At 59.3% G+C, this 115,343-nt stretch carries 91 protein-coding genes, 1 tRNA gene, 2 pseudogenes and 1 riboswitch (2 of these 95 cut by a window edge); of the genes and pseudogenes, 41 read left to right on the top strand and 53 right to left on the bottom strand.

Annotation, left to right across the window (positions count from 1 at the left end; all coding sequences use genetic code 11):
- From arnC to KHQ23_RS06640, 3 genes are all read right to left on the bottom strand, one after another.
- Positions 1 to 49, bottom strand: the 5' end (the start) of a protein-coding gene (gene arnC / locus KHQ23_RS06650; RefSeq protein WP_002921035.1) for an undecaprenyl-phosphate 4-deoxy-4-formamido-L-arabinose transferase. 935 nt of this gene lie to the left of the window's left edge; only the first 49 of its 984 coding nucleotides appear in the window; its start codon is at positions 47 to 49; the stop codon falls past the left edge of the window.
- 1 nt (position 50) lies between these two features.
- On the bottom strand, positions 51 to 1,190 hold the full coding sequence (arnB, locus tag KHQ23_RS06645; RefSeq protein WP_004173962.1) for a UDP-4-amino-4-deoxy-L-arabinose aminotransferase: 1,140 nt from the start codon (positions 1,188 to 1,190) through the stop codon (positions 51 to 53).
- A 396-nt stretch (positions 1,191 to 1,586) separates the two neighbouring features.
- A complete protein-coding gene (locus KHQ23_RS06640) occupies positions 1,587 to 2,093 on the bottom strand; it encodes a phenolic acid decarboxylase (RefSeq protein ID WP_004173961.1) in 507 nt (168 codons plus the stop codon).
- Positions 2,094 to 2,190: 97 nt separating this feature from the next.
- Between KHQ23_RS06640 and KHQ23_RS06635 the strand changes: the two genes are divergently transcribed.
- The 8 genes from KHQ23_RS06635 to KHQ23_RS06600 all read left to right on the top strand — a co-directional run bounded on the left by KHQ23_RS06635 (position 2,191) and on the right by KHQ23_RS06600 (position 9,821).
- Positions 2,191 to 3,051 carry a LysR family transcriptional regulator gene (locus KHQ23_RS06635; protein ID WP_004151421.1) on the top strand — a complete coding sequence of 287 codons (861 nt, stop codon included), beginning with the start codon at positions 2,191 to 2,193 and terminating at the stop codon, positions 3,049 to 3,051.
- 138 nt (positions 3,052 to 3,189) lie between these two features.
- On the top strand, positions 3,190 to 4,758 hold the full coding sequence (gene nikA / locus KHQ23_RS06630) for a nickel ABC transporter substrate-binding protein (RefSeq protein WP_004173960.1): 1,569 nt from the start codon (positions 3,190 to 3,192) through the stop codon (positions 4,756 to 4,758).
- Positions 4,758 to 5,702, top strand: a complete 945-nt coding sequence (nikB, locus tag KHQ23_RS06625; RefSeq protein ID WP_002921105.1) for a nickel ABC transporter permease subunit NikB — start codon at positions 4,758 to 4,760, stop codon at positions 5,700 to 5,702. Before nikA ends, nikB begins: the two co-directional genes overlap by 1 nt.
- Positions 5,699 to 6,532 carry a nickel ABC transporter permease subunit NikC gene (gene nikC, locus KHQ23_RS06620; RefSeq protein WP_004151422.1) on the top strand — a complete coding sequence of 278 codons (834 nt, stop codon included), beginning with the start codon at positions 5,699 to 5,701 and terminating at the stop codon, positions 6,530 to 6,532. Before nikB ends, nikC begins: the two co-directional genes overlap by 4 nt.
- Positions 6,532 to 7,296 carry a nickel import ATP-binding protein NikD gene (locus tag KHQ23_RS06615; RefSeq protein WP_004173959.1) on the top strand — a complete coding sequence of 255 codons (765 nt, stop codon included), beginning with the start codon at positions 6,532 to 6,534 and terminating at the stop codon, positions 7,294 to 7,296. Before nikC ends, KHQ23_RS06615 begins: the two co-directional genes overlap by 1 nt.
- Positions 7,293 to 8,084, top strand: coding sequence for a nickel import ATP-binding protein NikE (nikE, locus tag KHQ23_RS06610; protein ID WP_004173958.1), 792 nt, complete (start codon positions 7,293 to 7,295; stop codon positions 8,082 to 8,084). Before KHQ23_RS06615 ends, nikE begins: the two co-directional genes overlap by 4 nt.
- Positions 8,072 to 8,470: a nickel-responsive transcriptional regulator NikR gene (gene nikR, locus KHQ23_RS06605; RefSeq protein WP_002921188.1), complete on the top strand. Its 399-nt coding sequence runs from the start codon at positions 8,072 to 8,074 to the stop codon at positions 8,468 to 8,470. Before nikE ends, nikR begins: the two co-directional genes overlap by 13 nt.
- Positions 8,471 to 8,568: 98 nt before the next feature.
- A riboswitch (M-box (ykoK) riboswitch) is annotated at positions 8,569 to 8,750 on the top strand.
- A gap of 57 nt (positions 8,751 to 8,807) precedes the next feature.
- Entirely contained in the window at positions 8,808 to 9,821 is a 1,014-nt protein-coding gene (locus KHQ23_RS06600) for a magnesium transporter (protein WP_002921192.1), read from the top strand.
- A gap of 39 nt (positions 9,822 to 9,860) precedes the next feature.
- On the opposite strand, the gene KHQ23_RS06595 is transcribed toward KHQ23_RS06600, so the two are convergent.
- Positions 9,861 to 11,054 carry an NAD(P)/FAD-dependent oxidoreductase gene (locus KHQ23_RS06595; RefSeq protein WP_004150109.1) on the bottom strand — a complete coding sequence of 398 codons (1,194 nt, stop codon included), beginning with the start codon at positions 11,052 to 11,054 and terminating at the stop codon, positions 9,861 to 9,863.
- Positions 11,055 to 11,283: 229 nt separating this feature from the next.
- On the opposite strand from KHQ23_RS06595, the gene pitA reads away from it, so the two are divergent.
- Complete coding sequence (gene pitA / locus KHQ23_RS06590; RefSeq protein WP_002921200.1) at positions 11,284 to 12,780, top strand: inorganic phosphate transporter PitA; 1,497 nt, start codon at positions 11,284 to 11,286, stop codon at positions 12,778 to 12,780.
- Positions 12,781 to 12,835: 55 nt separating this feature from the next.
- Here the strand turns inward: pitA and uspB are convergent, their stop codons facing one another.
- Positions 12,836 to 13,171 carry a universal stress protein UspB gene (uspB, locus tag KHQ23_RS06585; protein WP_002921203.1) on the bottom strand — a complete coding sequence of 112 codons (336 nt, stop codon included), beginning with the start codon at positions 13,169 to 13,171 and terminating at the stop codon, positions 12,836 to 12,838.
- Positions 13,172 to 13,553: 382 nt separating this feature from the next.
- Here uspB and uspA point away from each other — a divergent pair, with 382 nt between their 5' ends.
- Together uspA and dtpB are read left to right on the top strand one after the other, a co-directional pair.
- Complete coding sequence (uspA, locus tag KHQ23_RS06580; RefSeq protein ID WP_004145166.1) at positions 13,554 to 13,991, top strand: universal stress protein UspA; 438 nt, start codon at positions 13,554 to 13,556, stop codon at positions 13,989 to 13,991.
- A gap of 256 nt (positions 13,992 to 14,247) precedes the next feature.
- Positions 14,248 to 15,720: a dipeptide/tripeptide permease DtpB gene (gene dtpB / locus KHQ23_RS06575; protein ID WP_002921264.1), complete on the top strand. Its 1,473-nt coding sequence runs from the start codon at positions 14,248 to 14,250 to the stop codon at positions 15,718 to 15,720.
- Positions 15,721 to 15,847: 127 nt separating this feature from the next.
- Here the strand turns inward: dtpB and rsmJ are convergent, their stop codons facing one another.
- The 3 genes from rsmJ to KHQ23_RS06560 form a co-directional block, all read right to left on the bottom strand.
- Entirely contained in the window at positions 15,848 to 16,600 is a 753-nt protein-coding gene (gene rsmJ, locus KHQ23_RS06570; RefSeq protein WP_004173956.1) for a 16S rRNA (guanine(1516)-N(2))-methyltransferase RsmJ, read from the bottom strand.
- A gap of 7 nt (positions 16,601 to 16,607) precedes the next feature.
- Positions 16,608 to 18,650: an oligopeptidase A gene (prlC, locus tag KHQ23_RS06565; protein WP_073553664.1), complete on the bottom strand. Its 2,043-nt coding sequence runs from the start codon at positions 18,648 to 18,650 to the stop codon at positions 16,608 to 16,610.
- A 182-nt stretch (positions 18,651 to 18,832) separates the two neighbouring features.
- A complete protein-coding gene (locus KHQ23_RS06560; RefSeq protein WP_004173954.1) occupies positions 18,833 to 20,104 on the bottom strand; it encodes a phosphatase PAP2 family protein in 1,272 nt (423 codons plus the stop codon).
- 193 nt (positions 20,105 to 20,297) lie between these two features.
- Between KHQ23_RS06560 and KHQ23_RS06555 the strand changes: the two genes are divergently transcribed.
- Together KHQ23_RS06555 and gorA are read left to right on the top strand one after the other, a co-directional pair.
- A complete protein-coding gene (locus tag KHQ23_RS06555) occupies positions 20,298 to 21,140 on the top strand; it encodes a 23S rRNA (adenine(2030)-N(6))-methyltransferase RlmJ (protein ID WP_002921269.1) in 843 nt (280 codons plus the stop codon).
- Between the two features lie 72 nt (positions 21,141 to 21,212).
- A complete protein-coding gene (gorA, locus tag KHQ23_RS06550) occupies positions 21,213 to 22,565 on the top strand; it encodes a glutathione-disulfide reductase (protein WP_002921271.1) in 1,353 nt (450 codons plus the stop codon).
- A 53-nt stretch (positions 22,566 to 22,618) separates the two neighbouring features.
- Here gorA and KHQ23_RS06545 read toward each other — a convergent pair whose 3' ends face one another.
- Positions 22,619 to 23,242, bottom strand: a complete 624-nt coding sequence (locus tag KHQ23_RS06545; RefSeq protein ID WP_032425726.1) for a glutathione S-transferase family protein — start codon at positions 23,240 to 23,242, stop codon at positions 22,619 to 22,621.
- A gap of 126 nt (positions 23,243 to 23,368) precedes the next feature.
- Here KHQ23_RS06545 and KHQ23_RS06540 point away from each other — a divergent pair, with 126 nt between their 5' ends.
- From KHQ23_RS06540 to KHQ23_RS06530, 3 genes are all read left to right on the top strand, one after another.
- The gene (locus KHQ23_RS06540; protein ID WP_020804114.1) at positions 23,369 to 24,517 is read left to right on the top strand and encodes an iron-containing alcohol dehydrogenase; all 1,149 of its coding nucleotides are present in this window, start codon (positions 23,369 to 23,371) and stop codon (positions 24,515 to 24,517) included.
- A 239-nt stretch (positions 24,518 to 24,756) separates the two neighbouring features.
- The gene (locus KHQ23_RS06535) at positions 24,757 to 26,409 is read left to right on the top strand and encodes an alpha,alpha-trehalase (RefSeq protein ID WP_004173951.1); all 1,653 of its coding nucleotides are present in this window, start codon (positions 24,757 to 24,759) and stop codon (positions 26,407 to 26,409) included.
- Between the two features lie 66 nt (positions 26,410 to 26,475).
- Positions 26,476 to 27,009, top strand: a complete 534-nt coding sequence (locus KHQ23_RS06530) for a GNAT family N-acetyltransferase (RefSeq protein ID WP_002921333.1) — start codon at positions 26,476 to 26,478, stop codon at positions 27,007 to 27,009.
- A gap of 34 nt (positions 27,010 to 27,043) precedes the next feature.
- On the opposite strand, the gene KHQ23_RS06525 is transcribed toward KHQ23_RS06530, so the two are convergent.
- Positions 27,044 to 27,802: an SDR family NAD(P)-dependent oxidoreductase gene (locus KHQ23_RS06525; RefSeq protein WP_002921336.1), complete on the bottom strand. Its 759-nt coding sequence runs from the start codon at positions 27,800 to 27,802 to the stop codon at positions 27,044 to 27,046.
- A 119-nt stretch (positions 27,803 to 27,921) separates the two neighbouring features.
- Between KHQ23_RS06525 and KHQ23_RS06520 the strand changes: the two genes are divergently transcribed.
- The 3 genes from KHQ23_RS06520 (at position 27,922) to KHQ23_RS06510 (ending at position 31,553) form a co-directional block, all read left to right on the top strand.
- Entirely contained in the window at positions 27,922 to 28,821 is a 900-nt protein-coding gene (locus KHQ23_RS06520) for a LysR family transcriptional regulator (RefSeq protein WP_004145179.1), read from the top strand.
- A gap of 106 nt (positions 28,822 to 28,927) precedes the next feature.
- Positions 28,928 to 29,959: an inner membrane protein YhjD gene (yhjD, locus tag KHQ23_RS06515; RefSeq protein WP_004173950.1), complete on the top strand. Its 1,032-nt coding sequence runs from the start codon at positions 28,928 to 28,930 to the stop codon at positions 29,957 to 29,959.
- A gap of 271 nt (positions 29,960 to 30,230) precedes the next feature.
- On the top strand, positions 30,231 to 31,553 hold the full coding sequence (locus tag KHQ23_RS06510; protein WP_004150118.1) for an MFS transporter: 1,323 nt from the start codon (positions 30,231 to 30,233) through the stop codon (positions 31,551 to 31,553).
- Between the two features lie 37 nt (positions 31,554 to 31,590).
- Here the strand turns inward: KHQ23_RS06510 and KHQ23_RS06505 are convergent, their stop codons facing one another.
- On the bottom strand, positions 31,591 to 33,642 hold the full coding sequence (locus tag KHQ23_RS06505; protein WP_004173949.1) for an AsmA family protein: 2,052 nt from the start codon (positions 33,640 to 33,642) through the stop codon (positions 31,591 to 31,593).
- Positions 33,643 to 33,836: 194 nt separating this feature from the next.
- Here KHQ23_RS06505 and KHQ23_RS06500 point away from each other — a divergent pair, with 194 nt between their 5' ends.
- On the top strand, positions 33,837 to 34,766 hold the full coding sequence (locus tag KHQ23_RS06500; RefSeq protein ID WP_002921434.1) for a sugar kinase: 930 nt from the start codon (positions 33,837 to 33,839) through the stop codon (positions 34,764 to 34,766).
- A gap of 54 nt (positions 34,767 to 34,820) precedes the next feature.
- Here KHQ23_RS06500 and KHQ23_RS06495 read toward each other — a convergent pair whose 3' ends face one another.
- The 9 genes from KHQ23_RS06495 to bcsR all read right to left on the bottom strand — a co-directional run bounded on the left by KHQ23_RS06495 (position 34,821) and on the right by bcsR (position 50,712).
- Positions 34,821 to 36,323, bottom strand: a complete 1,503-nt coding sequence (locus tag KHQ23_RS06495; RefSeq protein ID WP_002921436.1) for a pitrilysin family protein — start codon at positions 36,321 to 36,323, stop codon at positions 34,821 to 34,823.
- A 219-nt stretch (positions 36,324 to 36,542) separates the two neighbouring features.
- Positions 36,543 to 37,829 (bottom strand): dicarboxylate/amino acid:cation symporter, encoded by a 1,287-nt coding sequence (locus KHQ23_RS06490; RefSeq protein ID WP_002921438.1) that lies wholly within the window; start codon positions 37,827 to 37,829, stop codon positions 36,543 to 36,545.
- Positions 37,830 to 37,985: 156 nt separating this feature from the next.
- Positions 37,986 to 39,992: a biofilm formation regulator HmsP gene (hmsP, locus tag KHQ23_RS06485; RefSeq protein ID WP_004173948.1), complete on the bottom strand. Its 2,007-nt coding sequence runs from the start codon at positions 39,990 to 39,992 to the stop codon at positions 37,986 to 37,988.
- 243 nt (positions 39,993 to 40,235) lie between these two features.
- Complete coding sequence (gene bcsC / locus KHQ23_RS06480) at positions 40,236 to 43,715, bottom strand: cellulose synthase complex outer membrane protein BcsC (RefSeq protein WP_004173947.1); 3,480 nt, start codon at positions 43,713 to 43,715, stop codon at positions 40,236 to 40,238.
- Entirely contained in the window at positions 43,697 to 44,806 is a 1,110-nt protein-coding gene (gene bcsZ, locus KHQ23_RS06475; RefSeq protein ID WP_004173946.1) for a cellulose synthase complex periplasmic endoglucanase BcsZ, read from the bottom strand. Before bcsZ ends, bcsC begins: the two co-directional genes overlap by 19 nt.
- A gap of 3 nt (positions 44,807 to 44,809) precedes the next feature.
- Positions 44,810 to 47,155: a cellulose biosynthesis cyclic di-GMP-binding regulatory protein BcsB gene (bcsB, locus tag KHQ23_RS06470; protein ID WP_009484214.1), complete on the bottom strand. Its 2,346-nt coding sequence runs from the start codon at positions 47,153 to 47,155 to the stop codon at positions 44,810 to 44,812.
- A gap of 10 nt (positions 47,156 to 47,165) precedes the next feature.
- Positions 47,166 to 49,784 (bottom strand): UDP-forming cellulose synthase catalytic subunit, encoded by a 2,619-nt coding sequence (gene bcsA / locus KHQ23_RS06465; protein WP_002921508.1) that lies wholly within the window; start codon positions 49,782 to 49,784, stop codon positions 47,166 to 47,168.
- On the bottom strand, positions 49,781 to 50,512 hold the full coding sequence (gene bcsQ, locus KHQ23_RS06460; protein WP_002921510.1) for a cellulose biosynthesis protein BcsQ: 732 nt from the start codon (positions 50,510 to 50,512) through the stop codon (positions 49,781 to 49,783). Before bcsQ ends, bcsA (KHQ23_RS06465) begins: the two co-directional genes overlap by 4 nt.
- A gap of 11 nt (positions 50,513 to 50,523) precedes the next feature.
- Positions 50,524 to 50,712, bottom strand: a complete 189-nt coding sequence (gene bcsR, locus KHQ23_RS06455; protein ID WP_002921513.1) for a cellulose biosynthesis protein BcsR — start codon at positions 50,710 to 50,712, stop codon at positions 50,524 to 50,526.
- A 168-nt stretch (positions 50,713 to 50,880) separates the two neighbouring features.
- Between bcsR and bcsE the strand changes: the two genes are divergently transcribed.
- Genes bcsE through bcsG form a run of 3 tightly spaced genes read left to right on the top strand, consistent with a single transcriptional unit; the run spans position 50,881 to position 54,307 of the window.
- Positions 50,881 to 52,434: a cellulose biosynthesis protein BcsE gene (gene bcsE, locus KHQ23_RS06450; RefSeq protein ID WP_004173945.1), complete on the top strand. Its 1,554-nt coding sequence runs from the start codon at positions 50,881 to 50,883 to the stop codon at positions 52,432 to 52,434.
- A complete protein-coding gene (gene bcsF / locus KHQ23_RS06445; RefSeq protein WP_002921518.1) occupies positions 52,434 to 52,631 on the top strand; it encodes a cellulose biosynthesis protein BcsF in 198 nt (65 codons plus the stop codon). The genes bcsE and bcsF overlap by 1 nt, the downstream gene beginning before the upstream one ends.
- The gene (gene bcsG / locus KHQ23_RS06440) at positions 52,628 to 54,307 is read left to right on the top strand and encodes a cellulose biosynthesis protein BcsG (protein WP_073553659.1); all 1,680 of its coding nucleotides are present in this window, start codon (positions 52,628 to 52,630) and stop codon (positions 54,305 to 54,307) included. The genes bcsF and bcsG overlap by 4 nt, the downstream gene beginning before the upstream one ends.
- A gap of 107 nt (positions 54,308 to 54,414) precedes the next feature.
- Here bcsG and KHQ23_RS06435 read toward each other — a convergent pair whose 3' ends face one another.
- The 18 genes and pseudogenes from KHQ23_RS06435 to KHQ23_RS06350 all read right to left on the bottom strand — a co-directional run bounded on the left by KHQ23_RS06435 (position 54,415) and on the right by KHQ23_RS06350 (position 78,485).
- Positions 54,415 to 55,416, bottom strand: a complete 1,002-nt coding sequence (locus KHQ23_RS06435) for a glycosyl hydrolase family 8 (protein WP_002921526.1) — start codon at positions 55,414 to 55,416, stop codon at positions 54,415 to 54,417.
- A gap of 11 nt (positions 55,417 to 55,427) precedes the next feature.
- Complete coding sequence (gene bcsD, locus KHQ23_RS06430; RefSeq protein WP_002921529.1) at positions 55,428 to 55,904, bottom strand: cellulose biosynthesis protein BcsD; 477 nt, start codon at positions 55,902 to 55,904, stop codon at positions 55,428 to 55,430.
- Positions 55,904 to 59,956 carry a cellulose biosynthesis protein BcsC gene (locus KHQ23_RS06425; RefSeq protein WP_020803958.1) on the bottom strand — a complete coding sequence of 1,351 codons (4,053 nt, stop codon included), beginning with the start codon at positions 59,954 to 59,956 and terminating at the stop codon, positions 55,904 to 55,906. Before KHQ23_RS06425 ends, bcsD begins: the two co-directional genes overlap by 1 nt.
- Complete coding sequence (bcsB, locus tag KHQ23_RS06420) at positions 59,953 to 62,388, bottom strand: cellulose biosynthesis cyclic di-GMP-binding regulatory protein BcsB (RefSeq protein ID WP_211776806.1); 2,436 nt, start codon at positions 62,386 to 62,388, stop codon at positions 59,953 to 59,955. Before bcsB (KHQ23_RS06420) ends, KHQ23_RS06425 begins: the two co-directional genes overlap by 4 nt.
- Positions 62,385 to 64,496 carry a UDP-forming cellulose synthase catalytic subunit gene (gene bcsA / locus KHQ23_RS06415; RefSeq protein WP_050484911.1) on the bottom strand — a complete coding sequence of 704 codons (2,112 nt, stop codon included), beginning with the start codon at positions 64,494 to 64,496 and terminating at the stop codon, positions 62,385 to 62,387. Before bcsA (KHQ23_RS06415) ends, bcsB (KHQ23_RS06420) begins: the two co-directional genes overlap by 4 nt.
- A gap of 19 nt (positions 64,497 to 64,515) precedes the next feature.
- Positions 64,516 to 65,308, bottom strand: a pseudogene (locus tag KHQ23_RS06410) (cellulose synthase operon protein YhjQ/BcsQ).
- A 1-nt stretch (position 65,309) separates the two neighbouring features.
- Positions 65,310 to 65,849, bottom strand: a complete 540-nt coding sequence (locus KHQ23_RS06405) for a cellulose biosynthesis protein BcsO (protein ID WP_004173939.1) — start codon at positions 65,847 to 65,849, stop codon at positions 65,310 to 65,312.
- A gap of 317 nt (positions 65,850 to 66,166) precedes the next feature.
- Positions 66,167 to 66,346, bottom strand: coding sequence for a hypothetical protein (locus tag KHQ23_RS06400; RefSeq protein WP_004145206.1), 180 nt, complete (start codon positions 66,344 to 66,346; stop codon positions 66,167 to 66,169).
- A gap of 18 nt (positions 66,347 to 66,364) precedes the next feature.
- Positions 66,365 to 67,378: a dipeptide ABC transporter ATP-binding subunit DppF gene (dppF, locus tag KHQ23_RS06395; protein ID WP_002921784.1), complete on the bottom strand. Its 1,014-nt coding sequence runs from the start codon at positions 67,376 to 67,378 to the stop codon at positions 66,365 to 66,367.
- Positions 67,375 to 68,358: a dipeptide ABC transporter ATP-binding protein gene (gene dppD, locus KHQ23_RS06390; RefSeq protein ID WP_002921785.1), complete on the bottom strand. Its 984-nt coding sequence runs from the start codon at positions 68,356 to 68,358 to the stop codon at positions 67,375 to 67,377. The genes dppF and dppD overlap by 4 nt, the downstream gene beginning before the upstream one ends.
- 10 nt (positions 68,359 to 68,368) lie before the next feature.
- Positions 68,369 to 69,271 (bottom strand): dipeptide ABC transporter permease DppC, encoded by a 903-nt coding sequence (gene dppC, locus KHQ23_RS06385; protein ID WP_004145207.1) that lies wholly within the window; start codon positions 69,269 to 69,271, stop codon positions 68,369 to 68,371.
- A 9-nt stretch (positions 69,272 to 69,280) separates the two neighbouring features.
- Positions 69,281 to 70,300, bottom strand: a complete 1,020-nt coding sequence (gene dppB / locus KHQ23_RS06380) for a dipeptide ABC transporter permease DppB (RefSeq protein ID WP_002921786.1) — start codon at positions 70,298 to 70,300, stop codon at positions 69,281 to 69,283.
- Between the two features lie 134 nt (positions 70,301 to 70,434).
- On the bottom strand, positions 70,435 to 72,042 hold the full coding sequence (gene dppA / locus KHQ23_RS06375) for a dipeptide ABC transporter periplasmic-binding protein DppA (protein ID WP_002921789.1): 1,608 nt from the start codon (positions 72,040 to 72,042) through the stop codon (positions 70,435 to 70,437).
- 716 nt (positions 72,043 to 72,758) lie between these two features.
- Positions 72,759 to 72,835, bottom strand: a tRNA-Pro gene (locus KHQ23_RS06370).
- A gap of 119 nt (positions 72,836 to 72,954) precedes the next feature.
- Positions 72,955 to 74,349 (bottom strand): ankyrin repeat domain-containing protein, encoded by a 1,395-nt coding sequence (locus KHQ23_RS06365; RefSeq protein ID WP_016946687.1) that lies wholly within the window; start codon positions 74,347 to 74,349, stop codon positions 72,955 to 72,957.
- A 191-nt stretch (positions 74,350 to 74,540) separates the two neighbouring features.
- Positions 74,541 to 76,214 (bottom strand): kdo(2)-lipid A phosphoethanolamine 7''-transferase, encoded by a 1,674-nt coding sequence (gene eptB / locus KHQ23_RS06360; RefSeq protein ID WP_004152427.1) that lies wholly within the window; start codon positions 76,212 to 76,214, stop codon positions 74,541 to 74,543.
- Between the two features lie 242 nt (positions 76,215 to 76,456).
- Positions 76,457 to 77,662, bottom strand: coding sequence for an MFS transporter (locus KHQ23_RS06355; RefSeq protein WP_002921907.1), 1,206 nt, complete (start codon positions 77,660 to 77,662; stop codon positions 76,457 to 76,459).
- 241 nt (positions 77,663 to 77,903) lie between these two features.
- Positions 77,904 to 78,485, bottom strand: coding sequence for a hypothetical protein (locus KHQ23_RS06350; protein WP_020803959.1), 582 nt, complete (start codon positions 78,483 to 78,485; stop codon positions 77,904 to 77,906).
- 205 nt (positions 78,486 to 78,690) lie between these two features.
- Between KHQ23_RS06350 and tag the strand changes: the two genes are divergently transcribed.
- Entirely contained in the window at positions 78,691 to 79,272 is a 582-nt protein-coding gene (gene tag, locus KHQ23_RS06345; protein ID WP_020803961.1) for a DNA-3-methyladenine glycosylase I, read from the top strand.
- Positions 79,250 to 79,690 (top strand): N-acetyltransferase, encoded by a 441-nt coding sequence (locus KHQ23_RS06340; protein ID WP_004173935.1) that lies wholly within the window; start codon positions 79,250 to 79,252, stop codon positions 79,688 to 79,690. Before tag ends, KHQ23_RS06340 begins: the two co-directional genes overlap by 23 nt.
- Here KHQ23_RS06340 and KHQ23_RS06335 read toward each other — a convergent pair.
- Positions 79,659 to 81,989 (bottom strand): molybdopterin guanine dinucleotide-containing S/N-oxide reductase, encoded by a 2,331-nt coding sequence (locus KHQ23_RS06335; RefSeq protein WP_020803955.1) that lies wholly within the window; start codon positions 81,987 to 81,989, stop codon positions 79,659 to 79,661. The genes KHQ23_RS06340 and KHQ23_RS06335 overlap by 32 nt on opposite strands.
- A 167-nt stretch (positions 81,990 to 82,156) precedes the next feature.
- On the opposite strand from KHQ23_RS06335, the gene KHQ23_RS06330 reads away from it, so the two are divergent.
- From KHQ23_RS06330 to ghrB, 6 genes are all read left to right on the top strand, one after another.
- Positions 82,157 to 82,819 carry an OmpA family lipoprotein gene (locus tag KHQ23_RS06330; protein ID WP_002921917.1) on the top strand — a complete coding sequence of 221 codons (663 nt, stop codon included), beginning with the start codon at positions 82,157 to 82,159 and terminating at the stop codon, positions 82,817 to 82,819.
- A 103-nt stretch (positions 82,820 to 82,922) separates the two neighbouring features.
- Positions 82,923 to 83,939 (top strand): LacI family DNA-binding transcriptional regulator, encoded by a 1,017-nt coding sequence (locus KHQ23_RS06325; protein ID WP_002921918.1) that lies wholly within the window; start codon positions 82,923 to 82,925, stop codon positions 83,937 to 83,939.
- A gap of 111 nt (positions 83,940 to 84,050) precedes the next feature.
- Entirely contained in the window at positions 84,051 to 84,800 is a 750-nt protein-coding gene (locus KHQ23_RS06320) for a sugar phosphate isomerase/epimerase (protein ID WP_002921919.1), read from the top strand.
- Between the two features lie 3 nt (positions 84,801 to 84,803).
- Positions 84,804 to 85,739 carry a sugar kinase gene (locus tag KHQ23_RS06315; RefSeq protein ID WP_002921921.1) on the top strand — a complete coding sequence of 312 codons (936 nt, stop codon included), beginning with the start codon at positions 84,804 to 84,806 and terminating at the stop codon, positions 85,737 to 85,739.
- Between the two features lie 104 nt (positions 85,740 to 85,843).
- Positions 85,844 to 87,124, top strand: a complete 1,281-nt coding sequence (locus tag KHQ23_RS06310) for an MFS transporter (protein WP_002921927.1) — start codon at positions 85,844 to 85,846, stop codon at positions 87,122 to 87,124.
- Positions 87,125 to 87,148: 24 nt separating this feature from the next.
- Complete coding sequence (gene ghrB, locus KHQ23_RS06305) at positions 87,149 to 88,120, top strand: glyoxylate/hydroxypyruvate reductase GhrB (RefSeq protein WP_004145219.1); 972 nt, start codon at positions 87,149 to 87,151, stop codon at positions 88,118 to 88,120.
- Positions 88,121 to 88,228: 108 nt separating this feature from the next.
- Here the strand turns inward: ghrB and KHQ23_RS06300 are convergent, their stop codons facing one another.
- Positions 88,229 to 88,939 carry a DUF3053 domain-containing protein gene (locus KHQ23_RS06300; RefSeq protein WP_002921929.1) on the bottom strand — a complete coding sequence of 237 codons (711 nt, stop codon included), beginning with the start codon at positions 88,937 to 88,939 and terminating at the stop codon, positions 88,229 to 88,231.
- 440 nt (positions 88,940 to 89,379) lie between these two features.
- Between KHQ23_RS06300 and KHQ23_RS06295 the strand changes: the two genes are divergently transcribed.
- From KHQ23_RS06295 to cspA, 3 genes are all read left to right on the top strand, one after another.
- Positions 89,380 to 90,735 (top strand): aromatic acid/H+ symport family MFS transporter, encoded by a 1,356-nt coding sequence (locus KHQ23_RS06295; RefSeq protein ID WP_020802000.1) that lies wholly within the window; start codon positions 89,380 to 89,382, stop codon positions 90,733 to 90,735.
- Between the two features lie 245 nt (positions 90,736 to 90,980).
- The gene (locus KHQ23_RS06290; RefSeq protein ID WP_002921931.1) at positions 90,981 to 91,271 is read left to right on the top strand and encodes an HTH-type transcriptional regulator; all 291 of its coding nucleotides are present in this window, start codon (positions 90,981 to 90,983) and stop codon (positions 91,269 to 91,271) included.
- 251 nt (positions 91,272 to 91,522) lie between these two features.
- Entirely contained in the window at positions 91,523 to 91,735 is a 213-nt protein-coding gene (gene cspA / locus KHQ23_RS06285) for an RNA chaperone/antiterminator CspA (protein ID WP_000014594.1), read from the top strand.
- 98 nt (positions 91,736 to 91,833) lie between these two features.
- On the opposite strand, the gene KHQ23_RS06280 is transcribed toward cspA, so the two are convergent.
- The 5 genes from KHQ23_RS06280 to KHQ23_RS06260 form a co-directional block, all read right to left on the bottom strand.
- Positions 91,834 to 93,453 carry an ATP-binding cassette domain-containing protein gene (locus KHQ23_RS06280; protein ID WP_020805571.1) on the bottom strand — a complete coding sequence of 540 codons (1,620 nt, stop codon included), beginning with the start codon at positions 93,451 to 93,453 and terminating at the stop codon, positions 91,834 to 91,836.
- Positions 93,454 to 93,754: 301 nt separating this feature from the next.
- Positions 93,755 to 93,907: a type I toxin-antitoxin system toxin HokA gene (gene hokA, locus KHQ23_RS06275; RefSeq protein ID WP_002922102.1), complete on the bottom strand. Its 153-nt coding sequence runs from the start codon at positions 93,905 to 93,907 to the stop codon at positions 93,755 to 93,757.
- Positions 93,908 to 94,233: 326 nt separating this feature from the next.
- Positions 94,234 to 96,303, bottom strand: a complete 2,070-nt coding sequence (gene glyS, locus KHQ23_RS06270) for a glycine--tRNA ligase subunit beta (RefSeq protein WP_002922127.1) — start codon at positions 96,301 to 96,303, stop codon at positions 94,234 to 94,236.
- Between the two features lie 9 nt (positions 96,304 to 96,312).
- Positions 96,313 to 97,224 carry a glycine--tRNA ligase subunit alpha gene (glyQ, locus tag KHQ23_RS06265; protein ID WP_002922128.1) on the bottom strand — a complete coding sequence of 304 codons (912 nt, stop codon included), beginning with the start codon at positions 97,222 to 97,224 and terminating at the stop codon, positions 96,313 to 96,315.
- Positions 97,225 to 97,351: 127 nt separating this feature from the next.
- The gene (locus tag KHQ23_RS06260) at positions 97,352 to 97,651 is read right to left on the bottom strand and encodes a YsaB family lipoprotein (protein WP_211776807.1); all 300 of its coding nucleotides are present in this window, start codon (positions 97,649 to 97,651) and stop codon (positions 97,352 to 97,354) included.
- A gap of 179 nt (positions 97,652 to 97,830) precedes the next feature.
- On the opposite strand from KHQ23_RS06260, the gene KHQ23_RS06255 reads away from it, so the two are divergent.
- The gene (locus KHQ23_RS06255; RefSeq protein ID WP_016946692.1) at positions 97,831 to 98,826 is read left to right on the top strand and encodes an acyltransferase; all 996 of its coding nucleotides are present in this window, start codon (positions 97,831 to 97,833) and stop codon (positions 98,824 to 98,826) included.
- 26 nt (positions 98,827 to 98,852) lie between these two features.
- On the opposite strand, the gene yiaA is transcribed toward KHQ23_RS06255, so the two are convergent.
- The 4 genes from yiaA to xylA form a co-directional block, all read right to left on the bottom strand.
- Positions 98,853 to 99,299, bottom strand: coding sequence for an inner membrane protein YiaA (gene yiaA / locus KHQ23_RS06250; protein ID WP_004188180.1), 447 nt, complete (start codon positions 99,297 to 99,299; stop codon positions 98,853 to 98,855).
- 31 nt (positions 99,300 to 99,330) lie between these two features.
- Entirely contained in the window at positions 99,331 to 99,702 is a 372-nt protein-coding gene (gene yiaB / locus KHQ23_RS06245) for an inner membrane protein YiaB (RefSeq protein WP_032435194.1), read from the bottom strand.
- A 168-nt stretch (positions 99,703 to 99,870) separates the two neighbouring features.
- Positions 99,871 to 101,325 carry a xylulokinase gene (gene xylB / locus KHQ23_RS06240; RefSeq protein ID WP_004150156.1) on the bottom strand — a complete coding sequence of 485 codons (1,455 nt, stop codon included), beginning with the start codon at positions 101,323 to 101,325 and terminating at the stop codon, positions 99,871 to 99,873.
- A 92-nt stretch (positions 101,326 to 101,417) separates the two neighbouring features.
- The gene (gene xylA / locus KHQ23_RS06235; RefSeq protein ID WP_002922139.1) at positions 101,418 to 102,740 is read right to left on the bottom strand and encodes a xylose isomerase; all 1,323 of its coding nucleotides are present in this window, start codon (positions 102,738 to 102,740) and stop codon (positions 101,418 to 101,420) included.
- Between the two features lie 494 nt (positions 102,741 to 103,234).
- Here xylA and xylF point away from each other — a divergent pair, with 494 nt between their 5' ends.
- The 4 genes from xylF to xylR all read left to right on the top strand — a co-directional run bounded on the left by xylF (position 103,235) and on the right by xylR (position 108,406).
- On the top strand, positions 103,235 to 104,230 hold the full coding sequence (gene xylF, locus KHQ23_RS06230) for a D-xylose ABC transporter substrate-binding protein (protein ID WP_004152040.1): 996 nt from the start codon (positions 103,235 to 103,237) through the stop codon (positions 104,228 to 104,230).
- Between the two features lie 64 nt (positions 104,231 to 104,294).
- Positions 104,295 to 105,836, top strand: coding sequence for a xylose ABC transporter ATP-binding protein (locus tag KHQ23_RS06225; RefSeq protein ID WP_002922346.1), 1,542 nt, complete (start codon positions 104,295 to 104,297; stop codon positions 105,834 to 105,836).
- Positions 105,814 to 106,995 carry a xylose ABC transporter permease XylH gene (gene xylH, locus KHQ23_RS06220; protein WP_002922349.1) on the top strand — a complete coding sequence of 394 codons (1,182 nt, stop codon included), beginning with the start codon at positions 105,814 to 105,816 and terminating at the stop codon, positions 106,993 to 106,995. The genes KHQ23_RS06225 and xylH overlap by 23 nt, the downstream gene beginning before the upstream one ends.
- Before the next feature lie 232 nt (positions 106,996 to 107,227).
- Positions 107,228 to 108,406, top strand: a complete 1,179-nt coding sequence (gene xylR / locus KHQ23_RS06215; RefSeq protein ID WP_004145231.1) for a D-xylose utilization transcriptional activator XylR — start codon at positions 107,228 to 107,230, stop codon at positions 108,404 to 108,406.
- 38 nt (positions 108,407 to 108,444) lie between these two features.
- On the opposite strand, the gene KHQ23_RS06210 is transcribed toward xylR, so the two are convergent.
- Positions 108,445 to 109,263: a protein bax gene (locus KHQ23_RS06210; protein WP_004188166.1), complete on the bottom strand. Its 819-nt coding sequence runs from the start codon at positions 109,261 to 109,263 to the stop codon at positions 108,445 to 108,447.
- A 314-nt stretch (positions 109,264 to 109,577) separates the two neighbouring features.
- On the opposite strand from KHQ23_RS06210, the gene KHQ23_RS06205 reads away from it, so the two are divergent.
- Both KHQ23_RS06205 and avtA read left to right on the top strand, forming a co-directional pair.
- Positions 109,578 to 111,611 carry an alpha-amylase gene (locus tag KHQ23_RS06205; protein WP_004173926.1) on the top strand — a complete coding sequence of 678 codons (2,034 nt, stop codon included), beginning with the start codon at positions 109,578 to 109,580 and terminating at the stop codon, positions 111,609 to 111,611.
- Between the two features lie 170 nt (positions 111,612 to 111,781).
- On the top strand, positions 111,782 to 113,038 hold the full coding sequence (gene avtA / locus KHQ23_RS06200; RefSeq protein WP_002922359.1) for a valine--pyruvate transaminase: 1,257 nt from the start codon (positions 111,782 to 111,784) through the stop codon (positions 113,036 to 113,038).
- Between the two features lie 42 nt (positions 113,039 to 113,080).
- On the opposite strand, the gene KHQ23_RS06195 is transcribed toward avtA, so the two are convergent.
- From KHQ23_RS06195 to selB, 3 genes and pseudogenes are all read right to left on the bottom strand, one after another.
- On the bottom strand, positions 113,081 to 113,566 hold the full coding sequence (locus tag KHQ23_RS06195) for a 4Fe-4S dicluster domain-containing protein (RefSeq protein WP_002922360.1): 486 nt from the start codon (positions 113,564 to 113,566) through the stop codon (positions 113,081 to 113,083).
- Between the two features lie 109 nt (positions 113,567 to 113,675).
- Positions 113,676 to 113,768, bottom strand: a pseudogene (locus tag KHQ23_RS06190) (IclR family transcriptional regulator); the annotation flags it as partial.
- 42 nt (positions 113,769 to 113,810) lie between these two features.
- On the bottom strand, positions 113,811 to 115,343 hold the 3' portion of the coding sequence (selB, locus tag KHQ23_RS06185) for a selenocysteine-specific translation elongation factor (RefSeq protein ID WP_004173923.1). Its footprint extends 309 nt past the window's final position; the window shows 1,533 of its 1,842 coding nt (coding positions 310-1,842); its start codon lies beyond the right edge, outside the window; its stop codon occupies positions 113,811 to 113,813.

Raw genomic sequence — 115,343 nt, 5'->3', positions numbered from 1 at the left:
AAACCGGGATAACCACCGAGACCTTCTTCACGGGAGGGTAAGTAAGCATATCAACGTCCTGACAACTGGCGCAGTGCGGAGATAACGCGAGTGACATCGTCATCGGTCATATCCGGGAACAACGGGAGAGAGCAGATGCGGGCGCTGTTCCATTCGGTATTCGGCAGGGAAACCTCAGGGAAGCGCTCGCGGTAATATTTTTGCGTATGGGCCGCACGGAAGTGCAGGCCGGTGCCGATGCCCATCGCCTTCAGCTTTTCCATCAGCGCGTCGCGGCTGATGCCGCACGCGGCCTCATCGACGCGGATGATAAACAGATGCCAGGCGTGCTGGTGCTCCCATGCCGGGACGCTCAGCGGTTTAAACGACGTGTCCGCCAGCTCGCGCAGGTAGCGCTGGGCAATCTCGGTCCGGCGCTGATTGGCGTGGCTCAGTTTTTCCAGCTGGACCAGCGCCAGAGCGGCGTTGATATCGGCAAGGTTGTACTTGAAGCCCGGGGTGATCACCTCCGCCTGCGGCGCGCGGCCGTGGGTCTGGCGATCATAAGCGTCCACGCCCAGACCATGGAATTTCAGGCTACGGATGCGGGAGGCCAGCTCGTCGTCGTCGGTGACAATCAGCCCGCCTTCGGCGCAGGTCATGTTTTTGATCGCGTGGAACGAGAAAATGGCGGTCCCCTGCCAGCCCACGTGGCGGCCTTTATAATGGGTACCGGCCGCATGGGCGGCGTCTTCGATCACCGAAATGCCATGGCGCTCGCCCACCGCGCGAATGGCGTCGATATCGGCTGGCGCGCCCGCGTAGTGCACGGGAATTATCGCTTTGGTACGCGAGGTGATCGCCGCTTCCACCGCTGCAGGGGTAATCATCAGATTGTCGTTATCGACATCGATCATCACCGGCGTGGCGCCCAGCAGGCAGATCATATTGAGAGTGGAGACCCAGGTCTGGGACGGCGTAATGACTTCATCGCCGGGGCCAATACCCAGCGCCATCAGGGTCACATGCATCCCGCCGGTCGCTGAACTGACGGCAATCGCATGACGGTTGCCGGTCAGCTGGCAGAATGCCGCTTCAAGTGCCTGATTCTTCGGCCCGGTGGTGATCCAGCCCGACGCTAAAACTTCACGCAGCGCAGCCAGCTCTGCGTCGCCCATCGACGGGCGTGAAAAAGGCAAAAAATCGCTCATCATCATCCTGTTCTGTAGATGACCCACGCACGAATCTGGGTCGTTAGAATAAAATATCCTGCGCCTGCGGACTTAAACGAAATTAAAATGAAGTGAGTTCAGCACGGCATTCCATTTCAGGGTATCTCGACCACTATTAATGTAGTCGACCTTGCTTAGGATAATATTAAGAAATTAATATTTCTTCGGAATAAGAAATAAATTATTAATAAACAGTATGATAGGAGTTTTTTATGGCAGAAATTTGACGGAGATGCGTTCCTGTCACGAAAAAGAGAACAGGAACGCAATAGTTGAAATTAAACGAGAACTAAACCAGTTCACAATTTATTATTCTGTCATTGTCACGCTTAATGACAAAAAGTTAGCGCAGATCACAAAGTTATTTCTGCTGAATTACAAATTTGCAGGAAAATCCGCAGGCAATTCGCTCGCCGGGCAATTAATGACCTCGTCATTATCCGCGCCACAGTCGCGAATGAAGGTGATAGTGGCGAACTCGTCAATCACTTCCGTCGGGTAGGCCGGGCCGGCATCGCGATACGAATTCATCAGCGGAATATGGTCGTTCTGGAAGCAGATAGTTTTTTCCGGGTTATTCATGATCCAGCGCGGGAAGAAAATAGTGCCGTGGAACAGTTTGTCGCCCAGGTTGACGATCAGGCTGACGTCGGTGCCGGTCGGTTCGGTCCAGGAGATTTTGTAGATACTTTCCCCCACCCGCACAATGTACGCTTCCTGATCTTTCACCCAGCGATTGCCGACGATGCCGCTGTGAATACGGTAGTCGAGGGTGTGGCCATTTTTGACGTAAATCTCGTAGTTCCAGCCGTTGTCGTAGGTATAGACCAGATGTTTACCGATAAAGCCGCCGAGGTCATGTTTGTCGAAAGTGCTCATCATTTATTCTCCTCTGTTTTGTTGAGGACAGCATACGTCTTTAAAAAATGAATGAATAACGCTATGTTTGGATTAAATACATTAAAATTTTAGATTGATTATGCACAAGACAACCCTGGAGCAGTGGGCGTTACTCGAAAAGGTAGTGGAATTGGGGAGCTTTGCCAGAGCGGCGGAGGAGACCAATCGCAGTCAGTCATCGGTAAGCTATAACCTCGCGCTGCTGCAGGAGCGCTTAGGCGTGGCGCTGCTGGCGCCGTCCGGCCGGCGGGCGGTGCTGACGCCGGCTGGCGAACTACTGCTGAATCAGGTCAAGCCGCTGCTGCAGGCCTTCGCCTACGTCGAGACGCACGCCGCCACTCTGCGCAACGGGGCGCGGACCCGCCTGGATCTGGTGGTCGACAGTATTTTCCCGCGCCAGCGGCTGTTCGCGATTTTACGCCAGTTTCAGCAGCGCTATCCGCAGACCCAGGTCAGGCTCACCGAAGTGCTGGAAAACCTGGATGACGAGAGCGCGGCGCGGACGGAAGCCGATGTGATGGTGTTGACCCGCCGCCAGGATATTACCGGCCGCGGGGAGTGGCTGATGAATATTGATTTCATCGCCGTCGCCCACCGCGACCACCCTCTCGCCGCGCTGGACGGACCGCTGGAGGATAGCGCGCTGGCGCCGTGGCCGCTGGTGCGCATTGCCGATCAGGGCGGCGATAGCCAGGCGCCGCGAGACGCCTGGACCTTCTCCACCATTGATGCCGCCATTGATGCGGTGATGTATCAGGTCGGCTTCGGCTGGCTGCCGGAGGAGCGCATTCGCCCCCATCTCGACCAGGGCGTGCTGAAGCGGCTGCCCCTCAGCCATGGCGCGCGCCGCGCGACGCCGCTGCATCTGATCGTCAAGCGGGACCTGGCGCCGATCGACGAACAGGTGGCCACGCTGCTGGCGTTGTTCCGGACGCCCTGAGGGGTAAGGCGGCGCTGGTCGCCTGGGCGTAATGATACGATTTTCTTATACTTTCCGGCGCAATATTGATCCAGGTTACTCCCAAAGTATGATGAATCACTAAAATCGTCATACTTTCCTGTCGTTGAGATTGCCGTCTTGTCTATTATCCGCCTCACCCTGCTGGCGCTGCTCGCCTGCGTCCCTCTGCTGGCTCAGGCCGCGCCGTACCAGCTCACCACCGCCTGGCCGGTTAACGTCGGCCCGCTGAATCCCCATCTCTATACGCCCAACCAGATGTTTGCCCAAAGCATGGTCTATGAACCGCTGGTGAAGTATCAGGCTGACGGCAGCGTACAGCCCTGGCTGGCAACCCGCTGGCGTCACTCCGCCGACGGCAAAACCTGGTGGTTCACCCTGCGCGACGATGTGGCCTTCTCCAACGGCGAACCGTTTAATGCCCAGGCCGCGGCGGCCAATTTTCAGGCGGTGCTGGCCAACCGCCAACGCCACGCCTGGCTTGAGCTCGCCAACCAAATAACCGACGTGCGGGCCCTCAGCGCCACCGAGCTGCAGATCACCCTGAAAAGCGCCTACGCCCCCTTACTGCAAGAGCTGGCCCTGCCCCGCCCGTTCCGCTTCATCGCCCCCTCGCAGTTTATCGATGGCGGCACCGCCAGGGGCATTAAAGCCCCGATCGGCACCGGCCCGTGGCGGCTGGCAAGCTCGCAGCTCAATCAGCGCGATGTGCTGGTGCGCAATGAGCGCTACTGGGGTCGCAAACCCGCGCTACAGCAAATCACCATCAAGGTGATCCCTGACGCCACCAGCCGGGCGGTGGCGTTCGAAACCGGGGAAATCGATATGCTCTACGGCGATGAAGGGTTGCTGCCGCTGGACACCTTCGAACGCTTTCGCCATCACCCCGGCTACGTGGCGCGCCTGTCCGCCCCGGCGGAGACGGTAATGCTGGCGCTAAACGCCAGCCAGGGCCCGACCCGCGAGCAGGCGGTTCGTGAGGCGCTCAACTACGCCGTCGATAAACAGACCCTTGTCGATAGCGTGTTGTATGGCACCCAGCAGGTTGCCGACACCCTGTTTGCCCCCTCCGTCCCTTACGCCCCGCAGAATCTGACGCCGCGCCGTTACGACCCGACAAAAGCCCGCGCCCTGCTGGAACAGGCCGGCTGGCAGCAGCTGGAGGGCCAGCCCTGGCGACAAAAAGCCGGGCAACCGTTGGCGATTGAGCTGGCGTTTATTGGCACCGACGCGCTGGCTAAATCGATGGCCGAAATTATTCAGGCCAATCTGCGGCAGGTCGGCGTGCAGGTCACCCTGGTGGGCGAGGAGGAAAGCAGCATTTACGCGCGCCAGCGCGAAGGCCGCTTCGGCATGATCTTCAATCGCACCTGGGGCGCGCCCTACGATCCGCATGCCTTTTTAAGCTCGATGCGCGTCCCTTCGCATGCGGATTACCAGGCCCAGCGCGGCCTGCCAGACAAGGCACTGATTGATAAAGAGATTAGTGAAGTGCTGACCACCGGGGACGAGGCGCAGCGGAGAAAACTGTACCATGATGTGCTGACCCGTCTGCATCAGGACGCGGTGTATCTGCCCATCAGCTATGTCTCGCTGATGTCGGTCGCGCGCCAGGAAGTCGGGGAGATCCCGTTCGCCCCGGTGACCAGCGAGATCCCTTTCGACCAGATTACCCCGGTAACGCCATAATGCTACGCTATATTTTACGCCGCCTGCTGCTGCTGATCCCGCTGCTGCTCGCCGCCTCAGCCATCATCTTTCTGCTGCTGCGGCTCGGCGCCGGCGACCCGGCGCTGGATTATTTACGCCTGTCGAACCTGCCGCCCACTGAAGAGATGGTTGCCTCGACCCGCGAGCTGCTGGGGCTCAACCAGCCGCTGGCAATGCAGTATCTGCACTGGCTATGGCGGGCGCTGCACCTGGATTTCGGTCTCTCCTATGCCACCCAGCGCCCGGTGCTGGACGACCTGCTGCACTTCCTGCCGGCCACCCTGCTGCTCACCGGCGCGGCGCTGGCGCTGATCCTCGTCACCTCCCTGCCGTTGGGCATCTGGGCGGCGCGCCATCGCGATCGCCTGCCGGACTATATCGTACGGCTGATTGCCTTCCTCGGCGTCTCAATGCCCAACTTCTGGCTGGCCTTTCTGCTGGTGATGCTCTTTTCCGTGCATCTGCAGTGGCTCCCGGCGATGGGGTATGGCGACTGGCAGCACCTGATTTTGCCCGCCGTCTCCATCGCCTTTATGTCGCTGGCGATCAACGCCCGCCTGCTGCGCGCCAGCATGCTGGACGCCGCCAGCCAGCGTCACGTGATATGGGCGCGGCTGCGCGGATTGAGCGCGCGCCAGGTGGAGCGCCGACATATCCTGCGCAATGCCACCCTGCCGGTGGTGACCGCCATGGGCATGCACATTGGCGAGCTGATCGGCGGCACCATGATTATCGAAAATATCTTTGCCTGGCCCGGGGTCGGCCGCTACGCAGTTTCCGCCATTTTCAATCGCGATTACCCGGTGATCCAGTGCTTTACCCTGATGATGGTGACGGTGTTCGTGCTGGCTAATCTGGCGGTAGATGTGCTTAACGCGGCGCTCGACCCGCGCCTGCGCCGCCACGAGGAGGTGAGCGCATGAGAGGGCTACAAAGCTTTCGCTGGCCGGTAAAACTGGCCATGCTGGTTATCGCGCTGCTGGCGGTCATCGCCATCGGCAGCGGCTGGTGGCTGCCCTGGGATCCAGCGGCGATTGACCTTCAGCAGCGGCTGCTACCGCCGGGCGCAGCGCACTGGCTCGGCACCGATCATCTCGGCCGGGATATTTTCTCACGCCTGCTGGCCGCCACCCGCGTTTCGCTGGGGGCGGTGATGGCTTGTCTGCTGCTGGTGCTGCTGATCGGCCTGGCGGTCGGCGGCTGCGCCGGACTGCTGGGCGGCCGCGCCGACCGCGGCCTGATGCGCATCGCCGAACTGTTTATGACTTTTCCGACCTCGATCCTATCGTTCTTTATGGTGGGAGTGCTGGGTACCGGGCTGACCAATGTGATCCTCGCCATTGCGCTGTCGCACTGGGCCTGGTACGCCAGAATGGTGCGTAACCTGGTGGTTTCCCTGCGCCAGCGCGAATTTATCCTCGCCGCCCGTCTGAGCGGCGCCAGCCAGTGGCGGCTGTTCAGCGACCATCTGGCCGGCGCGGTGATCCCCTCGCTGCTGGTGCTCGCCTCGCTGGATATCGGCCATATGATGCTTCACGTAGCCGGCATGTCGTTCCTCGGTCTCGGCGTCAGCGCGCCGACGGCGGAATGGGGGGTGATGATCAACGACGCCCGGCAGTATATCTGGACCCAGCCGCTGCAAATGGTCTGGCCGGGGCTGGCGCTGTTCATCAGCGTGATGGCTTTTAACCTGCTGGGCGACGCGCTGCGCGATCGTCTCGATCCCCACCTGATCGCGGAGCATAGCCACTGATGCCGCAGAAGATCCAACTGGAACAGATCTCGCTTGCCGCTGACCGACCGCTGGTCAGCGACGTCTCCTTCACCCTGCGCCGCGGCCAGGTGCTGGCGCTGCTCGGCAGCAGTGGTTGCGGAAAATCGCTGACCTGCGCCGCCGCGCTGGGCCTGCTGCCGCCCGGCGTCAGGCAAACCGCCGGCCGGGTGCTTCTCGACGGCATTCCGGTGCACGGCGAACAGCTGCGCGGGGCGACCATCGCCACCATCATGCAGAACCCGCGTAGCGCCTTTAACCCGCTGCAGACCATGGCCGCGCACGCCCGGGAAACCTGCCGGGCAGCGGGTCGTGAAACGAATGACGCCGTGCTGCTGGCAGCGATGGAGGAGGTCGGTCTGGACAATCCGCGGGCGCTACTGAAGCGCTACCCTTTTGAAATGAGCGGGGGCATGCTGCAACGGATGATGGTCGCTCTCGCCCTGCTCAGCCGCGCGCCCTTTATCATCGCCGACGAGCCGACGACCGATCTCGATGCCATCGCCCAGGCGCGCATCCTCGACCTGCTGGCGGATATTGTCGCCAGGCGCGGTCTGGGACTGCTGCTGGTGACGCATGACATGGGCGTCGTGGCGCGGCTGGCGCATCACGTAACGGTGATGGAGAACGGTCGCCTCGTTGAACACTGCGATGTGAATACGCTATTTAGCGCCCCGCGGCACCCGCTCAGCCAGCGCCTGCTGGCCGCTCATCTGGCGTTATACGGTCTGGAGAAAACACCATGAATTTACTCAGCGCTACCGGGGTGAGTCACGATTATCCTCACCACGGCAGGGTCCTGCATGCGATCCATCTCGCCATCGCCCCCGGCGAAACGGTGGCCCTGCTCGGACGCAGCGGCTGTGGGAAAAGCACCCTGGCGCGGATGCTGGTGGGTCTGGAAACGCCGCAGCACGGCGATATTGCCTGGCGCGGCACGCCGCTGGCCGCCCTGAAGGGCGAGGCCATCGGCGCCTTCCGCCGTGATATTCAGCTGGTATTTCAGGATGCCTTCAGCGCGGTGAATCCGCGCAAAACGGTGCGCGAGATCGTCAGCGAGCCGCTGCGCCATCTGTTGTGCTTGTCGCGTGAGGCGCGTGCGCGGCGGGTGGAAGAGATGCTGCTGGCCGTCGACCTCGCGCCGTCGCTGCTCGATAAGCGCCCGGCGCAGGTCAGCGGCGGACAGCTGCAGCGCGTCTGCCTGGCACGCGCCCTGGCGGTACGGCCGCAGCTGTTGATCCTTGATGAAGCGGTTTCAAATCTCGATCTGCTGCTGCAGGCGGAGATTATCGCCCTGCTGAAGCGTCTACAGGCGCAGTTTGACACCGCCTGCCTGTTCATCACCCATGACCTGCGGCTGGTGGAGCGCTTTTGCCAGCGAGTGCTGGTGATGGAGCACGGGCGCATCGTCGAAACCGCAACGGTTAGTCTACCGCTACGCCTGCGTTCCCCTGCCGGACAGGCGCTCCAGCAGGCGGTGCTCCCCCCTTTTCCTGCCACTCTGCTTAACGAGGCCATGCCATGCAGCGCGTAACCCTGACCCTTGATGATGACCTGCTGGCCGCCCTCGATGCGCTAAGCGCCCGCCGCGGCTACCACAACCGTTCGGAGGCGGTACGCGATATTCTGCGCGACGCCCTCAACCAGGATCCTCCGTCGCCGGAATCACGGCGCGGGTATGCCGTCCTGTCGTACGTGTATGAACATGAGAAACGCGAACTGGCGAGCCGGCTGGTGGCCACCCAGCATCATCATCACGATCTCTCCGTCGCCACGCTGCATGTGCATATCAGTCATGACGACTGCCTGGAGATTGCGGTGCTGAAAGGTGATATGGCCGAGGTACAGCATTTTGCCGACGACGTGATTGCCCAGCGCGGCGTGCGCCATGGGCATTTGCAGTGTTTAGCGGATGATTAATTATTTGAAAATTCTTGGGTGGTTTATCAACAGTTGATAAACCACATAAACTATACGCTTTGTGAATTATCCCTCTTCGCCAATAATGGCGCCTCATTTAACGATCTCGTTATGGCGAGGCTCCTGCATAAATACAAGTTACCGCCCTGTTGGTATCGAGAGAGACCACTCAGGGAAATACAGGCTTCCATCGAATCAAGGTGTTGCCAAGGTAACTTCTGGCGGTCATGACCGTTCAGATACGTTATGCAGTGCTAAAACCAGGACGTAGGGATCTGCCTGCGCTAACCCTGTCTTGTTCGCCCCTATGAGTGATTTTTTATAGGGATTTTTAAACATGTCTTCCATTCAACTCTGCGCCGCCCATCAGGCGACCTCTGGCTTCGACGGCGATGCGATCGTCCAGTACATGCGTACCGATTTTATTACGCTGCAGGAACATCTCAGCGTTCATGAGGCGCGCGAACACTTTATCTCCCAGCTGGCCAGCGATGATATTCCCGGGCAGGTGTTTGTCGTCGCCGGCAAGAAGCTGCGTGGCAGCCTGTCGGTCAAAAAGCTACTCCAGGAAACGGATATCAACCAGTCTATCCGCCACCTGATGGACAGCTGCCTGTTTCGCGTCAAACCTGACGATGAGCGCCAGCAGGTGATTGCCGAGCTCAGCGAGCGCGGCCTCGACCTGGTCCCCGTCGTCGATAAAGGCGAGCTGGTCGGCTGCCTGATGGAGAAGGAGATCGCCCATCTGCTGGAGGATGACGTCACCGAAGATGCTCAGCTGCAGGGGGCAACGCTGCCGCTGGAAAAACCGTACCTCGAGATCAGCCCCTGGACGCTGTGGAAAAAACGCTCGGTGTGGCTGCTGCTGCTGTTCGTGGCCGAAGCCTACACCAGCAGCGTACTGCAGCATTTCGAAGAAGCCCTGGAATCGGCCATCGCGCTGGCCTTCTTTATTCCGCTGCTCATCGGCACCGGCGGCAACAGCGGAACGCAGATCACCTCGACGCTGGTGCGCTCGATGGCGCTGGGGGAAGTGCGACTGCGCGATATGGGGCGGGTGATCCGCAAAGAGGTATCGACCTCGTTTCTGATTGCCCTGACCCTGGGCCTGGCGGGCTGCCTGCGCGCCTGGATGATGGGGATTGGCATGGAAATCACGCTCATCGTCAGCCTGACGCTGGTGTGCATTACCCTGTGGAGCGCGATTGTCTCCTCGGTCATTCCGATGGTGCTTAAGCGGATCGGCATTGACCCGGCGGTAGTTTCCGCGCCGTTTATCGCCACGCTGATTGATGGCACCGGGCTGATTATCTATTTCAAAATCGCCCAGTATTTTCTTGGGTTGAACTGATCATATACGTCCGGGCACCAGGGCGCCCGGACGCGTAGATTACCCTTCCACCAGCGCCTGCGCGCAGGCCCAGGCGCTTGACCACGCCCACTGGAAGTTATACCCCCCGAGCCAGCCGGTAACGTCCATCACTTCGCCGATAAAGTAGAGACCCGGCGCCTTACGCGCCTCCATAGTACGCGACGAGAGTTCGTTGGTGTCCACGCCGCCGAGGGTCACCTCCGCCGTCCGGTAGCCTTCGGTGCCGTTCGGCTGCACGCGCCAGGCGGTTAACGTCTCCACCAGCGTCTGCTGATCGCGAACGTTCAGTTGCTTGAGCGTCACATCAGGTATCTGCCCCAGCTGCTGCAGACACTCCACCAGCCGCTTCGGCAGCTGCATCGCCAGGGTGTTCTTCAGGCTCTGGTTGGGATGCGCGCTGCGCTGCTCGTTAAGGAAGTCATCAAGATCGCAGTCCGGTAGCAGATTAACGGTGACGAACTCGCCGGGCTGCCAGTAGCTGGAAATTTGCAGCACCGCCGGTCCGGAAAGGCCGCGGTGGGTGAACAGCAGATTTTCGCGAAACAGAGTGCCGTTCTCGGCGGTAATGGTCGACGGCACCGACACGCCGGAGAGGACCTGCAGCTGCTCAAGCAATGGCTTGTGGAGGGTAAACGGCACCAGCCCCGCGCGGGTCGGCAGCACCTTCAGGCCGAACTGCTCGGCGACTTTATAGCCAAACGGCGAGGCGCCGAGCCCCGGCATCGACAGACCGCCGGAGGCGATCACCAGCTTTTTGGTCACCAGCGTTTCGCCGTTCACCTGTAGCCGGTAGCCTTGTTCATCGCGCTCCACGCTGAGGATTTCGCTGCGCAGACGGATCTGCACGCCGCCCTTTTCACATTCCGCGAGCAGCAGATTGACGATCTGCTCCGCCGAATCATCGCAAAACAGCTGGCCGAGGGTCTTCTCATGCCAGGCGATGCCGTATTTACCGACCAGCTCAATAAAGTCCCACTGGGTGTAGCGCGCCAGGGCAGATTTGCAAAAATGCGGGTTTTGGCTCAAATAGGCCGCCGGTTCAACATACATGTTGGTAAAGTTGCAGCGGCCGCCGCCGGACATCAGAATTTTTCTCCCCGGCTTTTTGCCGTTATCCAGCAGCAGGACGCGGCAGCCAAGCTGGCCCGCCTGCGCTGCGCAAAACATTCCCGCCGCTCCGGCGCCAACGACAATGGCATCAAACCTTTCCACACCGCGTTCCTCGTTCCCCAATTGTCGGGTTTTGTAAATATTTCACTCTGGTCACACCAGCGGGAAAAATCCCGCATTAGATACATCATTGAAAGATATAGGATTACTCCCAACAGGGTAAAACCTAAACAGGAAGAAAATCAAAAAAAGTCTATATTTCACTTTGCCCGCGCCGCTAAAGTCACTGATAATGCGCCGCGTTCATGTCCTCAAAATGGCGTAACGTCCTATGCTACATTTATTTGCCGGTCTGGATTTACATACCGGACTATTATTATTGCTTGCTTTAGCTTTTGTACTGTTTTACGAAGCGATTAACGGTTTCCATGATACCGCAAACGCGGTGGCTACGGTTATCTACACTCGCGCAATGCGCTCACAGCTCGCTGTGGCGATGGCGGCGCTCTTCAACTTCTTCGGCGTTCTGCTGGGCGGTCTCAGCGTAGCCTATGCCATCGTGCATATGCTGCCGACCGATCTGCTGCTTAACATGGGTTCCGCACATGGCCTCGCCATGGTGTTCTCTATGCTGCTGGCGGCGATCATCTGGAACCTCGGCACCTGGTACTTCGGTCTTCCAGCTTCCAGTTCTCATACCCTGATTGGCGCCATCATCGGCATTGGTTTAACCAATGCGCTGATGACCGGTACTTCCGTGGTTGATGCGCTGAATATCCCGAAAGTCATCGGTATTTTTGCTTCGCTTATCATCTCGCCGATCGTCGGTCTGGTGATCGCGGGCGGCCTGATTTTCCTGCTGCGTCGCTACTGGAGCGGAACCAAAAAACGCGCGCGTATCCACCTGACGCCCGCAGAGCGTGAAAAGAAAGACGGTAAGAAAAAGCCGCCGTTCTGGACCCGTATCGCGCTGATCCTGTCTGCTATTGGCGTGTCGTTCTCTCACGGTGCTAACGATGGGCAGAAAGGCATTGGCCTGGTGATGCTGGTGCTGATCGGCGTCGCGCCGGCGGGTTTCGTGGTGAATATGAATGCCTCTGGTTACGAAATCACCCGTACCCGCGATGCGGTCAACAACGTGGAAACCTTCTTCCAGCAGCGTCCTGAACTGCTGAAAAAAGCCACCGGCGTCGATCAGCTGGTGCCTTCTCCGGATACCAATACCGCGGCCAATGGCGAGTTCCACTGCCATCCGGCGAACACCATCAACGCCCTTGACCGCGTCAAAACCATGCTGACCGGCGTTGAGAACTACGAGTCGCTAAAACCGGAACAGCGCGGCCAGCTGCGTCGCATCATGCTCTGCATCTCCGACACCACCGACAAGGTGGCGAAGCTGCCGGATGTGAGCGCTGACGACCAGCGTCTGCTGAAGAAACTGAAAACCGATATGCTGAGCACCATCGAGTACGCGCCAATCTGGATTATCATGGCTGTCGCGCTGGCGCTGGGTATCGGCACCATGATCGGCTGGCGCCGCGTGGCGACCACCATCGGTGAGAAGATTGGTAAGAAAGGCATGACCTACGCTCAGGGGATGTCGGCTCAGATGACCGCAGCGGTTTCTATCGGTCTGGCGAGCTACACCGGGATGCCGGTTTCCACCACCCACGTACTCTCCTCCTCGGTAGCGGGGACGATGCTGGTGGATGGCGGTGGTCTGCAGAAAAAGACGGTGACCAGCATTCTGATGGCCTGGGTGCTGACCCTGCCGGCAGCGATTATCCTTTCAGGCGTCCTTTACTGGCTCTCCCTGAAACTGATTTAAGCGTTATTCGTTCAAAACGGGCCAGCTTGCTGGCCCGTTTTTTTATTCTGAAACGTTAGTGCCAGATCATCAGCGCAATCAGGCTCACCACCACCAGGCCGCACAGGGCGCTGGTCAGGATAAACTGGCGACGAACACGTTCGCAGCGACGAATAAATTCATCATCGTGATGGTCACGGTAGCGCTGGGCATAGATATACCACACCAGCCGCATCTGTTTGCTGGGCTGCCCGTGCGAGGTAAAAAAGCCGCCGCCATCAACATACTGATAGAGCAAGGGATCGCAACCACGTAGCACCACCAATAATGCACGCAACGATGAGAAGTAGCGTGCCATATTCACCACACAAACGACACACAGGGCCCAAAACAGCGCAATAGTGCTGATCATACCTCCTCCCCGGCGACCCGCCTACGGAGAAAACCTCCGCGGCTACCGCTCCCCAAATAACCCACGACGATACCGTAAAGAGTGCGATTCCGATCACATTTATTTTTCCGACCGGCTCATTAAATAGTGTAGGAGATCCATTAATTTTTTTACCACAAGGTTATTCGTTATCAATACGTAAGACGGATAAATTTGTTTAACTTTTAGGTGAACCCAGTGCATTGACGGAGTGCGGGGGGCGCTATAAGGTAGGAAATATCTTCTACAATGAAGTCCTTAAAGGCTACCCTCCCGCGAATGTAGCACGCAGGACGCGGGCGAAACGGCAGCGCCAGCTGTCAGGTCCAATGGTCATCGACAAACTTATGGAAGGAGTAACACTATGGCTTACAAACATATTCTGATTGCAGTAGACCTGTCCCCGGAGAGTAAAGTACTGGTTGAAAAAGCCGTTTCTATGGCCCGCCCGTATAACGCGAAAGTCTCCCTGATCCATGTGGATGTGAATTACTCCGACCTCTACACCGGGCTGATTGACGTTAACCTCGGCGACATGCAAAAACGCATCTCCGAAGAGACCCATCACGCGCTGACCGAGCTCTCGACCAACGCAGGCTATCCCATCACCGAGACCCTGAGCGGCAGCGGCGACCTTGGCCAGGTGCTGGTCGATGCGATTAAAAAATACGATATGGACCTGGTGGTCTGCGGCCATCATCAGGACTTCTGGAGCAAGCTGATGTCCTCTGCCCGCCAGCTGATTAACACCGTTCATGTCGACATGCTGATCGTCCCGCTGCGCGACGAAGAAGACGAATAACCGTCTCGTTTTATCCGCGCAATACGCCCGCCGATGCGGGCGTTTTTTATTTTCGCTTTCCCTCGCCATGCGGCAGAACTTCAATCCATAAAATCGCCATTCAATTAGTGTGATCAACCAGTTATTCGGCGAAATATCTATATAATAATCTATTCCATAAGCCAATAACCGCAGCATGGCGAGTTATCAGACATTTTCGGCGCGTTCTGGCATACGCGTTCATACTTTTTGGGAAAGTAATACAAGGCGAAGGAATATGAATACAACTGCACCTACGGGCTTGCTGCAGCAACCTCGTCCGTTCTTTATGATCTTCTTTGTGGAGCTCTGGGAACGTTTTGGCTATTACGGCGTTCAGGGGATCCTGGCGGTCTTCTTTGTTAAACAGCTGGGCTTCTCTCAGGAACAGGCCTTTATCACCTTCGGCGCCTTCGCGGCGCTGGTTTACGGGCTGATCTCCATCGGCGGCTACGTGGGCGACCATTTGCTGGGGACCAAACGCACGCTGGTGCTCGGCGCCATTGTGCTGGCTATCGGCTACTTTATGACCGGGATGTCGCTGCTGAAACCGCAGCTGATCTTTATCGCTCTCGGCACCATCGCCGTCGGCAACGGTTTGTTTAAAGCCAACCCGGCGAGCCTGCTCTCCAAATGCTATCCGCCGAAGGATGCCCGTCTCGACGGAGCATTTACCCTGTTCTATATGTCGATAAACATCGGTTCGCTGCTGTCGCTGTCGCTGGCGCCGGTGATCGCCGAAAAATTTGGCTACGCGGTAACCTATAACCTGTGCGGCGCGGGGCTGATTATCGCGCTGCTGGTCTACTTCGCCTGCCGCGGGATGGTGAAAGATATTGGCTCCGAGCCGGATCATCGCCCCCTCAGCCTACGCAATCTGGCGCTGGTGCTGGCCGGTACGGTGGTAATGATTTTTCTCTGCGCCTGGCTGATGCATAACGTGATGATCGCCAACCTGGTGCTGATTGTTCTGTCGGTCGTGGTTATTGCGTTCTTTTTCCGTGAGGCGTTTCGCCTCGATAAAACTGGACGCAACAAAATGTTCGTCGCCTTTATTCTGATGATCGAGGCGGTGCTGTTTTACATTCTGTATGCCCAGATGCCGACCTCGCTGAACTTCTTCGCCATCAACAACGTCCATCATGAGATCCTTGGCTTTACCATCAACCCGGTCAGCTTCCAGGCGCTGAATCCCTTCTGGGTAGTGGTCGCCAGCCCGGTGCTGGCGGCGATCTACACCCATCTCGGTCATAAGGGTAAAGACCTGACCATGCCGGTGAAATTTACCCTCGGGATGTTCCTCTGCGCGCTGGGCTTCCTGACCGCCGCGGCGGCCGGGATGTGGTTCGCCGACGCCCAGGGGTTAACCTCGCCGTGGTTTATTGTGCTGGTCTATCTGTTCCAGAGTCTGGGCGAACTGTTAATCAGCGCTCTGGGGCTGGCGATGGTTGCCGCGCTGGTGCCGCAGCATCTGATGGGCTTTATTCTGGGGATGTGGTTTCTGACCCAGGCCGCCGCTTTCCTGCTGGGCGGCTATGTGGCGACCTTTACCGCGGTGCCGGAAAACATCACCGACCCGCTGCAGACCCTGCCGGTCTACACCAATGTGTTCAGTAAAATTGGCCTGGTGACGCTGGGCGTCACGGTGGTTATGGCGCTGATGGTGCCGTGGCTGAACCGGATGATTAATACCCCGGCCAGCGCCGAATAACCGTTTGAGATGGCCGATCCGCTGGCGCCGTTTGTTTAAATATTGCGGTTCCCGGCTCGCGCTACAATTTGGTAGCCCGGATAAGGCGCTTTGCCCGCTATCCGGGTGATATCACAACGGCGAAAAATTACGCCGGCGTACCGGCGTAAATATCAAACCGATGTCCTTTGGTCACCACCGCGTTCGGCGTGGCGACATCCGCCAGCGGCGGCGCATAATCCGGGCGCTTGACTACCACTCGTTTGGTCGCCAACTGACGCGCTGGCGCCAACAGACCATCGGCGTCTAAATCCGGCCCCACCAGCGACTGAAAGACGCGCATCTCTTTCTTCACCAGCGCGCTTTTCTGCTTATGCGGGAACATCGGATCGAGGTAGACCACCTGCGGGCGCGGGGTGATATCGGTTAACGCCGTCAGGCTGGAGGCGTGGATCAGCTGCAGCCGCTCCTGCAGCCAGCCGCCGATTTCCGCGTCAGCATAACCGCGCGCCAGGCCATCATCGAGCAGCGCGGCGACCACCGGATTACGCTCCAGCATCCGCACGCGACAGCCGACCGACGCCAGCACAAAGGCATCGCGTCCCAGCCCGGCCGTCGCATCGACGACATCCGGCAGGTAATCGCCTTTAATACCCACCGCTTTAGCCACCGCTTCGCCGCGGCCGCCGCCAAACTTGCGCCGGTGGGCCATCGCCCCGCCGACGAAATCGACGAAGATGCCGCCAAGCTTGGGCTCATCGCGCTTGCGTAGCTCCAGATGCTCCGTCGTCAGCGCCAGCGCCATCGGGTTATCGTCATCCTGCTCCAGCCCCCAGCGGGCGGCTAAAACAGATAAGGCGCCGTCACCGGCGCCTGTTTCATCAATTAAGCAGATCTTCACGTAGCAATCAGCCTTTGATCCCGTAATGCTCCAGCATCGCGTCCAGCTGCGGCTCGCGCCCGCGGAAGCGTTTGAACAGCTCCATCGGCTCTTCGGAACCGCCGCGGCTCAGGATATTGTCGAGGAACGACTGACCGGTTTCACGGTTGAAAATCCCCTCTTCTTCGAAGCGTGAGAAGGCGTCTGCCGCCAGCACGTCGGCCCACAGGTAGCTGTAGTAACCTGCCGCATAGCCGCCAGCGAAGATGTGGCTGAAGGCGTGCGGGAAGCGGCCCCAGGTCGGCCCCGGCACCACGGCGACCTGCTTTTTAATCTCGGCCAGGGTCTCAAGGATTTTCGCCCCCTGCTCCGGTTTGTACTCCGCATGCAGGCGGAAATCGAACAGGCCGAACTCCAGCTGGCGCAGAATAAACATCGCCGCCTGGTAGTTTTTCGCCGCCAGCATTTTCTCCAGCAGCTCCTGCGGCAGCGGTTCTCCGGTTTCATAATGGCCGGAGATAAACGCCAGCGCTTCCGGCTCCCAGCACCAGTTCTCCATAAACTGGCTCGGCAGCTCGACCGCATCCCACGGCACCCCGCTGATGCCGGAAACCCCGGCGGTGTCGATGCGGGTCAGCATATGGTGCAGACCGTGGCCGAACTCGTGGAACAGGGTGATCACTTCGTCATGGGTGAACAGCGCCGGCTTGCCGTTGACCGGGCGGTTGAAGTTACAGGTCAGGTAGGCGACCGGCTTCTGCAGGGAACCATCCAGTTTACGCATCTGGCCGACGCAGTCGTCCATCCACGCCCCCCCGCGCTTATGCTCGCGGGCATACAGGTCGAGATAGAAGCTGCCGCGCAGCTCGTTGTGTTCGTCATACAGCTCGAAGAAGCGCACTTCCGGATGCCACACATCGACATCGGTACGCTCTTTAGCGGTAATACCGTAAATGCGCTTAACCACTTCAAACAGGCCGCTAACGGCTTTGTTTTCCGGGAAATAGGGGCGCAGCTGCTCATCACTGATGCTGTAGAGGTGCTGCTTCTGTTTTTCGCTGTAGTAGGCAATGTCCCACGGCTGCAGCTCATCGACGCTAAACTCGGCTTTGGCGAAGGCGCGCAGCTGGGCCAGCTCTTTTTCGCCCTGCGGACGGGCGCGTTTTGCCAGGTCGGTGAGGAAATCGAGCACCTGCTGCGGATCCTTCGCCATTTTGGTGGCGAGGGATTTAAACGCATAGCTGTCAAAGCCCAACAGCTGCGCCAGCTCGTGACGCAGGGCGAGGATCTCCGCCATCACCGGGCTGTTATCCCATTTCCCGGCGTTCGGGCCCTGATCGGAGGCGCGGGTGGAATAGGCGCGATACATCTCTTCGCGCAGCGCCTGGTTATCGCAGTAGGTCATCACCGGCAGATAGCTCGGAATATCCAGGGTCAGCAGATACCCTTCCTGCTCTTTGGCCTGCGCCTGAGCCTGAGCGGCGGCCAGCGCGCTTTCCGGCATGCCGGCCAGATCGGCGACATCGGTCACCAGCTTGTTCCAGCCCATGGTGGCGTCGAGGACGTTGTTGCTGTACTGGTTGCCCAGCTCAGAGAGGCGCGCGGCGATTTCACCGTAGCGTTTCTGCGCCTCCGGCGGCAGGCCAATCCCGGATAATTCAAAATCGCGCAGCGCGTTATCAACCGCTTTTTTCTGCGCGGTATTCAGCGTGGCGTAGTTATCGCCATCGCGCAGGTCGCGATAGGCTTTATACAGGCCTTCATGCTGGCCGACCCAGGTGCTGTACTCGGAGAGCAGCGGCAGCGTCTGTTCGTAGGCCTCACGCAGTTCAGGGCTGTTTTTAACCGAATTCAGATGGCTGACAGGCGAGAAGATGCGTCCCAGCACATCGTCCACTTCCGCCAGCGGCTGGCAAAGATTTTCCCAGCTATACGGCGCGCCGTGCGCCACCGCGCTTTCCACCGCGGCCCGGCAATCCTCCAGCGCTTTGGTGACCGCAGGGACCACGTGCTCTGGTTTGATCGCAGAAAAAGGCGGCAGGGAGAAAGGCGTCAATAATGGATTGGTCATATGCGCTGTCCTGTTGAAAAGGGTGAATGAAGCGCGCGTCCGGCGCTTATGCATGAGATCTAGAATGGGGGATAGTTGGGGGAATTTCAATGACGGGCGGTGCGTCAGCCTGGGTATTGCTGCGATAAGTCCGCCCGTTGCCGGAAAAGCGCGACACGCAGTGCAGCGTGCCGGAAACCACATTACTGCCTTTTTTGCGCCATCTCCCAGGCCGCCGACAGATTCAGCCGCTGCCAGAATTGCTGTTCGGGGGTGGTGCCGGATAGCGGGTAACCCGCCGGCAGCGCGGTGTTGACCATCAGCGCCCGACGCTGGGCCGCTGACAGATGCGGCAGGGCATCTTCCAGCAGCACTTCCGCCCCCTCCGGCACCTGTAAACGCGGCTGCGGACCCTTCTGCTGCGGCAGATCGTAGGTCATGGTGAAGCGAGAGAAATCACGCATCGCCGGATCGCGCCAGGGATCGTCTTTCACGCTGCTCTTCGCGCACTCGGCAAGCGATGTGCCGCAGGCCTTCGCCAGCGCGGCGCGCAGCTGATCGCGGGCTTCGTTAAATAATACCCGGTAGTGCGGATCGTTAAGATAGTGGGCCACGTTGCGCTCGGCCACCATTCGCGAGCCGATCACGTCCAGCGGGTAGTGGACGCCCAGCACGATGCGCGAGTAGCCATAGCGGGCGCCGCGCGCCACCAGCGCGTCGTAGCGCTCCGGGATCATCGCCGCCAGCAGCAACGCATCGGTATAGCCGGTGTTGGTGTGGCCGCTGGGGAACGAGCCGCCGTCGGCGGTGTAGGGCTGGTTATCTTTCACCACCACATCGTCAGGCACCAGGTGAATGGTGTTGCCCTGCACCAGAAACGGCCGCGGATTATTGAAGTGCTTTTTCGCCTCGCCGGTGCTGACCTCCGAGGCTTTGATCAACGCTGCCGCTTTCCCCAGCGCGCCCTGGTCATAGGCGGTCAGAAACGCTTTGCCAAGGCGTGGCCCCAGCGCATCGCTGAGGAAGTAGAGGTAGCTAATGCCTTCCGCATCGGCCAGCGCCTGACGGCGCGTGGTCTGCACGGCGTCGCGATTGATGGCGGTCACCGTCGCCAGATTCTGCTTCACGACGGTCTCCGGCAGGGTGCTGAACGCCGACAGCAGCGCAATGCCCGCCTGCTGGTTGGCCCGGGTCTGGAAGTCATAGCCGCTGGCCTTCAGCCAGGCGGTATCGGCCTGAGTTTGGTTTTGTTTGGTGTGCGCCAGCCGATCGCGGGTCAGCGTGGCGGCATTCCCCTGCAGAGCGTGGCGTAGCTGCGCCAGCGCCTGTTGCTCAAGATCGTCATACGCCTGGCTGGAGGCAGCCGGCGTCACGCTATTGGCGAGGGCCGCCGCCCTGTTCAGCGGGATGTCTTTAGCCAGAACCGGTTGCGCCAGCAGCAGCGCGACGGCCAGCAGCGAGAGTTGCCTTTTCATTATTTTTCCTTTTATTCAAATAATTACCTTGCCTGTACCCGACGCTAGCGCGGCCGTTTGACGTTTTTATGACAGCGTTATGTTTTGCAACGCTTTTGGCAGAAATGAAACAGCGTGGCGGCGCAGCGGTAATCTCGGCCGATCTGCGGTAGACTATCGGTTAACTTGTTTACTTCCCGGAATCTCTGCATCCATGCTCAGTTATCGCCACAGCTTTCACGCAGGCAACCACGCCGACGTCCTCAAACACACCGTTCAGAGCCTGATCATTGAATCACTGAAAGAGAAAGAAAAACCGTTTCTCTACCTGGACACTCACGCCGGCGCGGGCCGCTATCAGCTGAGCGGCGAGCACGCCGAACGTACCGGCGAGTATCTTGAAGGCATCGCCCGCATCTGGCAGCAGGACGACCTGCCGGCAGAGCTGGAGCCGTATATTTCGGTCGTAGAACACTTCAACCGTAACGGCCAGCTGCGCTACTACCCGGGCTCGCCGCTGATTGCCCGCCAGCTGCTGCGCGAGCAGGACAGCCTGCAGATGACCGAGCTGCACCCGAGCGACTTCCCGCTGCTGCGCGCTGAATTCCAGAAAGACAGCCGCGCGCGCGTCGATAAAGCCGATGGCTACCAGCAGCTGAAAGCCAAGCTGCCGCCGGTATCGCGCCGCGGTTTGATTCTGATCGACCCGCCGTACGAAATTAAAACCGACTATCAGGCGGTGGTCACCGGGATTAACGAAGGCTACAAACGCTTCGCCACCGGCACCTACGCCCTGTGGTACCCGGTGGTGCTGCGCGCGCAAATCAAACGCATGATCAAAGAGTTAGAAGCCACCGGCATTCGCAAAATCCTGCAGATTGAGCTGGCGGTGCGTCCGGACAGCGACCAGCGCGGCATGACCGCCTCCGGGATGATCGTCATCAACCCGCCGTGGAAGCTGGAGCAGCAGATGAATAACGTGCTGCCGTGGCTGCACAGCAAACTGGTTCCGACCGGCACCGGCCACGCCACCGTCAGCTGGATCGTACCGGAGTAATCGCAACCATCGGTGGAACCTTTTAAGCCTCGCGCTACAATCGCGGCAATCAACGATTAAGGACATATGGGCATGAGCAAACATTATGATTACCTCGCCATCGGCGGCGGTAGCGGCGGTATCGCCTCAATTAACCGCGCGGCCATGTACGGCCAGAAGTGCGCGCTGATTGAAGCCAAAGAGCTGGGCGGCACCTGCGTCAACGTCGGCTGCGTGCCGAAAAAGGTGATGTGGCATGCGGCGCAGATCCGCGAAGCGATTCATCTTTACGGCCCGGACTACGGTTTCGATACCACCATCAACCATTTTGACTGGGAGAAGCTGGTCGCCAGCCGTAGCGCCTATATCGACCGTATTCATACCTCTTACGACAACGTACTGGGTAAGAATAAAGTCGACGTGATCAAAGGCTTCGCGCGCTTTGTCGATGCCCACACAGTGGAAGTCAACGGCGAGATCATCACCGCTGACCATATCCTGATCGCCACCGGCGGCCGGCCGAGCCACCCGGATATTCCGGGCGTCGAATACGGTATTGATTCCGACGGTTTCTTCGAACTGCCGGCGCTGCCGAAGCGCGTGGCGGTGGTCGGCGCAGGCTATATCGCCGTTGAGCTGGCGGGGGTGATTAACGGCCTCGGCGCCGAAACCCACCTGTTCGTGCGTAAACACGCGCCGCTGCGCAGCTTCGATCCGCTGATCGTTGAGACCCTGGTGGAAGTGATGAACGCCGAAGGCCCGCAGCTGCATACCAATGCGATCCCGAAAGCGGTGGTGAAGAATGCCGACGGCAGCCTGACGCTGGAGCTGGAAGATGGCCGCAGCCAGACCGTTGACTGCCTGATCTGGGCGATTGGCCGCGAACCGGCGACCGACAACTTCAATCTGGCGGCAACGGGCGTTAAAACCAACGATAAAGGGTACATCATCGTTGATAAATTCCAGAACACCAACGTGCCGGGCATCTACGCGGTGGGCGATAATACCGGCGCCGTTGAGCTGACGCCGGTCGCCGTGGCCGCAGGCCGACGTCTCTCCGAACGCCTGTTTAACAACAAACCGGAAGAGCATCTGGACTACAGCAACATCCCGACCGTGGTCTTCAGCCATCCGCCAATCGGCACCGTCGGCTTGACCGAGCCGCAGGCGCGCGAGCAGTACGGCGACGACGCCGTGAAGGTCTACAAATCTTCCTTCACCGCGATGTATACCGCCGTGACCTCTCACCGTCAGCCGTGCCGCATGAAGCTGGTGTGCGTCGGCCCGGAAGAGAAGATTGTCGGCATCCACGGCATCGGCTTCGGGATGGATGAGATGCTGCAGGGCTTTGCGGTGGCCCTGAAGATGGGCGCCACCAAAAAAGACTTCGACAACACCGTCGCCATTCACCCGACGGCGGCAGAAGAGTTCGTCACCATGCGCTAAGACGCGATCGCCGGATGATAAAAAGAAGCCCCCAGGGGCTTCTTTTTTTATGCTCAGGCCACGCCGTTATTGCCATGGCGCATAAACGCCGGGCGCTGATTGAGCGCCATATACCAGCGCTCCACGGCTGGCATCTCCGGATGGGCGAAAGGGGTCATTTTCCAGCGATGCACCGACAGCCCCAGCACGATATCGGCCAGGGTGAAGCGCTCGCCGGCTACCCACGCCCCGGTACGCTGCAGCTGCGCTTCAACAATGCGCACGCAGTGGGTCCAGGCGGCAATACTCTCTTTAATCGCCACCGGATCCTGAAAGCGCGGATCTTTACGCACCAGCCCCATAAAAGCATGGCGCCAGGCAGTGTTAAACTCGGTCGCCTGCCAGTCCATCCAGTGCTCCACCTCGGCGGCGGGCTGCAGTTCGGCGGGCAGCAGATCCCAGCGCTCCGCTTTGCGCGCCAGATAGCGGCAGATACTGTTCGACTCCCAGAGCACGAAGTCATCGTCCAGTAACACCGGCACCAGGCTGTTAGGATTCAGACGCTGAAACTCAGGCGTATCCAGGGGCTTAAATCCGCTGCCGTAATCTTCCTGCTGGTACGCCAGCCCGGCTTCCTCGCAGGTCCACAACACTTTCCGTACATTGATTGAAGAGCGTTTACCCAGAATTGTTAGCATCGTCAGCGATTCCTCAGCCATAAAAGACAGTTCATTCACTCTACTCTATTGCCAGCCAGCAACAAGGCAGAGCGCTGGATAATGTGTATAGTTGATTCCAGCCTGTTTGCCGAAAAGGAACCCGACATGTTGACCCCTTTTACCGTTTTGATGCCTGCAAATATTCGTTTTGGCCGTGGTCAGGCCGAGAGCGCCGCCCCCTGGCTGGCGCAACAGGGCGGCCCAATTCTGCTGGTGCATGGCGCCAGCCCGCAGCGGGCGGCGTTTCTCCGCCAGCAGCTGGAGGCGCTGCAGCTTGCGGTCACGACGCTGGCGATAAGTCGCGAACCCTGGCTTAGCGATATCGAGCAGGGCGTCCAGCTGGCGCGCGAGAAAGGGATCAGAGCGGTGGTCAGCCTCGGCGGCGGCGCGGTGATTGACGCCGGTAAGGCGATTGCGGCGCTGGTCCCCGCCGCCGGCCCGGTGATCGACTATCTGGAGGTGGTGGGAACGGGCCGTCAGCTGGAAGCCAGTCCCCTGCCGTTCGTGGCGATCCCCACCACCGCTGGCACGGGCGCGGAGGTCACCAAAAATGCGGTGATCAACGTTCCGGAACAGCAGCGGAAAGTGAGCCTGCGCGACGACCGAATGCTGCCTGACCTGGCGATTGTCGACCCGGCGCTAACCGACAACGCGCCGCGGAACATCACCCTGAGCTCCGGCCTCGACGCCATGACCCAGGTGATCGAGCCCTGGCTCTGCAGCCGGGCCACTCCCTTCACCGATGCTCTCTGCCAGCAGGCGATCCCGCGGGGAATTCGCGCGCTAAAAATCCTGATGGAACAAGAGTGTCCGGCCAGCCGCGACGAGATGGCCTGGGTCAGCCTGTGCGGCGGACTGGCGCTGGCGAACGCCGGGCTGGGGGTGATCCACGGCCTCGCCGGCCCGCTGGGCGGCCTGAGCCGCGCCTCGCACGGCGCCCTATGCGGCAGTTTGTTGCCGTTTGGCCTGGCGCTCAATGAGTCGCAGATCAACGACCCTGGCCTGCGCCAGCGCGTTAACGATGTCCGCCGCTGGCTGGCCGACGGGCTGGACGTCCCTGTGGATCAGGTCTGGGACAGTCTGCGGGAATGGAGCCATCGCGCTGGCCTTGGCACCCTGCGCGACCTCGGCGTAGCGCGCGATGCGCTGGAACCGGCGGCGCTGGCCGCCAGCACCTCCTCATCGATGAAGGCCAACCCGGTCAGCCTGAGCGGCGAACAGCTGCTGGAGATGCTGGAGGCGGCGTGGGAGTGAGCGCCCCGGGATAAAATTTTGTTGCATAATGAATGCTCCGAATTTCATCTGCGCCAGGATCTACAATTTTTAATTACTTATCAACAGCGTACTTTGAAATGGCAGCTTTTCTTCTCGGCGGAAAAGCGTGATCTCACGCACAGTTTTCTTCACACTCACCGAAGCGACTGTCTACGCTTAATAGACAAGGCCGGGTATGCCCGGCCCCGAACTCACGCTATCCGGAGGTCCGTATCGCTATGTTCAGCCAGAAATTACGCCACGTTGAAGACGACGAGTTAAGGATCGACAGCGATCCCTGCTACGAAGCCGATCCGTACGAATTAAAGCTGGATGAGATGATAGACGCTGAACCGGAGCCTGAGGTGATCGAGGGGCTTCCGGCGTCCGATGCCCTCACCCCGGCGGATCGCTATCTTGAGCTGTTTACCAACGTGCAGAAATCACGCATTTTCGCGGACAGCAAAACCTTCCCCGACTGCGCGCCGAAACACGATCCGCTGGACATCCTGCGGAACTACCGCAAGGTCAAACGCCAGCCCGACTTCGATCTGCGGCAGTTCGTTGAGGACAACTTCTGGCTGCCGGAGAGCCAGAGCGACATCTATATCTCCGACCCCAGCCTGACCCTGAAAGAACACATCGACAAGCTGTGGCCGGTGCTGACCCGCGAGCCTCAGGATCATATCCCGTGGTCATCGCTACTGGCGCTGCCGCAGGCCTACATCGTGCCCGGCGGTCGCTTTAGCGAAACCTATTACTGGGACTCTTATTTCACCATGCTGGGGCTGGCGGAGAGCGGCCGGGAAGATTTGCTGAAATGCATGGCCGATAACTTTGCCTGGCTGATTGAAACCTACGGCCACATTCCGAACGGCAACCGCACCTACTACCTCAGCCGCTCGCAGCCGCCGGTGTTCGCCCTGATGGTCGAACTCTTTGAAGAGGATGGCGTGCGCGGCGCGAAGCGCTATCTGGACCATCTGAAGATGGAGCACGCCTTCTGGATGGACGGCGCCGAGTCGTTGATCCCGCACCAGGCGTATCGCCACGTGGTGCGTATGCCGGATGGCTCCCTGCTCAATCGCTACTGGGACGACCGTGACACGCCGCGGGATGAGTCGTGGCGCGAAGACGTGGAGACCGCCCGACACTCCGGGCGGCCCGCCAATGAAGTATACCGCGACCTGCGGGCGGGCGCCGCGTCCGGCTGGGACTACTCCAGCCGCTGGCTGCGGGATATCACGCGGCTGGCCAGCATCCGCACGACGCAGTTTATCCCCATCGACCTGAACGCCTTCCTGTTCAAGCTGGAGACGACCATTGCCAACCTCTCCGGCCTGAAGGGCGATCGCGAGACGGAGACGGCCTTCCGCCAGAAGGCCCAGGATCGGCGGGCGGCGGTCAACCGCTATCTGTGGGATGATGAGAACGGCTGTTTCCGCGATTATGACTGGCGCCGTGAACAGCTGGCGCTGTTTTCCGCAGCCAGTATCGTCACCCTTTACGTCGGCCTGGCGACCCACGAACAGGCAGAACGCCTTGCCGATGCGGTGCGGGCCCGCCTGCTCACCCCCGGGGGGATCATGGCCACTGAATACGAAAGCGGTGAGCAGTGGGATAAACCCAACGGCTGGGCGCCGCTGCAGTGGATGGCGATCCAGGGATTTAAACGTTACGGCCAGGATCCGCTGGGAGATGAGATTGCCTGGAGCTGGCTGCAGACGGTCAACCACTTTTACAAGCAGCATCACAAGCTGATTGAAAAATACCATATTGCCACCGGCGTCCCCCATGAGGGCGGCGGCGGGGAGTATCCCCTGCAGGATGGCTTTGGCTGGACCAACGGCGTGGTGCGCCGACTGATTGGCCTGTACGGTGAGCCAACCTAGTCGGGCTGTTCCCGGCGGCTTTCTCCTGCTATGTTCAGAGGATTCGCCCTGCCCGGAACGACGCTTATGCCTGAACTTCTGACGCCGCGCCTGCGCTGCTCACCGCTGCAGCTGGACGACTGGTCGTTTTTTCTTTCCCTGCAGCAGGATCCGCAGGTCATGCTCTACGTCGCCGATCCCCGACCGCAGGCGGCCATCCGCGAGGCGTTCGATTCGCGGCTGCCGCCGTGGACGCCCGGGGATGAACACTGGCTGTGCCTGGTGGTGCGCGACAGGCTGACCCATACCCCGCTCGGCCTGACCGGCTACCAGCATCATCAGCGCGACATTGCCGAGGTTGGCTTTCTCTTCGCCCCGGCGGCGCAGGGTCGGGGCTACGGCTACGAATCGCTGCGCGCGCTGTGCGACTACGCCTTTACCACCGGCGGCGTGCGCCGCCTGACCGCCAGCGTCACCGCCGGCAACGAGGCGTCTAAGCAGTTACTGCTCAAAGCCGGCTTCCGGCTGGAGGGGGAGCTGCGGGAAAACTACTGGCTCAACGGACGCTGGCACAACGACTGGCTGTTCGGTCGGCTGCGTGGGGAGGGCGATGCGCCGTAGCGCACCGCCGGTCACAGGCTGGGGGCAGTCAGGATCAGAGGAACATCCCGCCCGAGACTTCCACACGCTGCGCGTTCATCCACGCCAGCTCATCGCTGAGCAGGGCGGCGATGGCGTCGCCGATATCATCCGGCAGCCCAACGCGCCCCAGCGCAGTCTGGGCGGCGATATGCCGATTCACCTCGGCGTTATCGCGCACCTCCCCTCCGCCAAAGTCGGTCTCAATGGCACCCGGCGCGATGATGTTCACCGATATCCCCCGTCCGCCCAGCTCTTTCGCCTGATAGCGGGTCAGAACCTCCATCGCCCCCTTCATCGCGGCGTAGGCCGCATAGCCCGGCAGGGCAAAGCGCGCCAGGCCGCTGGAGACATTGAGGATACGCCCCCCATCCTGCAGGAGAGGCAGCAGACGCTGGGTCAGGAAAAACGGCCCTTTGAACTGGATATTCATCAGCTCGTCAAACTGCGCTTCGCTGGTCTCGGCGAAGGGCGCGTTGAGTCCGATCCCGGCATTGTTCAGTAAATAATCAAAGGTTGTGCGTCCCCACTTCTGCGCCAGCACCTGCGCCACCTCGCTGGCGAATGCGTCAAATGTTGTGGAATCGCCGACGTTCAGCGCTAATGCTGCCGCTTTGACCCCTTTTTGCTCTATTTCCGCCACCACGTCGAGGGCCGCCTGGCGGTTGCTGTGATAGGTCAAAAGAATATCGGTTCCCTTTGCCGCCAGCTTCAACGCGGCGTTTTTACCCAGACCGCGGCTGCCGCCGGTCACTAAAGCGATACGTTGTGTCATCAGAAGACCCCTTTCAGGTTGCGTTGTGATTGTGTTGTAGCTTATTAACTGCTCATGCAACAATAAATACGCTATATTGCGTTTTACTGTTTCAGTAACAACAACAATAGGCGATCGGTATGGATAAAATTCATGCAATGCAGTTATTCATTCGCGTAGCGGATCTGGAGAGCTTCTCCCGCGCCGCCGAGACCCTGGCGCTACCTAAGGGTAGCGTCTCGCGACAGATTCAGGCCCTGGAAAGCCATCTTGGCGTGCGGCTCCTGCACCGCACCACCCGCCGGGTCCAGCTCACCCAGGATGGGATGGTCTACTACGAGCGGGCGAAAGATCTGCTGAGCAACCTCGACGAACTGGACGGCATGTTCCAGCACGATCCGGCGAGCATCAGCGGCCGGCTGCGGGTGGATATGCCGGTCGGTTTTGCTAAAAAAATGGTGATCCCGCATCTGCCGACTTTTTTACAGCAGTATCCGGGCATCGAACTGGAGCTGAGCAGCAGCGATCGGCTGGTGGACGTGATCCGCGAGGGGTTTGACTGCGTGGTGCGCGTCGGCGCGCTCAAAGACTCAGGGCTGATTGCCCGCCCGCTGGGCAAGCTGACGCAAATTAACTGCGCCAGCCCGGACTATCTGGCGCGTTTTGGCTATCCGCAATCCCTGGAGGATCTGGCGGATCATGCCCTGATCCACTACGCCAGCACCCTCGGGGTCCGTCCCCCCGGCTTTGAGGTAATGATCGACGGCGCGGTGCGCTGGGTAAAAACCGGCGGCATATTGACGGTCAACAGTACGGAAACCTATCAGGCAGCCTGTATCGCCGGGCTGGGGATTATTCAGGTGCCACGCACCGGCGTGCGCGAGGCGTTACGCGCCGGCGACCTGATTGAGATCCTGCCCCAGTACCGCGCCGAGCCGCTACCGGTCTCGCTGATCTATCCGCACCGGCGCAATCTCTCCCGCCGGGTAAATCTGTTTATGGAGTGGCTGGGCGGACTGATGAAAGCGTATGTCGATTGAGCGGCGCGGCTGGAAAACGGGCGGTGGAGAGAGGCATTCCTGCAGGATACGGCATTTAAGGTATACTTTTTGCTGAATCTCGCTGTAAAAAAGGAAGAAATTACGTATGACGCCGGAAAACGACGATCGACGCCCGCCACAGGAACCGGATACGCAGCCGGAGAAAAGCAAAAGCACGCTCGAGGCCCTTAATGACACCGCCGTCGGGCAAAAAGCCAGCCAGGCGCTGAAGACCGTCACCGGAACGGCGGCCAAAGTGCAGCGCAACCCGGTGATCGCCCATCTGTTGCGCGCCGCAGAGCGCTTCAATGACCGGCTCGGCAATCAGTTTGGGGCGGCTATCACCTATTTCTCGTTCCTGTCGATGATCCCGATCCTGATGGTCTCCTTTGCCGCCGCCGGCTTCGTGCTGGCCTGGCACCCAACCCTGCTGCAGGACATTTTCGACAAAATTCTGCAAAACGTCAGCGACCCAACGCTGGCGGCAACGTTGAAAAACACCATCAACACCGCGGTGCAACAGCGCACCGCCGTCGGTCTGGTCGGCCTGCTGGTCGCCCTCTATTCCGGTATTAACTGGATGGGCAACCTGCGCGAAGCGATCCGCGCTCAATCGCGCGACGTCTGGGAGCGCCGGCCGCAGGACGAGGAGAAAATCTGGGTAAAGTACTTCCGCGATCTTATCTCGCTGATCGGTCTGCTGGTGGCGCTGATTATTACGCTGTCCATCACCTCCGTCGCCGGCTCCGCCCAGCAGATGATTATCTCCGCGCTGTATCTCGACAACATTGAATGGCTGAAACCCGCCTGGCGGCTAATCGGCCTCGCCATCTCGATTTTTGCCAACTATCTGCTCTTTTTCTGGATTTTCTGGCGCCTGCCGCGCCATCGTCCGCGGCGCAAGGCCCTGTTTCGCGGCACGTTTATCGCGGCGATTGGCTTTGAAATCATAAAAATCGTCATGACCTGGACGCTGCCGGCGCTGGTGAAATCCCCCTCCGGGGCGGCGTTCGGATCGGTGCTGGGGCTGATGGCCTTTTTCTATTTCTTCGCCCGCCTGACGCTATTCTGCGCCGCGTGGATCGCCACCGCGGAGTATAAAGACGACCGGCGGATGCCGGGCAAAACCCACCGCTGAGGTATTGCGAGGATGAATAAAAGAGGCAAAATTCATCCTCGCGCTTGATTTCAGCAGATAAATCCAGCATGTAACTTTTATTTAACTCAAAACTGGTTTTATTCTCTATCTTTTTAATTGTGTGAAGCATTTCATAGAACTATTTTTACTGGTGTAAAAATTATCCGCTTTTTGCCTCTTTTTTGCCCATTTCCCGCGTTTGTTACAGATTGAAATGTCCCTGTGGCTGTGGCTATATGGCTTTTCGTTCGCGCAAAAATAAGAAAGATCTATGCAAGCCACAGCCACCACTCTCGAAAACACGCAGGAAACCGCCCCGGTCAACTCACGCAACAAGGTTGTTGTCGCCTCGCTCATTGGCACCGCCATTGAGTTTTTCGACTTCTACATCTATGCCACCGCCGCGGTCATCGTCTTCCCGCATATCTTTTTCCCGCAGGGCGATGCCGCTGCGGCCACCCTGCAGTCGCTGGCCACCTTCGCCATCGCCTTCGTCGCCCGGCCGATCGGCTCCGCGCTGTTTGGCCACTTCGGCGATCGCGTCGGCCGGAAGGTCACCCTCGTGGCCTCGCTGTTAACCATGGGGATCTCCACCGTGGTGATCGGCCTGCTGCCCGGCTATGAAAGCATTGGCATTGTCGCGCCGATGCTGCTGGCGCTGGCGCGTTTCGGTCAGGGCCTTGGCCTCGGCGGGGAATGGGGCGGCGCAGCGCTGCTGGCTACGGAAAACGCCCCGGCGCGCAAGCGCGCCCTGTACGGCTCCTTCCCACAGCTGGGCGCGCCGATCGGCTTCTTCTTCGCCAACGGCACCTTCCTGCTGCTCTCCTGGCTGCTGACCGACCAGCAGTTTATGGAGTGGGGCTGGCGCGTGCCGTTTATCTTCTCCGCGGTGCTGGTGATCATCGGTCTGTATGTTCGCGTCTCGCTGCATGAGACCCCGGTCTTCGCCAAAGTAGCGGCGGCGAAAAAACAGGTCAAAATCCCGCTGGGTACCCTGTTGACCAAACACGTCCGGGTGACGGTGCTGGGCACCTTCATCATGCTGGCCACCTATACCCTGTTCTACATCATGACCGTCTACTCGATGACCTTCAGCACCGGCGCGGCGCCGAATGGCCTGGGTCTGCCGCGTAACGAAGTGCTGTGGATGCTGATGATGGCGGTGATTGGCTTTGGCGTAATGGTGCCTGTCGCCGGCCTGCTGGCGGACGCTTTTGGTCGTCGCAAGAGCATGATTATCATCACCACGATGATTATTTTGTTCGCCCTGTTCGCCTTTAAACCGCTGCTGGGCTCCGGCAATCCGCTGCTGGTCTTCGCCTTCCTGCTGCTGGGCTTAAGCCTGATGGGATTGACCTTTGGCCCGATGGGCGCGCTGCTCCCGGAGCTGTTCCCGACGGAAGTGCGCTACACCGGCGCGTCGTTCTCCTATAACGTGTCGTCGATCCTCGGCGCTTCGGTCGCGCCGTACATTGCCGCCTGGCTGCAGGGTAACTACGGTCTCGCGGCGGTCGGCACCTATCTGGCGGCGATGGCGGCGCTGACGCTGATCGCCCTGCTGCTGACCCACGAGACCCGCCACCAGTCGTTGTGATCCTTCGCCCTGACGCCCCCGGCGTCAGGGCTCTCCTCTACTTTTTCATCTGCGACAAAATGGTCCGACACTGGTTGCTATCGCCCTCCGCCGGGGAGATCAGCGCCAGCAGCGCGGCGGCCGGCGTCACCAGGGTTGCCAGCGCCGCCGCTACCGCGCCGCGGACAATCAGCGGCCCGGCCTTCACCCCCGCCTGCGGCGATTTAAAGGTGCCCCGGACATACAGCGGGGAACGCAGGGTGATTACCCGAAAGCCTTTGCTTTCCGGATCGATGGTCAGGTCCAGCTGCTCGGAGGCGAAGCTGGCGGTCCCGGTCACATTGATCAGCGCGTTTTCTGTATCGAAGGCAAAAATCTGCGGCCGGGCGACGCCATTGGTTACGTCGATATTGGCCGCGGCGCAGTTTACCCGAACCTCCTCATCGCCAAAAATCTGGCCGATCAGGTAGTTACCGACGTTAAGACCGAGGATTTCCATCAGGTTGCGACTGATCAGTCCGTCGTTCATCAGCAGCTTCAGGTTACCGTTGCTGTTGCCGAGCAGGGCCGCCACCGAGTTGCCGCTGCCGCGCAGCTGGACGTCGCCATTCATCTCGCCGAGGGTTTTCTGCATCATCTCGACGTTTGGCATCAGCGCCTTCAGCTTCAGGCGTCGCGCCTGCAGATTGGCCTCACCCTGCAGCGGCTTTTTATCGCCCTGCAGGTGTACGCTGCCGGCAATCGACCCGTTGGCCAGGCCAAAGCGCACCGGCTGCAGGCGCAGGTCACCATCCTCCAGAATCACATGGGTCGACAGATCGCTGATCGGCAGGGTGCCGCCGTGCTCAATTCTCCGGCCCTTAAAGCGCACATCGGCATCCATCACCTGCCACTTGTCGGTTTCAAAGCGGTCCGCCGGCAGCACTTTACCCGCCGGCTGCGGCCGGTCCCCCGCCTGGCGCGAAGCGCTTTTCTTCGTCCCTTTGCCGGAATCGACGCCGATTAATGGCCCGAGGTCCGCCAGACGCAGCTGCTTCGACTCCATATCGCCGCTGAGTTTCGGCCGCGGCTTGCCGGTGGTGTAGGTCAGGGAGCCATGAATGTCGCTATCGCCGATTCGGCCGTTAAAATTCTGATAGTTAAAGCGCATGCGGTTTTTTTGCGTAAAGTCGGCGCGCAGGCGGCCGTCGGTGGAGAATGACGGCGTCTCCGGCAGCAGCACGCCGGTCAGGTCATAGAGATCGCGCAGCGAGTCGCCGGCGAATTTTAGCCGCAGGTCAATGCCGCCGACGTTGAGCGGGTCGCTGACCGTGCCGCTGAACGCTACCCGGGTGTTACCGGAGTGGAAGTCGCCCTGCAATGGGAAGGGGGCGCTTGCGCTGCGCAGGGCCAGCATGCCGCCGATTTTCCCGTTGCCGGTGACCGGCTGGCCCTTGTAGCGGCCCTTCAGCGACAGACCAAAGACATAGTCGCCTGGTTTCGCCGCGCTATGGCTATCTTTTGTGCCGGTCACTTCGCTGAACGGCAGCGGTTTGCCTAGGGGATCGACGAGGATGGTGATATCGCTGCGGGTGATCTTGTCGTCAATGGCGATAGTCCCGCGATCAAAGAGAATATTATCGAGGCGAAAGGACCAGCTGGAGGGCGCGCTGTCGCCCGAAGTACGCTTATCGCCCGCCAGCTGAAAGGTCCAGTTATTGTTGTCTTCCGCAAGGCGGATCAACCGTACGTCGGGCTGCTCCAGCTTGATCCACGGCAGGTACACCGTTTTGCTCAGCAGCGCCAGCGGGGCAAGGGTCGCCTCCACCCGCGGCAGATGGATCATGGTCACCTGGGGAATGGCCGGCGGGTTGCCCAGCACGATATCCTCCGCGTGTACGTGGGGCCACGGGATCCAGCTGCGCCAGCCGCGCTCGTCCGGCTGCCGTTCCCAGACCACGCCGAGATCGCCGCGGATGGCGAACGGGCGGTTAAGTTCGGCGGACACTTTCTGATTGATCGTCGGCTTCAGCCGGTTCCAGTCAAAGGTGGCCAGCACGATAAAGAAAAGAACGATCAGCAATAGTATCGTTCCTGTGATGATAACCAACGTTTTACGGGTTCTGCTCATCCCTACTCCGCTCCTTTTGCATCACGTCAGTCCTGAATATAGTCAAAAAGCGGCGTTTATCCTGGAAATGCGCTTTTCGTCACATTACGCGCGTCAGGTCAAAAAAATAATGGAACGATGTTTTAATATGATTGACCAGCAAAACAGCGCAGCGCACACTAGCGCTTATATCGATTCCATTGCAGGTTCTGGCTATGTCTAAAAAAATTGCCGTTATTGGCGAATGCATGATTGAGCTGTCAGAGAAAAACGGGGCCGTTAACCGCGGCTTTGGCGGCGATACCTTAAACACCTCGGTCTATATCGCGCGGCAGACGGATGCCAGCGCATTGAGCGTCCACTACGTCACCGCCCTGGGAACCGATGCGTTCAGCCAGCAGATGCTCGACAGCTGGCAACAGGAAAACGTCAACACCGATCTTATCCAGCGGATGGCCGACCGCCTGCCGGGGCTGTATTACATTGAAACCGATGACACCGGCGAGCGCACCTTCTACTACTGGCGCAACGAGGCGGCGGCAAAGTTCTGGCTGGAGAGCGATCGCGCGGCGGCGATTTGCGAAGAGCTGGCCACTTTCGACTATCTCTATCTGAGCGGCATCAGTCTCGCCATTCTCAGCCCGGCCAGCCGCGACAAGCTGTTCACGCTGCTGCGTGAGTGCCGCGCCAACGGCGGCAAGGTGATCTTCGACAACAACTATCGTCCGCGCCTGTGGGCCAGCCAGGCGGAAACGCAGCAGGTCTATCAGGAGATGCTCGCCTGCACCGATATCGCGTTTCTGACCCTCGATGATGAAGACGCGCTGTGGGGAGAAAAACCGGTTGCTGAGGTGATCGCCCGCACCCACGCCGCCGGCGTGGAAGAGGTGGTGGTGAAGCGCGGCGCGGATGCCTGCCTGGTCTCGGTTAGCGGGCAACCGCTGCGGGAAGTGCCGGCCGTCAGGCTGGCCAAAGAGAAGGTGGTGGATACCACCGCCGCCGGAGACTCTTTCAGCGCCGGCTACCTGGCCGTTCGCCTGACCGGCGGCGATGCCGAATCCGCCGCCAGACGCGGACACCTGACCGCCAGCACGGTGATCCAGTATCGCGGGGCGATCATCCCGCGGGAAGCGATGCCGCAGTAATTCTCCGCACAAAGCGCTCTCCGGCCGCCGCTGGCGCGCCGGAGAGGCGTTAGGTTACTGCCCCGGCGGGATGTCGCTGGCCTCGCTGTGGGCGTCAACCGTATCGGCGCTGCCGCTAGCCGCCGTGGCCGCCGGATTCGGCGCCATCAGTTTTTCCCAGGTGGCCTGCAGCTCCTTCATATTGTATTCCGGTTCGCCCTTCGGCTGTTGCAGCACCAGCGCCATGTCCTGCGAGAGCTGCTGGCGCAGATACTGGTTCAGCATGTCCACCGTCAGGGAGTTGAGGAACTCCTGACGCAGCTTCTGGTACTGCTCCGGCGCGATGTCCACCACCTGATTCTGCAGGGAGCGCATGCGCTGGCTCATCAGTATGTCGGTGTCAGTGCGCGCATAGGTGGCAAACAGCTTCTGCAGCTCGAGGCTTTTCTGGGCGATAAGCGCGTCAAACTCCTCCTGAGGCAGCCCGTTGTCCCGCACTTTCGCCAGCTCGCGCGAAACCACGCTCAGGTTGTTGTTCAGGCGCTCGCCCGGGGAATCGATGTTGATGGCGCACTGCGCGCGCTGATATAGCACCCGGCAGTCAAAGCCAAGGCCAATATCCTTCACGTTATTTTTGCTCAGGCTCTGCTGCACGTGCCAGAACAGCGCTTCACGGGCGAGATCGTCACGCCAGTAGCGCTGCAGCGCCGCGGAGTCGCGGATCGGCTGCCATGGCGCATCCCACATGATGGACAGTTTGTCCTGACGCACCGCGTTGGTCATGATGCTGACCGGCACGGTAGGCAGCGGCGATAAGGTCGGCACCGCTGCGGGGGTTTCCCGCTTGCCCTTCAGATCGCCAAAGGTCTTATTGATTTGCTCGGCAACGCTGCGGCTGTCGACATTCCCCACCACGATCAGCGTCATGGCGTCGGGGGTGTACCATTTTTGATAAAAGTCTTTCAGCTGCGCCACATCGATCGGCTGCTTCAGCGGCGCGGCGGGGTCATGGCCCAGCATGGTGGACCCTTTCAGGCGATAGCGCCACCAACCCTCTTTGGTATCCAGTGGCCAGGTCGCCACCATGTCGCTGCCCTGCAGCGCATGATTGATCGATTCAGGCGTAATGGCCAGTTTACCGCTGGCGTCCGCCAGCCAGCTCAGCGCCTCTTTCAACAGATCGTTGCGGTTATTGGGCAGGCTGAGATTAAACATCGTGTAATCGTAGGAGACGATGGCCGGCGGCAGAGGACGCTTCGGGTCAATACTCTGCTGCCATAAAGAGCGCGCCTGCATCGTCGGCAGGCTGCCGCTTTGCGTCAACGCCAGGCGGGGAATAAAGCGGCTGAAACCGCTCTGCTGAGTGCTTTCGCTCAGCGAGCCAATATTGACGGACAAACGGACTTCGATACGGTCGCTGGGACGTTGCGGCGTGGCCAATACCTGCCACGACAAACCATTCGCTAAGGTCCCTTGTTGCCAGGCCGGATCAGGCTGGAGCGCTTCTGCCTGCACATAACCGGCCGCCGCTACCATCAGCAAACCGCCCGTTAAGAGTTTAATTGTTGTGCCCTGCATGTGAACCCCTGATGAACATTCCTGGTTACAACAGCACCCCACTGACGGGCTGCCGAAAAAAGTGAGAGTGAAATACGTCGGTTAGACCACACGGAGACGAAAATGTCGCATGACAACGTAAAATAATCATTTCGTGTCATTCCCGCCGGGCGGGAATGACCTCTAATTATGCGCAGGAGGCCGTACTCCAGCAAGGGAGTACGGGCCTAAGAGGAGGATTTAAGAGGATAATTCGTGCGTTTTGTTCGCCGGAACACGGTTATTCAGAACGTCATCCATCTGTTTGGCATCCAGTTCTTTCACCCATTTCGCCACCACCACCGTGGCAACGCCGTTACCCACCAGGTTAGTCAGCGCGCGGGCTTCGGACATAAAGCGGTCGATACCGAGGATCAGCGCCAGACCAGCCACCGGTAAATGACCGACGGCCGAGATAGTCGCCGCCAGCACGATGAAGCCGCTGCCGGTCACCCCTGCCGCCCCTTTCGAGGAGAGCAACAGCACCACCAGCAGGGTGATCTGATGGAAAATATCCATATGGCTGTTGGTCGCCTGGGCGATAAAGACTGCGGCCATCGTCAGATAGATAGAGGTGCCATCGAGGTTGAACGAATAGCCGGTCGGGATCACCAGGCCTACCACCGATTTACGGCAGCCCAGCTTCTCCATCTTGTCGAGCATTCTCGGCAGCGCCGATTCTGATGAGGAGGTCCCCAGCACAATCAGCAGCTCTTCCCGGATATAGCGGATAAATTTGAAGATGCTGAAGCCGGTGGCCCGGGCGATGCTCCCCAGCACCACCACCACGAACAGGATACAAGTGATATAGAAGCAAATAATCAGCTGACCCAGCTGCACCAGGGTGCCGACGCCATATTTACCGATGGTAAAGGCCATGGCTCCGAAGGCGCCGATCGGCGCCAGGCGCATGATCATATTGATAATGCCGAAGATAACCTGGGAGAAGCTTTCAATGACGTTGAAAATCAGCTGGCCCTTGCTGCCCAGACGGTGCAGGGCAAAACCAAACAGGACGGCGAACAGCAGAACCTGCAGAATGTTGCCGCTGGCGAAGGCGCCAATGACGCTGCCCGGGATCACATCCAGTAAAAAGGCCACTACCCCTTGATCTTTAGCCTGCTCAGCGTACACCGCCACCGCTTTCGCATCGAGCGTCGACGGGTCGACGTTCATCCCGGCGCCCGGCTGCACCACGTTGACGATAATCAGACCGATAATCAGCGCGATGGTGCTGACCACTTCGAAATAGAGCAACGCCACCGCCCCGGTACGGCCAACGGCTTTCATGCTTTCCATCCCGGCGATCCCCGTCACGACGGTACAGAAGATCACCGGAGCAATCACCATTTTAATCAGCTTAACGAAGGCGTCGCCGAAGGGTTTCATTTGCGCGCCCAGTTCCGGGTAAAAATGGCCCAGCAGAATACCGATCGCTATGGCCGTCAGAACCTGGACATAGAGGCTTTTAAAGATAGAGGTTTTCATAGGGTGTCCTTTGGGAATAACCACAGAGCAAGAAGGGATATTTGACGTCTGTGGCTTAAAAATAACACCCTGGAAACATTTCAGAAATAACTAACGCCGAAAGTGCAACGCAATTGTTAAAATCTTTGAGCTGACTCGCACAAGTCAACAAAACATTTACAAATTTGCACCCTCCCGAACCGGGGAGAGATAGCGCGCGCTGAATGCCTCCTGCGGCAAAGCGCAACCGAACAGATGGCCCTGGAGCACCTCGACGCCCGCGGCTTGCAACCAGCGGTACTGGGCGTCGTTCTCCACCCCTTCCGCCACGATACGCAGCGACAGGCCGCGCGCGAGCTGGATCATCGCCGGCACCATGCTGACATCCTCCGGCAGCATATCGATGAATACCTTATCAATTTTCAGAATATCCACCGGCAGGGCCTTCATCTGCTGCAGCTGGTGCAACCCGGCATAACCCATGCCAAAATCATCCAGCGCAATCTGCACCCCGGCCTCGCGCAGCGGGCGCAACCGGGCCATCACATCCTGCGGATCGTCCATCCGGCAGCTCTCCGTCACCTCGAGGATGAGGGTGCCCGGGGCGATGCGGTAGCGGGCGATCAGCTTCAGCATCTCCTCGCCGCGGTCATGCTCCAGCAGCTGGAGCAGCGAAACATTGACCGACAGCGGCAGCATAATCCCCTGGCTTTGCCAGGCCGCAAGCTGGCGGCAGGCCTCTTCCATTACCCAGTAGCCGACCGGGATAATCAGCCCGCAGGACTCAATGCGCTCAATCAGCGACGGCGGTAGCGACCAGCTGCCATCCGCCTGCCGCTGGCGCAGCAGTACCTCGGCGCCGCAGATCTCGCCGCTGGCGCAGGCCACCTGCGGCTGCAGCCAGATCGCGAACTGCTGGTTATCGAGCGCGGTCATAATATCGTGCTCTTCCATCAGGCGGCGCTGAGCCTTTTCCATCTGCTCGGGATCGAAGAACTCGATCTGGTTTTTGCCTTTACGTCGTGCGGTGACAGCGGCCGACACCGCGCGCCGGTAAAACTGCTCGGCGTTGAGCCCGGCGTGGAACATGGCGATCCCGACGCTGGCGTAGGGCCGCAGCTGCAGCCCATGCAGCGGTAAACGCTCATTAATAATAGTGAGCACTTGCTTACTTAACGTTACCGCCTGCCACGGTTCGGCGAGGCCATCGGCGAGAATCGCGAAGTCATACCCGCTCACCTGAGCCAGCACCATCTGCGGCGGGATCGCGGCCCGCAGCTTCTCCACCAGCGTCAGGAGCAGCATTTCGCGCTGACTCTCCTTGAGGACCCCGGCGGCGTCCTGCAGGGTTTCACAGGCGACGACGATCAGCGCGGCGCTCTGCGGGCGGGCCACCGTCTGCTCCAGCATCGCCAGCAAAAAGGCTTTATTCGGCAGCTCGGAGACCGGGAAGCGGGTCGACTGGATGGACATCTCATCATGCTGGCGGACCAGGCTCTGCTGGTTGCGGTTATAGCTGCGCACCAGCATACCGATCTCGTCGTCATGGTGCAGGCGCGGGAGGGTCAGCTGATGGCCAAGACGCTCCTGCTGGGAGAGATCGTTCAGCTCGCGGGCGATACGCCGCAGAGGGCGAACCATCAGCCGGTTGATGCACCAGGTGAGCGCCACCGTCAGCATCAGCACCAGAAGTAAGTAAGCAGTCACTAACGTAGCAAGGGCGCTCATGACGAATTTATACATGCGATAGGAGTCGGCCTGCAGCACCAGATAGGCCAGCGGCTGCGGGTTGGCCGGTCGCTCCAGCGAATAAATGGGCAGCGAAATCTGCACCGGCAGCTCAAACAGCCGGGTGACGGTTACCGGCACCGGCCGCTCGGGGATAAATCGCATCCGCAGCGCCTGGAACTGGTTCGGCAATACCACATCCGCCCGGCTGACGATGCCAGCAGGCTGGATACGGCTTAAAATGGCTTCCGCTTCCGGAATATCGGCTTTCAGAATAGCCGCAGACAGCGGTTCGCGAACGGATCGCGCGATACTTTCTAACTGCGTGGCCGTGGTAAAGCGACTCTGTTGCACAAAGTGAAACAGCAAAATAGTGCAAAAAACCAATACAAAGGCCATGGACACGCTCGCGACCATCGCCATCTGTTTGATTGTAAGTGAACGGCTGACGCGCAACGGTGTTCTCCACTGATACTGAATACATACCCGGTATCAATCCTTCAATCCCGGTCGTTTCAGGCTGATTATATACTTAAATCCTTCGCCCACGCCCGCGAGGGATGAAGTGACGGGATATTTCCGCGCGGTGGCGCGGACGCCGGGATACATCCCCCGACGGCCAACGGTGGGCAACGCCTCACGAGTATACGCGAAGCGCGTCGCGGAGTGGCGCTCTGTAACGTAATTCAGCCTATTCTGCTACCAGTCGGCGTAGGGCACCAGCGGCTGGGGCGGCATATCCAGATCCCCCTGCCAGCCGGCCGCCGAGTAGCGGACGTAAAGCAGCGCATGGCTCGGGGTGTAATCCTTCGCCTGCTGAATATCGACCGCGGCGCCGACGAACCAGTTGCTGGTCACCCGCCGCTCCACCAGCGCTCTGGCGGTGTAACCGAATCCATGGCTGCTGCTCCCCTCCTCCGTCAGCTCGCTGGTGCGCTGCCGGTAGTCGGACGGGATCAGGTTCAGCAGCGGATAGCGGGCTTGCGTCTGGGTGCGCGAATGGGACCATGACACCGACCCGCCGAGCTCCCAGGACCAGTTCTCGGTGCGCTGACGCCAGGTCACCGGCACGGCGAACGAGAGATACTCCTGTGGGCTGTAATAGCCGCCCTGGCCGAGGGTGTAGCCGCTGAGATCTTTGTCGTAGTGCCAGATCATATTGTTGAGGCCGACGGTGACGCGACGATTATTCTCGTTGATGACCTTGTAGTAGTACCCGGTCATCCAGCGCACGCGCCAGTTATCCGCCACGTTTTTACCGGTCAGCGAGTCGGCGCCCAGCGAGGACCAGATGCCGTGAGCCTCCCCGCGATCGTAGCTCAGGCTCAGGCCGCCGCCGTCGGCGCGGACGCCGCCCCAGGTGGCGCCGGTATGGCTGCTGCTGTCCTTCTGCCCGCCAAAGGAGAGCAGCGAGCTGGAGATAGGCCGCCGGTGGACGTTGACCGTGTACCCCACCGGCCCGACGTCGCTGCTGTAGCTCAGCCCCCCCACCACATCGACGACATTGAAGCCCATCGGCGTGGTGCCGATATCCCCGCTCCAGGTGTCATTCTTCCAGCCGACCGCCACGCTGGCCCCGCTGTCGGTCTGATTTTTACTGCCGCTGGTACAGGCGATCTCCCCGCAGGTGCCCCAGCTGGGCGAGTAGCTCCCGTCGCTGTGGGTGGAAAAGCTGCCGGCATCCATATTGACCAGGTCGGTGCGGAAGAACATCCGGCCATCCGCCAGCGGAGCATCCACCTGCAGCATGGTGGTATGCGCCTTCAGGTCGGAATAGCCGCCGGTGCCGCTGGAACCCCAGAAGTCATGTTCCAGGGTGACGTTCAGATCCTGCTGACGATAAAGGTCGGCGGCATCGCTGCGGATCCCGCGCTTCAGCCAGTCATCATGGCTGTCGTTGCGCGTCAGCCGCGTAAAAGTATCGTTATCCTGCGGCTGCGCGGGGGTAATGCCGGAGGCCACCATCGCTTCCCGGTAGTGCGTCAGCGCCTGCTGCGGCGCCCCGCTCTGGGTGGCAAAGCGCGCGGCATCGCGCAGCACCAGCGCGCTCTCCATCGAGGGCGGCTGCGCCTTCGCCTGCGGCACAATCTGATTAAAAATCCGTTGCGCGTCAGCGGTATCGCCAAGGCCAGCTCGCGCCAGCGCCACCCGCCGCTGCATGTTCATGGATTCGGTCTCTGCGCCTTTCAGCTGCATGACCTGCGCCCGGGCGGCCGGTTTATCGCCCTCGGCCAGGTAGACTTCCGCAAGGCCGAGGCGCGCATCGCCGTTGTCGGCCTCCTGACGCAGCACCCGCTGATAGTCGGCAATCGCCGTCTGGCTGTCGCCGCGCTGCTGCGCCCAGTCGGCCAGCGTCAGGTCATAGCGTACTGAAGACGGCTGCCGTTTGATGAGGGCGATCGCCTGCGCTTCGTCGCCGCTGTCGCGCAGCTGGTTGGCCTGGCGCAGCACCCGGTCGCTTTGCAGGCGCGCTTCGAGTTCACGAATGTTATCCGTCCACGCGCTGCGCGGCAGAGCGGCGATTTGCGCCAGAGCCAGATCGTCCTGGTCGTTCCCCGACAGGTAGAGTCCCGAGGCGTAGACCCGTTCGGCGTCCTGCGGCTGGCGGTTGACCATCGTCCGCATCAGCGCGTCGGCCTCCTGGCGTTCGCCAGCGCTGACCAGATCCCGCGCCAGACGGTAGGTTATCCAGACGCTGTCCGGATCCAGCGCCAGGCGCCGACGCTGAACTTCCGCCGCCTGCGCCCAGTTGCCCTGGCTCTCCAGAGCCTGCGCCTGTTTCTCCAGCCGGTCGTTAGTCAGGCTGCGCTCAATATCATCGATACTGCGCCGCTGAGCGGGAGGGAGGCCGGCGATCCAGGCGCTGGCTTTCTCCGGCGATTCGGCGCGATAGAGGTTGGCCAGGCCGCGCACCGCCAGGTTATTGCCGCGATCCAGGCGCAACGCCTGCTGGTAATAGCGCTCCGCCGCCGCCGCCTCTTTGCGCGCCGCCGCGACATCCCCCAGCCCCAGCACGGCATAGCTGTCGGTGCGATCGACCCGCTGCGCCTGGGCATAATAGTTCTGCGCCTGCGAAAGCTGGCCGGCTTTCAGGGCGTTATCCCCCTGCTTTATCAGCAGCCAGTAGCGGTTAGTTTGCAGCAGGCTGTCCCACTTGCCGCGGTTCGGGCTGTCAGGGTCCATGGCAATCGCTTTACTGAGCTGCGCCACTGCCCGCGCGCGGTCGCCGCGCTGGGAATAGGCCTGGCCGAGAGCGCCCACCGCGTCGCTGTCGCGGCTGTCGGCCTGAACGGCTTTCTGCAGATCCGCGACCGCCTGCGTGGTATTCCCGGACTTGACCGCCGCCAGCCCTTCCGAGCGGGCGCGGAAAGTCGGATCCTGCAGCTGCGCCTGCTGTTGGTCGAGCAGAACGCGGGCGTTCGCCGCCACCGAGCCGGTGGGAAACTGCAGAAGAAATTGCTGCAACGCCTGCACGCTGGCCTTACTCACCGGCATGCTTTTCACCTCACTGAACCACATATCGGCGGCGATACCGCGTCCCGAGGCCGATCGGGCCATCTCCGCCAGATAGGCGAACCCCTCCTGCGGTTTGTTATCGGCGAACATCTGCTTCGCCAGCGAAGTCAGCAGGCTGACGTTGCCCGGCGCGCTGGCGTTCAGTTTTTTCAACTGGCTGACGCCTTCGCTATGGCGGGCCGGCAGGCGCGCCACCAGCGTCCAGTATTCAATGGCGACGTCAACGTCATCCGGCACCCCGCCGTACAGTTTTTCATAGGCGGCGATGGCTTCATCGACCTTCCCGGCCACGCCCAGCAGTCGCGCCTGCTGCAGCGCCTGGCGGCCCTCGCCGGTATTGCTTTTCATCTCATTGCGCGACGCCTTCAGCTCCGGGGAGTCCGGCGCCAGCTTCGTCAGTCGTTCCAGCTCTTTTTGCGCCCCGGCGGCATCCCCCTGACGCAGCAGATAGCGCATCCGCGCGGCAATCAGCTCCGGGTTGTTGGGATCAATCAGCTCCAGACGGTACAGCGACTGGCGCACCAGGTCTTCACGATTGCTGGCCTCGCCGAGGCGGACCTGCTCCAGCAGATGCTCCTGGGCAGGCGTCGTCGCCGCCTGCGCTAACGGCAGCAGCGCAACGCCGAGGGACAGCGTGAGTAAACTTAGTGAGAGCTTGCGCATTCCTGGTTCCAGTCAGGTTGTAATTCGCCACTCGCCGTGAAACGAAAACGGTGTTGATCCCAACCCTGGCCGAACAGCGTCAGAACTGCGCTGTAGTAGGCATCCGCGCCGGGATAGTTATCGGCGACGCGCTGGCGTTGCACCGACCGGGCCTCGTCGTCCTGTAAAAACGGCAGCATTGCCGCGGAGAAGCCCACTGGCCCCTGACCGCTGGTTTTGCCGGTGGCGATATTCACTTTCTCCGGGGGTGCCCCCTGCTCCGTGGTCTGCGCCGCCATCGGCGCGAAGCGTTGCAGCAGACGCGCTTTCTGCTTATCGCCATTATGGAGCATGCCCACCCACAGGTAGACGCGAATCGCGTCATAGCTGCCGATCGGCGGCTTTTCGGTTTTCAGCTGCCAGCCTTTCCCTTTCTCATAGCGTACCCAGTCCGGGGTAAAGCCTTTCGGCGCGGTCTCCAGCAGCAGGCGCAGGTTACTGTCGCGCAGAGCGGGCCACGGCGCGCCAAAACGCACAAAGTAGGTGGCCAGCTGCGGCGGAAGATAGCTGGGGTTAAACCGCCAGCCGCTGTCATCGGCAAAACCGACTTTTCCCGGCAGCAGCATCGTGCCGAGGCCCGGCACCGCCACCGTCTCTTCAGCGACAATCCGCGCCAGCAGGGCTTTTCCGGTCTCGGTGTACTGCGGCTGTTGCCACAGGCGCCCCGCCTCCAGCAGCGCCCAGGCTATCCACAGATCCGAGTCGGACGCCGAGTTGCTGTCCAGCAGGGTCCACTGCTCATCGTCCTTTTTGCCCCACAGCCAGCCCGGCAAATGTTGTTTCAGATCGCCTTCCGCCAGGTTGTTCTGCGTCCAGGTCAGCAGTTTGTCGAACCCTGCGCGATCGTTGGCCGCCAGGGCGAAAAACAGGCCATAGCTCTGCCCTTCGGAGGTGGAGATTTTGCGCGCATCGCTGGGGTCAATCACCCGTCCCTCGGGGCTGACGTACGCTTGTTTAAACTGCTCCCAGGCGGGCCACTGGCAGGCGGCGCCCACCTGGCCCGCCGCCAGCAGCAGCGCCGAGAGCACCGCGCCACAAAGTACTTTCATCATGGTTTACTCATCATCCAGGCTAAGACGGCGGCGGCTGATGATGCGCAGCATGCGCCACAGCACCCATGCCAGCAGCACAATGCTGATGGCGGCGAAGATCGCCAGCAGTATCGGGTGGTTAGAGAGCGCGAACCAGATGCGCTCGAACCAGGGCAGATGACCCACGTAGTAAATATCCCCCACCCGCAGACTGTTGACGCCGGATTCGCGGATCACCGCCACCGAGCCAAACATCGCTGCCCGCTTACCGCTGTCGTTGAGGGCGTTGGTCAGCAGTTCATTACCGCGCGGGCTGTCGGCCAGCAGGGCCACCACGCTGCGCTGATCGTTATACGGCGACTGGAAGCCAATCACCGCCGCCATCGGCCCGGAAGAGGTAATGTCGGTGCGGGTATTGGGCGTGCGGGCCTCATCGTCGGGATAAATGCTCGCCAGGTCATAGTGGCGCATCGGCATTTTCACCCAGCTTTTGGTCGCCTCGACCAGCAGGTTGATTTTGGTGTCGTCCTTGAGCGACGACGGGATCGCGCCGATCAGCAGCAGATCCGCGTCTTTATTCTTGATCTGGTTGCCATCGTCGGTCATTTGCAGATTAATCGCCGCCAGACCGGTCTGCGAACCGATGCCCCCCAGCGCCTGCAGCAGCGTCGCCACCTGGCCCTGGGTCGGCGCCTTCGGCACCACCACCAGCGTGTCGGAAAGGTCCGCCATACGGCTGTAAGGGAAGCCCGCATTGGCGAAGACGCGCAGGTCCGGCAAGGCGATAAAGTGATAATACTTCGAGAAGTCGATGGTCGAATCGTCGCCGATCACCACGTGGTTCTGCACCGGCTGGAAGGTAATACAGTTGTCGATGGAGCCGCCGGGCATCGGGTTCATATACTGGAAGTCAAAGCGCAGCTGGTTGACCGCCCCAAGACGCAGCGCGGGGATGGTGACCTCCGATTTGCCGTCCAGCAGCCCCTGCAGCACCGGCAGGCGCAGGATCAGTTTGTTCACGTCCTGGGAGCTGTTAAGGCTGAACGACTGCAGGAACTGGTCGTTGAGGCTGATATCCATCCGCGAGCTGTCCTTCACCGGCGGCATGGTGTAGCGGTATTTCAGATCCATATCGATGCCGTTGGCCCGCAGCAGATAGAGATCCGGCGGCAGGTTAAGCGCCACGGTGATGGCATCCGGCACCAGGCCGCTGGACTGCAGCTGTTGCTCATAGGTTTTCAGCTCAGCGAAGGTGACCGAGCGGTCGGTGCGCACCCAGTTCGGCGCGTCGTAAGGCTGACGCGGCTGCAGGGTTTTGATGCCGTCCACGGTGACGCTGCTGCCGCGGAACAGAATATTGCCCTGAGCAATCCCCTTCGCCGCCAGCAGCAGGTCGTTATCATCGCGGCCGAAAATCACCAGCAGCTTGACGTAGGGATCGTTCGGGTTGTCGATCATTTCGATGGTCGGCGCCTTGACCGGCGGATGATCGCGCAGGAAGTCCGGACGCTTGTCGTTGGTGGCGAAGACAATGGCGTTACGATCCGGCAGTTCATTGAAATAGACCGGGAACTGCTGGCCGCGCCAGCCGGCCTTGCTGCCGAACCAGGAGGCGACTATCGCCGCCGCCTGCTGCTGGGTGACCGCTGGCGAGCCCGGGAAAATCATCGGCAGCTTCAGCGGGCGGTTATCGCGCGGATCGTAGAACGGCACCGGGAAGTGTGACAGATCGTTATTTACCTTCAGCGACTGGTAGGTGAGATCCAGATAGCTTTCGCGTCCGACGTCCAGCCACAGCGTACTGCTGGCCGGGTTTTCGCAGACGTCGCGGTAGTGGCCGACAAACTCCAGCCGTACGCGGTTGAAGTCGGTGATGTACAGCGGGTCAATCGGCAGCTGCGCGCGGATCTTTTTCCCCAGCTGCTCTTTAGTGACGGGCAGGACGCCCATCAGCTCATCGTTAAGATAGACCTTCAACTGCGACTGCACGGGCAGCAGCGAGGGCGATGGGGTGTATTCCAGATTGAGCAGCGCGTTGGCGACCAGCTCATCGCTGCGCATGCCGAATTCGACCGACGCGTCAGGCCGTGAGCCGCGCAGCACGATGCTGCCGGGCGGCGGCGCGATGGTGGCAAAGCTCAGCTTCACCTCCCGCTGCGGCACGTTCTCGGCCACCGCCGCCGGAGCGGTCGGTTCGGCGAGGGTCGCCGTCGGCTCGCCCACCACGATCGGCGCAGCCGGGGTCGCGGCCTGCGGCTGAACGCCAGGGGCAGCGTTCGCCACCGCGGCCGGCGCCGCGTAAGAGGCCAGTGGATACCAGCTGCACATGCCCACCGCTACTGCACACATCCAGGAAAGTTTTCTTTTCATCGCATTATCATCATTGTTGAGCCATTGCCGGGTCTGCGGAGAGCGTCGGCGCGGCGCGTTCAGGGCGTCGGGGTACAAACGACGCTATCCAGGCCACCAGCGAAGTGAGCGCGCGGAAAACCACCTTCACCGACGGCGGCGAAAACTCCGCCAGGTGACGATAGCCACGGAAGCCCAGCTTGAGGATATCCAGCAGGCTTTCCATCGGCTTATCTTCCGGGAAGCTATCCTGCCAAAGCGCCCACGTATCAGCGCGGGCAAACGTACACTGCACAAAATCGATATGCTGCTGGTTGGTTAACGGCAGCAGCTGGAGCCCCACTTCGCTGCCGTTGACCCGCGCGACCCTGACCGGGAAGGCATACTCCTGCTGTCCCCGTTTGAGCAGCAGCCTGGCGTTCTGGCCTTCCAGCACCTGCGCGTCGCCGTTAATTTTGATCCCCAGTCCGCCGTCGGAATAGTCGTGGACGGTGCAGGAGAACAGGTGACCATCTTCGCGGGCGATAGCCGCCGGCATGCTCATTTCGACACGGTGCGAACGGCGAACCTGCTTGCTTTCAACCGAGACCGCCACCGCGCCGCCAAGAATAATCAGGTTGTAGAATACCCAGACAATACTCACCCAGACGGTGAGGATTTCATTTTCCGGGCCGTACATGAAGCGCCAGATCCCCACCGCGACGCCGACCAGATTGAGCAGCACCAGGTAGATATAGGGCCGGGAGATCACCCAGTCGACATACTCCTCTTCCACCAGCCCGCCCTTCGCGGTGACGTTGAACTTGCCTTTATGCGGGTTGATCAGCGCCACAAAAGTGGGCGGCGCGATATACCAGGCCAGCACCGTCTCGTAAATTTCACTCCAGAACGAATGGCGATATTTGCCCTGAATCTTCGAGTTGGTCAGGCTGGCGTGGATCATGTGCGGCAACACGAATAGCGCGATCATCAGCGCTGGCGCATAAATGATATAGGCATGGAGCAGCAAAAAGGCCAGCGGCGCCGTGAGGAAGATGAGGCGCGGAATACCGGAGAGAAAGTGAAGCATGGCGTTGGCGTAGCAGACGCGCTGCACCAGCTTCAGGCCTTTGCCAAACAGCGGATTATCGAGGCGGAATATCTGCACCATCCCGCGCGCCCAGCGGATGCGCTGGCCGATATGCGCGGATAAACTCTCCGTCGCCAGCCCCGCCGCCTGCGGAATACGCATATAGGCGGAGGTATATCCCCGCCGGTGCAGACGCAGCGAGGTGTGGGCATCTTCGGTCACCGTTTCGACGGCTATCCCGCCAATTTCATCCAGCGGGCCGCGGCGGATAACGGCGCAGGAGCCGCAGAAGAAGGTGGCGTCCCACATGTCGTTCCCGTCCTGCACCAGGCCGTAGAATAGCGTCCCTTCGTTCGGCGTTTTGCGAAAACGACCAAGGTTGCGCTCAAAGGGATCGGGCGAGAAGAAGTGGTGCGGGGTCTGCATCATCGCCAGCTCTTTCTCTTTCAGAAACCAGCCCATGGTCATCTGCAGAAACGAGCGCGTCGGCACATGGTCGCAGTCAAAGATCGAGACGAACTCCCCTTTGGCATATTTCAGCGCATTATTGATGTTGCCGGCCTTGGCGTGTTCGTGGCTGGTGCGGGCGATATAGTGCACCCCAACATCTTTGGCAAACTGGCGAAACGCTTCCCGTCCGCCGTCGTCGAGGATCCAGATGTTCAGCTTGTCCTTCGGCCAGTCGATGCCCTGCGAGGCGTAAATGGTGTTTTTCACCACGTTGAGATCTTCGTTATAGGTGGGGACGAAGATGTCCACGGTTGGCCACAAATCCATGTCCTCCGGCAGCGGCACCGGCTGGCGATTCAGCGGCCAGACCACCTGGAAGTAGCCCAGCACCAGCACCACCCAGGCGTAGGTCTCTGCGAACAGCAGAATGATCCCGCACACCAGACTTACCGGGTCGTTCCAGTTCAGCGTCGAGGTATAGCGCCACCAGATATAGCGGCACGACACCGTCAGCGACAGCACGATCAGCATCAGCGCCGAGAAACGGCCCGGGATGCGTCGCACCAGCAGCGCCACGCCCCACAGCAGCATCAGGAAGATAAACTGCGACAGCGGGTTAAAGGGCTGCGTAATACACATCAGCGCCAGCACCAGCGAGCAGAAGGTCACCCCCCCAAGGATCGCCCGGCGCAGTTTAGGATTGAGGTGCGCCAGCTCTTTCTGTTTATCCAGATGGCCGGTGCGGGCGTTCATCTGCTCAGGCAATTTTTCCAGCCACTGCGTATAGCGACCGTGCACCCCTTCCAGCGCCGCCAGCGAACGCCAGTTGACCTTTTTCTCCGGCTCCGGCACGCGCGTCGTCAGTAACCACAGGGATTGCAGCAGGTAGCGCAGCGGATCCAGCGGACGCGGGCGATGCGGATTTATGTGGGGAAAATAGGTTTCATGGCGGGCCAGAATCGCCTGCCAGCGCGGCGTCTCCAGCGGCATCAGCGCCCAGACCAGCGACGCCCACAGACAGCCAAGCGACGCCGACAGCCACGAAGCGCCGTGCTGCCGATAGTCATCATAGCGCGCACGCAGCCGCTCCCCCACCGGCGGGGCCAGCAGCAGCGTACTGAGGCGGATCATGCCGCTCTCCCGGCGGAATAGTGGATCAGGCACCAGTTCGCCAGGGTCAGCACCTCTTCCGCCGCCAGCGAATCCTGACGATACTCCCCGAGAGGTTGTTTCGCCGCCAGGCACTCGGCCATCGCCTCGTCGCGGTGAATCGTCACCGGCAGGATGCGCGGCTGGCTCTCCAGCCACAGCTGGTAGAGATCTTCCTGCAGTTGGCTGCCGACCCGCAGATCGTTAATCAGAATATCGCCGTTGGCCGGGAGGGGCTGCTGGTGTAGACGGATATGGCTATTGGCGTCGGGATGAACCACCACCAGCGAGCGATCGCAAAGCGTCAGCAGCTCGCGGGTCAACGGCGAATAACCCGCCGGCAGATCCAGCAGCAGCCAGCGGTACTGGCCCTGTAGCTGCTGTACTGCCTCCGCTATCGCCCCCAGGGTGGGCTGCAGCTGGTCGACATTTTCTCTTTCGCCGGCGCTGAGCTGGCCAAACGGCAGTAGATCGATATGCTGCGTATAGCGCAAGCCCGCGTCACGCCAGTCCCGGCCGTCGAGCAGCGCCCGCGCCCAGCCGTCCTGATGATGGATATCGGTATTAAAGAAAAAGCGCAGCATATTATCCGGGCTGGCGTCGATCGCCAGCACGCTTTCACCGAGCAATTGCAGGGCCCAGGCGAGTGCAGCCGTAATGGACGTGACGCCAGTTCCCCCGCGCACGCCCTGTAATCCCAGAATAGCCATCTCCGGCTTCCTTATTTTTTCTCTGCAAACTCTGCCAGCAGCGGCCAGCGCTTCAGCGCCGCGTTCAGCTGTTCGCGCCTGGAAATATCATGATAATCAATATCCGGCAGGGAAAATGCCCGGCTAAGCGCCAGAAAATCATTTTGAAAGGTGTACCCCAGCGTGGCGTCCGTGGGTACCGCAGGATCTTTTGCTGGCATATCTCTGTCCGTTCGAAATTTATTATTAAACCAGAGGACGTATACAGCTCATCCTTAAAAGCAGGTGTACATGCTAAAACTGATGACCTTTAATTTCAATGTTAGGTTTACTCTGTCGGTTTCGCTAGTAAACTTATTCAGTGTCAATCAGGGCGCACGAGGGATGCCGTGGATAATGTATTTACTTTGGGTATTTCATCATTATGGGATGAAGTGTGCCATATGCCGGTCGGCGGAGTATGGTGGCTCAACGTCGACCGTTATGCCGATGCCGTCAGCCTGTTTAATCAGACGCTGGCCGCGCAGGCGAAAAACAGCCACGTTGCCGCGCTGGTTATGGGAAACAAACCCAAGGATATCATTTCCTTAGATCATACTCACGGTCCGGATAATATCGCGCTGTTCACCCTGCCGAATCGCCCGCAGGCGCTGGAGGAAATACACCGCGATTTAGTCTGCTCCCTCGAACCTGGCAATTATTTGTTTATTCTGCTATGCGCTGAAAATGCCTGGCAAAATATAAATAATGAAAAGTTATGCGCCTGGGTAGAAAAGACCAGCCGCTGGGCGCAATATCACCGTTGCGCGTTCTTAGCGATCAATTCCGCGCAGGAAATCGATCGGCAGCTGACTCCCTTATTACGTGAGTACCGCTCCCTTTCCGGACTGGCAAGTATTCGTTACCAGGGCGACCGGCATATCTTTGATATTGCCTGGTGGGGAAGCGATAAGGGTATCAGCGCCCAACAGCAGCTGATGGTGCAACATGATGACGCTGGCTGGCGATTAGCGCAGGACGCTGAAACCAGCGTGCAGCCGCGCAGCGACGAAAAAGCGATCCTCAGCCATGTGCGCGTGCTGGAAGGCGCCCCGCCGCTGTCGGAATACTGGACGCTGTTTGACACCAACGACGAGGTCTTCAACGCCGGGCGCACCGCGCAAGCGGCGACGATCCTCTTCTCCATTACCCAAAATACGCAAATTGAACAGCTGGGCCGCTATATTCATACCCTGCGTCGCCAGCGCGGTACGGCGCTGAAAATCATCGTCCGTGAACAAACCCCGAGCCTGCGCGCGACCGATGAGCGGCTACTGCTCAGCAGCGGCGCCAGCCTGGTGATCCCCAGCAGCGCATCGCTCTCCCGCTGCCTGACGCTAATCGAAAGCGTACAGAACCAAAAGTTCTCCCGCCATATCCCGGAAGATTTTGCCACCCTGCTGACCTGGAGCCAGCCGTTAAAGCTGCGCGGCTACCAGAAGTGGGATGCCTTCTGCGAAGCGGTGCACAACGTGATGACCAATACCCTGCTTCCACCCGACAGCAAAGGCGTGATGGTGGCCCTGCGCCCGGCGCCGGGGCTGCGCGTTGAGCAGGCGCTGACGTTATGCAAACCTAACCGAATGGGCGACATCATGACCATCGGCAATAACCGGCTGGTGCTGTTTTTGTCGTTTTGCCGGATCAATGACCTCGATACCGCGCTAAACCACATTTTCCCGCTGCCGACCGGCGATATTTTTTCTAACCGTATGGTGTGGTTTGAGGACAAGCAAATCCTCTCGGAAATCGTAATCATGCGCGGCGTCGAGCCGGCGCGCTGGAACACGCCGCTGCCTCTCTCAGTCGGTAAAAACGAGACCATTAACGCCACTCACGATGGACGCCACTGGCGACGCTACCCCGAACCACACCGGTTAACCACCCGCGAGGAGCAAGCCTGATGATGTCTCTCGCCGATATTCTGCAACTGGTGGTGCTCTGCGCCCTGCTGTTTTTTCCGCTGGGCTACCTGACGCGCCACTATCAGCGCCGGATCCGCACGACGTTAAGACTGATGTTCTTTAAACCCCGTTACGTGAAACCGGCAGGGGTATTACGCCGGGGAACAACGGTTAAGCAAGGCAAAGCGAACAAATGACAAATAAAAAAACGACCGCGGCACCGCTTCCGCTCTGGCAGTACTGGCGCGGCCTTGGCGGCTGGAACTTCTACTTTCTGGTCAAGTTTGCCCTGCTGTGGGCCGGGTATCTCAATTTCCATCCGATGCTGAACCTGGTATTTCTCGCCTTTCTGCTGGTGCCGATCCCGCGCGAAAAGCTACACCGTATCCGCCACTGGATCGCTATTCCGCTGGGATTCGCTCTGTTCTGGCACGATACCTGGCTGCCCGGGCCAGAGTCGATTTTTAGCCAGGGGTCGCAAATCGCCGGCTTCAGCGCCAGCTATATTTGGGATCTGATTGTCCGCTTTATCAACTGGAGCATGGTTGGCGCCTTCTTTGTTTTGCTGGTGCTATGGTTGTTTATCAGCCAGTGGCTGCGCGTCACCGTGTTTGTCTCGGCAATGGTCGTCTGGCTGGCGGTCAGCCCGCTGCTGCCGGCCTTTACCCTATGGCCCTCCGGTCAGCCCACCACGGCCGCCGCCACGACCGCACAGGCCAATACCGGGGCCAACGCCGCCGCTGGCGCCGCGTCCAGCCCCGCCAACAGCGATATTCCGCCGCAGACCGAGCCGCCGACCTCAGCCAACCTGACCAACTGGCTGAACGCTTTCTATGCCGCCGAGCAGAAGCGCAAGACGCCGTTCCCGGACCAGCTGCCGGCGGATGCGCAGCCGTTTGACCTGCTGGTGATCAACATCTGCTCCCTCTCCTGGTCGGATATTGAAGCCGCCGGTCTGATGGATCATCCGCTATGGAAGCACTTTGATATTGTCTTCAAAAACTTTAACTCCGCGACCTCCTACAGCGGCCCGGCGGCGGTGCGCCTGCTGCGCGCCTGCTGCGGCCAGCTGTCGCATACCAACCTGTATCAGCCTTCCGGCGCCGACTGCTACCTGTTTGAAAACCTGGCGAAGCTCGGCTTCAACCAGCAGCTGATGCTCGGCCATAACGGTCTGTTCGGCGACTTCCTGAAAGAGCTGCGTTCGCTGGGCGGCATGCAGAGCCCGCTGATGGACCAGACCGGTCTGCCGGTCAGCCTGCAGGCGTTTGACGGCTCCCCGGTGTATGAGGATCTGGCGGTCCTCAACCGCTGGCTGAAGACCGAAGAGGCCAGCAGCAATCCGCGGAACGCCACCTTCTATAACACCCTGCCGCTGCATGACGGCAACCACTTCCCGGGACAAAGCAAAACCGCAGACTACAAAGTGCGGGCGCAGAAGCTGTTTGATGACCTGGATAACTTCTTCACCGAGCTGGAGAAATCGGGGCGGAAAGTGATGGTGGTGGTGGTGCCGGAACACGGCGGCGCGCTGAAGGGCGATAAGATGCAGGTATCTGGCCTGCGCGATATTCCAAGCCCGTCGATCACTAACGTCCCGACGGCGGTGAAATTCTTCGGCATGAAGGCGCCGCATGAAGGGGCGCCGATTATCATCGATCAGCCCAGCAGTTATCTGGCGGTGTCGGAGCTGGTGGTGCGCGCCCTCGACGGCAAAATGTTCAGCGAGGACAGCGTCAACTGGCAGCAGTATGTCGCCAACCTGCCGCAGAGCGCGGCGGTGTCCGAGAACGCCAACGCCATCGTCATCCAGTATCAGGGCAAGCCTTATGTCCAGCTGAATGGCGGTAGCTGGGTGCCTTATCCGCAATAAGCGACAAGGCCGCCTATGTTGGCGGCCTTACATCGTGAGACGTTCCCATTCCACCTTCTCAGCCCGCAGGCATACGGGCGGGGAAGGCGGCAAATCAATCACCGTATTTAGCGCTGATCCTGTTTCGCCAGCCAGACCAACAGCTTGAGGCTGGCAGAGTAATAATCATCCTTGTCGTCAATCTGCGGCGCCTCCTGCGGTTCACCCAGCGTCAGATCGCGCACCGCCAACAGGCCGCCGGCCATATACCAGGGGGCCACCTCGTTGGTGCTGACGTTGATCCACGCCGGGGTTTGCAGGCGCGGGTAACTCTGCATCCAGGCCTTCCAGGGCGCGAGCAAGGCGCTGTGCGGATCGGCCCACGAGAGATACAGCGGGATACGGATCGCATCGAAACTCATCCGCGGCGGCCACTCTTTGGCTGGCAGCATCTTGCCATCCGCCCGCAGCGCCACCCAGTCGCTGGGTAGATGTGATTTCCCCCAGCCCATCTGCCCCAGCAGCGCCTGTCCGTCGCTCTGCAATGTCCGCCAGGCGGTGAGATGCGTCCGCTCCGCGAAGGCGCGCCAGGCCGGGAAGATGAAATAGGAAGGGTTAAGGTTCAGGTGATCATTGAGGTTGAACCCTTTCACGCCCGGGAGCATCACCTGGCGACCGGCGAAAGTCACCACCGTAGACTTCAGCAGGGCGGCGGTGATGGCGTCAGAGGCAATCGCATAGCGCTTATCCTGCCACTGCTTTTGCGCGCGCAGCAGCGCCCAGGCGATCAGGGTATCGCCATCGGAGGCGTTGTTTTTATCGGCGATAGGGTCCGGCGCCACCGGGTTATAGCGCCAGTAAAACAGCCCGTTAGACTTGTTGCGCAGAGTGTTGTCCGTCCACTGCCACAGCTTGTCGAACGCCGGACGATCGTTATTCGCCACCGCCAGGAGCATGGCGAAGCCCTGACCTTCCGTATGCGACACATTGCCATTGGCGGTATCAATGATACGACCATCCGGCATCATAAAACGGGCCTTATAGCGCTCCCAGGCCGTATCCGCCCACGCCCTGGGCACCAGCATCACTACCGTTGTCACTATCACCGCCACTAAAGCACGCAGGGGCATAAATTCACTCTTTATGGATGGTAGTAGAGAAACTGAACGTCAGAGACGGAGAACACCCGCTCACGCTGCAGTATCACGTGGGCACTGCCTCCCTGACTCTGCAGCCAGCGAGAATATAACCCCTCGAGTATGGCACAGAACGCGTTGCACCAGCGCACGCGCCCCGCTTCGTCGCGGCTGACCGGCAACGCCTGATGGCGCAGGCGCAGGCCGTCCTCACCGACATCGATGGTCACCACGCCCCAGTGAAAATGAGTCAGCAGCCGGTTGATATTGGCCTCCAGATCCCCCACCGTCTCCGACGCCGGCAGCGGATGGGTCTCCGCCAGCGAGGCGCCCATCTGACGCAGGAAGGGCTGGCTTTCCAGCTCGCCGGCATTATTTAGCATACCTTCGATCATAATAATCAACAGATCGAACCATCCGGCAGGCGTCTGCTGCTGCTGAAACCAGGTCATCACCACCGGGTTATTGTTCTCCGTCATCATCAATGATCTCCTAACATATAGCGAATATAGAGCCCGGCGGTGCTTTCGTTATAATCCCCGAAGGTGTCATAGCCAATCTGGCCCCCCAGGGTCATTTGTTTGTTGACCTTGTAATCCGCCCCGGCGCGCAGGGTATACCCTATGCCGCTCTTCGAGGTCGCGGAGTAGTAGGCTTCCTTGGCAAACCCATTGCTCACCGCCGTCTCCAGGGTCTGCTGCCACTCCGAATTGGTCGGGAAATAGGCGCTCTTATCCTGACTGTAAGACTGATAGCCCACCGAGCCGCCGAGCTTCATGGTCCAGTTATCATATTTCTCCGTCAGACTGACCGGCAGCGATACGCTGACGTAGTTTTGCGGACTAAAGTAGCCCCCCTGACCATAGGTGAAGTAGCTGAGGTTTTTGGAGTAATCCATATAGCTCATGCTCAACCCGGCCTGCAGCTGGCGGTATTCGTCATGGTAGGGACGAAGATAGACCCCGGCATTGGCGTTGATACTGGTGTTGCTGGCGACGTTCTGCCCCAGATAGCTGTATCCACCGCCGCCGACATAGAAGCCCGCGTCGCCGTCGTCATAGCTCAGCTGCAGGGTGCCGCCGTTTTTCGTCACCTGCCCCCAGGTTTTCCCGGAATAGGCGTCTTTCAGACCCACGTAGGAAAGCAGGCTGTCGGTTAGCGAGCGGCGTTCGCCGGTGAGGATCAGCGACAGATAGTTGGTCAGCTTGGGCGACCATTTCACCCCGCCGACTACGGTATTAAGATCCTGGCCCAACGGCGTGCTGCCGATATCGACCCGGTAATCGTCACCGCTTAACGCCAGCGCCAGTTCGACGCCATTGGCCTTCTGCGAATCGGTCGAGCCGCTGGTCTGGTCAACGTTCGGCTTGCGGCTGGACGAAGAGAGATAGCTGGCCACCTGCCCCGCATCATAGCTCCCGAGCTTCGCCAGGTTTTCCATCCCGCTGCTGGTGGTCGGATTGAAATCTGCCGCGTTCAGGGTGCCGAGGCCGCTTAACGCCTCGGCCCCTGGATTGCTGGCGAAATAGGCCGTCCGCTCCGCCTCGGTCATCGAGGCGATCGCCGCCTGCTCGCTGGTGGCGGTACTCACCATGTTGGAGACCGCGTTAGCCAGCGGGTTGGCGCCGTAGCGACGCCAGGCGTCGCCGCTGGCAGTCCCGGCGTTCAAAGACACCGGGGTGACGGTAAAGTCAAAGCGCGAGTCGCCAAACGGCGAGGATGACCAGGTCAGCGGCGTCCGGAGCTCCGTCAGCTTGCTGGTGCCCGATTCGCCGTCGCGTCCACGCACGTCCATTCCCCCCTGCAGCCAGCTGCCAGTTTTCTCCTGCAGCGACTCCATCATGGTGTCCACCTGACGCAGCATCCGCGTCTGGGCGGTGTCCACCGGCAGATCGGTGCGCTGGATCCCCGGCAGCGTGGAACCAGGCGCGGCGGCCGACTGGGCAACCTGCCACGGCATGTACTGCCCGTAGGCGGAGGCCGTCCGCGTCGGCGCCGACGTTTGCGACACGCCGATAAAGGGGTTATCCGCCGCCAGCACCCCGCCGACGGTCGGCGTTTCGCTACTGTTGGTGCTTTGCATGCCCAGCAGTTTGCCGCGGGCGCTGCGCAGATAGGTCATCGCCTGCTGATGATGTCCCTGGGCCTCCGCCACTCTCGCCAGCAGCAGCAGGCGATCCGGGGAGTTATCCTGGCGCAAACCGCCGGCCAGCTGTTCAGCGCGATCGTTGTTCCCCGCCGACAGCGCCACGTCGATGGCCCCGGCGCGCGCATCCTGGTTCGGCGTATCGCGCGTCATCAGGTAGTCATAGACCACCCCGGCCTCTTTGTTCATTTTGCCGCTCTGGTACAGCCGCGCCATGGCGAACATCAGATCGGTATTTTGCGGATCGCTTTGCATAGCGCGGATCAGCTTGTCATACGCCGCAGCGTAATTGCCCTGCTCGCGCAGGCGGTCGGCTTCGTTGATCACATAGCCATTGCGAATGCTCGCCAGCTGCGTCGGCGTACTGCTGGCCTGCAGCTGCGGATTGCTGATCAGGTTCTGCGCCTCGCCGGTCAGCCCGGCCTGATTCAGGACGGCGATCTGATCGGCGTAATCCCCGGCATTGCCGGATACGCCGCTGCTGATATTGTTGCGCACCAGCGAGACCGCGGTGGTCAGGTCGCCGCTCTCGGCCAGCAGACGCGCCAGCTTGCCGGCGTCCGCCGGGGCTTTTGGCGGCGTGGAGGCCATCGCCCGCAGGGTATTGCTGGCGGCGATGGTATTGCCCTGCGCCAGGTAGTTTTCGGCCGTCACCAACTGCAGGTTGTAGTTCACCCGCTGGCGCAAATCGCGCATGTCGCTGGTCTGGCTGCCGCCGGGAATGCGCGCCAGCAGCGTCTGCGCCTGCTGCCAGGCGCCGTTTTCGCTGGCAAACAGGGCGGCGGCATACAGCGCACTGTTGCTGGCGCTGGGGCGATAGGCCGCCGACATCAGCGAAGAGGCCTCGCTGCCGTTACCCGATTTTTGCAGCAGCCGGGCCAGGTCGAGGCGCAGCCAGGGATCGTCCGGATAGCGGGCGACGCCTTCGCGCAGGGTGGCAATGGCGCCGGCTGGGTTACCGCTGCTGACCTGCGCCTGGGCCTGACGGCGCAGGGCATCGCCCGGCATACCGGCCACCACCCGCGGCTGCAGTTTTTGCCGCAGGCTCTGCGGGAGCGTCTGCAGCATCGCCTGCGCCTCGGCGGATTTATTCTGCTCGCGCAGCACGTAATAGAGATTTTCCCGCGCCGCCGCGTTCTGCGGATCGTCATTTAACAGTGAGCGCAGCGTTTGCTCCGCCTGGGGCAAATCTTTGTTGTGCCGCAGCACATCGGCGCGGAACAGCTTCGCCGAGGCGCCCTGCGCCCCGCTCTGCTGCGCCAACGGCGCGGAGAGCGCCAGCGCCTGGCTGATATTGCCCTGCTTATAGGCCTGCTGGGCCTGCGCCAGCTGGCCGTAGAACAGCGCATCGGCCGCCTGCTGACGACGGGTCGCCGAGGCGTCGCCGCCGAGGTCCGCGGCCCGGCTCAGATACTGCGACGCGGCCTGGTAGTCGCCGCTGCGCTGGGCGATATAGCCCATGCCCGCCAGCGCATCGGCATCCTGGGGGTTAGTCTGCAATACCTCTTCAAACTGCTGCTTCGCGCCGGCGGTATTGCCGCTGTTGAGGTTGGCGTAGCCCTGGCCGCGCGCCTGACCGCTGCGCCGTTCGCGAAAGTAATTCTGAACTTCGCTGTCCTGGGGATGCCGCTGCATCCAGGTGTCGTAATACTGCTCATCCCCGGCCTGCGGGCCCAGCCAGAGCAGCGCCTGGCGCAAGCCGCTGTCCGCCTCTTTATTGCCGCTGGCCATCGGCTCGAGCAGGGCGATCCCTTCCCGGCGAGTCTCTTCCCGCCAGGTTAACGCTTTGCCCAACGCCACCCGCGGGGCGTTCTCCTGCGGATGCTGCGCCACGTACTGGCGCAGCTCGCTGATAGCCTGCGGATAGAGCGATTTGTCGCTGGCCATGGTCAGGTAATATTCCGCCGCCAGCCCGGCAGGCGGCGTATTGCCATTGAACATGCTGCGCCAGGTCGCCAGCGCCCCGGGGATATTGCCTCCGCGCGCCTGCTGGCGGGCCAGGCTGAGCTGGCCCTGCGGCACCTGCGACATCTTTTTGGCGTTGTCCAGATCCTGTAATCCCGGGCTGTCAGGGGCCGCTTTCGCCAGCCGCGCGCGCCACTGCGCCGCCGCCTGCATATCGCCGCCCTGCTGCGACCAGAGCGCCATCAGATACAGCGCCTGGGTGTTGTTGGCATCCACCGAGAGCACCTTCTGCAGGGACTCCATCGCCAGCTCGTCATGAGATTTCTCATGCCAGTAGTTGGCCTGAGCGAACAGCGCCTGTAGCGCCGCGTCGTTCCCCGCCGCCAGCGCGCCGCCCGAGGCAGCGAGAGTCAACGCGCCGGTGAGGCAGAACGTGGTAAGCCGACGGGAGGTCTTCATCGTTATTATTATTTTTCTTTTCATTGGTTATCCCCCGAACCCAGACGCTTACGGGCGTGACGTTTAAACATCGCGGTCAGCGCCAGTCCCATTATCGAGGTGGCAATCAGCCCCAGCACCGCCAGGAAACCTGAGTGCTGGCTGGCATACCAGACCGCCATCATGTACCACGGCATCTGACCGCTGGGGAACGGCGTACTCACCTGGAAGCTGCGCACCCCGTTATCGCTGGTGATCACCGCGGTATCGCCGCGGATCCCGGCGTTAATGCGCGGCGATTCCAGATCGGTCTTCAGTCGCGCCAGCTGGTCATCATTGCTGGCCAGCGCCACCACCACCAGGCGGGTGGAATTCCACGGCGAGCGATAGCTGATGAACCCGCGCCAGGCGCTGCTCGACGAAAAGTAGCGATCGGCGTCGAGGCTGGCGGAAGTCCAGTCGCCGGTGAGCCGGCGCTGGACTTTTTGCCACAGGTCTGGCTCGCGGACGCTCAGCACATTATCTACCGGGCGATAGGGTGAGTCGGCCAGCAGGCTCTGGTTAAAGGCCTGCTGATCGAGAGCGGTGACCGCCAGCACGTCACGTTCACGCAGCGACTGCAAATCCCCCCCGCCGGTGGGCATCCCGAGCACGACGCGGTTATTCGCCAGCGCGGTGCCGGTCGCGTTCCCGGAGCGTGCCGCCAGATTCAGCAGGGTCGCCACCTGGGTTTCAGACGGGTCCGCCGGCAGCAGAAGGGTCGTCTGCGAATAGTCCGCCAGCCGCGAGAAGGGGAACGAGGCGCCGACAAAGTAGGAGAGATTGGGCAACAGCGAGAAGTGACGCGTCTTGCTCAAATCGATCCAGGAGTCGTCAGTGATCCGGCTCTTGATATTGTTATTCAGCAGCACCGAACACGGAACATCGTCCTTCGGCACCACATTGAAGTACATCGACAGCTGGTTATCGCCGTAAATCAGGTAGGGCGCCAGCGGGATGGTAAAGCGCTCCTGGCGCGCATCGCCCCCGAGGTAGCGCCAGACTTTCTCCAGCGGCCCCTGCTTGTTCATCGGCAGGTTGTTGAGGAAGGTGCCGTTGAGCGTGACGCTCAGCAAGGACTTGTCCTCATTAATCCAGCTTTCCGACGGGAAGCGGTAGCCAACCTGTAGCGGAATGGTCTCTCCATCCCACAGATAGAGATCGGGCGCGGCGCGGAAGGCGATACGTAAAGGTTCGTGCCAGACGCCGCTGACGGTCGGGCTTTGATCCTTACGCAGCAGCTCGCTGAGCTTGACCGGACGATCGGTGGGGATCCAGCGCGGGGCATCATATGCTTTGCCAACCGGGATGGTCTGCGGTTCGACATCCAGCGTCGCGGTTTGCGGCGCAAAGTTGCCGCGGGTTAACCGCCAGGCGGCCATGCGCAGCGCCGTATCGTTTTTGCCGACAATCAGCAGCAGTTTATAGGCCGGATTGGCGGGGTTGGCGATGATGCGCAGCAGCGGCTTATCGGTTTCCGGCAGCATCATGCCGCCCACCTGCTCCCCCGGATGGCCAATCACGATGCCGTGGCGTTCCGGCAGACGGTCGCGCAGAGCGCTGAAGGCGATGCCGCGATAGTCCGCCTGGATACCCAGCCAGGAGGAGATCAGCGCCGCGGCGCTGAAGACGTCCGCCGACGGCTTGGCCCCATAGGCGACCGCAATGTCCGCCGGGGTCATCTGCATGCTGTCAAAGAAGGGCCGCGGGAAGTGGCTCAGGTCGTCGCTGATGTTCAGCTGCTGGCTTTCCCAACTGAAATGCGACGTGGGCAGCACCGTCACGCGCGACGTATCATGAATGTCACGCTGGCACTGCAGGGTATCGCCATCGTTGATCTTCACGCTCAGGTTATTGCTGGAGACCATCAGCGCGGGCGGAATATCCAGCTGATAATGGGAGACATCCTCGCCATCGGCGCCCAGCGGCAGCGTGCCGAGCGGTTGACCGTTGAGCATCAGCTGCAGGGTGGCGTTGCGGCTCGCCATCTCCGGCGATACGCGAACGGCAAGGCTGAGCTGCGAATGGATCACCACCTGATCGGCAGGCAGGGTAAAGCTGACCCCACCCTGTCGCTGGTCGCCGCTGAGGATAATCCCGTCCGGCATCCCCATCTGCGCCAGATTCAGATCGCCTCCCCAGACCGGAGCGACAGGAATGACCTCCGGCGCGGCCGTGCCGCTCACCGGCGGGGGTAAGTCCGGCATAACCGGCGCAGGGGCCGTCGCCACCGCATCGCCGGCGGTGGCGGGGGCTGCCGGAGAGGCGCCCTCCTCCGGCGAGGCAGCCGGAGGTTCGTCGCCTGGCTCGCTGTCCGCCGCGTCGTTGAGCTGCGGGAAGCTCAGCGGGGCAGCGGAGCCGGAGCCCGGTTCTTCACTGTGTAGCGCAGGCGCAGAAAGCATCCCTGCCAGCAGCGCCAGCGTGGTTAATCGCTTCATAACGTCCCATCCTCCTGCGCCGTTTTCGCCACTGTTGCCCGATTGCGCTGGCTGCGACGGGTTTTCCACGTCAGCCAGAACAGTTCGAACACGCAGCGTAAAATGGTGAAGAAGGAGCGGAACGGGTTATCCTGCGGGCGCGGCGGATTAATCCACGCATCCGCGCGGGCCAGCACCACGCGCACCAGTTCACGGCGGCGCGAAAGCGGAATATCTTCATCAAACTTGAGGCGCAGGAAGCGCTCGTCAGAGGTGACCAGCTGGGCCGGAATCGAGATAGCCCCGGACTGCAGGATCAGCTCAATCTCTTCGATGTCATCCTCCAGATGGCGATTATCAAGCGCGACCACGCGGCAGCCGCCCATCGACAGATCCGCGGTATGGCTGCGCGAGACGATGCCGCTGGCGTAATGGATCACCACCGGAATGTCGACATCGATACGAATGGTTTTTCGCACCTGCCGCGTTTCGCGCGCCACGGCAATCGCCGCCAGCAGGAAGATCAGACTGTAGATCCCCCACCCGACGTTGAGGGCGATAACGTTGGGATCCGAGCCAAAGTAGTCATGGCCAATCGCCCGGACGATGCCGACCACCACCCCCAGGGCCAGCAGGCAGGCCACCACCAGGTGCGGGCGCACCACGGTGAAATCGAAGTAGCCGACGTCCAGCAGGCCGCCCTTATCGGTGACGTTGAACTTGCCGCGTTTAGGGAAAATCATCGTCACCAGGGTCGGCAGCACCAGGTGGAAGGCCAGCACAATATCGTAAATTTCCCCCCAGAAGCTGTAGCGATAGCGGCCGTTCATTCGCGAACCGACGTAAATAGCGAGGAACAGGTGCGGCAGGGCATAGGAGACGATCAGGCTCGCCGACGAGTAAATAATATTGAGGTTAAACAGCAGGTAAGCCAGCGGGGCGGTGACAAACACCACCCTGGGCAGCGCGAACTGGTAGTAGAGCATGGCGCTGAGATAGCACAAGCGCTGCTGAAAAGTCAGCCCGCGGCCAAACAGCGGATTATCGACGCGGAAAATCTGCGTCATCCCGCGCGCCCAGCGGGTACGCTGGATGACGTGCACCACCAGGCGTTCAGTAGCGAGGCCTGCGGCCAGTGGGATATCGAGAAAGGCCGACTTCCACCCCAGACGCTGAAACTTCAGCGCCGTATGAGCATCTTCGGTCACCGTTTCGACGGCGAAACCGCCGATCTGCGCCAGCGCCTCGCGACGGATCACCGCGCAGGAGCCGCAGAAAAAGGTGGCGTTCCAGTTGTCGTTCCCCTGCTGAATCGGGCCATAGAACAACATCCCTTCGTTGGGAATGTTGCGTCCGACGGAGAGGTTACGTTCAAACGGGTCCGGGGAATAGAAGTAGTGCGGCGTCTGCACCAGAGCCAGCATCGGGTCTTTCAGGAAACCGCCGACGGTGGCCTGCAGGAAGACGCGCGTGGCGACGTGGTCGCAGTCGAAAACGCAGATAAGCTCCCCCTGAGTCAGGGTCAGCGCATGGTTAAGGTTCCCCGCTTTGGCGTGCTTGTTGTCATTGCGGGTGATATAGCCCACCCCAACGTCGGCGGCGAAGACGGCAAACTCGCTGCGCTTACCGTCATCCAGAAGATAGATTTTCATTTTATCTTTTGGATAATCAATGCATTGTGCCGCTAGGACGGTATCGCGCACCACCTCCAGCGGTTCGTTATAGCTCGGAATATAGATATCGACCGTCGGCCACTTACTCATATCATCCGGCAGCGGAACAATGCCGCGCTTCAGCGGCCAGACCGTCTGCAGATAGTTAAGCAGTAGCATCACCCAGATATAGACTTCCGCCAGAAAGAGTCCCATGCCGAGAATAGCTTCAATGGACGAGTTGAAGTGCAGGGTCTGCGTGAGGCGAAAATACATGTAACGGGTGGACATCAGCAGCGACGTGACGACCATAATGACCGATACGCTGCGGCGCTTGCTGAAGCCCATCAGAAAGAGAATACCGATACTTAACAGACCAAAAATATACTGCTTTTGGCTGTCCATCGGCGTGATCACCACCAGCACGGCGACGGGTGACAGCACCAGCGCCAGCAACCAAAAAAGAGATTTTTTCATTCAGCAGCCCTGCAAAAAGTTAACGCCCTGACATGCGTGGCTGGCTGTGCACCGTGCCATCGCCAATATGAATACCCAACAGCGAAGATATTTTTTTAGCCATGATTTCAATATCGAAGGCCGCTGCCGAGGAAGCGTTAAAGTCCAGGATCGACTTCTGCGAGGCATTGGCCTCCACCACGCTTTCATCACGATGGATCACGCCAAGCAGTCGCTCGCCCAGTTTCTCTTCCATCAGGCTGGTGACGTCCCGGCTGACCTGGCGACGGCTATCGCTTTGGTTAATGACGAAATAGTGCCCGTGCTTATGATTCAGCGCCGCGCCGGTCAGGCGCTGCTTTTCTACGTGCGCCAGGGTCGACATCGAGGCGGTATCCGCCAGCAGCGGGATAAGATGCAGGTCCGCCAGCCCCGTCAGCGCCTTTAGCGCGGGCGAAGGTCCAGGGGGCATATCGGCGATGGTGATAAGCCCGGGATAATTAAGCAGCGCGGACAGACCGCGCTGGAGGAAATGGTCATTATGGGTCAGTTGCTCATCAAACGCCTGACGCTGCGCCTCGCTCACTTCGCCATATGGCAGGACGAAAATATTACTGCCGGCGCTCAACACGCACTGGCTCCAGTCGTGCAGCTCCAGCGCCTTCGCCACATAGCCCCGCTCATCGTTCAGCGGTACGCCAAAATGCAAACGCAGCGCGTTCTGGACATCAAAATCCAGCGCCAGAACTTTGCTGCCCGTCCGCGCCAGCGAATAGGCTAAATTGGCCGCCAGGGTCGTTTTCCCTACGCCGCCTTTCGGTGAACAGACGCAAATCAACGGCATGTCGCGATCCTTTCCAGAAGTGATTTCAAAGGCTGGTCTTTATTTTTCGCCACCGGCTCCGCGCTTTTCGCGGCGAACAGGTGGGCATAGTTCTCGGCGGCGGGCGCGGGTCGGGGGGCCATTCTCGGCGGCGGCGCCATGGCCGGTTCCGACGCCGGAATTGAAGGCGCAGGGGTCGGCGCAGGCTCCTGCCTGACCGGATCCGGTGCGGCTGCGGCGGTCTCCACGACCGGCTGGGGGGTAGCAGGCGCGGCCGAAGCGGCAGACACAACAGGATCAGAGGTTGGCGCCGCTGCTACGGCCGCCTCTACCTGGCGGAACAGATCCGCGGGCACCGACTGCGGCAACGGCGCGGAGACCGAGCCTCCCAGCGCCAGAGAAGAGGGTTTCTCGGCGCCGGGATTTAGCTGATTGAGGATCGCCCAGTCGCCGTGTTCCCGCGTGGCGGCTTGCGAAGAAAGATCCTGAAAGTTGAGGTTTTGCGTCCGCGTTTTTTCTTGAAAGCGCTGCAGATCATCATAATGGTTCATTGATAACCTCATGATTTTAAAAATTTCATATTAAGTTTGTTGTTATTTTCTGGGTATATTAAAAATATCGTGACGCTTCTGGGATGGCAGATAACGCGCCGATGGTGACGTACCAATACACACGATTGACAGGGTTATAATAGTTTAGAATTTGATTTTCGGGATGATTCCACGGCAGAAGTATCGCTACACTAACATTTCCCTTGCAGAAGGGTAGCCCCATTTTTTAGGTATGCGTACATCCTTAACTTCCCGCAATCACCACGCTTCCCAGTCGTTTTTATATAAAAGTATTAGGTCATGATGAAATCATAGCGTCAGATCAGCGAAAGAATAAACCTGAACCATTTTAATTTCTCTTTAATTCTATAAAAATGGACTGAAAGGCTTATTTTTTCGGATAATCTACGAAGAATGCTCTGAGAGCGTGACATAAACTGCGGCAATATGCGTAAGCGCCAGGTTTTATCCACGGCGGGAGAGAAGCTCCCGGCCATGGGACCGGGAGCGCGCCATCAGGCGTGGGACTTTTGCGGATTCTCATCCTGGTCGACGGCAAAGCAGGCCACCAGCTGGCCGCCGTAATCCTTCAGCTGCGGCTGGAGCTGAGTGCAGGGGCCAAAGCGACGGCGACAGCGCGCGTTAAAGGCGCAGCCCGGTGGCGGATTTAGCGGGCTCGGCAGTTCGCCGGTCAGCTTGATCCGCTCGCGCCGGTCGTCTGGGTTCAGACGCGGCGTCGCCGACAGCAGCGCCTGGGTGTACGGATGACGCGGATTGTTGAAGATCTGGTCTTTGGTGCCCTTCTCCACGCAGCGGCCGAGATACATCACCATCACTTCATCGGCGATGTGCTCGACGACCGACAGGTCGTGGGAGATAAACACGTAGGACAGCCCTAAATCCTGCTGCAGATCCATCATCAGGTTCAGCACCTGGGCGCGTACCGAAACGTCCAGCGCGGAGACCGGCTCATCGGCAATCACCACATCTGGATCCAGCATCAGCCCGCGAGCAATAGCGATACGCTGACGCTGACCGCCGGAGAACATATGCGGGTAGCGATCGTAATGCTCGGTTTTCAGGCCCACTTTCGCCATCATCGCCAGCGCTTTTTCACGCCGCTGCTCTTTGCTCAGGCTGCTGTTAATCAGCAGCGGCTCCTCCAGAATCTGCCCCACTTTTTTACGCGGGTTCAGCGAACCATACGGGTTCTGGAACACAATCTGGATTTTTTGCCGCCGCAGCTTCTGCGCCTGCGGGTCGTGCTTAAGCAGATCCTGCCCCTGATAATAGAGCTCGCCGCCGGTGGGGATCTCAATCATCGTCAGCAGACGACCGAGGGTCGATTTGCCGCAGCCCGACTCCCCCACTACCGCCAGCGTTTTACCGCGCTCAAGGGTAAAGGAGACGCCGTCCAGCGCCTTCACCAGCCGTTCCGGGGCGAATAACCCCTTCTTCACCGGATAGTGTTTTTTCAGATCAATGGCCTGCAACAGCGGTTGTGGCGTGGCGGCCTTTTGCGTACTCATAATCCAGGCCTCCCGGCATCATCGAGTGGGTAGTGACATTTAGACTGGCGGCCGCCGGTCAGATCCGCGAGCGCCGGCTCTTCGCTACGGCATTTATCCGTGGCATAGGGGCAGCGCGGATTAAGCAGGCAGCCGTTGGGACGGTCATATTTCCCCGGCACCACGCCCGGCAGCGAGGCCAGACGCGCTTTATCCTGGGCGAATTCCGGCAGCGCGCGCAGCAGCGCCTGGGTATAAGGATGGCGCGGCGCGCGGAAGATATCTTTCGCGTCACCGGTCTCCACCACCTGACCCGCGTACATAACGATAATTTTATGCGCGGCTTCCGCCACCAGCGCCAGGTCGTGGGTGATCAGCACCAGCGCCATATTCTCCTGCTGCTGCAGATCCAGCAGTAGCTCAATGATTTGCGCCTGAATGGTCACGTCCAGCGCGGTGGTCGGTTCATCGGCAATCAGTAGTTTTGGCCGACAGGCAATCGCCATCGCGATCATCACACGCTGGCTCATGCCGCCGGAAAGCTGATGCGGATAGACGTCCAGCCGCGAGGCCGGATCGGGAATGCCCACCAGGTTCAGCAGGTCGATGGCCCGCTGGCGGCGGGTTTGCTTATTACCACCCTGATGGACCTTAATCGCTTCCATAATCTGGTAGCCGACGGTAAAGCACGGGTTGAGGCTGGTCATTGGATCCTGGAAGATCATCGCCACTTCCGCCCCCACCAGCTGGCGCCGCTCTTTTTCAGAGATGCGCTGCAGATCGCGGCCGTTAAATTCCAGTTTGTCCGCCATCACCCGGCCGGGATAGTCAATCAGCCCCATAATCGCCAGCGAGCTGACGGATTTACCGGAGCCGGACTCCCCGACGATACCGACCACTTCACCCTGCTTCACGCTATAGCTGATGCGGTCTACGGCGCGGAACGGCGCGTTTTCATCGCCGAAATGCACCGATAATTTATCTACATTCAATAACGCCATCTCGAACCTCTTACTGCTTCAGTTTGGGATCGAGCGCGTCACGCAGACCGTCACCCATCAGGTTAAATGCCAGCACCGTCAGCAGGATCGCCACGCCCGGGAAGGTGACTACCCACCAGGCGCTTTGCGCGAACTGCAACACGTCGGAAAGCATGGTGCCCCACTCCGGCGTCGGCGGCTGCGCGCCCATGCCGAGGAACCCCAGCGCTGCCATGTCGAGAATGGCGTTGGAAAAGCCCAGCGACGCCTGAACGATCAGCGGCGCGAGACAGTTAGGGAGAATATTAACGAACATCTGGCGCATCGCGCCGGCGCCCGCTACGCGGGAGGCGGTCACGTAGTCACGGTTGACCTCCACCAGCACCGCGGCGCGCGTGAGACGCACATAGTGCGGGAGCGCCACGAAGGTTAGCGCCAGCGAGGCGTTGACGATGGAGGGCCCGAAGATTGCCACCAGCACCAGCGCCAGCAGCAGACTCGGCAGCGCCAGCATAATATCGACGACGCGCATGATGATTGAGTCCACCACTCCGCCGAAATAGCCCGCCACCAGGCCGAGCACCACGCCGAGGATCAGCGACAGAACCACCACCAGGCAGCCCACCAGCAGCGACAGGCGGGCGCCGTACATCAGGCGCGACAGAATATCGCGGCCCACGTCGTCGGTGCCGAGCAGATGCGCCATGCTGCCGCCGTCCTGCCAGAACGGCGGCGCCAGCAGCGAATCACGGAACTGATCCGCCGGGTTATAGGGGGCGAGGAAGTTGGCGAATACCGCGATGACGATCATCACCACCACGTATACCAGCCCGACGACCGCCCCTTTGTTGCGTTTGAAATAGTGCCAGAACTCCTGCAGCGGAGTCATGGGTACCGGCGCAGCGATAACTTTATTTTCAGTAACTTGTGACATGATGGCCCCTTACTTCTTATGCCGGATACGCGGGTTCACCACGCCGTACAGCAGGTCGACCAGCAGGTTGACGAGGATAATCATCGTCGCCACCAGCAGCACCCCGCCCTGCACCACCGGATAATCGCGACGCTGCAGCGCGTCGATCAGCCAGCGACCTAAACCAGGCCATGAGAAAATGGTTTCCGTCAGGATGGCGCCCGCCAGCAGGGTGCCCACCTGCAGACCAATCACCGTGACCACCGGCAGCATCGCGTTACGCAGCGCGTGGATCACGATCACCCGCATCCGGGTCAGGCCTTTGGCGCGCGCGGTACGGATATAGTCTTCGCCAAGCACTTCCAGCATCGACGAACGGGTCATACGTACAATCACCGCCAGCGGGATGGTGCCCAGCACGATAGCGGGCAGGATCATATGCATTAAGGCGTCAATAAAGTCGCCCTGCTCGCCCCAGATGGCGGTGTCGATCAGCATAAAGCCGGTCAGCGGCAGGGTATCGTCAAGGAATACCGTATCGCTGATGCGCCCGGAGACCGGCGTCAGGTTCAGCTGTACCGAAACCAGCATAATCAGCATCATGCCCCACCAGAAGATAGGCATTGAGTAGCCGGTCAGCGCCAGGCCCACCGCGGTGTGGTCAAAGATGGAGCCGCGTTTTACCGCAGCCAGCACGCCCACCGGAATGCCGACGGCGACGGCGAAGATCATCGCGCAGACGCCCAGCTCAAGGGTGGCTTTAAAGCGCGGGACAAACTCCTGCCACACGGGAATGCGGCTTTTCAGCGAGATGCCTAAATCGCCGTGCAGCACGCCCCAGATATAGTGGGCATATTGCTGCCACAGCGGCTTATCAAGGCCCATTTCGGCCAGCAGCTGCGCGTGACGTTCGGGGGAAATACCACGTTCGCCCGCCATAATCATCACCGGATCGCCGGGGATCATATGGACGAAGGCAAAGGTGAGAAGGGTGATACCGATAAATGTCGGGATGACTAGTCCCAGACGTCGGAGAATAAACTGCAACATAACCCGGATTCTCTCTAGTGACGCCCCGCCTGGCGACAGGGCGTCTGTATTGCTCACAAAAGCATTCCCCGGAATAGCGGGAATACGCCCCCCGCCTCTCCCACGCGGGGAGAGGGGGTCAGGCATCGTGCTTATTATTCGACAGAGACGTTATCGAAGTGGTGTTTGCCCAGCGGGTCCACCACATAGCCTTTGACTTCTTTACGCACCGGCTCATAGACGGTGGAGTGAGCAATGATCAGCGCCGGAGCCTGGTCATGCATCACTACCTGAGCCTGTTTGTACAGTTCAATACGCTTGTTGTGGTCGTCGGTAGCGCGGGCCGGCTGAATAAGATCTTCAAACGGCTTATAGCACCAGCGCGAGTAGTTGGAGCCGTCTTTCGCCGCGGCGCAGCTGAACAGGGTCGCGAAGAAGTTATCCGGATCCCCGTTGTCGCCGGTCCAGCCCATCATCACGCTCTGGTGCTCGCCCGCTTTCGCCCGCTTCAGATACTCGCCCCACTCGTAGGTGACGATCTTGGCCTGGACGCCAATCTTGGCCCAGTCAGCCTGAATCATCTCCGCCATGCGGCGGGCGTTCGGGTTGTACGGACGCTGTACCGGCATCGCCCACAGATCGATGGTGAAGCCTTTTTCCAGGCCCGCTTCTTTCAGCAGCTGCTTCGCCTTCTCCGGATCGTAGGTGTAGTCCTTAACGTCGTCGTTATAGCCCCACATGGTCGGCGGGATCAGGTTCTTCGCCGCCTGGCCTGCGCCCTGGTAAACCGCTTTGATGATCGCTTCTTTGTTGACCGCGTAGGTCAGCGCCTGACGTACTTTGACGTCGTCCAGCGGTTTCTTCTCGGTGTTAAAGGAGAGATAACCAACGTTCAGACCCGGCTGTTCCAGCAGGGTAATGTTCTTATCTTCCTTCATGCGCGCGATGTCCGCCGGGTTCGGGTACGGCATCACCTGGCACTCGTTTTTCTGCAGCTTGGCATAGCGCACGGAAGCGTCCGGGGTGATGGAGAAGACCAGACGATCGATCTTCGGCTTGGTACCCCAGTAGCCCGGGAAGGCTTTATACAGAATGCGGGAATCTTTCTGGTATTGCAGCAGCTGGAATGGGCCGGTACCGATAGGATTGAGATCCACTTTTTCCGGCGTGCCGGCTTTCAGCATGTTGTCAGCATACTCTTTCGAAAGAATGGAGGCGAAGTCCATGGCCAGATCAGCGAGGAACGGCGCTTCCGGACGGGTCAGGACGAACTGGACGGTATTATCGTCCACTTTCTTCACTTCGCTAATCAGGTCCGGTAAGCCCATCCCTTCAAAGTATTCATAGCTGCCGCCAGAAACTTTATGGTACGGGTTATTAGTATTCTTCTGGCGATCGAAGGAGAACACCACGTCATCGGCGTTCAGGTCACGGGTTGGTTTAAAGTCTTTATTATCCTGCCACTTCACACCCTGACGGAGGTGGAAAGTATAGGTTTTGCCATCCGCACTGACTTCCCATTTCTCAGCAAGTCCTGGAATAACTTCCGTCGTACCGGTTTTAAATTCGACCAGGCGGTTATAGATCGGTACGGAGCTGGCATCATAGGTGGTGCCAGAGGTGAAGAGCTGTGGGTTAAATCCTTCCGGCGAGCCTTCAGAACAATAAACCAGGGTTTTCGCTTGCACGCTGGCGGCGACGGTCATGGCGACCAGGCTCAGACCAAGCTTCAGCATCCCTGATTTCTTCAAGGAAATACTCATTATTCTGCTCCAAAATTGTGATGTTGTTTGCATATATCCGCCGGACCTTTATTTATTTTTTACCCGGTCCGGTCGGTGGTGCCCGAAGGCGTAGAGAGAGATGGGGATTCCTTTCGCAAAAACGACTGAGTTGCAGTACGGATTCTCCATGAAATGCCCCTCATGCCCTACAATCTGTCAACAGAATGGGGAAACGTCAATACAGCCAGCCGGGTTTTACATCCAGCGTGAGAAACGGCAGGCAAAGATTAAAAAAACTTCAGGACGCTATTTTCAGCAGAGAAATTTATGCTACTGGCAATTCAGCAGAATAAAGACCTTATTAATTTGCAACACCCAGTGGGAAACAATGCCAGCAAATGAGAAAAATTTCTTGCTGTGTGACCAATATGTGAGCGATTAATAGCGTGAACGTTAAAACGCACAGCGGAAAATGCTGCATTCAGCCATAAGCTTCGCGAAAAAAGATCTGTTCATCGATAAAAAAATGCAATGGAAGATGTCACAAAATAGCGAATAGCCGGCTGAAAACGTGAGTAAAGACGTTTATTGTGATTTTGGTGGTATTTTTGGCCAGTTGTGCACTGATGATGCCCGGCGGCGCTGCGCTTGCGCGGGCCTACGAAACGCGAGTCGAACCTCCTGCCCCCGGAGGTTCTCATCCTCACTGGCCTCAGATGCAAAAAAGCCTGCTCATTGAGCAGGCTTTTCGAATTTGGTCGGTGATAGAGGATTCGAACCTCCGACCCCTTCGTCCCGAACGAAGTGCGCTACCAGGCTGCGCCAATCACCGAATGCGGGGCGCATCTTACTGCTGGGATGCCTACCCGTCAATGCCTTATTTTCAAAAAATCGCTCAACCGGCGAGAAACTCAGCAGCCTGAGCAGCGAATCGCCGGTTGCTCAACGTTTTTAGCGGCAGTTGACCTCAAACGTTTTGCGATACTCGGATACCTTACATGTCACCGGCTCGCCGAGATAGGTTGCGCCCGCCGGGGTGAATGTAAACTCTCCCAGTAGCATCGTCAGCTCCCCCAGCTCCGGGCAGGATTGCTGATGACGCATAATATCCGGGCGGGTATCGTTATTCACCGCCCGGGCGATGTCGCTGTATGCCAGCTTGTCAGCAAAGGCATTAGCACAAAACTGCAGTTCGCTTTGCGCCATATGCGCGGCCTGCCCCTTCAGCTCGGCATGCTGTGCCAGCAGCAGCTGGCGAACCTCGCCGGCCCGGCTGTAGCCAATCGCCGTATAGCCGGCCTTATTGCTGAGGTTGACGCTGGCGCCAGCCGCAAGCAGCGCCTCGACATTGGCTTTATTATTCATTTTGACCGCCAGCATCAGCGGGCTGAGATCGTTGGCGGAAAGCTGGTCCAACTTTGCGCCGCGCTGCACCAGCGCCGCGATCACCGCAGGCGCCCCCTGACCCGCCGCCACCTGCAGCGCCGTGAGTCCTTCACGGTTCGGCTTATCCACTTCCACCCCGGAGGCCGACAGCGCCAGCACCAGATCGGGATCATCCCCCGCCGCCGCCAGCATCAGCGGTGTGGTGCCGGATTTATCCGCCAGGCTGGTGTCCGCCCCGGCGTTGGCCAACGTCGTGATGGTTTCCGCCGATCGCGCGTGATCGACAGCGAGGAAAAAGGCCGATTCCCCGGACGCGTTGACGGCCTTCACGTCCGCGCCGTGCTTGAGGAGCAGCGCCACTATCTCGTCGACGTTCTTCTTAAACGCGCCGGGCGCCAGTTGTAACGCCATGTCTTCGGTCATCAGCGCGCGATTGCCCGTCGCCAGCGATTTCGCCGCCGTTGCGCCAACTATCTTGTCCAGCGTACTCTCCTCTTCGACAGGCGCATCGGGCTTTTTCATCGCCAGAATATGCTGATAGTCGTTTCTGACGTCCCCGCCGTCGGAGATGGCGGACATCAATGCCGTACTCTTGTCGATGGAGGTCTGATTCACCGACGCTCCCGCCTGGAGAAGATCGCCGATAATCGCGGTATCGCTGCCACGCGCCGCCGCCAGCATTAGCGCCGTGACGCCCTGGCGCGTCTGGAGGTTCGGCTTCGCCCGACGCTTAAGCAGCAATTCAACCACATCGCGTCGATTTTCCGCAGCAGCGACCATCAGGCCGCTTAAGCCGGTTTTATCCTGACCATCCACATCAATGCCGTTATCCAGCATGGCTGCGATCGTCGCTGGCGCATCGTATTTACAGGCCAGCAGGAACTGGCTGGTCTCTTCCTCAGACTGGCAGCCGGCGAGCATCATCAGGCACAGTAGGACCAACCCCTTTATCACCTTCATCCTTTCTCTCCATGAAAAGTTCATGCACAGGGGAAGCGAGGAAGCAGGGGTAATCAAAGAAGAAGAGGTCACCTGCCAGACACGTCCACTGTGCGAAAAAAATCCCTCGCGCGGCGTCAGCCGGCGAGGGATTAGCTTATCCTGGGCTCAGGAAAGGAAAACAGACCCGAGAATCTGAAAACTATCGGGCCTTACTTTTTCCACCGGCACCAGTTGTTGTTCTCATTGATCCCGCCATCCGGCGAGGTATAGCCGAGGCAGCCCATAATGGTGTCGTACAGCTCGACGTGACGGCGCGGCACCTTCATCGCGGCCTGCTGCTGCAGATGGGCAAACGCGGCGGCGTGATCGGGATTTTCCAGGTACTTATCCGACATCCACACCATCATCGGCACGCGGAACTGCTCCGGCGGCGCCATCTTGCGCGGCGTACCGTGCAGGTGTTCACGCTCGTTAATCGACTCCCCGTGGTCGGCGGCATAGAACACAATCGCTTTCTTATCCCGCAGCTGGTCGAGGACGCTGACGATAAAGTGATCGACATAGGTCACGCTATTGTCGTAGGAATTGATCAGTTCCGCTTTCGAGCACTTGTTGTCGACGCCGACGCACTCCGGTTTCCACTGGGCGAAGCTGCGCGGGTAGCGTTGGGTGTAGTTAAAGTGGGAGCCTTTGGTGTGGAGAATGATCAGATGCTTACCGGAGGCGTTGCCCTGCGCCATACCGCGCTTCATCTCATCCACCAGCAGCATATCGTCAACGCTCTTACCGCGGTTGCGCGGCTCGGCGCCAATCTGCTCGCGGTAGGCGATATTGTTGGCCATCGTGTTGCTGTAGAACCACATCTCGCTCTGCATGGCGTACAGATTGCCGCTGAAGCCCAGCTGATGCAGCACGGCAAAGACATTCTGCTCTTTGAGCGTCCGCTGGGGGTTATCTTCCGCCCCGCCCTCGCGCACAAACATGCAGCGTAACGACAGTTTGGTAGCGGTATCGCACGAGTAACCGCGAAAGGCGACGAGATTCTTCTCTTTCTCCAGCTCTGGCGTGGTATTGCGGCTATAGCCGAGGATGCCCATATGGTCCCAGCGGGTCGTTTCGCCAATGATAAACACCACGTAGGTATCATCCAGACCTTCCGGCGCGACGTAGGTGAACTTCTTCGCCGGGTTAATCAGCGATTTGTTGTCTGAGGATTCATCCACCTGCGCCCAGGCGTACAGACCCAGCGCCGACAACCAGTTCGACGGCAGGTAAGAGTTGGCGATCACCCCGCCATAGCTCGGCATATCCACTTCCGAATGGCGCTCCACATCATGCTGGCGCAGCTCTAGCAGGCGGATGGGTCCCCAGACAATTAGTCCGGCCAGCACCACGATCAGCACGTTTTTAACCCGCTGGCCCGGGGTGCGCAGCTGGCGCAGCAGCGTATGGCGGCAGCGGTTGCTCCAGATGAACAGCAACGGCGGCGCGCTCACCGCCACCAGCCAGAGGATCAGGTGCCAGCCGATGACCTCTTTCGACAGGTCGATATCGGTGGTCATCACCGAAGCGATAATCCCGTAGCCAATCACCACATTGAGGAACGTCATGTAGTAACTCGCCGCGGCGGAAAACAGGACAATCAGCGTCGCCAGAATGCGCCAGATACGGCGGCCGAACAGCGACAGAAGACGTAACAGGAAGAAGGTGACAAATACCGTGGCAACCAGTTCAACAACACCGGAAAGCCCTTTCCAGAAAGTGAACTCTTGAGCATAACCATCGAAACGCCGGAAAAAAACGGCGACGTTCATAAACCAGCCGATGTACAGCGCCAGCCAAAAACTAAGCTTCTGCTGCGTCATCGTTCTAATATATTTCATGCAAGCAAACCTGGAAAAAGAAGAATAAAACACCGCCTGACGCTGTGGCACGAGTCAGTAGGCTAATAGGGTGCGTTAGGGTTGGTTATCAGAAACCTCTACAAACCGCGATAAGTAGACCACAGGGAACGAGAAAAGTATCAGGAGGGAATGTGATCCAGCCAAACATTTACAAAACATTTGGCTGGATTGGCACTATTTGCTTAGGGAAATAACCAGGGGCACGTTTCACGCCGCAGGTTTCAGGCGTGCGCCTCGTTATATACCGTGCTTTTCGGCTGACGAATGGTGGTGGATAACGCCAGCGAGAGGATCAGCAGGGCGAAGATCACGCAGAAGGTCACGTAGAAACCGCCGAACAGCGAAGCGATGAGAGAGCCGCAGATGCTGCCGATACCGAAGCCCAGATAAATCACGCCATAGTTTTTCGCCAGATTGTTCAGACCAAAGAACTCACTCACCAGCGACGGGAAGACGGTAATGGTGCCGCCGAAGTTAAAGGCGACGCAGGCGATGGCGGCGAAGAAGGTCAAGGCATTCAGCGGGGCGAACAGCAGCGCGGCCATCCCCACCAGCGACACGACCTGACCGATGGTAATCACGCGAATGCGGGAGATTTTATCAGACAGGATACCTAACACCAGGCGACCGCTGAGGTTCGCAATCGAGATAACCGTTACCGCGTTGGCCGCCGTGGCGACATCCAGGTGGACCATTCCCTGGGCAATATCTTTCGCTACGCCAATTACGTACAGACCGCTCATGCAGGCCGTCAGGAACATCACCGCCAGCATCCAGTACTGCGGTTTACGCATCGATTCGGCGAGGGTGAAGTCGTTTTCCACGACGCCGTTGGCCGCGGTGGCTGCCGGGTGATTTGGCGCATCTTTCATCAGGGTCGCGCCAAAGACGATCATCACCAGCACGATAGCGCCCCAGATAACGAAGGTTTTTTCCAGGCCAACGGTGGCCAGCAGGTGGGAATCAATGAATTTGAACCCCAGGCTGCCGAGACCATAGGAGCCAATGGAGAAGGCGGAGATCAACCCTTTACGCTCCGGGAACCATTTCACGCAGTTCGACAGGGTCAGCAGGTAACCGGCGCCGTCCGCCAGCCCCACCAGCACGCCCGCGCTCAGCCACAGCATCATCAGGCTGCTGGAGTGCGCGGTCAGGAAGAAGCCCAGGCCGAGCAGGATCCCGGAGGCCATGGTGACGCGCTTCACGCCAAAGCGCTCCTGCAGCTTGCCGGCGACCGACGAAGAGAGCGCCAGCCCGAGGCTCAGCAGACCAAAGGAAAAAGCCACCTGACTGACCGGCTCGCCCAGTTTGTCAGACAGCGAACTGTTAAACAGGCTCCAGGTATAAACCGAACCGAGAGCGAATTGGGTGATGATGGTGCCGATCAGTGTCAGCCAGCGGGTCGATTGACGGTTTGCAGCGTTCATAGCAGTTGTCCTGATAAATTAACTGCCGCCACAATAGCGAAGGCCCCTCATCCAGTGGGGGAAAAAGGCATGAACTGCCATCAGCGGGGAATGAAATGCATTAATGTTGGAATGAATGGCATTGCATAACATTCATTCCGTAAATTACAGGCAAAAAGTTAGTGTGCGCTATCTCACAGAAATGCGCCATTGCTGAGATTTAACAATAACCACATCGTTTCAAATGCGTAACAATTCCCGATTAAAAATTGGCGCTGACCCCCATCAAATAGAGCGTATTTTCCCCTGACGGCAGGTTATCCGCCTGCGACAGCGTTGCCCATGCCGCCACGTGGGATCCCAACCGCATATCAGCGCCCAGGGTGACATCGCTCCAGCCTCCCTCCCTGGCACGGGTCATCGGCGCCCAGACATCGCTGGCGAGCGACTGGTTATAGCTCACCTGCGCCCAGGGATGCACGCCCCACAGCGCCTGATAATCCATGCGCCAGCCGAGCGTGTTAACGTAGCCCGCCTCGCCTGCGCTTCTCACCGTCGGCGCGGTGACGTCGCTGCGCAGGCTGGCCACCGGCCCGGAGGTTACGCCGTTTGCCAGCGGATAATTCCAGCCAACGCTCAGGCCGCGGCCGCTGTCCGGCGGCGCCAGCCCCTGGTTTAACGCCAGCCCGCCGGGCGTCTCAGAGGACTTCATCCGCTCGGCGAGAATATCTTCATAACGTGGTTGGTGATCGCTATCCCATGTATAGCGTTCCGACGTATTACTTTTTGTATCGATAGCGATATATTCCTGTTGCCAGGCATTCGCTCCAGAGACACATGACACCCAGACGGATACGCTCGCCGGGATCAAGAACCCCCGGAGGCCATTGCATTTCTTTATTATCATTAATGCGACTCCAGAAAAGAGCCGAATCGGCAATATTGCTGTGTTTTTAGTGGGGATACGATTTCCCTGTATTAACTATTATCTTTATCTTTCAGCCGTCAAGGCGGGCGTCCACTTTTTTAGCGCAGAGGGAGAAACAGCTATGCAGCGTTGCGGATGGGTGAGTCAGGATCCGTTATACATCGAGTATCACGATACCGAATGGGGTGTGGCGCAAAAAGAGGGTCGCCAGCTGTTTGAAATGATCTGCCTTGAGGGCCAGCAGGCCGGTTTATCGTGGATCACGGTGTTAAAAAAACGGCAGAACTACCGCCAGGCTTTTCACCAGTTCGATCCGGTGCGCGTGGCGGCGATGGGTGATGACGATATCGAGCGACTCCTGCAGGATACCGGCATCATTCGCCATCGGGGAAAAATCCAGGCCATTATCGGCAACGCCCGCGCCTATCTGGCGATGGAAGAAAATGGCGAGTCGTTCACTGATTTTGTCTGGTCCTTCGTCGACAATGCGCCACATGTGACCCGCGCTGCGACGCTGGCGGAAATTCCCACCACGACGCCGGCCTCCGATGCGCTGTCGAAGGCATTGAAAAAACGCGGCTTTAAGTTTGTCGGCTCGACAATCTGTTATTCCTTTATGCAGGCCTGTGGGCTGGTCAACGACCATGTCACCGGCTGCTTCTGTCACCCTGGAGGTCAGGATGATCCGCAAGTGGGACACTGAAGATACCGCGCCGCTGCTGGCGCTGTGGCTGGACAGCACGATTCATGCCCATCCTTTTATCAGCGAAAGCTACTGGCGCGACAGCGTCGCGGTAGTACGGGATGTCTATCTTCCCGCCGCCAGCACCTGGGTCTGGGAGCAGGATGGCGAGTTAAAAGGCTTTGTCAGCGTGCTGGACTCCCGTTTCGTCGGCGCGCTGTTTGTCGCGCCGGGCGCCACCCGCCAGGGTATTGGCCGGGCGCTGCTGGATGAAGTCAAACAGCACTACGCCTGGCTGAGCCTTGAGGTTTATCAGAAGAACGAATCGGCGGTGAGTTTCTACCATGCGCAGGGCTTCCGGATTGAAGACTGCGCATGGCAGGACGATACTCAGCACCCGACGTGGATTATGCGTTGGCCGGCGGATCAAATGCCGTAAGCGGCAGCGCCGGGCCGGTATATTTCTCCAGCCACGCCAGGGCGGTGTTCCCGGCACAGCCGTTGCCCAGCCGGGATGTCGGAATATCTTTGGTTAAGACGTTCACCGCCCCGTTTTTGCAGATGCCGACCTGCGGATCCAGGTCGGGCCACGCTCCTTCATGCAGGCAAATCACCCCCGGGCGGATCCCCTCCGTCACCACGGCGCCGGCCAGCACCTGACCGCGGGCGTTCCATACCCGCACCAAATCGCCATCGACAATCCCGCGCGCCTGCGCATCCTGCGGATCAATAGTCACCGGTTCGCGCCCGGCGACGGCATAGCGCTCGCGCAGCGCGGTGTGGTTCAGTTGACTGTGCAGACGGTGGGCCGGATGGGCCGACAGCAGCTGCAGCTGCCCCGCCTCTGCGTTGCCATGCCACTCGTCGGGCTCCAGCCACATCGGATGCGGTGGACAGTCGGCGTAACCAAAAGCGGCGATGGTCGGCGAGTGGATCTCTATTTTACCGCTCGCCGTTTTCAGCGGGTTGGCCTGGGGATCGGCGCGGAAGGCGGCGAAACGCGCAAAACGGGCATTCTCCGGCTCCTCCGGCATCTCAATCAGCTGGTTAGCCTGCCAGAATTCGGCAAATGGCGGCAGCGTCACCTGCTGCTGGGCGCCGCGCCGGGCGGCCATCTGATAGAAAGTCTCCAGCCACTGCAAATCACTCTTCCCTTCGGTGAAGCGTTCGCGGCCACCCGCCTCCCAGCGTTCGCTGAGGTCGGCAAAGACCGCGAAATCGTCGCGCGCTTCATCTCGCGGGGCAACTACCTGCTTCATCGGCACCAGATGCTGGTTACTGTAGTCCCCGGTCATGGTCAGATCGTTGCGCTCAAACGAGGTGGTCGCCGGCAGGACGATATCGGCATGGCGCGCGGCGGCGGTCCAGAAGCATTCGGAAATAACGATAAGCTCCGGTTTCTGCCACGCCTGAATCAGTCGGTTGGTGTCCTGATGATGAGTAAAGTTGGCGCCGCCGGCCCACCAGATAAAGCGAATATCGGGAAAGCGCCGCGCCATGCCGTTGTGCTGATACTCCGCCCCCGGATTCTCCAGCGCCTCGACAATTCGTGCGACCGGGATCTTCTCCACCGCGTCCACGCCTCCGGCCACGCTCCCCTGCATCGAGCCCAGCACCGCCGCGCGGCGGGTCGGGTTGCCGCCGTTGGCAAAATGGTAGGAAAGACCAAATCCGCCACCGGGGGTGCCGATCTGTCCCAGCATGGCGGCCAGAGTGACCAGCATCCAGTGTTTCTGCTCGCCATACTGCTGACGCTGCATGCCCCAGCCGGCCATCAGCATAGTGGTATTTTCGTGGAAAAGTTTCGCCAGTTCGCGGATTTTATCTGCTTTAACGCCGCAGATCGCTGCTGCCCAGTCAGCGGTTTTCGCTACGCCGTCGCTTTCACCGGTCAGATAGCGGGCAAAAATATCGTAGCCGCTGGTGCAGCGGGTAAGAAACGCATCATCCTGCCAGTCATTTTCCACCAGCGTATGGGCGATCCCCAGCATCAGCGCGACGTCGGTGCCCATATGCGGCGCGATCCACTCCATCGAATCGCCAAAGAAATCGACGGTTTCCGATCGCATCGGATCGATGCAGATCAGCCGCTTACCGCTCTGGCGCAGCCGATCAAACCACGGGATCCCTTGCTCGTCGGAGGCATTCCAGGCAATTTTCAGCGTGTTCAGCGGGTTGGCGCTCCACAGCACCACCACTTCGCTGTGCTCGAGCACCAGCGGCCAACTGGTCTGCTGCTGATACACCTCATTGCCGCCAACGACATAAGGCATGATCGCCTGCGCCGCGCCGGTGGAGTAATCGCCAAGATGGCCGGTATAGCCGCCCGCCAGGCTCATATAGCGCTGCAGCAGCGTCGCCGCCTTATGCAATACGCCGTTAGAGCGCCAGCCGTAGGAGCCGGCAAAAATGGAGGCCGGACCGTAGCTGTCGCGGATCCGCCGATGCTGGGCATCGATCAGATCCAGCGCCTGCTCCCAGCTCACCCGCACGAATTCATCCTGACCGCGGACCCCCTGGGGCTTGTCCGGTGAAGCAAGGAAGCCTTTACGCACCATTGGATAGCGCACGCGGGTTTTGCTGTGCACCTGATCGCGCACTGCCGTTTGCAGCGAGTTGGCAAACGGTGTCGCCAGCGCGCCGCGGGAAGAGAGGACGTTTTCCCCGTCCGTTTCCACCAGCATCGGTCCCCAGTGGGCGGCGGTTAAGATGGTTTTGGTTGCAGATGAGGTTGGCAAGGGCGGCTCCTGGTCAGCGAATGCAGGTGTCATGACGGCGTGATGGGCAACCGTTCAATGTTATTTACAAAAAGAGATGGTATCCGGGGAATTTTCTCCGTAATCGCGCGTCATAATCAACCGTCACGTTCGCTGTGACAAAGAATAAAAAGGATTAAGGATATTAAATGAAAAAACGCGTACTTATGATTGCGGCGCTGGTCAGCGGCACTCTGGCCATTTCTGGCTGCACCACCAACCCCTATACCGGTGAACGTGAAGCAGGCAAATCCGGTATTGGCGCAGGTATTGGCTCCTTAGTGGGCGCTGGCGTCGGCGCGCTCTCCTCTTCCAAACATGACCGCGGCAAAGGCGCGCTGATTGGCGCAGCGGCCGGCGCGGCGCTCGGCGGCGGCATTGGTTACTACATGGACGTGCAGGAAGCGAAGCTGCGCGACAAAATGCAGGGAACCGGGGTCAGCGTGACGCGAAATGGCGACAATATCGTGCTGAACATGCCGAATAACGTCACCTTCGACAGCAATAGCGCCAACCTGAAGCCGGCCGGCGCCAACACCCTGACCGGCGTGGCCATGGTGCTGAAAGAGTATGAGAAAACCGCCGTTAACGTGGTCGGCTATACCGACAGCACCGGCAGCAAGGATCTGAATATGCGTCTGTCGCAACAGCGTGCGGACAGCGTCGCCAGCGCGCTCATCACCCAGGGCGTGGCGGCCAATCGCATTCGCACCACCGGCATGGGCCCGGCGAACCCTATCGCCAGCAACAGCACAGCGGAAGGCAAAGCGCAGAACCGTCGCGTGGAAATTACCCTCAGCCCGCTGCAGTAAGCGCAACCTCATGTCGCCCGGCAGCCGCTCTGCCGGGCAAAATGCTTGATATCGCTATTTTTCGCGCTAAGGTGTTGGCAGATTTTCAGCAAAGGAAGCCACCATGGCGAAAGCGGCGCGTGCAACTATCAGCGATGTGGCGAAAGCCGCAAAGACCGGCAAAACCAGCATTTCACGTTATCTTAACGGCGAGAAGCATCTGCTTTCCGACGACCTGTTATCACGTATTGAAAAAGCCATTGCCGAACTCGACTACCGCCCCAGCCTGATGGCCCGCGGCCTCAAACACGGCCGAACCCGCCTCATCGGCCTGATCATCGCCGATATCACCAATCCCTACTCGGTCAACGTCATGAGCGGCATTGAAGCAGCCTGCCGGGAAAAGGGCTTCACCCTGCTGGTGTGTAATACCAATAACGAGCTCGATCAGGAGCTGCACTACCTGGACCTGCTGCGCAGCTACCAGGTGGAAGGCATCGTGGTCAACGCAGTCGGTATGCGGGAGGATGGCCTGAACCGCCTGCAGCAGTCGGCCCTGCCGATGGTGCTGATTGACCGTAAAATCCCCGACTTCGCCTGCGATGTGGTCGGGCTTGATAACGCCCAGGCCGCCACCACCGCCACCGAACATCTGGTGGAAAAAGGATTCGAGGCCATCCTGTTTCTCAGCGAACCGCTGGGCTCGGTGAATACCCGTCGCGAGCGCCTGAGCGCCTTTCGCGCCACGCTTGCCCGCCACCACGGCGTGGTGGCCGAAAACGCCGAGGTGCAGCTTAACGACGGCGCGATGCTGGACAACGTCCTGCGTCAGTTCCATGCCCGCCACCGCGGGATGCGCAAAGCGGTCATCTCCGCCAACGGCGCGCTGACGCTGCAGGTAGCCCGCGCCCTGAAGCGCGTCGGCCTGATCTGGGGGAGCGATATCGGCCTGCTGGGCTTCGACGAACTGGAGTGGGCGGAGCTGGCCGGCGTCGGTATTACCACCCTCAAACAGCCGACGTGGCAGATCGGCTACGCGGCGGTCGAACAGGTTATTCGGCGCATTGCCGGCACTAACGACCCCATCCGCGAACGGGTATTTTCCGGCGAGCTTATCGTCCGCGGATCAACCTCCCGTTAACGATCCTTCGTGATGCCGATCATAAATTAAACATCTCGCCCTTTCTTATGGAACCGATACCATCTAGCGTATTAAGGAGATTAAGCAACAAACGCCGGGAGTAAGAGCGCGATGGCCAGAAAAATTATTGTCGTTACCGCTGCGTATGGTAATGACCATGTTAAATCCTTAGGCGGGCAGGCCGCCGTCCTGCCGTTTATCGCCAACGCCGGCGCGGACGGCGTCGAAATCCGCCGCGAGCTGTGCAGCGCGGAAGAGCTCAACGCTCTGCCCTCGCTGGCGGCCACCATTGAGCGCCACGGCCTGCTGGCCTGCTACTCCGCGCCGCAGGCGCTGTTCACCGACAACGGCGAGCTTAACCCGGATCTCCCGACGCTGCTCGCGGAAGCGCAAACTCTGAACGCTCTGTGGCTGAAGCTCTCCCTTGGCCATTTCCTCCACAATCAGCAGTTGGATGAGCTGCGCGATATCCTCAGCGACAGCGGCATGGCGTTGGTGGTAGAGAATGACCAGACCGACTGCGGCCAGCTGGCGCCGATGCAGCGCTTCAAAGCCGCCTGCCGGGTCCATCAGCTGCCGATCACCTTAACGTTTGATATGGGCAACTGGCTGTGGGTTGGCGATTCGCCGGAAGAGGCGGCACGTCATCTTGCGCCGGCAGTCAGCTATATTCATGTTAAAGCGGCGGAGCCTCATCATGAGAAATTCCGCGCTGTACCGCCGGATCAGGCCGCCGAACGCTGGCTGGCCCTGCTCGATAATCTTCCCGCCGACGCGCCGCGTGGAATCGAGTTTCCGCTGACTGGCCATGACCTGACGGCCGTGACCCGCCGCTACGTCAACCTGTTACGCGAGGATTAAGTCGTGGAAAATTTAGATGTCATCACCATCGGCGAAGCTATGGCCATGTTTGTCGCCACCGAAACCGGGGATCTGGCCGAGGTGGAGCATTTCATGAAACGTGTCGCCGGCGCCGAGCTGAACGTCGCCACCGGCCTGGCGCGCCTGGGTCTGAAAGTCGGCTGGGTGAGCCGCGTCGGCAACGACAGCTTTGGCCGCTTCGTACTGCAATCGCTGGCGAAAGAGGGGATCGATAGCCACGCTGTGGCCATCGACAACCGCTTCGCTACCGGTTTCCAGATGAAATCGAAAGTCGAAAATGGAACCGATCCCATTGTGGAGTATTTCCGCAAAGGATCCGCAGCCAGCCATCTTTCGCCGGACGATTTTCGCGCCGACTACTTCACCAGCGCCCGCCATCTGCACCTGAGCGGCGTCGCGGCGGCCCTTTCTGAGAGCTCTTACGCGTTGCTGGAGCATGCGGCGAAGGTAATGAAAGCCGAAGGAAAAACCCTCTCTTTCGACCCCAATCTGCGCCCGGTGCTGTGGAAAAGCGAAGCCGAGATGGTGGAGAAACTCAACCGTCTCGCCTTCCAGGCTGACTGGGTTTTGCCAGGCTTAAAAGAGGGCGTGATTCTTACCGGCCAGCAGACCCCGGAAGGGATTGCCGATTTCTATCTCTCCCGCGGCGTCAAGGCGGTAGTCATTAAAACCGGCTGCGACGGCGCCTGGTTCAAGAGCGCCAGCGGCGAACAGGGAACGGTCGATGCCATTAAAGTCGATAACGTCGTCGATACCGTCGGCGCCGGCGACGGCTTTGCCGTCGGGGTGATTAGCGCCCTGCTGGAAGGCAAAACCCTGCTTCAGGCGGTGAACCGCGGCAATAAAATCGGTTCGCTGGCGATTCAGGTCCAGGGCGACAGCGAGGGGCTGCCCACTCGCGACGCGCTGGGCGAGTAACTTTTCTACGCAACGATAACAGCCGTCCTGTACCCTACCTGCAGCGCGGCACAGCAGCGTCCGTTTCGACGGACGTATGTCTCCTCATTGACAGAGGCAAGCCTATGAATAGCTCAACAAATGCAACGAAACGCTGGTGGTACATCATGCCTATCGTGTTTATCACGTATAGCCTGGCGTACCTCGACCGCGCCAACTTCAGCTTCGCCTCCGCGGCAGGCATTACCGAAGACCTGGGCATCACCAAGGGGATCTCCTCCCTGCTGGGGGCGCTGTTCTTCCTCGGCTACTTCTTCTTCCAGATCCCCGGCGCTATCTATGCGGAGCGCCGCAGCGTTCGCAAACTGATCTTTATCTGCCTGATCCTGTGGGGCGGTTGCGCCTCCCTGACCGGTATTGTGCATAATATCCCGGCGCTGGCGGCGATCCGCTTTATCCTCGGCGTCGTCGAAGCCGCGGTGATGCCGGCGATGCTTATCTATATCAGCAACTGGTTCACCAAATCAGAGCGCTCTCGCGCCAACACCTTCCTGATCCTCGGTAACCCGGTGACGGTCCTGTGGATGTCGGTAGTCTCCGGCTACCTGATTCAGGCCTTCGGCTGGCGGGAAATGTTCATCATCGAAGGGGTGCCGGCGGTGATCTGGGCCTTCTGCTGGTGGGTGCTGGTGAAAGATAAGCCGTCGCAGGTGTCCTGGCTGGCGGAGAGTGAAAAAGCGGCGCTGCAGGAACAACTGGATCGTGAACAGCAAGGCATCAAAGCGGTGCGTAACTATGGCGAAGCCTTCCGCTCCCGCAACGTGATCCTGCTCTGCGCGCAGTATTTTGCCTGGAGTATCGGCGTATACGGCTTTGTACTGTGGCTGCCGTCGATTATCCGCAGCGGCGGTGAAAATATGGGGATGGTGGAAGTGGGCTGGCTCTCTTCTGTCCCGTACCTGGCGGCCACCATCGCCATGATCGTCGTCTCCTGGGCCTCGGATAAACTGCAAAACCGTAAGCTGTTCGTCTGGCCGCTGCTGCTGATTGGCGGACTGGCCTTCATCGGTTCCTGGGCGGTCGGCGCCAACCACTTCTGGGTCTCCTACACCCTGCTGGTGGTAGCCGGGGCGGCAATGTATGCGCCTTACGGCCCCTTCTTCGCCATTATTCCGGAAATGCTGCCGCGCAACGTCGCCGGGGGCGCCATGGCGCTGATCAACAGCATGGGCGCCCTGGGCTCCTTCTGCGGCTCGTGGTTTGTCGGCTACCTGAACGGCGCCACCGGCAGCCCCGCAGCGTCCTATATTTTTATGGGGGTAGCGCTTTTCGCCTCAGTATGGCTGACTTTGATTGTTAAGCCTGCTAATAATCAAAACCTTCCACTTGGCGCTCATCACGCCTGAACGACTCATACTACGGAGATTCGCATGAAGCCGTCTGTCATTCTCTATAAAACGCTTCCCGACGACCTGCTACAGCGTCTGGAGGAGCACTTTTCCGTCACTCAGGTGAAAAACCTGCGGCCGGAGACCGTTTCGCAGCACGCTGAGGCCTTCGCCCAGGCTGAAGGCCTGCTGGGCTCCAGCGAAAAGGTTGACGCCGCGCTGCTGGAGAAGATGCCGAAGCTGCGTGCGACCTCCACCGTTTCCGTTGGCTATGACAACTTCGACGTCGAGGCGCTGAACGCCCGCCGGGTGCTGCTGATGCATACCCCGACCGTGCTGACCGAGACCGTCGCCGATACGGTCATGGCGCTGGTGCTGAGTACCGCGCGCCGGGTGGTGGAAGTGGCGGAGCGCGTCAAAGCGGGTGAATGGACGAAGAGCATTGGTCCGGACTGGTTCGGCACGGATGTTCACCATAAAACCTTAGGCATCGTCGGCATGGGCCGCATCGGTATGGCGCTGGCGCAGCGCGCCCACTTCGGGTTCGGCATGCCAATCCTGTATAACGCGCGTCGCCAGCATCCGCAGGCGGAAGAACGCTTCAATGCCCGCTATTGCGATCTCGATACCCTGCTGCAGGAGGCTGACTTTGTCTGCCTGATCCTGCCCCTGAGCGAAGAGACTCACCATCTGTTCGGTCAGGCGCAGTTTGCCAAAATGAAATCTTCCGCCATCTTCATTAACGCCGGGCGTGGCCCGGTAGTGGACGAGCAGGCGCTGATCGCCGCCCTGCAGAACGGTGAGATCCACGCTGCCGGTCTCGATGTGTTCGAACACGAACCGCTGGCCAAGGACTCACCGCTGCTGAGCCTGCCGAACGTCGTCGCGCTGCCGCATATCGGCTCCGCCACCCATGAGACGCGCTACAACATGGCGGCCTGTGCGGTGGACAACCTGATCGACGCCCTGAACGGCAACGTAGAGAAAAACTGCGTCAATCCGCAGGTAAAATAAGCCATAAAAAAACCCGGGTAACGGCGGCAACCGCCCTCCCCGGGTTCTTTTTGCATCCTGTCCATCATCCTGCCCGTTCGCCGCAGCCAACGTCAGCCAGATGAAGCATTAACGGGTGGCGTTCACCGCCGCCGTCCATGCCTGATTAAACGCCTGATGCTGCGCCGCCAGCGGCCCAATCAGCGCATTGTACTGGCTGGCCTGCTGGGAGGTCGGGAACTGAATGCCGTTGGCGACAAAGCTCACCTGCGTCCCCTGCTGAGCGACAAAATCCCCAACCTGAACCAGCTGCTGGGTAAAGATCTGCGCGGCCGGGATCAGCGGCTGCAGCGCGTCGGCTGGCGCCGTCACCACCTTGGCGTAAACCTGATCGAAGACCGGCTTGAGATCGTCAGCCTGCTTCAGCGCGCCATGCGCGGCATCGGCCTGCATTTTCGCATTCTGCAGCTGCTGGCTGAGCACGCCCAGCGCGCCGTTCGCCTGACGCAGCGGCTCACGCTGGGTCATATAATCCTGCGGGACGCGGATCGCATTGACGCTGTCCACCACCGGGCGCAGACCAGCGTCCATCGCCTGGCTCACCTGCTGCGAGTAACCGTAGATCACCGCGTAGTCAGAGACAAAAGGCCCAAACTGTTTTTTCTGATCGGCGGTCAGCGTCGGCAGACGTTCACCGCTACGCATCGCCGTATTCTGCAGGAAGTCGATAAACGCTTTGCGCTGATCGCCCTCTTTATCAAAACACCCACTCAGGCTAACCACCATCAATAAGGCCGCCATAGCCGCAAACCAGCGAGAGCAGGACTTTCCTGTCGCCATTTTTTTACTCCTTTCAGCCAAAAAAAGCGCACAACGGCACACACGTGCCAGACGCTGACAAGGATAGTCCAGCTCGGCCTCGCAGGATACCCTTTCCTGCTAATCTTACGCGGGAAAAACACCATTTTGCACGCCATCGTCGCGCTGTAGAACGTCTGTTATGCGCATCACAAATATGGTCTTAAGATCAGGTGGGCCAGAACTTAATAAGTCATTGATATTAATATAAATAAAAAGCCACAACCCGGCACTGCGCCTTAAAGCGGACGATAATCGCACGCTTTGGCACGCGTCTGGATTGCCTGCCTCGCACTTCAATGATTTGATGAATGAGCGATTAACGGCGATATGTTCGATTATCGCACAAATCAAACTCAACGACGCGAAGGCGACGATAATAATAAACCTCTGTCCCTCGCTCAGTCTGCCAGGAAAGCCGTATGACTAAGACAACCATCGACATTCAGGCCTTTATCAACGAGCACCCCTTCACCCGCTACCAGTGGATGATCCTTGCGCTCTGCTTTATCACCGTCGCGATGGACGGGTTCGATACCGCAATTATCGGGTTCATCGCCTCCGACCTGGTGCAAGAGTGGGGCGTGGAAAAATCGGCTCTCGGCCCGGTGATGAGCGCCGCGCTGGTGGGTCTGGCGGTCGGCGCCTTAACCGCAGGGCCGCTGGCTGACCGCATCGGCCGCAAAAAAGTGCTGATCATGTCGATCGTGGTGTTCGGCGGATTCAGCCTGCTCACCGCCTTCGCCACCAGCCTTAATCAGCTGACGCTGCTGCGCTTCCTGACCGGTCTGGGCCTTGGCGCGGCGATGCCGAATGCCGCGACGCTAATGAGTGAATATGCGCCGGAGCGCCGTCGGGCGCTGCTGGTGAACCTGATGTTTGTCGGCTTTCCGATGGGATCTTCGCTGGGCGGCTTTTTATCCGCCTGGATGATCCCGCACTATGGCTGGCAGAGCGTGCTGGTGCTGGGCGGCGTGATGCCCCTCCTGCTGGCGGTGGCATTAATATTCCTGCTGCCAGAGTCCGTCCGCTATCTGGTGGTGAAGCAGCACCCGGCGCAGCGCATTGCTGCTATCCTGCGCCGTATCGCACCGCTGCCGAAGGCAGTGGAATTTGTACTACGCGAAGCAGGCCAGGTGAAAGAGAAATCCGCGATCGGCGTCATTTTCTCCCCTCGCTACGCGGTGGGTACCGTGATGCTGTGCCTGACCTACTTTATGGGCCTGCTGATTTTCTATCTGCTGACCAGCTGGCTGCCGCTGCTCATCCGTGAAACCGGTGCCTCGATGAGTCAGGCCTCAATTATCACCGCCCTGTTCCCGCTCGGCGGCGGGATTGGCGTGCTGATCCTCGGCGCCCTGATGGACAAGATTAACCCCAATAAAGTGGTGGCCGTCGGCTGGCTGCTGACCGGCGTTTTTGTCTGCCTGGTGGGCTTCTCCACCAGCAGCCTGGCGCTAATGGGAGTGATGGTCTTTATCGCCGGCAGCATTATGAACGGCGCGCAGTCGTCGATGCCGGCGCTGGCGGCTGGCTTCTATCCGACGCAGGGGCGCGCCACCGGCGTCGCCTGGATGCTGGGTATCGGCCGCTTCGGCGGCATCCTCGGCGCGTTCAGCGGCGCCTTCCTGATGCAGGCTCAGCTCTCCTTTGAAACCATCTTCACCCTGCTGGCCATCCCGGCGTTCCTGTCAGCCTTTGCGCTGCTGATCAAGTACCGGGTCAGTAAATCCGTGCCGGCGACGACAGATGAGGCGAGAAGCCTGCAGAAAGCCTAACCCTATAAGCCGGCGCCCCGCGCCGGCTTTGCCGCTTTTTTCTTATCCGTTTACAAAAATTTTCGAAGCCACCTCATCGCGTTAATAATCATTCTTTTAGGCTACGCTGCCGTTTGGCTGTCGGGGCAGATTCGATAGCCTGTTGGCAAATAATCACCGACGTTACCATCCCTTGCGCCATTTTCTGACTATTCTTAATGAGCTATAGAAAAATCTTTTCCGCTGTGTGATAAAAGGAGTTCTCAATGGAATATAAAGATCCCGTGTTTGAACTGCTGAGCAGCCTGGAACACATCGTTTTTAAGGATGATAATCAGAAACTTACCTCAAACCGTAAGTCCACTGTATTTAGTGAATTTGAACAGCTGCGTAAAGGCACTGGACTTAAGATTGACGACTTTGCCAACGTCATGGGCGTGAGCGTCGCCATGGTAAGAGAGTGGGAGTCGAGACGGGTCAGACCGTCTCCCACCGAGCTGAAATTGATGCGCCTGATTCAGGCCAATCCACAGCTTTCACGACAATTACTCGATTAATCTCGCGCGCAGCGGCAAAGGCCAGTAAGGGAGCTTTTGCCGCTGCACCGTAAAAAAAGTTTGCTATCAGGTGCTGAACGTGCGTTAATGCTCGCAGGTTTGATGTACAGACCACAGAGCAGTCGAATAGAGCAGTCCTTCTAAGGTTATCCAAAGATACCCCCGTAGTGAACTTTCCCTTTATCGCTTTAAATCTGTAGTCCAGACCCCTACGCCGCAAGGCTCACTTATTTTTTTAAAGGTAATTCACTATGTCCGGTAAAATGACTGGTATCGTAAAATGGTTCAACGCTGACAAAGGCTTCGGCTTCATCACTCCTGACGATGGCTCTAAAGACGTGTTCGTACACTTCTCTGCTATCCAGAACGATGGCTACAAATCCCTGGACGAAGGTCAGAAAGTATCCTTCACCATCGAAAGCGGCGCTAAAGGCCCGGCAGCTGGCAACGTAACTTCTCTGTAAGTTCAAGCCGCTAAGAATCGAGAATCCCTGCCTGATGGCGGGGATTTTTTTTATCTGTCGCCAGTAGCCGCCAGCATAAGATGGCGGCTACTGGGCATTCAGAGCAGGGAAAAGTGCCAGCCCGTCTCCCGCCACGCCAGACTATGGGTCAGCTTCAGACCTTGTAAAAACGCCTCATCATGCGACACCACCAGCATCGCGCCGGGAAACGCCGCCAGCGCGCTTTCAATAGCCTGCGTCGATGCTAAATCGAGATGGTTGGTCGGCTCATCCAACAAAAGCAGTTGGGCAGGCTCGCGTCGCCAGAGCACGCACGCCAGCGCCGCTTTCAGGCGCTCGCCGCCGCTGAGCGCCGACAGCGGCAGAGTGACCTTATCCGCGCCCAGCTGGAGCTGCGCCAGGCGGGTGCGCAGGAGGCCCTCATCCAACGGGGTATCTTCCAGGCTCAGGTGCGCCATTACCGACAGGGATAAATCCAGCTGCGTCAGATGTTGATCGAGGTAAGCGGCGCTCACCGAAAGCCGGACATCGCCTGACGCGGCCTGCTCCAGCCCCAACAGCGTTTTCAGCAAAGTGGTTTTGCCACAGCCGTTTGGCCCCTTTAGCGCGATGCGCATCGGACCATCGATACGCCAGTTCAGCGGCGCAGCCGGCGCATGGTCGAGCTGTAATGACTCCACCACCAGCACCTGCTTGCCGGCGGCCACTTCGCTACCCGGCAGGGTGAACATCACCGGATTGTCGTCTTCTATCCGCTCCCGCGCCTGCTGCACGGCGGCATTCAGACTGCTGTTCTGTTCACGATGCTGACGGCGCAGCGCTCCCGGGCGCTCTTTTGCCGCGCCTTTGTACTTCACGCGTTCGAAGGAGGCGATATTTAGCGTATCAACGGTACGCAGCGTCTGAGCCGAGCGCCGCTGGGCGGCGTCATGCTCCTTTTGCATTCGCGCGCGGGTGCGCCGTCGGTCGGTCACGGCATGCTCCAGCGCCGCGCGCGCGGCCTGCTGCTCCGCCATACGCTGGCGCTGATATTCAGCATAGTTGCCGCCGTAGCTGCGCAGCGCCGTCGGCGTCAGCTCAATAATCCTCGGCATCCGCGTCAGCAGCTCGCGGTCGTGGCTGGCGATCAGAGCCCCGCCCTGCCAGCTTTCCAGTTGGTGATAGAGCCACTCCCGCCCCTGGCGGTCCAGATGGTTGGTAGGCTCATCCAGCAGCAGATAATCGGCGCCCGAGACGAAGGCGCCGCACAGCAGAGCCTTCATCCGCTCGCCGCCGCTGAGTGAAAACGCGGGGCGATCGGCAGAGAACGGCGGGAGATCGGCTTCACGGAACGCTAAACTCAGGCGATCGGTGAGATCCCAGTGACCATCTAACAGATCGAAATCGTCGGCCAGCCCTTGGCCCTGTTCAAGGCGAGACAAGGCGGCAAAAACCGACGCATAGCCCAGCAGCGTAGCGAGGGTGGTCTCCGGCGTGAGCGTCGGCTGCTGCGCTACCCAGGCAACGGCGGCGGCGCGCTCAATATGGCCGCCGGCAGGAGAATCAAGGCCCGCCAGCAGACGCAGCAGACGCGTCTTGCCGACGCCGTTCCGGCCGACCAGGCCGCAAAGGGACGGTTCCAGCGAGACGCTGAGCGGACCAAACAGGGTCTGCCCCGTCGCAAACTGACAGGTGACCTGATGTAAAACAAAAGCGGGGATGTGGGCGCAATGAGCCATAAGCACTCCTGAATGAAATCAATACTCCCCTACCCGCAACGTCTGCGAGGTAAGGCGTGAAATTCATCAGTCGTGTTTGTTCATTTGTGGGGCGCGCTCCGGTGAGACGAGGGATTCGTCGGGACATAGGATAGCCACACTCCGCTATGAATTTCAAGCCCGTTTAATTCAACGACCGTGTAAAAATAAAAAGGCCTCCTGATATCAGGAGGCAAAGGATTTATTTGGTGAACAATGAAAGGGTGCATTGAGAATGCCTGACACCGCAAGCATGGTGGGGATAGATCCCCACCAGATGCTCTTACTGTTTAATATCACAGGCTAAGAATGCCACCAGCTCAATATTTCCCTGCCTGCGCTGTAATTCACATAGCGAATCACGAACCATCCAGGTCAATAATAAAATAGTGAAGCAAATCACTACTAAGCCAAACAACAGATACTTTTGCGGCATTCCTCGCCTCCAGTGTTGATTTTCAACAAGTAAGAGGCTACTCTTATGGTGTTCATGCATAGGGGAGCCTCACTTTGATTACTATCAGGTGGGGCTTTTCTCTGTCTGTCTCCCGCTGAATACCTGAGACACACAGTCTCAAGCACCCGCCGCCATTCTAGCGTAAATACCTCTCGGAATTATGTTTATATATTCCTAAAACTTTTCTTCTCGATGAATGCAAATAATGAAGATATCAATGGCAGAATTATTAACGGTTCACCTATTCATATTTCACGTATAAAAAAACCTGCCCTGAGGCAGGTCTTTTATTATTTCCGATACGCTTACTGCAGCAGAGAAATATCCGCGACCTGCAGGAACAGTTCACGCAGTTTGGACAGCAGCGTCAGACGGTTGATGCGAACATCTTTGTCTTCAGCGTTAACCATCACGTTCTCGAAGAACTCATCCACCGGCTCGCGCAGCGCGGCCAGCTCAATCAGCGCATCCTGATAACGGCCTGCGGCGAAATACGGCTGCAGCTTGTCGCGCAGCACCACCAGATTACCCGCCAGCTTAATTTCCGCCGCTTCTTTCAGCACCGAAGCGTGAACGATGTCGTTCAGCGTCTCATCGGATTTCGCGAGGATGTTAGAGACACGTTTGTTTGCCGCCGCCAGCGCGGAGGACTCTTCCAGAGTACGGAAGTGCGATACCGCCTTCATACGCGCATCGAAATCCGCCGGGCGGGTTGGACGACGCGCCAGTACCGCCTGGATCGTGTCGACGCCGTAGCCTTCGTCCTGATACCAGGCACGGAAGCGGCCCAGCATAAAGTCGATCACATCATCAACCACGTTGGCGTTGGTCAGCTTCTCACCGTACAGACGAACCGCTTCTTCGGTCAGCGTCTGCAGATCGAGATCCAGGTTCTTCTCAACGATGATACGCAGCACGCCCAGCGCGGCGCGACGCAGCGCAAACGGGTCTTTATCGCCTTTCGGATGCTGACCGATACCAAAGATACCCGCCAGGGTGTCCATCTTATCGGCAATCGCTACCGCGCAGGCCACCGGATTAGATGGCAGCGCGTCGCCAGCAAATCGCGGCTGATACTGCTCGTTCAGCGCCACGGCCACGTCTTCCGCTTCGCCGTCATGGCGCGCGTAGTGCATCCCCATCACGCCCTGGGTGTCGGTGAACTCGAAGACCATGTTGGTCATCAGGTCGCACTTGGACAGCAGGCCCGCGCGGGTTGCGTGGTTCACGTCAGCGCCAATCTGTTCGGCAATCCAGCCCGCCAGCGCCTGGATGCGATCGGTCTTGTCGCGCAGGGTGCCCAGCTGCTGCTGGAACAGCACGGTTTCCAGACGCGGCAGGTTATCTTCCAGACGTTTTTTACGGTCGGTATTGAAGAAGAACTCGGCATCGGCCAGACGCGGACGGACCACCTTCTCGTTACCGGAGATGATCTGCTGCGGATCTTTGGACTCGATGTTGGCCACGAAGATAAAGTTCGGCAGCAGTTTGCCGGCGTTGTCGTAGACCGGGAAGTACTTCTGGTCGCCCTTCATGGTGTAAACCAGCGCTTCAGACGGCACCGCGAGGAATTTTTCTTCGAACTTCGCCGTCAGCACCACCGGCCATTCCACCAGCGAGGTGACCTCTTCCAGCAGGCTTTCGCTCAGATCGGCTTGACCGCCGATCTTACGCGCCGCCTCTTGCGCATCAGCTTTGATTTTGGCTTTACGCTGTTCGTAATCGGCGATGACTTTACCGCGCTCCAGCAGGATCTGCGGGTACTGGTCGGCATGGTCGATGGTGAACTCCGGCTCGCCCATAAAGCGATGCCCGCGAATCACGCGATCGGACGGAATACCGAGGATAGTGGCCGGGATCACTTTGTCACCCAGCAGCAAAGTCACCGTGTGTACCGGACGCACGAAGTGGACGTCAGACGCGCCCCAGCGCATCAGTTTCGGGATCGGTAGCTTCGCCAGCGAGCTGGCAATCATGTTCGGCAGCAGCGCTTCGGTGCTTTCACCCTTCACATGGGCGCGATACAGCAGCCACTCGCCTTTGTCCGTGGTCAGACGTTCGGCCTGATCGACGGTGATACCGCAGCCGCGCGCCCAGCCTTCGGCCGCTTTGCTTGGCTTGCCTTCGGCATCGAACGCCTGAGCAATAGCCGGGCCGCGTTTTTCCACTTCGCGATCGGCTTGCGCCGCCGCCAGGTTGGCCACCTTCAGCGCCAGACGACGCGGGGCGGCAAACCATTCCACTTTACCGTGCGCAAGGCCAGCGTTATCCAGCTCCGCGGTCACATTCGCAGCAAAAGATTCCGCCAGGCTGCGCAGCGCTTTTGGTGGCAGCTCTTCAGTGCCGATTTCCACCAGAAAAGTATTCTCAGACATGGCCGCCTCTTATTTATTCTTGTTGCACATCGGGAAGCCGAGCGCTTCACGGGAAGCGTAGTACGCTTCCGCCACTGCTTTAGTCAGGGTGCGAATGCGCAGGATATAGCGCTGACGCTCGGTGACGGAGATGGCTTTACGCGCATCCAGCAGGTTGAAGCTGTGAGCCGCTTTCAGAATACGCTCGTAGGCCGGCAGCGGCAGTGGGGTCTCCAGCGCCAGCAGCTGCTGGGCCTCTTTCTCATACTGTTCGAAGCAGGTGAACAGGAAGTCGACGTCGGCATATTCGAAGTTATAGGTGGACTGCTCCACTTCGTTCTGGTGGAACACGTCGCCGTAGGTGGTTTTCCCCAGCGGGCCATCGCTCCAGACCAGGTCATAGACGCTGTCCACACCCTGGATGTACATCGCCAGACGCTCCAGACCGTAGGTGATCTCGCCGGTCACCGGCTTACACTCGAGGCCGCCGACCTGCTGGAAGTAGGTGAACTGCGTCACTTCCATGCCGTTGAGCCACACTTCCCAGCCCAGACCCCAGGCGCCCAGCGTCGGGTTTTCCCAGTTGTCTTCGACAAAGCGAATGTCGTGAATAGTCGGGTCCATACCCAGCTCTTTCAGCGACCCGAGGTACAGCTCCTGGATGTTGTCCGGAGAGGGTTTAATCACCACCTGGAACTGATAGTAGTGCTGTAAACGGTTCGGGTTTTCGCCATAGCGGCCATCGGTTGGACGACGGGAAGGCTGCACGTAGGCGGTCGCCATCGGCTCCGGTCCTAACGCGCGCAGGCAGGTCATCGGGTGAGAGGTGCCGGCGCCGACTTCCATGTCCAGTGGTTGAACAATGGTGCAGCCCTGACGAGCCCAGTAATCCTGTAAGGTCAGGATCAGGCCCTGGAAGGTCCTGGTATCAAACTTTTGCATATGATTTCGTGCTGGATACGTGTGGATTTAAAGGAAGGAGTCAGTATACCCGCTGGCTGCGAGATATACAGTACGAAACGGCGTTGTTTCAGGAAAACGGACGAAATTTACGCCAGGCGGGGTCGATTCAGCGCATCGAAAGATGCATAAACTGGCCGTCCGGGTCAAAGGAACAGATGAAACGCTCATTCTTGCCGGTACGGCCAGAAAGCTCATAGCTCGCCTGGAATTGTTCAAAGTGGTTCACGCCAACGAGCTGCGTTTGCGTGTTATAGCGGATAGCCGCCTGATCCTTGCAAAGCTGCGCCATATTGAGCGTGGTTTGCGGCGTAATACGAGCGCGCTGCGCTTTTTGCGTCGGCGGGGAGACGGTCTCGCTGCAGCCCGCGAGGAGCAGCACCAGCATGACGGAAACAACACCTTTCACCACGTTCTCCTCCACCGACTTGTTAGCAAGTTGTTATCCTAAAGATTCAGTATTACAGGTATTTTGCGAATATCATGAAACTGCGACAAGTCTGTGACCGAAAACTCAGACTAATCTATTGCGACACCGGGAAACCGGGCAGGTCATATCTTATTTCGCCAGCAGACATTGAGGGACTGATGCAAGAAAAGATACACTGGATCACCAACCTGCGCGGCATCGCCTGCATGATGGTGGTGATGATCCACAGCACCAGCTGGTATATCACTCACCCCCATGCGATTACCCTGCTGCAATGGGATATCGCCAATCTGCTCAATTCCGCCTCCCGCGTCAGCGTGCCGCTGTTTTTTATGATCTCGGGCTACCTCTTTTTTGGGGAACGCAGCGCCCAGCCGCGCCATTTCTGGCGGATTGGCCTGTGCATTGCGTTCTATAGCGCGCTATCTCTGCTGTATATCACGCTGTTTACCCATATCAACGTCGAGCTGTCGTTAAAGAATTTGCTGCAGAAGCCCGTCTTCTACCACCTGTGGTTTTTCTTTGCTATCGCCGTCATCTACCTGCTCTCGCCGCTGCTTCAGGTTAAGTCCACCAGTAGCACAATGCTGCTGGCGCTGATGGCGATCCTCGGCATTCTGGCCAACCCCAATATGGTCAGCGTTAAAGCCGCCGGGATTGAGTGGCTGCCAGTCAACCTTTATATCAACGGCGACACCTTCTACTACGTGCTCTACGGCGTGCTGGGCAGAGCCATTGGCACCCTGGACACCGATAAAAAATGGCTAACACCGCTCTGCGCCGCGCTGTTCATCGCCGCCGTGTGGGTCATTTCCCGCGGCACGCTGCATGAGCTGCGCTGGCGCGGAGACTTCGGCGACACCTGGTATCTCTACTGCGGACCGGCGGTGTTTGTTTGCGCGGTCACCCTGCTGACGCTGGCCAAAAACTGGCTTAACGCGCGTCCCCTGCCCGGTATCGCCTGCATTGCGCGACATTCGCTGGGGATCTACGGCTTTCATGCCCTGATAGTGCATGCGCTGCGCGCCAGCCATCTGGAGCTATCCCGCTGGCCGCTGCTGGATATTGTGTGGATATTTAGCGCCGCCCTGCTCGGCAGCCTGCTGCTGTCAGGCCTGGTGCAGCGGATTGATAGCCGCCGGCTGGTCAGCTAACGGTCCGCCGCCCGGGGGGGCCCGACTTACGTCTCAGGCCCCTCTTCCGTCACGCTGAGAGGTTCCCGTAAGCGCGTCGGGTCCCAGACATCACGCACGTTTTTCTGTACCGCAACAGCGCCAAACAGGCTCAAAAAATACGCCAGCCCATAGAACCCTTTCTCGCTGAGCAGCAGAGTGGCATTCCACAGTCCGATAACCAGCAGACCTACAGCGATAACGAAGACCACCAGACAGGTGGTGTAGTACAGCGCGGTGGTCGGAATGGCTTCATACTTATCGCGCACCGTCTTTTGATAAGATGCCGCGGCAAACAGCCCCAGTACCAGGACGGCAAAATAATAGCCTTTCTCATTCAACTGCATATCGGCATTCCACAGCCCCACCAGATAGGTGACGATGCCGCCGATCAGGGCAATCCAGGAGATCAAATGAAACGCAGGAGAATACGTCGCGTGCTTGTTTTCCATCACTTTTTACCTTTTACGCGCCTCGGGGCGGCGCTTATTCCGTTTTTTGCATCGCGCGGGCGATGCGGGTCCGTTCGGGGGTTGCCGATGCGCCATATAAGCAGACAAACCATGCCGCGATATAGACGGCTTTTTCATGCCAGTCTGCCGGTACATACCAGGCGCCGACCAGCAGCAGGCCGACCGATAGCAGCAGCACCATCCGGCATAAGGCAATAAAACCGTCGTCCTGTTCCTGCCACTGACTGGCGCGCTGATGGGCGAGAACAGCAAACATCCCCATCACCAGCACGCCGAGAAAATACCCTTTGCCGCTGAACAGCGGGCAGGTCCGCCAGATACCGAGCAGATAAACCAGCGATCCTGTCGCCATCATCCCCCTGGCAATATTGCGTTTTGTGATCATCTCACCTCCCTGGTCGACAGGGGCTGATTATGACCGACTCCCTCGTCGATGCCTCAGATTACGTACGACAAAGCGGAGATTTCGGAATAAATAAATACGCATTTATGGATGGATGTAGCCGGGACATTCAGGAAGGGAATCCGCCCGGCGCTGCCGGACGGACTGAGGCTAAGACATCAGCGGTTTCAGTTGCTGATAAATCTGGCGGAAGGTTTCCCGCTGCGGCGCATAGTGGGCCACACGGCGATCGTCCGGGCGATGGGCTTGTTCAAGCGGCAGCGGCTTCAGCAGCCCGGGGCGGTCTGCCTCGTCGTGAACCGCCAGCTGCGCCAGCCTGGCCGCCCCCAGCGCCGGGCCGACATCGCCCCCGGTACGGTAATCGAGCTGCAGGCCGCTGATATCCGCCAGCATTTGCCGCCAGTAAGCGCTGCGCGCCCCGCCGCCGATAAGCGTGATGCTCTGCGGCTTGATGCCGCAGGCGTGCACCACGTCCATACCATCCGCCAGCGCATAGCCCACCCCCTCCAGCACCGCCCGCGCCAGCTCTGCCGGCCCATGCTGATGCGTCAGGCCAAAAAAGACGCCCTTAGCCTGCGGGTTGTTGTGCGGCGTGCGTTCGCCAGACAGATAGGGCAGGAACCACACCGGACCGGCGCTTTCATCCGCCGTCTGCGCCGCCGCGATCAGCGCCGGCACGCTGGCGAGACCGGTTAATTTTGCCGCCCAGTCCAGACAGGAGGCCGCGCTGAGCATCACCGACATCAAATGCCAGCGGCCCGGCAGGGCATGGCAGAAGCTGTGCACCGCGCTTTCGGGTTTGCTAAGGAACCCTTCACTGACGGCGAAGTAGACGCCTGACGTACCCAGCGACAGCATCGCCTGACCGGCATCGGCCATGCCGACCCCGACCGCGCCCGCGGCGTTGTCGCCCCCGCCGCCCACCACCAGCGCCGGCGGCATATTCCACGCCTGCGCCACCTCAGGTCGCAGTTGCCCGGTGACGTCGCTGCCTTCGAACAGCGCCGGCATCGCATCCCGACTGAGATCGCAGGCGGCGAGCATCTCGTCGCTCCAGTCGCGCCGGGCGACGTCCAGCCACATCGTGCCGGCGGCGTCAGACATATCGCTGGCGAGCTCGCCGGTCATGCGCAGGCGCAGATAATCCTTGGGCAGCAGCACTTTATCGACCTGGCTGAACACTGCCGCCTCGTGGCGCTGTACCCATAAGAGCTTCGGCGCCGTAAAGCCCGGCATCATCAGGTTGCCGGTGATCTGCCGGGAAGCGCTGACTTTGTCTTCCAGCAGCTGGCACTCTTCGGCGCAGCGGCCGTCATTCCATAAAATGGCCGGACGCAACACCTGTAACGATTTATCCAGTAGGGTGGCGCCGTGCATCTGCCCGGCAATGCCCAGCGCCTTCACGTCGCGCAGGCTATGCTGCGCGCCCAGGGCTTTCATCGCCGTGTCTGTCGCCAGCCACCACTGTTCGGGATCTTGCTCCGACCACAGCGGATGCGGACGCGAGACGGTGAGTTTTTCGGTATGCGATGCCACTACCTCACCCTGCTCATTGAGCAGGATGGCTTTGACGCCCGACGTCCCCAGATCGATGCCGATATACATACTCCCTCTCCTTAAACGCGCGCCACGGCTGAGCGTGGCGCGAACAGAGCATCCTGGTTGCGGCGCCGGTCACCCCGGGCGCCGCCGCATGATTACTTGTCAAACAGATAATGGTTGACCAGGTTTTCCAGTTGTTCCTGCTGGCCGCTGCGATGCTGCGGCGCCAGCTGATGCTGAGCGGCATACTGGGCAATATCGCTCAGGGTCATCTGCCCGTTAAGGATCTGCTGCCCCAGCTCACCGTTCCAGCCGGCGTAGCGTCTGGCCACGCGCTTATCCAGTTCGCCGTCCTCGATCATCCGCGCCGCGACCTTCAGCGACAGCGCCATGGTATCCATCGCGCCAATATGACCATAGAACAGATCGTATTTGTCGGTGCTCTGCCGGCGCACTTTCGCATCAAAGTTGAGCCCGCCGGTGGTGAAGCCGCCCGCTTTGAGGATTTCATACATCACCAGCGCGTTCTCTTCGACGCTGTTCGGGAACTGGTCGGTATCCCAGCCCAGCTGCGGATCGCCGCGGTTGGCGTCAACGGAGCCGAACAGCCCCAGCGCAATGGCCGTCGCAATTTCATGATGGAACGAATGGCCGGCGAGCGTGGCATGGTTAGCTTCAATATTCAGTTTAATCTCTTTTTCCAGACCAAACTGTTTGAGGAAGCCGTAAACGGTAGAGGCATCATAGTCATACTGATGCTTGGTCGGCTCCTGCGGTTTGGGCTCAATCAGCAGCGTGCCTTTAAAGCCGATTTTATGCTTATGCTCCACCACCAGCTGCATAAAGCGGCCAATCTGCTCACGCTCCTGGCGCAGGTCGGTATTCAGCAGGGTTTCATAGCCCTCGCGACCGCCCCACAGCACATAGTTTTCACCGCCCAGTTGATGGGTGGCATTCATGGCGGTGACCACCTGGGTGGCCGCCCAGCTAAATACTTCCGGATCCGGGTTGGTGGCCGCGCCGGCGCCGTAGCGCGGGTTGGTAAAGCAGTTTGCGGTCCCCCACAGAAGCTTCACGCCGCTCTGCTGCTGTTTCTCAGCCAGCACCTCGACCATCCGGGCGAAGTTATTGCTGTACTCCTTGAGCGAAGCGCCTTCCGGCGAGACGTCAACGTCGTGGAAGCAGTAGTAAGGCACGTTGAGTTTATGGAAGAATTCGAACGCCACATCGGCTTTGCGTTTGGCCATCTCCAGGGCGTCGCCAGGCTGCTGCCAGGGACGATCAAAGGAGCCCACGCCAAACATATCGGCGCCATTCCAGCAGAAGGTGTGCCAGTAACAGGCCGCAAAACGCAGATGATCTTCCATCCGTTTGCCCAGCACCAGTTCATCCGGGTTGTAATGACGGAAAGCCAGCGGGTTAGTGGATTTCGGGCCTTCGTAACGAACGCGATCGAGTTGATCGAAATAGGTCTGCATAGAGAACTCCATATTCAGAGATGCGGCGAATAACCAATCAGATACCCTAAATAATTCGAGTTGCAGGAAGGCGGCAGGAGCGCGAGTCCCCGGTAACCGGGGGCGGAGCAACGAATGTCACCAACCCACCTACAACTTGAAGTATGACGGGTTTAAGCCAATATAGAATTTCGCTTTCATTTTCCTCAATTACGTTATTTCACACCGCCATTGAGAGAATCCACAAACGTGCGCCAGCTCGCAAAAATAATATCCAGTCGCCGTTGCGCCGCTTTGTCAGAGACAGTCCAGTGCAATAATAAGAGCGTGCATGAATAAAATACGATCGCCGTCATAATTTGCACATTAAACGAAATTTCATAACGGCAAAATAAGAACCGGTAATTGCCAGCCCTGCTTTCCGCGTTAAGAATCTGTAACGTATCCGCAACCTCATGTATCAAACATTATTTTCCGTTCGTCTTACCTACCCTTACAAAAAAGGTATCGTTATTATGAAGATAAAGAACCTTTGCCTTACGCTTTGCGCCAGCTCCCTCCTGCTCGCCAGCATGGCGGGGATGGCGAAAGAAGTGAAGATTGGCATGGCCATCGACGATCTGCGTCTGGAGCGCTGGCAGAAAGACCGTGATATTTTCGTCAATAAAGCGGAATCCTTAGGCGCCAAAGTTTTTGTCCAGTCCGCTAATGGCAATGAAGAAACGCAGATGTCGCAAATTGAAAACATGATCAACCGCGGCGTCGATGTGTTAGTCATTATTCCTTATAACGGCCAGGTACTCAGTAACGTTATTAAAGAAGCCAAGCAGGAAGGTATTAAAGTCCTGGCCTATGACCGTATGATTAATAATGCCGACATTGATTTCTATATATCTTTCGATAATGAAAAAGTTGGTGAAATGCAGGCGCAAAGTCTGGTCGACAAAGTGCCGCAGGGTAATTATTTCCTGATGGGCGGTTCGCCGGTGGATAATAACGCTAAACTGTTCCGCGCCGGACAGATGAAGGTTCTCAAGCCGTATGTCGATGATGGCAAAATTAAGATTGTCGGCGATCAGTGGGTTGACGGCTGGCTGCCGGAGAACGCGCTGAAAATAATGGAAAACGCGCTAACGGCGAATAATAACAAGATCGATGCCGTGGTCGCCTCCAATGACGCCACCGCCGGCGGCGCCATCCAGGCCTTAACCGCCCAGGGGCTGGCCGGCAAAGTGGCGATCTCCGGTCAGGATGCTGACCTGGCGGGCGTGAAGCGCATTATTTCCGGTACCCAGACGATGACCGTCTATAAACCGATAACCACCCTGGCCACCAACGCCGCTGAAATCGCCGTTGAGCTGGGTAACGATAAGCAGCCGAAGGCCGATACCACGCTGAATAACGGCTTAAAAGACGTCCCTTCGCGCCTGTTAACGCCAATTGAGGTGAATAAAGAGAATATCGACGCCACGGTGATTAAAGACGGTTTCCATAAAAAGAGTGAACTGTAATGGCTGACGCCCCGCTGCGGGGCGTCATTTTCATCCCGCCGGATATCACTGTTGCGGAGTCTTTATGACCTGGCTACTCGAAATGAAGAACATCACCAAAACCTTCGGCGCTGTTAAAGCCGTGGATAACGTCAGCCTGCGCCTGAACGCAGGCGAGGTGGTCTCGTTATGCGGTGAAAATGGGTCGGGGAAATCGACGCTGATGAAGGTGCTGTGCGGTATCTATCCGCACGGAAGCTATGAGGGCGAGATTATTTTTGCCGGCGAAACGCTGCAGGCAAACCATATTCGCGATACCGAACGCAAAGGCATCGCCATTATTCATCAGGAGCTGGCGCTGGTGAAACATCTCACCGTGCTGGAGAATATTTTCCTCGGCGCCGAGATATCCCGCCATGGTCTGCTGGATTATGAAACCATGACGCTGCGCTGTCAGAAGCTGTTGGCGCAGGTCAATCTGCCCATTTCCCCCGATACCCGCGTCGGCGACCTCGGCCTTGGTCAGCAGCAGTTGGTGGAGATCGCCAAGGCGCTGAATAAACAGGTTCGCCTGCTGATCCTCGACGAACCGACCGCCTCCTTAACCGAACAAGAAACCGCGACGCTGCTGGCGATCGTTCGCGATCTGCAAAACCACGATATCGCCTGCATCTATATCTCGCATAAGCTCAATGAGGTCAAAGCGATCTCCGATACGATCTGCGTGATCCGCGACGGCCAGCACATCGGCACCCGCGATGCCAGCGGCATGAGCGAAGACGATATCATCACCATGATGGTCGGCCGCGAGCTCACCGCGCTCTATCCCAGCGAGCCGCACGCCCACGGCGAGGAGATCCTGCGGGTTGAACATTTAACCGCCTGGCACCCGGTAAACCGCCATATTAAACGGGTCAATGACGTCTCATTTTCCCTGCGTCGCGGAGAAATCCTCGGTATCGCCGGGCTGGTCGGCGCCGGACGTACCGAGGCGGTACAGTGCCTGTTCGGCGTCTGGCCGGGGCGCTGGCAAGGGGAGATCTTTATTGATGGCCAGCCGGTGAGCATCTCTAACTGCCAGCAGGCCATTGCCCACGGCATCGCCATGGTGCCGGAAGACCGCAAAAAAGACGGCATCGTGCCGGTGATGGCGGTGGGCAAAAACATTACCCTCGCGGCGCTCAACCAGTTCACCGGCGCAATGAGTAGCCTGGACGACGCCGCCGAGCAGCACTGCATTCAGCAGTCCATTCAGCGTTTGAAAATTAAAACCTCCTCGCCGGAGCTGGCGATTGGCCGTCTGAGCGGCGGCAACCAGCAAAAGGCGATTCTGGCGCGCTGTCTGCTGCTCAATCCGCGCATTCTGATCCTCGACGAACCCACCCGTGGCATCGATATCGGGGCGAAGTATGAAATTTATAAACTGATTAACCAGCTGGTGCAGCAGGGCATCGCGGTCATTGTCATTTCATCCGAACTGCCCGAGGTGCTCGGTCTCAGCGATCGGGTGCTGGTCATGCACGAAGGCAGACTAAAAGCCAATTTGGTTAATCAACATCTGACCCAGGAACAGGTGATGGAAGCCGCGCTGAGGAGCGAACGCCATGTCGAAGAACACGTCGTCTGAAATCAAACTCACCCCAACCGCCCCCGCGGCCCTGCCGGCGCTGAAGGGGCTGAATCTCCAGGTCTTCGTGATGATCGCCGCCATCGTCGTCATTATGCTGTTTTTCACCTGGGTTACCGATGGCGCCTACCTGAGCGCACGCAATATCTCCAACCTGCTGCGGCAGACGGCCATCACCGGCATCCTCGCCGTCGGCATGGTGTTTGTGATTATTTCGGCAGAAATCGACCTCTCCGTTGGCTCGATGATGGGGCTGCTGGGCGGCGCTGCGGCGATCTTTGACGTCTGGCTCGGCTGGCCGCTGCCGCTCACCATTCTGGTGACACTGGTGATGGGCCTGCTGCTCGGGGCGTGGAACGGATGGTGGGTAGCCTATCGCAAAGTGCCCTCGTTTATCGTCACCCTTGCCGGGATGCTGGCGTTTCGCGGCATTCTGATCGGCATCACCAACGGGACCACCGTCTCGCCCACCAGTCCGGCGATGTCGCAGATCGGCCAAAGCTACCTGCCAGACGGCATCGGCTTCGGCATCGGCGTTGTCGGCATGGCGGTGTTTATCGTCTGGCAGTGGCGCGGGCGGATGCGCCGGCAGGCGTTAGGTCTGGCGACCTCGTCCTCCACCGCCGCCGTCGGCCGCCAGGCCATTACCGCGGTGATTGTGCTGGGCGCAATCTGGCTGCTCAATGACTATCGCGGCGTACCAACCCCGGTGCTGATCCTCGCCGCCCTGCTGCTGGCGGGCCTGTTTATGGCCACCCGCACCGCCTTTGGTCGCCGCATCTACGCCATCGGCGGCAACCTGGAGGCGGCCCGTCTGTCCGGGATTAACGTCGAGCGTACCAAGCTGGCGGTGTTTGCCATTAACGGCCTGATGGTCGCCATTGCCGGGCTAATCCTCAGCTCACGGCTCGGCGCGGGGTCGCCTTCGGCGGGCAATATCGCCGAACTGGACGCCATCGCCGCCTGCGTCATCGGCGGCACCAGCCTGGCGGGCGGCATCGGCAGCGTCGCCGGGGCGGTAATGGGGGCGTTTATTATGTCGGCCCTGGATAACGGTATGAGCATGATGGACGTCGCCACCTTCTGGCAATATATCGTTAAAGGCGCCATTTTGCTGCTGGCGGTGTGGATGGACTCTGCCACCAAGCGGCGCGCATAAGGAGAGACTCTCTGAAGAATGTCTGAATTCTTTGCGCTACCGCCAAACTTCGCCATAAGGCGCTTGAAATATCTCGGGCATTAGCCGGTAGTGTATACCCAACATCATTCGGGTTGCAGACGGCGCCCCCGGCCGCGTACCGGCGTACGTGGCCGGGATGAGTGGTAAGTCAGGCCATCGGCAACATCTTGAATGAAGGGGTATGACCGGGGTTAGAGCAGGAACATTATCTATGTTTGAAAAGCGTCACCGTATTACGCTGTTATTTAACGCCAACAAAGCTTATGACCGCCAGGTAGTTGAAGGTGTCGGCGAGTATCTGCAGGCCTCCCAGTTGGAATGGGATATCTTTATTGAAGAGGACTTTCGGGCACGCATCGAAAACATCAAAGAGTGGTTGGGCGATGGCGTTATCGCCGACTATGACGATCCCGAAATCGAAAAGCTGCTGGCCGATGTCCACGTGCCCATCGTCGGCGTCGGCGGATCTTATCATCAGCCAGAGCAGTACCCGCCGGTCCACTATATCGCCACCGACAACGCCGCGCTGGTGGAAAGCGCTTTTCTCCATTTGAAGGAAAAAGGGGTGCACCGCTTCGCGTTTTACGGACTCCCCACCTCCAGCGGTAAACGCTGGGCGGTAGAGCGCGAGTATGCCTTCTGCCAGCTGGTCGCGAAGGAGAAGTATCGCGGCGTGGTCTACCAGGGGCTGGAGACAGCGCCGGAGAACTGGCAGCACGCGCAAAACCGGCTCGCCGACTGGCTGCAAACCCTGCCGCCGCAAACCGGCATCATCGCCGTCACCGACGCCCGTGCCCGCCACGTCCTGCAGGCCTGCGAGCTACTGCATATCCCGGTGCCAGAGAAACTGTGCGTTATCGGCATCGATAACGAGGAGCTAACCCGCTATCTCTCTCGCGTCGCCCTCTCCTCTGTCGCCCAGGGCACCCGCCAGATGGGTTATCAGGCGGCAAAATTACTCCACCGGCTGTTGAATAACGAGGCCCTCCCGCTGCAGCGCCAGCTGATCCCGCCGATGCGCGTCGTTGAGCGACGATCCACCGACTACCGGTCGTTAAACGATCCCTCCGTGATACAGGCGATGCATTACATTCGCAACAATGCCTGCAAAGGCATCAAGGTGGAACAGGTGCTCGACGCCGTGGGCATCTCTCGCTCTAATCTGGAAAAACGCTTCAAAGAGGAGGTCGGGGAGACCATCCACACGGTGATTCACAGCGAAAAACTGGAAAAGGCGCGCAGCCTGCTGGTGTCAACTAGTCTGTCGATCAATGAGATTTCGCAGATGTGCGGCTATCCATCGCTGCAATATTTCTATTCGGTGTTTAAGAAGGAGTACGACGTGACGCCGAAGGAGTACCGCGATCGGCACAGCGAGGTGATGCTGTAGGGTAAAAAAATGCCCGGCGACAAGGCCGGGCATCCGGATTACAGATGGGCGGCGATGAGCCGCTGATTGTCCTGATACATCGCGAAGAGATAGTTGTTGTAGCTCGACCCTTTGGTCGAATACCCCTTCAGCTTATGGATCATGGTGCTGGCAGTTACTTCCTGATCCGCCTTGCGCAGCTGCAGGCGCGACTTGCGGAAAGAAGAATAGGCCGGGTGGGTGTTCAGGTTTGTTACGTAAGCCTGCACCGACTGCTCTACCGACTCAAACTGCGAGTAACCTTTCATCGCGCCGCGGCAGCGACCGGCGCCGCACTTCATGCCGAACAGGTTGTTATTCTCGCGCGCCAGCCTGGAGGTACCCCAGCCACTTTCCGCCGCCGCCATGGTCGCCACCATGCTGTTCGGAATAATGTCGACACGCTCAAGCAGCGCGTTCCAGGGCACATGACGCGTATTGCCTGACCACTTCACCTTATAACGGGAAGCGATATCCTTCAGGCGCGCCTTCTCAGTCGGTGACCAGCGAGCATCGTACTGCTTGGAAATAAGCCAGTTACGATCCGCAGTAATCGCCTGATTCTGCTTGGTAATATAAGGCATGACCGTCCGGAGAAACGCTTTTTTCCTTGGTGTCCCGGAAGGGTATTTTCGCAAGTCAGGAAGTGAACTGCTCTTTACACTATTGCGAGAATACTCTTGTTTACTGCTTACCTTAGTACTACTTATCTTCTTTACCGTTGGGGCTTTATGACTCTTTGTTGCTGTGTGCGTTGTCGCCAACACACTACCTGAAAAGATGCAGGTTAGTAACATAAGTATGGCGGCCCCATATCGTCGTATGGGATTCGATATCATCAGGTCTCCTGGTCGGATATATGCATTCCAACACCTTGTTTTTCACAAAAAAACGATAGCTGAATCGCTAATAGTATCAAAAATACGCACTGAGGGCATCAACAGAAATAGTCCAATTCCGAATTGCTGTCATCTGAAATCGGTTTCTGCGGCGCATCGCCAGCGCGAAAATGCTAGCTTCGTCTCATTTTTAGCCTATTTTTTGAGCGGTGTCACTCACCCCTTTTCATCCTCCTGGTAAAACGCGCGTCAGGAGGAGTTCACCCGCGCGGCGACAAGGCACACTAGATAAAAACCGCTCACAGGATCTCGCAATGAAACTCGCTGCGCTTGCCACGTTATTCGTGCCTGGGATGGCTTTTGCCGCCTGGACTACCACCGACTTTCCTGCTTTTACCGAAGAAGGGACCGGCCGATTCATCAGCCAGAAAGTGGTTGAGAAGGGTACACGTCCCCTGCAGCTAAATTTTGACCAGCAGTGCTGGCAGCCTTCCGGCGGCATTAAGCTCAACCAGATGCTGTCCATGGAGCCCTGTCGCGGCACACCGCCGCAATGGCGCATCTTCCGCCAGGGTCTGTATACCCTGGAGGTGGATACCCGTTCCGGCACGCCAACGATGATGATTTCGCTGGAGGAAAAAGAGACCAGCGCCGCGGCGCCGCAGATCCGCCAGTGTCCGAAGTGGGACGGAAAACCTCTGACCATCGACGTCAGCAAAACCTTCGCCGAGGGCAGCAAGGTCCGCGATTTCTACAGCGGCAATGTCGCGACCGTCAGCGGCGGCAAAATCACCCTGCAGCCCGCCTTCGGCAGCAATGGTCTGCTGCTGCTTGAGCGCGCCGAGACGGCCGCCCCGGCGCCGTTTGACTGGCACAATGCCACCGTCTACTTCGTCCTGACCGATCGCTTCGTAAACGGTAACCCGGCCAACGACAACAGCTATGGTCGCCATAAAGACGGCATGCAGGAGATCGGCACCTTCCACGGCGGCGACCTGCAGGGATTAACCAGCAAGCTGGATTATCTGCAGCAGATGGGAGTTAACGCCCTGTGGATCAGCTCCCCGCTCGAGCAGATCCACGGCTGGGTCGGCGGCGGCACGAAGGGCGATTTCCCTCACTACGCTTATCACGGCTATTACACCCAGGACTGGTCGAAACTGGACGCCAACATGGGGACCGAAGCGGATCTCCGCCGACTGGTGGATGAAGCGCATAAGCGCGGAATACGTATTCTGTTCGACGTGGTGATGAACCATGCCGGCTACGCCACCCTGGCCGACATGCAGGAGTTCCAGTTCGGCTCCCTGTATCTGCAAGGCGATGAGCTGAAAAAAACTCTCGGCGAGCGCTGGACGGACTGGAAGCCGGGCGCGGGACAGACCTGGCACAGCTTTAACGACTATATCAACTTCAGCGACAAAGCCGGGTGGGAGAAATGGTGGGGTAAGAAGTGGATCCGCACCGATATCGGCGATTACGACAATCCGGGCTATGACGATCTCACCATGTCGCTGGCCTTCCTGCCGGACCTGAAAACCGAATCGAAGGAGGTCTCAGGCCTGCCGAACTTCTATAACCATAAACCAGACACCGCAGCGAAAGCGATCCCGGGCTATACGCCGCGCGACTATCTGACACACTGGCTGAGCCAGTGGGTACGTGACTACGGCATCGATGGCTTCCGCGTCGATACCGCCAAACATGTGGAGATGGACGCCTGGCAGCAGTTAAAAACCCAGGCCACCGCCGCGCTGGCGGAGTGGAAGAAAGCCAATCCGGATAAAGCGCTGGATGCGGCGCCGTTCTGGATGACCGGCGAAGCCTGGGGACATGGAGTGATGCAGAGCGATTATTATCGCCACGGTTTTGATGCGATGATCAATTTCGACTACCAGGACCAGGCGGCGAAAGCGGCGACCTGTATGGCCAATATTGACCTCACCTGGCAGCAAATGGCGGACAAGCTGCAGAGCTTTAACGTCCTGAGCTACCTCTCCTCGCACGATACGCGGCTGTTCCGCGAAGGCGGCACCACCGCGGCGGAGCTACTGCTGCTGGCCCCTGGCGCCGTGCAGATTTTCTATGGCGACGAATCATCGCGCCCGTTCGGCCCCACCGGCTCGGACCCGCTGCAGGGTACCCGCTCGGAGATGAACTGGCAGGATGTCAACGGCAAGGCGGCCCGCAGCGTTACCCACTGGCAGAAGATCGGCCAGTTCCGCGCTCGCCATCCGGCAATCGGCATGGGCAAACAGACAACGCTGTCGATGTCGCGTGGTTACGGGTTCGTGCGTGAGAGCGGTGAAGACAAAGTGATGGTCATCTGGGCCGGCCAGCAGCAGTAATCCACATGTGGCTCTCCGCCCTGCGGGGAGCCACCATTTAGAACAAAATGCTAACAAAATAGCAATATACAGGATAAAGATAAAAACCCGCCTCCTCCCGCCGATTTGCACCACGCCAGCGCTGGCGTTATGGTTAGCCACTTTCCAGAACCACCGATAGACTATTCGCGATGACATTTTCCCTTTTCGGCGACAAATTCACCCGTCATTCAGGCATCACCCGCTTGATGGAAGACCTTAATGACGGTCTGCGCACGCCGGGCGCTATTATGCTGGGCGGCGGCAACCCCGCTCAGATCCCGGAAATGAATGACTACTTCCAGCAGCTGCTGGCCGACATGCTGGATAATGGCAAAGCCCTTGATGCGCTTTGTAATTATGATGGTCCACAGGGCAAAAGCGAGCTGCTGGCTCTGCTGGCGAACATGCTGCGCGACGAGCTGGGCTGGGAGATCGAACCACAGAATATTGCGCTAACAAACGGCAGTCAGAGCGCATTTTTCTACTTATTTAATCTGTTTGCAGGCCGTCGGGCAGATGGCACCACCCGTAAGGTACTGTTCCCACTGACGCCGGAATATATCGGCTACGCCGATGCCGGTCTGGAAGAGGATCTGTTCGTTGCCACCCGGCCGAACATCGAACTGCTGCCGGAAGGCCAGTTTAAGTACCATGTTGATTTTGAGCATCTGCAGGTGACGGAAGAGACCGGGATGATCTGCGTCTCGCGCCCCACCAACCCGACCGGCAACGTCATCACTGATGAAGAGCTGATCAAACTGGATGCGCTGGCGAATCAGCACGGGGTCCCGCTGGTGATTGATAACGCCTACGGTGTACCGTTCCCGGGCATTATCTTTAGCGACGCCCGACCGCTGTGGAATCCGAACATCGTGCTGTGTATGAGCCTGTCCAAGCTGGGCCTGCCGGGCAGCCGCTGCGGGATTATCATCGCCAACGAAAAAATCATCACCGCCATCAGCAACATGAACGGCATTATTAGCCTCGCCCCTGGCGGCATCGGGCCGGCAATGATGTGCGAAATGATTAAACGACAGGATCTGCTGCGCCTGTCAGAGACGGTGATCAAGCCCTTCTATTACCAGCGGGTGCAGGAAACCATCGCCATTATTCGCCGCTATCTGCCGGAGGAGCGCTGCCTTATTCACAAACCGGAGGGGGCAATCTTCCTCTGGCTGTGGTTTAAGGATCTGCCGATCTCCACCGAGCTGCTGTATCAGCGGCTGAAAAAGCGCGGCGTGCTGATGGTGCCGGGGGATTACTTCTTCCCTGGTCTGGATAAACCGTGGCCGCACACCCACCAGTGTATGCGCATGAACTATGTACCGGACCCGCAAAAAATCGAAGCCGGAGTGAAAATCCTCGCCGAAGAGGTTGAATTTGCCTGGCGCGAACAGGAAGCATAGTCTCGGACGCCGCGGGCGGGTAACGTTCGTCAGCGACCCCATTCACGCCAGCGCCAGCCGCTGGCGTTTTTGCGCGCATAGCGCTTCCAGCTCCGCGGGAACCATCACCCGCAGCGCCTGCGTCGGGCAGGCGGCCACGCAGGCCGGTCCTTCGGCGCGGTGATGGCATAGATCGCATTTCAACGCCTGCGCCTGCTGGTTCATTACCGTAACGGTCATCGCGCCGTACGGGCAGGCCACCATGCAGCTTTTGCAGCCGATGCAGCGCCGCTGGTCGACCCACCAGACGTCATTGTCGCGCTGAATCGCCCCCTGTGGGCAAACGCTGGCGCAGGGCGCATCCTCGCACTGCCGACAGGCCATCGCCGTCGATATGTCACCGCTTTTCACCACCCGGATACGCGGCGCGAAATGGTTCGTCGACAGGGCGGCGACATCCTGCGCCTGCTGGTGCGCCACCGCGCAGGCCACTTCGCAGGTACGACAGCCGATGCACCGCTGGGCATTGGCAATAAGAAACTGGTTCATCCTCTGCTCCCTGGGGATAAAACCGCAGGGTGCCAGAATATCCCCTGCCCGCGCTTTGATCCTGAATGGAATCAGCGCTGTTTTTTGTCAGATGGCCGGCAGGATGTGGTCATTTGCCTGACGCTTCACGCACCGTGAAACCCAGCTCACGCGAAATTGCTTCGGCGGTCTCACGTAGTGGTTTTAACAAGTTCTTTTCGCCAGCTCCCCGGCACGAAGTCCGCCGGGGAGCCGACGTTAATGATTACCGGAACAATGCCTTATCGCGCAGGATATGATCGTTGCCGCGACGGCGGGTGAAGCCAATCCGATCGAAATACTCCAGGATCTGGATCGCCAGCTTCCGCCCTACGTTTAAGGTATCGCGGAAATCCGCCGCGCAGGTTGAACCGCGCAGCCGATCCAGCTCGCGCACCCGCTGGGCGAACTGCACAATGCGATCGTTGCGGTAGTAACGATCCTTGACGATCGCGGTAATCATCCCCTGCTGCGCCGCCTGGCGCAGCACCGCGCGCATCAGTGACTCTTCAACATGGACTTCGCGCGCAAGATCGCGCACCCACCACGGATCGTCGCCGAACAGAGTCTCCACCTTCTGCCAGACCGCCTGCTGCTCGTCGGTAAACCCGGCTTTATGCTCCGGCAAATGCAGCCAGCCGTGATGGCTGTGGACTAAGCCGCTCTCGCGCATCTGCTCAATCAGCAGCAGCACCAGCGCTTCATCTTCCATCGGCAGCGCGATGCGGCGCAGGCGCTCCCGGCCAGGGCCCGGCTCGTCTCGATGCTGCTCATGGTAGCGCGCAAGGGCATCCAGCAATTTTCGCTGCCAGCGGGCGGCAAGCGGCGCGCTAAGCAGGCGCTGTCCGGCCTGCAGATAGTCCGGTCGCTGGATCAGGGCCGCCATTCCGGCTTCGCTGAGCTGCCGCGCCCAGGCGAAGTGCTCAAGCCGGACGGCATCCCGCTGCAGATGCAGCTCCAGCGCCTGCGCATCGTCAGCGCCGACCGCTGCCAGGGCGTGCAGCCACTGCAGATATTCCGGTTTACGTTTGCCGCGACGCGGAGGATCCAGCGTCACCACCCGTGCGCCCGCCAGCGTCAAGCGAGCAGAGATATCGCGGAGCACCAGCCGGTCGTTATCCGCCAGCCACAGCGGAGTATCCAGCACCAGCTCCGCCAGGTTGCCCTCAAGGAGCGACACCCGGCCGGTAATGTGGCTGGCAGCATGGTGAATATGCAGCGGCTGCCACTGGCTGAGCGGCGTATGGCACTGCAGCTCGACAATCACCCGTTCTGCTGGCTCCGGCGGTGGTGAGGAGAGCAGCCAGTCGCCGCGGTGCACTGCCTCTTTTTGCGCATCGCCGACAATATTCAGCGCAATGCGCTGTCCGGCGTGCGCCTGCTCAACCGCTTGATTCTGGGCATGCAGGCCGCGGACGCGCATCGGCGTGTTGACGCCGGTAAGCCACAGGGTATCCCCGACCCGTACTTCGCCGGAGAGCGCCGTCCCGGTGACCACCAGCCCCGCGCCTTTGACGGTAAAAGCGCGATCCAGCGCCAGGCGAAACCGCTGCTGCTGCGGGCGGGGGCGCTCCGCAAGCTGCAGCAGATGGCTGCGCAGTTCCGCAATACCGATGTTTTCCGCCGCCGCGGTGGGAAAGAAAGCGACGGCGTCAAAGCCCAGCTCGCCCAGGGTCTGCTCGACCTCAGCCTGAACCTCCGCCACCCTGGCGGCCGCCACGCGGTCCGTTTTGGTCAGCGCCACGGTCAGCGTCGGCTT

This window comes from Klebsiella sp. 64 (genome assembly GCF_018223915.1).
In the GTDB taxonomy this organism is placed as follows: domain Bacteria; phylum Pseudomonadota; class Gammaproteobacteria; order Enterobacterales; family Enterobacteriaceae; genus Klebsiella; species Klebsiella pneumoniae.
This window is presented reverse-complemented; position numbering and strand designations above follow the sequence as displayed.

Excerpts from the sequence above, each read along its gene's own strand:
- bcsC (WP_004173947.1), bottom strand. The coding sequence starts at position 43,715 with ATGCGCAAGCTCTCACTAAGTTTACTCACGCTGTCCCTCGGCGTTGCG.
- KHQ23_RS06300 (WP_002921929.1), bottom strand. The coding sequence starts at position 88,939 with ATGGCGACAGGAAAGTCCTGCTCTCGCTGGTTTGCGGCTATGGCGGCC.
- KHQ23_RS06510 (WP_004150118.1), top strand. The coding sequence starts at position 30,231 with ATGCAAGCCACAGCCACCACTCTCGAAAACACGCAGGAAACCGCCCCG.
- nikR (WP_002921188.1), top strand. The coding sequence starts at position 8,072 with ATGCAGCGCGTAACCCTGACCCTTGATGATGACCTGCTGGCCGCCCTC.
- prlC (WP_073553664.1), bottom strand. The coding sequence starts at position 18,650 with ATGACCAATCCATTATTGACGCCTTTCTCCCTGCCGCCTTTTTCTGCG.
- bcsB (WP_009484214.1), bottom strand. The coding sequence starts at position 47,155 with ATGAAAAGAAAACTTTCCTGGATGTGTGCAGTAGCGGTGGGCATGTGC.
- dppC (WP_004145207.1), bottom strand. The coding sequence starts at position 69,271 with ATGTCACAAGTTACTGAAAATAAAGTTATCGCTGCGCCGGTACCCATG.
- arnB (WP_004173962.1), bottom strand. The coding sequence starts at position 1,190 with ATGAGCGATTTTTTGCCTTTTTCACGCCCGTCGATGGGCGACGCAGAG.
- glyS (WP_002922127.1), bottom strand. The coding sequence starts at position 96,303 with ATGTCTGAGAATACTTTTCTGGTGGAAATCGGCACTGAAGAGCTGCCA.
- KHQ23_RS06505 (WP_004173949.1), bottom strand. The coding sequence starts at position 33,642 with ATGAGCAGAACCCGTAAAACGTTGGTTATCATCACAGGAACGATACTA.
- KHQ23_RS06205 (WP_004173926.1), top strand. The coding sequence starts at position 109,578 with ATGAAACTCGCTGCGCTTGCCACGTTATTCGTGCCTGGGATGGCTTTT.
- tag (WP_020803961.1), top strand. The coding sequence starts at position 78,691 with ATGCAGCGTTGCGGATGGGTGAGTCAGGATCCGTTATACATCGAGTAT.
- avtA (WP_002922359.1), top strand. The coding sequence starts at position 111,782 with ATGACATTTTCCCTTTTCGGCGACAAATTCACCCGTCATTCAGGCATC.
- KHQ23_RS06600 (WP_002921192.1), top strand. The coding sequence starts at position 8,808 with ATGTCTTCCATTCAACTCTGCGCCGCCCATCAGGCGACCTCTGGCTTC.
- KHQ23_RS06320 (WP_002921919.1), top strand. The coding sequence starts at position 84,051 with ATGGCCAGAAAAATTATTGTCGTTACCGCTGCGTATGGTAATGACCAT.
- bcsG (WP_073553659.1), top strand. The coding sequence starts at position 52,628 with ATGACAAATAAAAAAACGACCGCGGCACCGCTTCCGCTCTGGCAGTAC.
- dppA (WP_002921789.1), bottom strand. The coding sequence starts at position 72,042 with ATGAGTATTTCCTTGAAGAAATCAGGGATGCTGAAGCTTGGTCTGAGC.
- KHQ23_RS06435 (WP_002921526.1), bottom strand. The coding sequence starts at position 55,416 with ATGCCCCTGCGTGCTTTAGTGGCGGTGATAGTGACAACGGTAGTGATG.
- gorA (WP_002921271.1), top strand. The coding sequence starts at position 21,213 with ATGAGCAAACATTATGATTACCTCGCCATCGGCGGCGGTAGCGGCGGT.
- glyQ (WP_002922128.1), bottom strand. The coding sequence starts at position 97,224 with ATGCAAAAGTTTGATACCAGGACCTTCCAGGGCCTGATCCTGACCTTA.
- KHQ23_RS06340 (WP_004173935.1), top strand. The coding sequence starts at position 79,250 with ATGATCCGCAAGTGGGACACTGAAGATACCGCGCCGCTGCTGGCGCTG.
- KHQ23_RS06520 (WP_004145179.1), top strand. The coding sequence starts at position 27,922 with ATGGATAAAATTCATGCAATGCAGTTATTCATTCGCGTAGCGGATCTG.
- KHQ23_RS06210 (WP_004188166.1), bottom strand. The coding sequence starts at position 109,263 with ATGATATCGAATCCCATACGACGATATGGGGCCGCCATACTTATGTTA.
- KHQ23_RS06530 (WP_002921333.1), top strand. The coding sequence starts at position 26,476 with ATGCCTGAACTTCTGACGCCGCGCCTGCGCTGCTCACCGCTGCAGCTG.
- nikB (WP_002921105.1), top strand. The coding sequence starts at position 4,758 with ATGCTACGCTATATTTTACGCCGCCTGCTGCTGCTGATCCCGCTGCTG.
- bcsZ (WP_004173946.1), bottom strand. The coding sequence starts at position 44,806 with ATGATGAAAGTACTTTGTGGCGCGGTGCTCTCGGCGCTGCTGCTGGCG.
- xylA (WP_002922139.1), bottom strand. The coding sequence starts at position 102,740 with ATGCAGACCTATTTCGATCAACTCGATCGCGTTCGTTACGAAGGCCCG.
- dppB (WP_002921786.1), bottom strand. The coding sequence starts at position 70,300 with ATGTTGCAGTTTATTCTCCGACGTCTGGGACTAGTCATCCCGACATTT.
- KHQ23_RS06560 (WP_004173954.1), bottom strand. The coding sequence starts at position 20,104 with ATGAAAAGGCAACTCTCGCTGCTGGCCGTCGCGCTGCTGCTGGCGCAA.
- KHQ23_RS06225 (WP_002922346.1), top strand. The coding sequence starts at position 104,295 with ATGACCTGGCTACTCGAAATGAAGAACATCACCAAAACCTTCGGCGCT.
- xylH (WP_002922349.1), top strand. The coding sequence starts at position 105,814 with ATGTCGAAGAACACGTCGTCTGAAATCAAACTCACCCCAACCGCCCCC.
- KHQ23_RS06400 (WP_004145206.1), bottom strand. The coding sequence starts at position 66,346 with ATGGCCGGGAGCTTCTCTCCCGCCGTGGATAAAACCTGGCGCTTACGC.
- KHQ23_RS06495 (WP_002921436.1), bottom strand. The coding sequence starts at position 36,323 with ATGCAGGGCACAACAATTAAACTCTTAACGGGCGGTTTGCTGATGGTA.
- dtpB (WP_002921264.1), top strand. The coding sequence starts at position 14,248 with ATGAATACAACTGCACCTACGGGCTTGCTGCAGCAACCTCGTCCGTTC.
- KHQ23_RS06355 (WP_002921907.1), bottom strand. The coding sequence starts at position 77,662 with ATGAACGCTGCAAACCGTCAATCGACCCGCTGGCTGACACTGATCGGC.
- KHQ23_RS06405 (WP_004173939.1), bottom strand. The coding sequence starts at position 65,849 with ATGAACCATTATGATGATCTGCAGCGCTTTCAAGAAAAAACGCGGACG.
- KHQ23_RS06365 (WP_016946687.1), bottom strand. The coding sequence starts at position 74,349 with ATGAAGGTGATAAAGGGGTTGGTCCTACTGTGCCTGATGATGCTCGCC.
- bcsR (WP_002921513.1), bottom strand. The coding sequence starts at position 50,712 with ATGCCAGCAAAAGATCCTGCGGTACCCACGGACGCCACGCTGGGGTAC.
- pitA (WP_002921200.1), top strand. The coding sequence starts at position 11,284 with ATGCTACATTTATTTGCCGGTCTGGATTTACATACCGGACTATTATTA.
- bcsD (WP_002921529.1), bottom strand. The coding sequence starts at position 55,904 with ATGATGACGGAGAACAATAACCCGGTGGTGATGACCTGGTTTCAGCAG.
- xylR (WP_004145231.1), top strand. The coding sequence starts at position 107,228 with ATGTTTGAAAAGCGTCACCGTATTACGCTGTTATTTAACGCCAACAAA.
- xylF (WP_004152040.1), top strand. The coding sequence starts at position 103,235 with ATGAAGATAAAGAACCTTTGCCTTACGCTTTGCGCCAGCTCCCTCCTG.
- eptB (WP_004152427.1), bottom strand. The coding sequence starts at position 76,214 with ATGAAATATATTAGAACGATGACGCAGCAGAAGCTTAGTTTTTGGCTG.
- KHQ23_RS06325 (WP_002921918.1), top strand. The coding sequence starts at position 82,923 with ATGGCGAAAGCGGCGCGTGCAACTATCAGCGATGTGGCGAAAGCCGCA.
- bcsF (WP_002921518.1), top strand. The coding sequence starts at position 52,434 with ATGATGTCTCTCGCCGATATTCTGCAACTGGTGGTGCTCTGCGCCCTG.
- bcsA (WP_002921508.1), bottom strand. The coding sequence starts at position 49,784 with ATGATCCGCCTCAGTACGCTGCTGCTGGCCCCGCCGGTGGGGGAGCGG.
- nikC (WP_004151422.1), top strand. The coding sequence starts at position 5,699 with ATGAGAGGGCTACAAAGCTTTCGCTGGCCGGTAAAACTGGCCATGCTG.
- KHQ23_RS06615 (WP_004173959.1), top strand. The coding sequence starts at position 6,532 with ATGCCGCAGAAGATCCAACTGGAACAGATCTCGCTTGCCGCTGACCGA.
- bcsB (WP_211776806.1), bottom strand. The coding sequence starts at position 62,388 with ATGAAGCGATTAACCACGCTGGCGCTGCTGGCAGGGATGCTTTCTGCG.
- cspA (WP_000014594.1), top strand. The coding sequence starts at position 91,523 with ATGTCCGGTAAAATGACTGGTATCGTAAAATGGTTCAACGCTGACAAA.
- bcsA (WP_050484911.1), bottom strand. The coding sequence starts at position 64,496 with ATGAAAAAATCTCTTTTTTGGTTGCTGGCGCTGGTGCTGTCACCCGTC.
- KHQ23_RS06525 (WP_002921336.1), bottom strand. The coding sequence starts at position 27,802 with ATGACACAACGTATCGCTTTAGTGACCGGCGGCAGCCGCGGTCTGGGT.
- nikE (WP_004173958.1), top strand. The coding sequence starts at position 7,293 with ATGAATTTACTCAGCGCTACCGGGGTGAGTCACGATTATCCTCACCAC.
- yiaB (WP_032435194.1), bottom strand. The coding sequence starts at position 99,702 with ATGATCACAAAACGCAATATTGCCAGGGGGATGATGGCGACAGGATCG.
- KHQ23_RS06540 (WP_020804114.1), top strand. The coding sequence starts at position 23,369 with ATGTTGACCCCTTTTACCGTTTTGATGCCTGCAAATATTCGTTTTGGC.
- KHQ23_RS06555 (WP_002921269.1), top strand. The coding sequence starts at position 20,298 with ATGCTCAGTTATCGCCACAGCTTTCACGCAGGCAACCACGCCGACGTC.
- KHQ23_RS06500 (WP_002921434.1), top strand. The coding sequence starts at position 33,837 with ATGTCTAAAAAAATTGCCGTTATTGGCGAATGCATGATTGAGCTGTCA.
- KHQ23_RS06255 (WP_016946692.1), top strand. The coding sequence starts at position 97,831 with ATGCAAGAAAAGATACACTGGATCACCAACCTGCGCGGCATCGCCTGC.
- dppD (WP_002921785.1), bottom strand. The coding sequence starts at position 68,358 with ATGGCGTTATTGAATGTAGATAAATTATCGGTGCATTTCGGCGATGAA.
- KHQ23_RS06295 (WP_020802000.1), top strand. The coding sequence starts at position 89,380 with ATGACTAAGACAACCATCGACATTCAGGCCTTTATCAACGAGCACCCC.
- KHQ23_RS06280 (WP_020805571.1), bottom strand. The coding sequence starts at position 93,453 with ATGGCTCATTGCGCCCACATCCCCGCTTTTGTTTTACATCAGGTCACC.
- ghrB (WP_004145219.1), top strand. The coding sequence starts at position 87,149 with ATGAAGCCGTCTGTCATTCTCTATAAAACGCTTCCCGACGACCTGCTA.
- KHQ23_RS06635 (WP_004151421.1), top strand. The coding sequence starts at position 2,191 with ATGCACAAGACAACCCTGGAGCAGTGGGCGTTACTCGAAAAGGTAGTG.
- xylB (WP_004150156.1), bottom strand. The coding sequence starts at position 101,325 with ATGTATATCGGCATCGATCTGGGGACGTCGGGCGTCAAAGCCATCCTG.
- hokA (WP_002922102.1), bottom strand. The coding sequence starts at position 93,907 with ATGCCGCAAAAGTATCTGTTGTTTGGCTTAGTAGTGATTTGCTTCACT.
- KHQ23_RS06425 (WP_020803958.1), bottom strand. The coding sequence starts at position 59,956 with ATGAAAAGAAAAATAATAATAACGATGAAGACCTCCCGTCGGCTTACC.
- yhjD (WP_004173950.1), top strand. The coding sequence starts at position 28,928 with ATGACGCCGGAAAACGACGATCGACGCCCGCCACAGGAACCGGATACG.
- KHQ23_RS06290 (WP_002921931.1), top strand. The coding sequence starts at position 90,981 with ATGGAATATAAAGATCCCGTGTTTGAACTGCTGAGCAGCCTGGAACAC.
- KHQ23_RS06490 (WP_002921438.1), bottom strand. The coding sequence starts at position 37,829 with ATGAAAACCTCTATCTTTAAAAGCCTCTATGTCCAGGTTCTGACGGCC.
- bcsQ (WP_002921510.1), bottom strand. The coding sequence starts at position 50,512 with ATGGCTATTCTGGGATTACAGGGCGTGCGCGGGGGAACTGGCGTCACG.
- KHQ23_RS06310 (WP_002921927.1), top strand. The coding sequence starts at position 85,844 with ATGAATAGCTCAACAAATGCAACGAAACGCTGGTGGTACATCATGCCT.
- KHQ23_RS06195 (WP_002922360.1), bottom strand. The coding sequence starts at position 113,566 with ATGAACCAGTTTCTTATTGCCAATGCCCAGCGGTGCATCGGCTGTCGT.
- dppF (WP_002921784.1), bottom strand. The coding sequence starts at position 67,378 with ATGAGTACGCAAAAGGCCGCCACGCCACAACCGCTGTTGCAGGCCATT.
- KHQ23_RS06640 (WP_004173961.1), bottom strand. The coding sequence starts at position 2,093 with ATGATGAGCACTTTCGACAAACATGACCTCGGCGGCTTTATCGGTAAA.
- uspA (WP_004145166.1), top strand. The coding sequence starts at position 13,554 with ATGGCTTACAAACATATTCTGATTGCAGTAGACCTGTCCCCGGAGAGT.
- KHQ23_RS06535 (WP_004173951.1), top strand. The coding sequence starts at position 24,757 with ATGTTCAGCCAGAAATTACGCCACGTTGAAGACGACGAGTTAAGGATC.
- KHQ23_RS06330 (WP_002921917.1), top strand. The coding sequence starts at position 82,157 with ATGAAAAAACGCGTACTTATGATTGCGGCGCTGGTCAGCGGCACTCTG.
- uspB (WP_002921203.1), bottom strand. The coding sequence starts at position 13,171 with ATGATCAGCACTATTGCGCTGTTTTGGGCCCTGTGTGTCGTTTGTGTG.
- KHQ23_RS06545 (WP_032425726.1), bottom strand. The coding sequence starts at position 23,242 with ATGCTAACAATTCTGGGTAAACGCTCTTCAATCAATGTACGGAAAGTG.